This is a genomic window from Klebsiella sp. R445 (assembly GCF_051131755.1).
In the GTDB taxonomy this organism is placed as follows: domain Bacteria; phylum Pseudomonadota; class Gammaproteobacteria; order Enterobacterales; family Enterobacteriaceae; genus Klebsiella; species Klebsiella lignicola.
Window position 1 is genome coordinate 4,640,185 of the sequence record NZ_CP180446.1, and the last position, 114,610, is coordinate 4,754,794.

109 protein-coding genes, 1 tRNA gene and 1 pseudogene (1 of these 111 cut by a window edge) are annotated in these 114,610 nt (G+C 54.5%); 83 read left to right on the forward strand and 28 right to left on the reverse strand.

Annotated features, from left to right (window positions below):
* Positions 1-100 precede the first annotated feature (100 nt).
* A complete protein-coding gene (alaC, locus tag ACMYSN_RS21950; protein WP_462496154.1) occupies positions 101-1,339 on the forward strand; it encodes a pyridoxal phosphate-dependent aminotransferase in 1,239 nt (412 codons plus the stop codon).
* Positions 1,340-1,411: 72 nt separating this feature from the next.
* Here alaC and ypdK read toward each other — a convergent pair whose 3' ends face one another.
* Together ypdK and ACMYSN_RS21960 are read right to left on the reverse strand one after the other, a co-directional pair.
* Entirely contained in the window at positions 1,412-1,483 is a 72-nt protein-coding gene (gene ypdK / locus ACMYSN_RS21955) for a membrane protein YpdK (RefSeq protein ID WP_099130696.1), read from the reverse strand.
* A 380-nt stretch (positions 1,484-1,863) separates the two neighbouring features.
* A complete protein-coding gene (locus tag ACMYSN_RS21960; protein WP_462496155.1) occupies positions 1,864-3,057 on the reverse strand; it encodes a cyanate transporter in 1,194 nt (397 codons plus the stop codon).
* 200 nt (positions 3,058-3,257) lie between these two features.
* Here ACMYSN_RS21960 and cynR point away from each other — a divergent pair, with 200 nt between their 5' ends.
* Entirely contained in the window at positions 3,258-4,169 is a 912-nt protein-coding gene (cynR, locus tag ACMYSN_RS21965) for a transcriptional regulator CynR (protein ID WP_462496156.1), read from the forward strand.
* On the opposite strand, the gene ACMYSN_RS21970 is transcribed toward cynR, so the two are convergent.
* The 3 genes and pseudogenes from ACMYSN_RS21970 to ACMYSN_RS21980 form a co-directional block, all read right to left on the reverse strand.
* On the reverse strand, positions 4,157-4,957 hold the full coding sequence (locus ACMYSN_RS21970; RefSeq protein WP_174507744.1) for a MipA/OmpV family protein: 801 nt from the start codon (positions 4,955-4,957) through the stop codon (positions 4,157-4,159). The two genes, cynR and ACMYSN_RS21970, sit on opposite strands and share 13 nt — an antisense overlap.
* A 295-nt stretch (positions 4,958-5,252) precedes the next feature.
* The gene (locus ACMYSN_RS21975; RefSeq protein WP_462496157.1) at positions 5,253-7,658 is read right to left on the reverse strand and encodes a PQQ-binding-like beta-propeller repeat protein; all 2,406 of its coding nucleotides are present in this window, start codon (positions 7,656-7,658) and stop codon (positions 5,253-5,255) included.
* A gap of 319 nt (positions 7,659-7,977) precedes the next feature.
* Positions 7,978-8,122: pseudogene (locus ACMYSN_RS21980) on the reverse strand (MFS transporter); the annotation flags it as partial.
* A 707-nt stretch (positions 8,123-8,829) separates the two neighbouring features.
* Between ACMYSN_RS21980 and tssB the strand changes: the two are divergent.
* The 27 genes from tssB to ACMYSN_RS22115 all read left to right on the forward strand — a co-directional run bounded on the left by tssB (position 8,830) and on the right by ACMYSN_RS22115 (position 39,408).
* Positions 8,830-9,330: a type VI secretion system contractile sheath small subunit gene (gene tssB / locus ACMYSN_RS21985; protein ID WP_462496158.1), complete on the forward strand. Its 501-nt coding sequence runs from the start codon at positions 8,830-8,832 to the stop codon at positions 9,328-9,330.
* Between the two features lie 39 nt (positions 9,331-9,369).
* On the forward strand, positions 9,370-10,911 hold the full coding sequence (gene tssC, locus ACMYSN_RS21990) for a type VI secretion system contractile sheath large subunit (protein ID WP_462496159.1): 1,542 nt from the start codon (positions 9,370-9,372) through the stop codon (positions 10,909-10,911).
* An 18-nt stretch (positions 10,912-10,929) separates the two neighbouring features.
* Positions 10,930-12,267: a type VI secretion system baseplate subunit TssK gene (gene tssK, locus ACMYSN_RS21995; RefSeq protein WP_462496160.1), complete on the forward strand. Its 1,338-nt coding sequence runs from the start codon at positions 10,930-10,932 to the stop codon at positions 12,265-12,267.
* Positions 12,264-12,917, forward strand: a complete 654-nt coding sequence (gene tssL, locus ACMYSN_RS22000; protein ID WP_462496161.1) for a type VI secretion system protein TssL, short form — start codon at positions 12,264-12,266, stop codon at positions 12,915-12,917. Before tssK ends, tssL begins: the two co-directional genes overlap by 4 nt.
* Positions 12,918-12,920: 3 nt before the next feature.
* Complete coding sequence (locus ACMYSN_RS22005; RefSeq protein ID WP_462496162.1) at positions 12,921-14,645, forward strand: OmpA family protein; 1,725 nt, start codon at positions 12,921-12,923, stop codon at positions 14,643-14,645.
* 4 nt (positions 14,646-14,649) lie between these two features.
* A complete protein-coding gene (gene hcp, locus ACMYSN_RS22010; RefSeq protein ID WP_024558534.1) occupies positions 14,650-15,141 on the forward strand; it encodes a type VI secretion system effector Hcp in 492 nt (163 codons plus the stop codon).
* A gap of 285 nt (positions 15,142-15,426) precedes the next feature.
* Positions 15,427-18,054: an ATP-dependent Clp protease ATP-binding subunit gene (gene tssH / locus ACMYSN_RS22015; RefSeq protein WP_462496163.1), complete on the forward strand. Its 2,628-nt coding sequence runs from the start codon at positions 15,427-15,429 to the stop codon at positions 18,052-18,054.
* Positions 18,047-18,601, forward strand: coding sequence for a type IV secretion protein Rhs (locus tag ACMYSN_RS22020; protein WP_462496164.1), 555 nt, complete (start codon positions 18,047-18,049; stop codon positions 18,599-18,601). Before tssH ends, ACMYSN_RS22020 begins: the two co-directional genes overlap by 8 nt.
* The gene (locus ACMYSN_RS22025; protein ID WP_462496165.1) at positions 18,595-19,062 is read left to right on the forward strand and encodes a putative T6SS immunity periplasmic lipoprotein; all 468 of its coding nucleotides are present in this window, start codon (positions 18,595-18,597) and stop codon (positions 19,060-19,062) included. The genes ACMYSN_RS22020 and ACMYSN_RS22025 overlap by 7 nt, the downstream gene beginning before the upstream one ends.
* An 87-nt stretch (positions 19,063-19,149) precedes the next feature.
* Positions 19,150-19,359, forward strand: a complete 210-nt coding sequence (locus ACMYSN_RS22030; protein WP_462496166.1) for a hypothetical protein — start codon at positions 19,150-19,152, stop codon at positions 19,357-19,359.
* Between the two features lie 77 nt (positions 19,360-19,436).
* Positions 19,437-21,983, forward strand: a complete 2,547-nt coding sequence (locus tag ACMYSN_RS22035) for a type VI secretion system Vgr family protein (RefSeq protein ID WP_462496167.1) — start codon at positions 19,437-19,439, stop codon at positions 21,981-21,983.
* Positions 21,980-23,893, forward strand: a complete 1,914-nt coding sequence (locus tag ACMYSN_RS22040; protein ID WP_462496168.1) for a lipase family protein — start codon at positions 21,980-21,982, stop codon at positions 23,891-23,893. Before ACMYSN_RS22035 ends, ACMYSN_RS22040 begins: the two co-directional genes overlap by 4 nt.
* Positions 23,877-24,620, forward strand: a complete 744-nt coding sequence (locus tag ACMYSN_RS22045) for a hypothetical protein (protein WP_462496169.1) — start codon at positions 23,877-23,879, stop codon at positions 24,618-24,620. The genes ACMYSN_RS22040 and ACMYSN_RS22045 overlap by 17 nt, the downstream gene beginning before the upstream one ends.
* A gap of 157 nt (positions 24,621-24,777) precedes the next feature.
* The gene (locus ACMYSN_RS22050) at positions 24,778-25,047 is read left to right on the forward strand and encodes a hypothetical protein (RefSeq protein WP_462496170.1); all 270 of its coding nucleotides are present in this window, start codon (positions 24,778-24,780) and stop codon (positions 25,045-25,047) included.
* A 49-nt stretch (positions 25,048-25,096) separates the two neighbouring features.
* Positions 25,097-25,513, forward strand: a complete 417-nt coding sequence (locus ACMYSN_RS22055; RefSeq protein WP_462496171.1) for a hypothetical protein — start codon at positions 25,097-25,099, stop codon at positions 25,511-25,513.
* 269 nt (positions 25,514-25,782) lie between these two features.
* A complete protein-coding gene (locus ACMYSN_RS22060; protein ID WP_462496172.1) occupies positions 25,783-26,544 on the forward strand; it encodes a hypothetical protein in 762 nt (253 codons plus the stop codon).
* A 62-nt stretch (positions 26,545-26,606) separates the two neighbouring features.
* Complete coding sequence (locus tag ACMYSN_RS22065; RefSeq protein WP_462496173.1) at positions 26,607-27,035, forward strand: hypothetical protein; 429 nt, start codon at positions 26,607-26,609, stop codon at positions 27,033-27,035.
* A gap of 56 nt (positions 27,036-27,091) precedes the next feature.
* Entirely contained in the window at positions 27,092-27,358 is a 267-nt protein-coding gene (locus tag ACMYSN_RS22070; RefSeq protein ID WP_050141242.1) for a PAAR domain-containing protein, read from the forward strand.
* A gap of 3 nt (positions 27,359-27,361) precedes the next feature.
* A complete protein-coding gene (locus tag ACMYSN_RS22075) occupies positions 27,362-28,516 on the forward strand; it encodes a hypothetical protein (RefSeq protein WP_462496174.1) in 1,155 nt (384 codons plus the stop codon).
* Positions 28,503-31,925, forward strand: a complete 3,423-nt coding sequence (locus ACMYSN_RS22080; protein WP_462496175.1) for a type VI secretion system membrane subunit TssM — start codon at positions 28,503-28,505, stop codon at positions 31,923-31,925. The genes ACMYSN_RS22075 and ACMYSN_RS22080 overlap by 14 nt, the downstream gene beginning before the upstream one ends.
* Positions 31,925-33,520 (forward strand): TssA family type VI secretion system protein, encoded by a 1,596-nt coding sequence (gene tssA, locus ACMYSN_RS22085; RefSeq protein WP_462496176.1) that lies wholly within the window; start codon positions 31,925-31,927, stop codon positions 33,518-33,520. The genes ACMYSN_RS22080 and tssA overlap by 1 nt, the downstream gene beginning before the upstream one ends.
* A 19-nt stretch (positions 33,521-33,539) precedes the next feature.
* Entirely contained in the window at positions 33,540-35,303 is a 1,764-nt protein-coding gene (gene tssF, locus ACMYSN_RS22090; RefSeq protein WP_462496177.1) for a type VI secretion system baseplate subunit TssF, read from the forward strand.
* Positions 35,258-36,361 carry a type VI secretion system baseplate subunit TssG gene (gene tssG, locus ACMYSN_RS22095; RefSeq protein WP_462496178.1) on the forward strand — a complete coding sequence of 368 codons (1,104 nt, stop codon included), beginning with the start codon at positions 35,258-35,260 and terminating at the stop codon, positions 36,359-36,361. The genes tssF and tssG overlap by 46 nt, the downstream gene beginning before the upstream one ends.
* Positions 36,342-36,878: a type VI secretion lipoprotein TssJ gene (tssJ, locus tag ACMYSN_RS22100; protein ID WP_462498313.1), complete on the forward strand. Its 537-nt coding sequence runs from the start codon at positions 36,342-36,344 to the stop codon at positions 36,876-36,878. Before tssG ends, tssJ begins: the two co-directional genes overlap by 20 nt.
* Positions 36,871-37,323, forward strand: coding sequence for a type VI secretion system baseplate subunit TssE (gene tssE, locus ACMYSN_RS22105; protein WP_462496179.1), 453 nt, complete (start codon positions 36,871-36,873; stop codon positions 37,321-37,323). The genes tssJ and tssE overlap by 8 nt, the downstream gene beginning before the upstream one ends.
* 14 nt (positions 37,324-37,337) lie before the next feature.
* Positions 37,338-37,808 (forward strand): hypothetical protein, encoded by a 471-nt coding sequence (locus tag ACMYSN_RS22110; RefSeq protein ID WP_462496180.1) that lies wholly within the window; start codon positions 37,338-37,340, stop codon positions 37,806-37,808.
* A 220-nt stretch (positions 37,809-38,028) separates the two neighbouring features.
* Complete coding sequence (locus ACMYSN_RS22115; protein WP_462496181.1) at positions 38,029-39,408, forward strand: VasL domain-containing protein; 1,380 nt, start codon at positions 38,029-38,031, stop codon at positions 39,406-39,408.
* A gap of 497 nt (positions 39,409-39,905) precedes the next feature.
* Here ACMYSN_RS22115 and ACMYSN_RS22120 read toward each other — a convergent pair whose 3' ends face one another.
* The 7 genes from ACMYSN_RS22120 to ACMYSN_RS22150 form a co-directional block, all read right to left on the reverse strand.
* Positions 39,906-40,634 (reverse strand): HNH endonuclease, encoded by a 729-nt coding sequence (locus ACMYSN_RS22120; RefSeq protein WP_462496182.1) that lies wholly within the window; start codon positions 40,632-40,634, stop codon positions 39,906-39,908.
* A gap of 96 nt (positions 40,635-40,730) precedes the next feature.
* Complete coding sequence (locus ACMYSN_RS22125) at positions 40,731-41,609, reverse strand: hypothetical protein (protein WP_462496183.1); 879 nt, start codon at positions 41,607-41,609, stop codon at positions 40,731-40,733.
* 418 nt (positions 41,610-42,027) lie between these two features.
* Positions 42,028-42,597: a recombinase family protein gene (locus tag ACMYSN_RS22130; protein ID WP_462496184.1), complete on the reverse strand. Its 570-nt coding sequence runs from the start codon at positions 42,595-42,597 to the stop codon at positions 42,028-42,030.
* 247 nt (positions 42,598-42,844) lie between these two features.
* The gene (locus ACMYSN_RS22135; RefSeq protein WP_462496185.1) at positions 42,845-43,237 is read right to left on the reverse strand and encodes a hypothetical protein; all 393 of its coding nucleotides are present in this window, start codon (positions 43,235-43,237) and stop codon (positions 42,845-42,847) included.
* 825 nt (positions 43,238-44,062) lie between these two features.
* The gene (locus ACMYSN_RS22140) at positions 44,063-44,290 is read right to left on the reverse strand and encodes an Arm DNA-binding domain-containing protein (RefSeq protein WP_462496186.1); all 228 of its coding nucleotides are present in this window, start codon (positions 44,288-44,290) and stop codon (positions 44,063-44,065) included.
* A gap of 220 nt (positions 44,291-44,510) precedes the next feature.
* A tRNA-Arg gene (locus ACMYSN_RS22145) sits at positions 44,511-44,585 on the reverse strand.
* Positions 44,586-44,659: 74 nt separating this feature from the next.
* A complete protein-coding gene (locus tag ACMYSN_RS22150; protein WP_462496187.1) occupies positions 44,660-45,565 on the reverse strand; it encodes a formate/nitrite transporter family protein in 906 nt (301 codons plus the stop codon).
* A 265-nt stretch (positions 45,566-45,830) separates the two neighbouring features.
* Between ACMYSN_RS22150 and mlaA the strand changes: the two genes are divergently transcribed.
* Complete coding sequence (mlaA, locus tag ACMYSN_RS22155) at positions 45,831-46,592, forward strand: phospholipid-binding lipoprotein MlaA (RefSeq protein WP_123755290.1); 762 nt, start codon at positions 45,831-45,833, stop codon at positions 46,590-46,592.
* 77 nt (positions 46,593-46,669) lie between these two features.
* Here the strand turns inward: mlaA and fadL are convergent, their stop codons facing one another.
* On the reverse strand, positions 46,670-47,992 hold the full coding sequence (gene fadL / locus ACMYSN_RS22160; protein WP_174507773.1) for a long-chain fatty acid transporter FadL: 1,323 nt from the start codon (positions 47,990-47,992) through the stop codon (positions 46,670-46,672).
* Between the two features lie 372 nt (positions 47,993-48,364).
* Here fadL and ACMYSN_RS22165 point away from each other — a divergent pair, with 372 nt between their 5' ends.
* From ACMYSN_RS22165 to sixA, 4 genes are all read left to right on the forward strand, one after another.
* A complete protein-coding gene (locus ACMYSN_RS22165; protein WP_123755288.1) occupies positions 48,365-48,649 on the forward strand; it encodes a YfcZ/YiiS family protein in 285 nt (94 codons plus the stop codon).
* A 155-nt stretch (positions 48,650-48,804) separates the two neighbouring features.
* Positions 48,805-50,115 carry an acetyl-CoA C-acyltransferase FadI gene (gene fadI / locus ACMYSN_RS22170; RefSeq protein WP_462496188.1) on the forward strand — a complete coding sequence of 437 codons (1,311 nt, stop codon included), beginning with the start codon at positions 48,805-48,807 and terminating at the stop codon, positions 50,113-50,115.
* Entirely contained in the window at positions 50,115-52,259 is a 2,145-nt protein-coding gene (gene fadJ / locus ACMYSN_RS22175; RefSeq protein ID WP_462496189.1) for a fatty acid oxidation complex subunit alpha FadJ, read from the forward strand. Before fadI ends, fadJ begins: the two co-directional genes overlap by 1 nt.
* A 209-nt stretch (positions 52,260-52,468) precedes the next feature.
* Positions 52,469-52,954 (forward strand): phosphohistidine phosphatase SixA, encoded by a 486-nt coding sequence (gene sixA, locus ACMYSN_RS22180; protein WP_462496190.1) that lies wholly within the window; start codon positions 52,469-52,471, stop codon positions 52,952-52,954.
* A 21-nt stretch (positions 52,955-52,975) separates the two neighbouring features.
* Here sixA and smrB read toward each other — a convergent pair whose 3' ends face one another.
* Positions 52,976-53,527: an endonuclease SmrB gene (gene smrB / locus ACMYSN_RS22185; protein ID WP_123755284.1), complete on the reverse strand. Its 552-nt coding sequence runs from the start codon at positions 53,525-53,527 to the stop codon at positions 52,976-52,978.
* Positions 53,528-53,693: 166 nt separating this feature from the next.
* Here smrB and prmB point away from each other — a divergent pair, with 166 nt between their 5' ends.
* Genes prmB through ACMYSN_RS22215 form a run of 6 tightly spaced genes read left to right on the forward strand, consistent with a single transcriptional unit; the run spans position 53,694 to position 58,233 of the window.
* Positions 53,694-54,626, forward strand: a complete 933-nt coding sequence (prmB, locus tag ACMYSN_RS22190; protein ID WP_123755283.1) for a 50S ribosomal protein L3 N(5)-glutamine methyltransferase — start codon at positions 53,694-53,696, stop codon at positions 54,624-54,626.
* A 29-nt stretch (positions 54,627-54,655) separates the two neighbouring features.
* Complete coding sequence (gene aroC, locus ACMYSN_RS22195; RefSeq protein ID WP_123755282.1) at positions 54,656-55,741, forward strand: chorismate synthase; 1,086 nt, start codon at positions 54,656-54,658, stop codon at positions 55,739-55,741.
* A gap of 3 nt (positions 55,742-55,744) precedes the next feature.
* Positions 55,745-56,569, forward strand: a complete 825-nt coding sequence (gene mepA, locus ACMYSN_RS22200) for a penicillin-insensitive murein endopeptidase (protein WP_123755281.1) — start codon at positions 55,745-55,747, stop codon at positions 56,567-56,569.
* Positions 56,569-57,378, forward strand: a complete 810-nt coding sequence (locus ACMYSN_RS22205) for a sulfite exporter TauE/SafE family protein (RefSeq protein ID WP_123755280.1) — start codon at positions 56,569-56,571, stop codon at positions 57,376-57,378. Before mepA ends, ACMYSN_RS22205 begins: the two co-directional genes overlap by 1 nt.
* Positions 57,378-57,926 carry an elongation factor P hydroxylase gene (locus ACMYSN_RS22210; protein ID WP_462496191.1) on the forward strand — a complete coding sequence of 183 codons (549 nt, stop codon included), beginning with the start codon at positions 57,378-57,380 and terminating at the stop codon, positions 57,924-57,926. Before ACMYSN_RS22205 ends, ACMYSN_RS22210 begins: the two co-directional genes overlap by 1 nt.
* A gap of 31 nt (positions 57,927-57,957) precedes the next feature.
* Positions 57,958-58,233, forward strand: coding sequence for a YfcL family protein (locus tag ACMYSN_RS22215; protein ID WP_123755278.1), 276 nt, complete (start codon positions 57,958-57,960; stop codon positions 58,231-58,233).
* Between the two features lie 111 nt (positions 58,234-58,344).
* Here the strand turns inward: ACMYSN_RS22215 and mnmC are convergent, their stop codons facing one another.
* Complete coding sequence (gene mnmC, locus ACMYSN_RS22220) at positions 58,345-60,333, reverse strand: bifunctional tRNA (5-methylaminomethyl-2-thiouridine)(34)-methyltransferase MnmD/FAD-dependent 5-carboxymethylaminomethyl-2-thiouridine(34) oxidoreductase MnmC (protein WP_462496192.1); 1,989 nt, start codon at positions 60,331-60,333, stop codon at positions 58,345-58,347.
* 159 nt (positions 60,334-60,492) lie between these two features.
* Here mnmC and fabB point away from each other — a divergent pair, with 159 nt between their 5' ends.
* Positions 60,493-61,710, forward strand: coding sequence for a beta-ketoacyl-ACP synthase I (gene fabB, locus ACMYSN_RS22225; protein ID WP_123755276.1), 1,218 nt, complete (start codon positions 60,493-60,495; stop codon positions 61,708-61,710).
* A gap of 218 nt (positions 61,711-61,928) precedes the next feature.
* Complete coding sequence (locus ACMYSN_RS22230) at positions 61,929-63,104, forward strand: MFS transporter (RefSeq protein ID WP_187042503.1); 1,176 nt, start codon at positions 61,929-61,931, stop codon at positions 63,102-63,104.
* A gap of 63 nt (positions 63,105-63,167) precedes the next feature.
* Here ACMYSN_RS22230 and flk read toward each other — a convergent pair whose 3' ends face one another.
* On the reverse strand, positions 63,168-64,151 hold the full coding sequence (gene flk, locus ACMYSN_RS22235; RefSeq protein ID WP_462496193.1) for a flagella biosynthesis regulator: 984 nt from the start codon (positions 64,149-64,151) through the stop codon (positions 63,168-63,170).
* A 109-nt stretch (positions 64,152-64,260) separates the two neighbouring features.
* Here flk and pdxB point away from each other — a divergent pair, with 109 nt between their 5' ends.
* From pdxB to hisP, 16 genes are all read left to right on the forward strand, one after another.
* A complete protein-coding gene (pdxB, locus tag ACMYSN_RS22240; protein WP_462496194.1) occupies positions 64,261-65,397 on the forward strand; it encodes a 4-phosphoerythronate dehydrogenase in 1,137 nt (378 codons plus the stop codon).
* 62 nt (positions 65,398-65,459) lie between these two features.
* Positions 65,460-66,473: an aspartate-semialdehyde dehydrogenase family protein gene (locus ACMYSN_RS22245; RefSeq protein ID WP_462496195.1), complete on the forward strand. Its 1,014-nt coding sequence runs from the start codon at positions 65,460-65,462 to the stop codon at positions 66,471-66,473.
* Complete coding sequence (gene truA / locus ACMYSN_RS22250; protein WP_462496196.1) at positions 66,473-67,285, forward strand: tRNA pseudouridine synthase A; 813 nt, start codon at positions 66,473-66,475, stop codon at positions 67,283-67,285. Before ACMYSN_RS22245 ends, truA begins: the two co-directional genes overlap by 1 nt.
* Before the next feature lie 99 nt (positions 67,286-67,384).
* Positions 67,385-68,044, forward strand: coding sequence for a DedA family protein (locus ACMYSN_RS22255; protein WP_462496197.1), 660 nt, complete (start codon positions 67,385-67,387; stop codon positions 68,042-68,044).
* Positions 68,045-68,244: 200 nt separating this feature from the next.
* Positions 68,245-69,159, forward strand: coding sequence for an acetyl-CoA carboxylase carboxyltransferase subunit beta (gene accD / locus ACMYSN_RS22260; protein ID WP_462496198.1), 915 nt, complete (start codon positions 68,245-68,247; stop codon positions 69,157-69,159).
* A gap of 178 nt (positions 69,160-69,337) precedes the next feature.
* Positions 69,338-70,606 (forward strand): bifunctional folylpolyglutamate synthase/dihydrofolate synthase, encoded by a 1,269-nt coding sequence (gene folC / locus ACMYSN_RS22265; protein ID WP_462496199.1) that lies wholly within the window; start codon positions 69,338-69,340, stop codon positions 70,604-70,606.
* A complete protein-coding gene (gene dedD, locus ACMYSN_RS22270) occupies positions 70,596-71,294 on the forward strand; it encodes a cell division protein DedD (RefSeq protein WP_123755267.1) in 699 nt (232 codons plus the stop codon). Before folC ends, dedD begins: the two co-directional genes overlap by 11 nt.
* 198 nt (positions 71,295-71,492) lie before the next feature.
* Positions 71,493-71,981: a colicin V production protein gene (cvpA, locus tag ACMYSN_RS22275; RefSeq protein ID WP_004865201.1), complete on the forward strand. Its 489-nt coding sequence runs from the start codon at positions 71,493-71,495 to the stop codon at positions 71,979-71,981.
* A gap of 33 nt (positions 71,982-72,014) precedes the next feature.
* Positions 72,015-73,532 (forward strand): amidophosphoribosyltransferase, encoded by a 1,518-nt coding sequence (purF, locus tag ACMYSN_RS22280; RefSeq protein ID WP_123755266.1) that lies wholly within the window; start codon positions 72,015-72,017, stop codon positions 73,530-73,532.
* A gap of 9 nt (positions 73,533-73,541) precedes the next feature.
* Positions 73,542-73,742 carry a hypothetical protein gene (locus tag ACMYSN_RS22285; RefSeq protein ID WP_462496200.1) on the forward strand — a complete coding sequence of 67 codons (201 nt, stop codon included), beginning with the start codon at positions 73,542-73,544 and terminating at the stop codon, positions 73,740-73,742.
* A gap of 72 nt (positions 73,743-73,814) precedes the next feature.
* On the forward strand, positions 73,815-74,396 hold the full coding sequence (locus ACMYSN_RS22290) for a UbiX family flavin prenyltransferase (RefSeq protein WP_462496201.1): 582 nt from the start codon (positions 73,815-73,817) through the stop codon (positions 74,394-74,396).
* Between the two features lie 278 nt (positions 74,397-74,674).
* Complete coding sequence (argT, locus tag ACMYSN_RS22295; protein WP_462496202.1) at positions 74,675-75,457, forward strand: ABC transporter substrate-binding protein; 783 nt, start codon at positions 74,675-74,677, stop codon at positions 75,455-75,457.
* A gap of 269 nt (positions 75,458-75,726) precedes the next feature.
* Positions 75,727-76,509, forward strand: coding sequence for a histidine ABC transporter substrate-binding protein HisJ (gene hisJ / locus ACMYSN_RS22300; protein WP_123755259.1), 783 nt, complete (start codon positions 75,727-75,729; stop codon positions 76,507-76,509).
* Between the two features lie 66 nt (positions 76,510-76,575).
* Positions 76,576-77,262 (forward strand): histidine ABC transporter permease HisQ, encoded by a 687-nt coding sequence (locus ACMYSN_RS22305; protein WP_123755258.1) that lies wholly within the window; start codon positions 76,576-76,578, stop codon positions 77,260-77,262.
* Entirely contained in the window at positions 77,259-77,975 is a 717-nt protein-coding gene (locus ACMYSN_RS22310; protein ID WP_123755257.1) for an ABC transporter permease, read from the forward strand. Before ACMYSN_RS22305 ends, ACMYSN_RS22310 begins: the two co-directional genes overlap by 4 nt.
* 7 nt (positions 77,976-77,982) lie before the next feature.
* On the forward strand, positions 77,983-78,756 hold the full coding sequence (gene hisP, locus ACMYSN_RS22315) for a histidine ABC transporter ATP-binding protein HisP (RefSeq protein ID WP_462496203.1): 774 nt from the start codon (positions 77,983-77,985) through the stop codon (positions 78,754-78,756).
* A 42-nt stretch (positions 78,757-78,798) separates the two neighbouring features.
* On the opposite strand, the gene ACMYSN_RS22320 is transcribed toward hisP, so the two are convergent.
* The 7 genes from ACMYSN_RS22320 to ACMYSN_RS22350 form a co-directional block, all read right to left on the reverse strand.
* The gene (locus tag ACMYSN_RS22320) at positions 78,799-79,296 is read right to left on the reverse strand and encodes a GNAT family N-acetyltransferase (protein WP_462496204.1); all 498 of its coding nucleotides are present in this window, start codon (positions 79,294-79,296) and stop codon (positions 78,799-78,801) included.
* An 86-nt stretch (positions 79,297-79,382) separates the two neighbouring features.
* A complete protein-coding gene (locus ACMYSN_RS22325; protein WP_462496205.1) occupies positions 79,383-79,961 on the reverse strand; it encodes a helix-turn-helix transcriptional regulator in 579 nt (192 codons plus the stop codon).
* A 38-nt stretch (positions 79,962-79,999) separates the two neighbouring features.
* On the reverse strand, positions 80,000-80,218 hold the full coding sequence (locus tag ACMYSN_RS22330; protein WP_462498314.1) for a hypothetical protein: 219 nt from the start codon (positions 80,216-80,218) through the stop codon (positions 80,000-80,002).
* A gap of 250 nt (positions 80,219-80,468) precedes the next feature.
* Positions 80,469-81,362 carry an epimerase gene (locus ACMYSN_RS22335; RefSeq protein ID WP_462496206.1) on the reverse strand — a complete coding sequence of 298 codons (894 nt, stop codon included), beginning with the start codon at positions 81,360-81,362 and terminating at the stop codon, positions 80,469-80,471.
* 18 nt (positions 81,363-81,380) lie between these two features.
* Entirely contained in the window at positions 81,381-81,743 is a 363-nt protein-coding gene (gene folX / locus ACMYSN_RS22340) for a dihydroneopterin triphosphate 2'-epimerase (RefSeq protein ID WP_154144196.1), read from the reverse strand.
* 65 nt (positions 81,744-81,808) lie between these two features.
* A complete protein-coding gene (gene yfcG, locus ACMYSN_RS22345; protein ID WP_462496207.1) occupies positions 81,809-82,438 on the reverse strand; it encodes a GSH-dependent disulfide bond oxidoreductase in 630 nt (209 codons plus the stop codon).
* A 72-nt stretch (positions 82,439-82,510) separates the two neighbouring features.
* On the reverse strand, positions 82,511-83,425 hold the full coding sequence (locus tag ACMYSN_RS22350) for a LysR family transcriptional regulator (RefSeq protein WP_462496208.1): 915 nt from the start codon (positions 83,423-83,425) through the stop codon (positions 82,511-82,513).
* 103 nt (positions 83,426-83,528) lie between these two features.
* Here ACMYSN_RS22350 and ACMYSN_RS22355 point away from each other — a divergent pair, with 103 nt between their 5' ends.
* From ACMYSN_RS22355 to yfcD, 4 genes are all read left to right on the forward strand, one after another.
* Complete coding sequence (locus ACMYSN_RS22355) at positions 83,529-84,947, forward strand: aldehyde dehydrogenase family protein (RefSeq protein ID WP_462496209.1); 1,419 nt, start codon at positions 83,529-83,531, stop codon at positions 84,945-84,947.
* Positions 84,948-85,044: 97 nt separating this feature from the next.
* Positions 85,045-85,689 (forward strand): glutathione S-transferase, encoded by a 645-nt coding sequence (gene yfcF, locus ACMYSN_RS22360; protein WP_462496210.1) that lies wholly within the window; start codon positions 85,045-85,047, stop codon positions 85,687-85,689.
* Positions 85,690-85,745: 56 nt separating this feature from the next.
* The gene (gene yfcE / locus ACMYSN_RS22365; RefSeq protein ID WP_123755527.1) at positions 85,746-86,297 is read left to right on the forward strand and encodes a phosphodiesterase; all 552 of its coding nucleotides are present in this window, start codon (positions 85,746-85,748) and stop codon (positions 86,295-86,297) included.
* A gap of 57 nt (positions 86,298-86,354) precedes the next feature.
* Positions 86,355-86,918: an NUDIX hydrolase YfcD gene (gene yfcD, locus ACMYSN_RS22370; RefSeq protein ID WP_123755246.1), complete on the forward strand. Its 564-nt coding sequence runs from the start codon at positions 86,355-86,357 to the stop codon at positions 86,916-86,918.
* 4 nt (positions 86,919-86,922) lie between these two features.
* On the opposite strand, the gene ACMYSN_RS22375 is transcribed toward yfcD, so the two are convergent.
* Complete coding sequence (locus tag ACMYSN_RS22375; protein WP_174507799.1) at positions 86,923-87,942, reverse strand: LacI family DNA-binding transcriptional regulator; 1,020 nt, start codon at positions 87,940-87,942, stop codon at positions 86,923-86,925.
* Positions 87,943-88,178: 236 nt separating this feature from the next.
* On the opposite strand from ACMYSN_RS22375, the gene ACMYSN_RS22380 reads away from it, so the two are divergent.
* The 5 genes from ACMYSN_RS22380 (at position 88,179) to ACMYSN_RS22400 (ending at position 92,207) form a co-directional block, all read left to right on the forward strand.
* Complete coding sequence (locus ACMYSN_RS22380; protein ID WP_462496211.1) at positions 88,179-88,622, forward strand: PTS sugar transporter subunit IIA; 444 nt, start codon at positions 88,179-88,181, stop codon at positions 88,620-88,622.
* Positions 88,623-88,702: 80 nt separating this feature from the next.
* Complete coding sequence (locus ACMYSN_RS22385) at positions 88,703-88,975, forward strand: PTS sugar transporter subunit IIB (protein WP_041146575.1); 273 nt, start codon at positions 88,703-88,705, stop codon at positions 88,973-88,975.
* 67 nt (positions 88,976-89,042) lie between these two features.
* Positions 89,043-90,434, forward strand: coding sequence for a PTS ascorbate transporter subunit IIC (locus ACMYSN_RS22390; protein WP_462496212.1), 1,392 nt, complete (start codon positions 89,043-89,045; stop codon positions 90,432-90,434).
* On the forward strand, positions 90,431-91,261 hold the full coding sequence (locus ACMYSN_RS22395; RefSeq protein ID WP_123755242.1) for a transketolase: 831 nt from the start codon (positions 90,431-90,433) through the stop codon (positions 91,259-91,261). Before ACMYSN_RS22390 ends, ACMYSN_RS22395 begins: the two co-directional genes overlap by 4 nt.
* Positions 91,254-92,207: a transketolase family protein gene (locus ACMYSN_RS22400; protein WP_123755241.1), complete on the forward strand. Its 954-nt coding sequence runs from the start codon at positions 91,254-91,256 to the stop codon at positions 92,205-92,207. The genes ACMYSN_RS22395 and ACMYSN_RS22400 overlap by 8 nt, the downstream gene beginning before the upstream one ends.
* Positions 92,208-92,254: 47 nt before the next feature.
* On the opposite strand, the gene pta is transcribed toward ACMYSN_RS22400, so the two are convergent.
* Complete coding sequence (gene pta / locus ACMYSN_RS22405) at positions 92,255-94,399, reverse strand: phosphate acetyltransferase (RefSeq protein WP_462496213.1); 2,145 nt, start codon at positions 94,397-94,399, stop codon at positions 92,255-92,257.
* A 200-nt stretch (positions 94,400-94,599) separates the two neighbouring features.
* Positions 94,600-95,802 (reverse strand): acetate kinase, encoded by a 1,203-nt coding sequence (gene ackA / locus ACMYSN_RS22410; RefSeq protein WP_123755239.1) that lies wholly within the window; start codon positions 95,800-95,802, stop codon positions 94,600-94,602.
* Between the two features lie 335 nt (positions 95,803-96,137).
* Here ackA and yfbV point away from each other — a divergent pair, with 335 nt between their 5' ends.
* The 4 genes from yfbV (at position 96,138) to ACMYSN_RS22430 (ending at position 99,754) form a co-directional block, all read left to right on the forward strand.
* Positions 96,138-96,593 carry a terminus macrodomain insulation protein YfbV gene (gene yfbV / locus ACMYSN_RS22415; protein WP_123755238.1) on the forward strand — a complete coding sequence of 152 codons (456 nt, stop codon included), beginning with the start codon at positions 96,138-96,140 and terminating at the stop codon, positions 96,591-96,593.
* Positions 96,594-96,679: 86 nt separating this feature from the next.
* Positions 96,680-97,174: a YfbU family protein gene (locus ACMYSN_RS22420; protein WP_123755237.1), complete on the forward strand. Its 495-nt coding sequence runs from the start codon at positions 96,680-96,682 to the stop codon at positions 97,172-97,174.
* An 11-nt stretch (positions 97,175-97,185) separates the two neighbouring features.
* Positions 97,186-97,845 (forward strand): sugar phosphatase, encoded by a 660-nt coding sequence (locus tag ACMYSN_RS22425; protein WP_123755525.1) that lies wholly within the window; start codon positions 97,186-97,188, stop codon positions 97,843-97,845.
* Between the two features lie 76 nt (positions 97,846-97,921).
* Entirely contained in the window at positions 97,922-99,754 is a 1,833-nt protein-coding gene (locus ACMYSN_RS22430; protein WP_462496214.1) for an SLC13 family permease, read from the forward strand.
* A gap of 49 nt (positions 99,755-99,803) precedes the next feature.
* Here ACMYSN_RS22430 and yfbR read toward each other — a convergent pair whose 3' ends face one another.
* Both yfbR and alaA read right to left on the reverse strand, forming a co-directional pair.
* A complete protein-coding gene (gene yfbR / locus ACMYSN_RS22435) occupies positions 99,804-100,403 on the reverse strand; it encodes a 5'-deoxynucleotidase (protein ID WP_123755235.1) in 600 nt (199 codons plus the stop codon).
* 86 nt (positions 100,404-100,489) lie between these two features.
* Positions 100,490-101,707: an alanine transaminase AlaA gene (gene alaA / locus ACMYSN_RS22440; protein ID WP_123755234.1), complete on the reverse strand. Its 1,218-nt coding sequence runs from the start codon at positions 101,705-101,707 to the stop codon at positions 100,490-100,492.
* An 883-nt stretch (positions 101,708-102,590) separates the two neighbouring features.
* On the opposite strand from alaA, the gene ACMYSN_RS22445 reads away from it, so the two are divergent.
* From ACMYSN_RS22445 to nuoL, 12 genes are all read left to right on the forward strand, one after another.
* Positions 102,591-103,517: a LysR family transcriptional regulator gene (locus tag ACMYSN_RS22445; protein WP_462496215.1), complete on the forward strand. Its 927-nt coding sequence runs from the start codon at positions 102,591-102,593 to the stop codon at positions 103,515-103,517.
* Positions 103,518-104,166: 649 nt separating this feature from the next.
* Complete coding sequence (nuoA, locus tag ACMYSN_RS22450; protein ID WP_462496216.1) at positions 104,167-104,613, forward strand: NADH-quinone oxidoreductase subunit A; 447 nt, start codon at positions 104,167-104,169, stop codon at positions 104,611-104,613.
* Between the two features lie 15 nt (positions 104,614-104,628).
* Entirely contained in the window at positions 104,629-105,303 is a 675-nt protein-coding gene (nuoB, locus tag ACMYSN_RS22455) for an NADH-quinone oxidoreductase subunit NuoB (protein WP_002913178.1), read from the forward strand.
* Positions 105,304-105,392: 89 nt separating this feature from the next.
* On the forward strand, positions 105,393-107,201 hold the full coding sequence (nuoC, locus tag ACMYSN_RS22460) for an NADH-quinone oxidoreductase subunit C/D (RefSeq protein WP_123755231.1): 1,809 nt from the start codon (positions 105,393-105,395) through the stop codon (positions 107,199-107,201).
* 2 nt (positions 107,202-107,203) lie between these two features.
* Entirely contained in the window at positions 107,204-107,704 is a 501-nt protein-coding gene (gene nuoE, locus ACMYSN_RS22465) for an NADH-quinone oxidoreductase subunit NuoE (RefSeq protein WP_004865099.1), read from the forward strand.
* The gene (nuoF, locus tag ACMYSN_RS22470; protein ID WP_123755230.1) at positions 107,701-109,038 is read left to right on the forward strand and encodes an NADH-quinone oxidoreductase subunit NuoF; all 1,338 of its coding nucleotides are present in this window, start codon (positions 107,701-107,703) and stop codon (positions 109,036-109,038) included. The genes nuoE and nuoF overlap by 4 nt, the downstream gene beginning before the upstream one ends.
* A gap of 82 nt (positions 109,039-109,120) precedes the next feature.
* The gene (gene nuoG / locus ACMYSN_RS22475) at positions 109,121-111,847 is read left to right on the forward strand and encodes an NADH-quinone oxidoreductase subunit G (protein WP_462496217.1); all 2,727 of its coding nucleotides are present in this window, start codon (positions 109,121-109,123) and stop codon (positions 111,845-111,847) included.
* Complete coding sequence (nuoH, locus tag ACMYSN_RS22480) at positions 111,844-112,821, forward strand: NADH-quinone oxidoreductase subunit NuoH (RefSeq protein WP_004865093.1); 978 nt, start codon at positions 111,844-111,846, stop codon at positions 112,819-112,821. The genes nuoG and nuoH overlap by 4 nt, the downstream gene beginning before the upstream one ends.
* Positions 112,822-112,835: 14 nt before the next feature.
* Positions 112,836-113,378 carry an NADH-quinone oxidoreductase subunit NuoI gene (gene nuoI, locus ACMYSN_RS22485; protein WP_015365590.1) on the forward strand — a complete coding sequence of 181 codons (543 nt, stop codon included), beginning with the start codon at positions 112,836-112,838 and terminating at the stop codon, positions 113,376-113,378.
* A 10-nt stretch (positions 113,379-113,388) separates the two neighbouring features.
* Positions 113,389-113,943 (forward strand): NADH-quinone oxidoreductase subunit J, encoded by a 555-nt coding sequence (gene nuoJ / locus ACMYSN_RS22490; RefSeq protein ID WP_123755228.1) that lies wholly within the window; start codon positions 113,389-113,391, stop codon positions 113,941-113,943.
* Entirely contained in the window at positions 113,940-114,242 is a 303-nt protein-coding gene (nuoK, locus tag ACMYSN_RS22495) for an NADH-quinone oxidoreductase subunit NuoK (protein ID WP_100682775.1), read from the forward strand. The genes nuoJ and nuoK overlap by 4 nt, the downstream gene beginning before the upstream one ends.
* Positions 114,239-114,610, forward strand: the beginning of a protein-coding gene (nuoL, locus tag ACMYSN_RS22500) for an NADH-quinone oxidoreductase subunit L (protein ID WP_123755227.1). Its footprint extends 1,470 nt past the window's final position; only the first 372 of its 1,842 coding nucleotides appear in the window; it begins with the start codon at positions 114,239-114,241; its stop codon lies off the right edge, out of view. Before nuoK ends, nuoL begins: the two co-directional genes overlap by 4 nt.

The following is a 114,610-nucleotide window of genomic DNA, read 5'->3' on the forward strand; positions in this document are numbered from 1 at the left end:
TCTCGACAGCATCATTTTTTTCGGGTTATTTTCTAAGCTTGTCGCACAGGCGACAGCGTCGCTCGGACGGTCCGGGCGCTAACGTTAATCTGAGGAATCTATGGCTGAATCCAGTCCTGAACGCCGTTTTACGCGTATCGATCGTCTGCCCCCGTATGTATTTAACATTACCGCTGAACTGAAAATGGCTGCGCGTCGGCGCGGCGAAGATATTATCGATTTCAGTATGGGCAACCCCGATGGGGCGACCCCGCCGCATATCGTCGAAAAACTCTGCACCGTTGCCCAGCGGCCTGATACGCACGGCTACTCAACATCGCGCGGTATTCCTCGCCTGCGTCGCGCCATTTCGCGCTGGTATCAGGATCGCTATAACGTCGAGATCGATCCGGAATCAGAAGCGATTGTCACCATCGGCTCAAAAGAGGGGCTGGCACACCTGATGCTGGCGACGCTGGATCATGGCGACACGGTGCTGGTGCCAAATCCGAGCTACCCGATTCATATCTATGGCGCGGTGATTGCTGGCGCTCAGGTACGCTCAGTGCCGCTGGTGGAGGGCGTTGATTTCTTCAACGAGCTGGAGCGTGCGATCCGCGAAAGCTACCCGAAACCCAAAATGATGATCCTTGGTTTCCCGTCCAACCCGACCGCGCAGTGCGTCGAGCTGGAGTTCTTTGAAAAAGTGGTCGCGCTGGCGAAGCGTTACGATGTCCTGGTGGTCCACGATCTGGCCTATGCCGATATCGTGTATGACGGCTGGAAAGCGCCGTCGATCATGGAAGTCCCCGGCGCGCGCGATGTCGCGGTGGAGTTCTTTACCCTCTCCAAAAGTTACAATATGGCCGGCTGGCGTATCGGCTTTATGGTGGGGAACAAAACCCTGGTTAATGCGCTGGCCCGTATTAAAAGCTATCACGACTACGGCACCTTCACGCCGTTACAGGTCGCGGCGATTGCCGCGCTGGAAGGCGATCAGCAGTGCGTGCGTGATATTGCAGAGCAGTACAAGCGCCGTCGCGATGTGCTGGTGAAAGGGCTGCATGAAGCGGGCTGGATGGTCGAGTGTCCGAAGGCATCCATGTACGTATGGGCGAAAATTCCGGAGCAGTATGCGGCGCTGGGATCGCTGGAGTTTGCTAAAAAGCTGCTGCAGGATGCGAAAGTGTGCGTCTCTCCGGGCATTGGCTTCGGCGATTACGGCGACACCCATGTGCGCTTCGCGCTGATCGAAAACCGCGACCGTATCCGCCAGGCGATTCGTGGGATCAAAGCGATGTTCCGTGCTGACGGGCTGCTGCCTGCCTCGGGCAAGTCGACCGGCGACAGTCAGGAATAACCAGGCGAATCAACGAATACCGGCAATAAAAAAGGGAGCCTTCTGGCTCCCGTTTTTTTGACGCTGACAGTGCTAGATCATCAGGGCAAAAGTACCGGCCCATACGATGACCATAAACGACACGCCCATAATAAAGTATTTCACGACTCATCACTCCGCGTTCTCGGCGAAACGCCTAAATGAATATAATTTTCATTGTTGATACTGATCTGTCGCGGTAAAACCAGACGATTCTGGCGGCTGCGGCAGATCGAAATTCTGTGCGGTTAGGGCTCCAGATGGCGCTAATGTACGCCTAAAAAATCAGGGAAACAAGCGGCATTTTTTTATTAATTTTTAGTTACTTACGAGTGTCGTGATTCGGCGACACATTAATTTCATTCGGTAATAAATTCTATTCTGGCGACGGCTTTTTACCGCCGTGCTCTTGCGGTGATAGCTGCTTGATTTTGGGATTTTTTCTATTGTTGGCATGGCGCTGGGACGACACGGAAAATCGTCCCGCGCCGTCGCCATAAACTGATTTAATCGCCGATCGGTTCCCGCTGTCGCCACTCCTGCGGATAGCGGGCAGGCACAAAACTGAAGGTCACCACCATCAGGGTGGCGACGCAGACGGCGTGAAACGTCCAGTCCAGCACATAATCGCCGCTCAGACTACGGAGCAGGCCTGCCAGCCACGGGGAGGCTCCGGCCACGATAAACCCGATCCCTTGCATAAAGGCCACCAGCCGACCGGCGATGGCAGGCTGTCGGGCATGGTCGAGCGCCAGTACCAGGCACAGCGGAAAAGCGCCACCTAAACCCACCCCGGCGCTGATGGCCCACAGTTGTGGCATCTGCAGCGGTAGCCAGATAAAACCGCAGAATCCCATGAGCTGGAGGAGTAACGTCAGGATTAATAACCGACGGCGATCGTCGTGCCGGGCCAGCATCGGGATCAGCAGCGCGCCGGCGGTCTGGCCGATGGTTAATATTGCCAGCAGGGTACCGCTGAACTGGGCGCTATAGCCCGCCTGCATATAATAGGGCGGCAGCCAGGCGATTAAACTGGTGTAGCCGCCGTTAATCAGGCCGAAGTAGAGCCCGAGGGTCCAGGCGCGGCGATGGCGGAATACCGACACGGCAGCCCCTGATGCAACAGGTGACGGGGCAGGCAGTGTTCGGCCGATCGCCCACCAGCCAAACAGCGCCGCGACGGCGGGCAGCGCCCACCAGGCAAGGGCGTCATGCCAGACGGCACTGTGCTGAGCCAGCCAGGGCGTCAACGCGGCACCTAAACCGCCACCCCCCATCAGTGCAGCGGACCACAGCCCCATGACCTGCGGCGTCCGTTGGCAAAACTGCCGTTTGATCATCGCTGGAATGGTCGCCTGAATAATACCGATCCCAATCCCGCCCAGCAGGGCGCTACTGAGTAGCAGTCCGCTGTGTGGCGCGAGTTCGCGCAGCAGCGCGCCGGTGGCAATCATCAACAGGCTGAGCGCAACCCCACGGCTTTCGCTGAGATGGCGATCGATCCACGGGCTTGCCAGCGCCAGAAGCCCCATCGCCATCACCGGGAGTGCGGTGAGCAGTGAAATAAGGGCAAACCCCATGCCGCTGGCCTGCTGTAGTTGCGGCAGCAGCGGTCCGATGGAGGTCAGCAGCGGGCGCATATTAATACCGACCAGAACCAACACCAGCAGCATCAGGCTGTTGCGGGGCATCGGGTTCATGGTTGTGTATCCGCCCGGTGCGTGAGTGCAGACTGAAGATAGTGGTGATGAACAGACATAGCGGCTCCTGAAGAGAGAAACAGGCGAGTGGCGAAAGGGAAGTGTTGCGGCTGAGTACACAAACAGGGTACGCAGGTTGTTTCATAAGTTAAAAGACTTATTTATGATTAACTCGATTTGTTTTGCTTATGAGAAATCGCATGTTGCTACGTCATCTCACCTGTTTTCTGGCGGTCGCGGAACACCGCGGTTTTACCCGCGCGGCAACGGCGCTGCATGTTTCGCAGCCGGCGCTGTCGCAACAAATTCGCCAGCTTGAAGCGTCGCTGGGGGCGCAGCTTTTTGATCGCAGCGGGCGCCACACCCGTTTGACGGATGCCGGAGAAGCCTGGCTCATTTACGCTCGTCGGGTCATACAGGATCTGGAAGAGGGCAGACGGGCGATCCATGATGTGGAAGACCTGCAGCGGGGCTCGCTACGGGTAGCGATGACGCCGACCTTCACGACCTATTTTATGGGGCCGCTGGTGGCGGCGTTTTATCAGCGTTACCCCAGTATCACGCTGACGATGCGCGAAATGCCGCAGGACCGAATGGAAGCGCTGTTACTGAATGATGAGCTGGACGCTGGAATTGCCTTTAGCGACATTGGCACTGCGGATATTGTCGCGACGCCTTTGCTCAGCGAAACGCTGGCGCTGGTAGTGGGGCGCCATCATCCGCTGGCGGAGCAGCGGCGGGTAAAGCTGGAGGCACTGAATCAGCAAGCGTTGATTTTATTGAGCGAGGAGTTTGCTACCCGCGAACAAATCGATCGCTACTGTCGGCAGCATCATGTTCAGTCGAAGATTCAGATGGAGGCCAACTCCATCAGCGCGGTACTGACCGTGATTCAGCGGACCCAACTGGCGACGCTGTTACCGGCGGCCATTGTGCGGGATCGTGACGATCTGGTGGCGGTGGAACTCACCCCGCTATTGCTGGAGAGGACCGCCTGTCTGTTACAGCACAAGGCGGCCTGGCAGAGCGCCGCCGCGCGGGCATTTAGCGCCCTGACATTACAGATAGCCGGGGAGCTGAAGACCGGGACCGCCCACGCTTACCAGGTATAGCCGACGGCGAGAATGCCATAGAGCTCGCCGTTGTGCTGCACGATAGGGCTGTCGGCGATGTCTTTGTCATACAGTTCGTAGTTTGCTGCGAACATGCCGACCCAGTGGGGGCTGAAACGGTAGCTGGTGATAATCGCCGCCATTGGCGAGACGGTGGTGCCGGTATCCCACTGCTGGCGCTGCGGAGTTGCTTCGCTGGCCGAGATGCCGCCGAAATAGTAGTTCGCCATATTGCTGCTGCGGATCATCAGCCCCATGCCAGGCATCACCAGCAGATTATCTTTGATGATCGGGAAATCTGCCCACAGCAGCAGCTCTTGCCCATCGCTGCGGCCTGTCACGTCAGAGCTGAGACGGGCGCTCAGCAGCGCGTAGGGGGTGATGAGCGTCGCGCCGATCCCCGCCTCAAACTCGCCTTTGCGTTTTTCCATGCCTTTGAAAGCGGCATCATCACTGGGATCGAGGTTGCCAAAGCGCCAGCGGCCATAACCATAAAAAGCCACTTTATCGTCAATATGGAAGTAGTAACGGGCGCGATCGCCGAGATAGATAAACTGATCGCCGAAGTAGAGGCCGCCGGGTATGAAATAGGTATCGTTATCCTGCTTCTGGTAGCGAGCCGTTCCGCTAATGGCGGCGGCACCCAGAACAAATCCTTTTGGTACCGGGCTGTCAGGGTTATTTCCGGAAAAGATATCGATGGAACCCAGGTCAACCTCGGCGCTGGCGGGCGAAGAGCACAACATCAGGGAGCAGAGGGCAGCGGCAGAATAGCGAAATGGTTTCATCCGGGTTCCAAATATAATCAGGGAATATGGCGCGAAAACATGCAGATGCTTTGTACATGAAGCACTGCCAATGTGAATATATACCAGCGCAGCCCACTCCGTGGGCCGGTTTTTTGTTTTTTCTTAATTTGTGACGGGCGTGTTTCCGGGGCGAAGTCAGTCGAATTATTGATGAAGTGGATCGTCACTATGGGCAGGTTAAATATATTGCTGACCCGATGGCGGTTCGCGCACTGGGTAGAATGAAAAAGCCCGACAGCGTTAAACGCTGCCGGGCTTTTTTGGCTGTCAGAACTTAATCTTCAAGCGCGTAGGCGATAATGTCGTCACCCACATCTGGCGAGTGGCTGGCACCGCCTGCCGAAATAACCACGTACTCTTTCCCGGTCTTGGGTGATTTGTAGATAAGTGGTGCGGCGACAGCACCAACTGGCAGGCGTGCTCTCCACAACTCTTTACCGGTCGCCGAGTCAAGTGCACGCAGGTAGTTATCCTGTGTACCGGCAAAGAACACCAGGCCGGATGCTGTTGAAGTAGGGCCACCCAGCGTCGGCATTCCCAGCGGAATGTGCATATGCGTTTTCATGCCCAGCGGGCCGGTATCTTCGACGGAACCCAGCGGCACCTGCCACACCAGTTGACGCGTATTCAGATCGATGGCGCTCATGGTGCCAAACGGCGGGGTATTACAGGGTACGCCCAGCGCGGATTGCAGAATATCGATACGTACACCGCCATATGGGCCAGCGACCTGAGGACGAACAGTACCCATAAAGCCAGGCACTTCATCGGTCGACACATGGTATTTCGCCATATCTTGTTGGCGTACCAGCGACATCCGCAGTGGCATACGCATATCATTGACGAACAGCGTACCGGTACGCTCATCGATAGTGATGCCACCCCAGTTCATGCCGCCCAGCAGGCTTGGCCATTCGATATACGGTTTCTCGGACGGCGGGGTATACATGCCGAGATAGGTCGATTCTTTAAAGTCGATACGACAAATCAACTGATCGAACGGCGTCACGCCCCACATTGATTTCTCGGTCAGCGGGTCAACGCCCAGTTGCGGCATCCCGGTGGAGAACGGTTGAGTAGTGGAAAGGCGTTCGCCCTCTGCGCCCTGATGCGGAACCGGGATCTCTTCCACTTTGGTTACCGGTTTCCCGGTACGGCGGTCAAGAACGTAGATCTGCCCGGTTTTGGTGGTCTGAATCAGCACCGGGATCTCTTCGCCTTTCTCGTTCTTCATGTGGAACAGAACCGGCTGAGACGGTAAATCGTAGTCCCAGATATCATGGTGAACCGTCTGGAAGACCCATTTGGTCTCACCGGTGCTGGCATCAACGGCTACCACAGATGAACCGTATTTCTCTTTGGCTTGGTTACGGTCGCCGCCCCAGTAGTCTGGCGGGCCGTTACCGGTAGGCAGATACACCAGATTCAGCTCTTTATCGAAACCTGGAACCGTCCAGACGTTGGGCGTTTCCAGCGTATACGCGCGGGCTTTTTCCGGGTCAGTGATATTTTCCGGCTGGCCGACATCCCAGGCCCAGACGATATCGCCGGTGCGGACATCATAAGCGCGAACAACACCTGAAGGTTCACCGTGCACGATATCACGCACCCAGCCACCGATAACGGCGATGTGCCCCATGATCATCGGAATGGACGTTGGGTGATAACGTTTGCTGTTTTCCGTATCGCCCATACCCTGTTTCAGATCGACGCTGCCATTGTCACCAAAGCCATCGCACAGCTCGCCGGTTTTGGCGTTCAGGGCAATCAGGCGGGCATCGACGGTAGAGATGATAATACGCTGCGGGCACTGCTGAAGCGCCGGGCTGGCTTTCTCTTCCGCGTTCAGCGAGTCATCTTTCTGTGCATCGTAATAACCCACACCGCGACAGGTTACATGTTCTGCGGTCTGTGCGTGCGGATCAAAGCGCCAGCGGGCTTTACCGGTATCGGCATCAATAGCCGTTACCACGTTCAGCGGGGTACAGGAGTAGAGAGTGTCGCCAATTTGCAGCGGCGTGTTTTCGTCTACACCGATACCCGGCCCGGTTAAGCGGCGACCGGTGTGGTATGTCCACGCCACTTTCAGGTCTTTCACATTTTCTGGCGTGATATCCGTGTATGGTGCATAACGCGTACCGGAGGCATCGCGGCCAAAGAATTCCCAGTTATCACTTTTGGGCACCAGCGTGGGTTCTTTGCTTGCGTGGGTGTCGACAACACCATTATGAATGCCACCGTGTGGGAAGAATGCTGAAACCAGCGTAGCCAGCAGGGCAACAAAAATCACCGTTGCGCTGCGATTGGCGTTGCGCACCAGCGTGCGTTTAACCGGAAGCGTCGTGGTCAGCCACAGGGCGAGCATTAATAAGAGTGCGGGAACTACCAGACGCGGGATCAGTCCCCAGTAGCTGAACTGCACTTCATAGAGCGCCCAGATAAGGGTTAAAACAAAGGTAATAATGGAAAGGGAGAGGGCAAATTTACGACGCAGCAGATAGCCTACCGCGATAACCAGATACGCCAGTCCGGCGATCAGATACCAGGCGCTGCCGCCCAGTGACAGGAGCTTGCCGCCCCAGATGGTTAAAAACAGCCCAGTGCCAACACTGAGTAATACGAAGAGTAAGCGGTAGAGCGTAAAGAACACGCCTCCACCTCTGTTTTTTTGTTCGTCCATTGTGCATCCCATACAAAGTCAATCGTGTAACGCTTTTTTGCTCAGTGGGCTGGCGTATCATCCTGCTAAGGACGTTAGCCGCCTGAGATCCTGTTGTTATGGTGGGTAATCCGAAGGGGAAGTGCCTGCGCCTACAACGTAAGAAAGTTTATTTATTTGTAAGATAAATGTAAAACTTATGAGCATTAAATGTATAACAAATAGAAGCGGGGGGCAGAAAAGTAGCGCAGGGAGGTATAGGGAATCCTCCCTGCGTGGAATGTAAAATCAGGCGTCAGCAAGCTCCAGTGCTCCGCGATGAGACGGATAGCAGAACAAAATAAATCAGACAACCTACGATGGCGGCAAAAACAGCGACCATCAGCAAAGATTTTTTTCCAGTGGCCAATAAGGCAAATAAAAATCAGCGCCATGCAGATCATCGCCAGTGGTATACGACGCCCTTTGAAGAGCTTGTCGGATAACCGGATCGCATTACAACCTGAGCAATAGAACAAACATTCTCAACGCATTAGTCAATCTGATCACTGTCCATTTCCTGAATGGCCGGTGTCCAGGTCGTGCTTATTTACGATATTGAGGCATGTGTAAATGGCCGTCGTGACATTTCCTTTCTTCTGACGAAAACAAATAAGCACCGTTTAAATGAATAATAAGAAATGATGAAAGACTGAAAATGTCGTCAATTTTTCACTTGCGCAGTCACATCCTGTTTCTCATTTTTGATAAAAGTACGAAATCAGATATTTCACGTGATTGGTGGCATTTCGTACAAAGTTACACTTTAAACTAAGTTGATCATTTATCACACGCCCTTATCCCATGGGAATTGAATGGGTTACACAATGAAATTCTTATAAATCAGAAAGATGATCTGTAATTGTTAAAAAATTATAGTGTAACATATTGTTACATATTTTTGTTTCCGGACAGGCGGTGAACATTCCTACACTCCGGTTATTGGGTTCTATCCGAAATCTTTCATTTCAGAAAAATACTCAAAAATACAGTGTCGGCATGTTGGTGGATGGAATGCACCCGCTTTTTAGTTCCGGGATTTTTATTTACGTCGGATGACGTGACCGGAAAGTTGTTCTGGCAGGGTAATTTTTTATTATATATTTCTCACTGGCATTGACCGTTTCTATTAATCCATAGAACAGGGACAGCCATGTCTAACTCTTCCTTTCAGTCCGAAATTCCTAAAGCGCGCATTAATCTCAAACTCGATTTGCATACGGGGGGCGCAAGTAAGAAAACGGAGCTCCCCCTGAAATTACTGGTGACGGGCGACTTCAGCAATGGTCAGGAGTCTGCACCACTGTCTGAGCGCAAAAAAGTTAATCTGGCCAAAAATAATTTTGATTCTGTGCTTTCCGAATATTCCCCACAAATCAATCTGACCGTTAAAAACACGCTTGCTGATGATGGCAGTGAAGACAACATCAGTCTGACCTTCCAGAGCATGAAGGATTTCACTCCGGAACAGGTCTCCCGTCAAATCCCTCAGTTGAAGGCAATGCTTTCCATGCGCAACCTGCTTCGCGATTTAAAAGCGAATCTGCTGGATAACCAGGCTTTCCGAAAGGAACTGGAAAAAATTCTGCTGGACCCGGCGTTAAGTGCAGAACTCAGAGCCGAACTCTCAGCCCTGGCCCCAAAGCAGCCATAACGGTCACGATGATTTAACGGATTAATAAGGAAGATGCTGATGTCTGTAAAAAATGAGAATGCGGCTGGTGGTGAGAGTATGGTGCTGGAACGTCCTTCTGCAGGCGGGGTTTATGCGTCCCTGTTTGAAAAAATCAACCTGAACCCGGTCTCTGAGCTGAGCGCGCTGGATATCTGGCAGGATGCACAGGCGATGTCGGATGCGACTGCAGATGAACGATTAACGGCCGGGATGCAGGTATTCCTGGAATGCCTGACGAAAGCGGGCTCAAAAGTTGAAAAACTCGACAAAAACCTGATTGACCACCATATCGCAGAACTGGACTACCAGATTAGCCGTCAGCTGGATGCGGTCATGCACAGCGAAGAATTCCAGGCGGTAGAGAGCCTGTGGCGCGGCGTGAAATCGCTGGTCGACAAAACCGATTTCCGTCAGAACGTGAAAGTTGAGTTGCTGGATATGTCAAAAGAAGATCTGCGTCAGGACTTCGAAGACAGCCCGGAAATCATCCAGAGTGGTCTGTATAAACATACCTATATTGATGAGTATGACACGCCGGGTGGAGAGCCTATCGCTGCGCTGATTTCCGCCTATGAATTTGATGCGTCTGCGCAGGATGTTGCTCTGCTGCGCAACATCTCCAAAGTCTCCGCTGCTGCACATATGCCGTTTATCGGCTCTGCCGGCCCGAAATTTTTCCTTAAAGATTCGATGGAGGAAGTAGCCGCCATCAAAGATATTGGTAACTACTTTGACCGCGCTGAATATATCAAGTGGAAATCTTTCCGTGAGACGGATGATGCCCGCTATATCGGTCTGGTGATGCCGCGCGTACTGGGTCGTCTGCCATATGGCCCGGACACCGTACCGGTGCGTAGCTTCAACTACGTGGAAGAAGTGAAGGGCCCGGATCACGATAAATACCTGTGGACCAACGCCTCGTTTGCCTTTGCATCCAACATGGTACGTAGTTTCATCAACAATGGCTGGTGTGTACAAATTCGTGGCCCACAGGCCGGTGGTGCCGTTCAGGATCTGCCTATCCATCTTTACGATCTGGGCACCGGTAATCAGGTCAAGATCCCGTCAGAAGTGATGATCCCTGAAACCCGTGAGTTTGAATTCGCCAACCTCGGTTTCATTCCGCTGTCCTACTACAAAAATCGTGATTACAGCTGCTTCTTCAGCGCTAATTCCACCCAGAAGCCGGCCCTGTACGATACAGCGGATGCCACGGCCAACAGCCGTATCAATGCCCGTCTGCCGTACATCTTCCTGCTGTCGCGAATCGCCCACTACCTGAAGCTGATTCAGCGCGAAAATATCGGTACCACCAAAGACCGTCGTCTGCTGGAGCTTGAGCTGAACACCTGGGTTCGCAGTCTGGTGACCGAAATGACCGACCCGGGCGACGAGCTGCAGGCCTCTCATCCGCTGCGCGATGCGAAAGTGGTGGTGGAAGACATCGAAGACAACCCGGGCTTCTTCCGCGTGAAGCTGTACGCGATCCCGCACTTCCAGGTGGAAGGGATGGACGTCAACCTGTCACTGGTTTCCCAGATGCCGAAGGCGAAATCATAAGGCGAGGGGAAATCAGGGATGAAAATTTACCGCCCACTTTGGGAGGATGGGGCCGCTCTGGCCCCGCAACAGTTCCAGCAGCAGGCCCGCTGGAGTGAACACGTTGCCGACATGATCGCCCGGATGGGTATTTCTCATCCCTGGGGCGTGGTGGCGGCAGAATTTGATGATGCTGCACTGGCGCTCTCGCGTCTGAACGCCACCCGTCTGGTGGTGCGCTTTCAGGACGGTACCCTTGTGGATACCGATCTGGCAGACACGCTTCCACCGGTCTGTGATTTGTCTGTTGCCGCCGGCAGTGAGGTTGTTGACGTGGTTGTCGCGCTGCCGCTGCTGAGCGCCAGCGGTGGCAACCTTGATAACGGCCAGGACAGTGAGCGTCCGCGTCGCTGGAAAGCGGAGCGCGTGGTGGTACAGGAGCTGGCCGGCCATGAAAGCGGTGAACTCGCGATTTTGCGTCATGCGCTGACCCTGCGTCTTTCCAGCCAGGAAAATACCGCTTACCTGACCTGCCCGGTGGCTCGCCTGGTGCGTAATGCACAGGGGCAGTGGAGCCGCGATCCGGCCTTTATTCCGCCGATGCTGTCCATTGCTACCAGTCAGTGGCTTGCCACCGAACTGAGTGACCTGCTCATTCGGCTGCAGGCCCGTCGCCGTCGCCTGATGGCTATGCGCCGTGAAAGCAATGAACGTATGGCCGACTTTGCGGTTGCGGATGTCTCCCTGTTCTGGCTGCTCAATGCCCTGAACAGCGCCGAACCGGTGCTGACGGAACTACTTCAGACGCCTGAGCGTCACCCGGAACTGCTGTACCGCGAACTGACCCGTCTGGCTGGCAGCCTGCTGACTTTCTCACTGGAGCATGACGCCGGCGATATTCCTGCCTACCAGCACTATGCTCCGGAACGGGTCTTCCCGCCGCTGCTGGCACTGCTCGATAAGTTGCTGGAAGCGAGTCTGCCGTCGCGGGTGGTGAGTATCCACCTGGAGCATCAGGATCAGATCTGGAAAGGTGCCCTGCACGATGCGCGCCTGCGTGAAGGGACTGACTTCTACCTCTCCGTACGTTCCTCCATGCCGAACCATGAACTTCAGACGAAATTCCCGCAGTTGTGTAAAGCGGGCAGCTTCGACGATGTGTCAGATGTGGTGAATGTGGCCCTGAGCGGGATGGTTATCAAGCCGCTAACCCATGTTCCGGCCGCTATCCCGTTACGCCTTGAGAACCAGTATTTCTCGCTTGATCTGAGTACTGAGGCGGCACGGGCGATGCTTGAGATGGGCAGTTGCACCTTCTACACCCCACGTTCGCTGGGGGATGTGAATCTTGAACTCTTTGCGGTGCTGCGCACATGAATAAATCCGAACTCAGCCAAATCGAAAAGATTTTCTATCCCGGCTGGCTGATGGCAAGCCAGCTACGCGGCGGTCAGGAAGTCCGGGATGGTGAAAGTCTCTATCGGCGGGCCTGTCGTCTGGTTCAGGATACCCGAAGCGCACTGAGAGATGCCGGTTACAGCGACATCAGCCGTGACCATATGGTGTATGCCCTGTGCGCATTGCTTGATGAGAGCGTGATGAACCGCGGAACCACCGATGATGGTTACCTGACCTGGCGCCGTGATCCGTTACAGGCCCACTTCTTTGGCACCCTCAATGCCGGTGAGGAGTTGTGGGAAAGGATTCGAAACCTGCTGAAAGAAACCGCCCCTGACGCCGCCGTCCTGACCTGTATGTACCGGACCCTGCAGCTGGGGTTCGTCGGTCAGTATCGCGCCCAGGATGATGAGTACCGGGAAGATATCGTTCGTGCGCTCGCGGAACGGGTGCCGGCCTTTACGCTGGCACAGGACGCCCCCATTGTTGCCCGGGCATCACGCCTGCGCAGCGGTCGTCGCTGGTACTGGCTGACCTGGGTTGTGGCCGCTGTCGCCCTGGTGGCGCTCTGGTTTTTCCTCTCGTCTTCGCTTACCGAGCTGGTAAGCCAGACTGTCAGGCCGGGGTAAGCGATGCGGGATGCGTACCGAAGTCTGTTAACGGCCCTGAGTGCCGTTCTGGCGCTGTGGCTCATTCTGGGATTCTGGCCACTGTCCACGGGCAGCCGTGTGGCACTCAGCTTGCTGGTTGTTCTGGTGTCCGGGGTGATGCTCTGGCGTCAGCGTCGGGCCTCCCGGGCGAGGGCGACTGCTGTCCGGGAAATTGTGGATGAAAACCTGCCGCCGGAGGATTTTCAGGGGGCGGTGATCCTCGTCTGCGGCGACAACACCCGGCTGTTTGTGTCCGGTTCTCGTCACCGGGAGACCCGACAAGGCTGGTATCTGTGGGTGAAGGATGCAGAACAGCTGCCACTGCTGGCACAGCACCTGAGCCTGGTGCGCCCGGCCCTGGTGTTGCAAATCTCCGTCATGCTGGCGGTGGTACCTGAACAGCACACCTCCGGTGATGATTTTACCCAGAGTCTTCGGGGCTGGCAGCGGGCTGTCATCCAGTGCCGTGCGGCATTTGGCACTCTCCCGCCGCTGTGGACTGTGACCTGGGTATCTCCCCCTGTGGCCTGCGCGGAGGCAGAGCCTGTCTGGTTTACCACGGTAAGCCAGCGAAGCGGTATTCAGGTGTATCAGCCCGCTCAGGGCAATGTGTCACTGACGGAGTGGACCCGGGAGACCGGCTCAGACGGGCGTCTTTCGCGTCTGAGTCAGGGTTTGTGGCTGGACAGTCTGCTTGCCTGGCAGAACAGCGCGGTGAATGACCTGCTGTCAGTACGCCAGGGCGAACTACCGGTGATGAAGCCTTGCGTGCAGGGCATGTGCATGGTGCCGGTGGGTGGTATCGCGGGCAATCTCTGGCAACAGCACATCACTTCCGTGACGGCGCTGCCACCGGATGCCATTGTCACCACTGAGCCACTGCCGCTGCCTGAACTGCTGCTGCCGGCATTACCACGCCGACGGGGTGTCAGCCGCAGGATGGTGTTCTGGCGTTACGCCGGGTTGCTGAGCGGGATTTTCCTGGCGCTGGCCATGCTGGCGTCCTGGATAAACAACCAGCGTCTAATCCGTAATGTGGGCGATCACCTTGCGTTGTATCACCAGCTGACAGGGAATCCTGTTGCCCCGAAACTGCGGGCGCAGCAACGCCTCAGAGCCGACGGCGCATTGCTGGACGACTGGGCGCGTCGCGGGGAGCCACTGCGTTATCGCCTGGGTCTGTATCAGGGGCTGCGCCTGGTGCCGCCTGTTGAGGCTGCCGTCAGCGACTGGGCTCCACCGCCACCACCGCCACCGGTCATTAAGAAAATCATTCAGGGTCCGAAAACAATCCGCCTCGACAGCATGTCGCTGTTCGATTCCGGCAAATCCATGCTGAAGGCTGGCTCCACCAAAATGCTGGTCAACTCACTGGTCGATATCAAAGCGAAGCCGGGATGGCTGATTGTGGTGTCAGGTCACACCGACAACACTGGCAATCCAAAACTCAATCAGACGCTTTCACTTAAGCGTGCCGAAGCGGTGCGTGACTGGATGCGTGATACCGGTGATGTACCGGAAAGCTGTTTTGCGGTGCAGGGCTATGGCGCAAGCCGTCCTGTCGCAACCAATGACACGCCGGAGGGCCGTGCGCTCAACCGCCGTGTCGAAATCAGTCTGGTACCGCAGGCCAATGCCTGTCAGATACCAGGCCACACCCAGGCGTCATCGCAGGATGATGGCGCATCACAACACAATGGAGAGTAATTCCATGGCAATTCCTGTTTATCTTTGGCTGAAAGACGACGGCGGCGCGGACATTAAAGGGTCTGTGGACGTTCAGGATCGTGAAGGCAGCATCGAAGTTGTTGCTCAGGAACATAACCTGTACATCCCGACCGATAACAACACCGGCAAACTGACCGGTACCCGTATCCACACGCCGTTCCTGTTCACCAAGGAAATCGACTCGTCCAGCCCGTACCTGTACAAGGCGGTGACTACCGGTCAGACCCTCAAGTCTGCGGAATTCAAGTGGTACAAAATCAACGACGCGGGCCAGGAAGTTGAGTACTTCAACACGAAGTTAGAAAACGTGAAAGTGGTGAAAGTGAATCCTGAAATGTATGACATCAAGGATCCTTCTAAAGAGAAGCATAACCACCTTGAGCGCATTGAACTGCGTTACGAAAAAATCACCTGGACCTACAAAGACGGCAACATCATTCATTCCGATAGCTGGAACGAACGCGCCACGGCGTAATTGCTCGTCATATTTCGCGCTGTAGCGGCGTTGGCTACGTTCATCCACCCCGGTCACTTACTTCAGTAAGCTCCCGGGGCCGCACTCGCTTGCCGCCTTGCTACAGCACGAACTATTTAGAGCAACGGCCCTGCGGGCAGGTTTTTCTGCCCGTTTTTTGCTGAACGTCTGCCCATGCGGGCGTTGAGCAAAAAACATCACATCCCGGAAACAGACCTTATGGGCCTCGGTAACGGCCAGGGGCGGTAGCGTGCCTGAACGGTCCTCAACAGTGAGCAAGCAAACATGGAAAACCCGGCAATCCTTCTTCGACGTCTCAACCCTTACTGCGCCCGCGCAATGGAAGGGGCAGCCTCGTTGTGTCAGACCCGCGCGCACGCAGAAATTCTGCCGGAGCACTGGCTGTTGAAACTGCTTGAGCAGGGCGAAGGTGACCTTACCGTGCTGGCCCGCCGCTACGAGTGGGATATGGACGCCATCTGGCAGGACTTGCTCGGCTGGCTGGATAATCAACCGCGTTCGGTACGCAGTCGTCCCCAGTTGTCTGCCGATATTCAGAAATTGATGCAGGAAGCCTGGATGGAGGCCTCACTTGCCGGAGAGGAAAGTATCCGCAGCGTGCACCTGCTGATGGCGCTGACGGAAAACCCACGACTTGCTCACTGCGACGCACTGTGGCCACTGCTGACGCTGGGCCAGAGCCAGCTTGAGCGTCTGCGTCCGTTACTTGATGCGCAGTCGGACGAACGTCCGGAAGTACAGCAGGAAGCAGAGCTGGCACAAAATCACGGCAGTGAGGTGGAGTTTGTCGATGCGGAAGTAAAAGAAGGAGAACTGAGTCCGGCGCTGCAGAACGCGCTGGATAAATTCACCCTCGATGTCACCGCCAAAGCGAAAGAGGGCAAGATCGACCCGGTCTTTGGTCGTGATACTGAAATCCGCCAGATGGTGGATATTCTCTCGCGCCGTCGCAAGAACAACCCAATTCTGGTCGGTGAACCGGGTGTGGGGAAAACCGCGCTGGTGGAAGGTCTTGCACTGCGTATCGCCGAAGGTAACGTACCTGAATCCCTCAAGCCGGTCATCCTGCGCACCCTTGACCTCGGCCTGTTGCAGGCGGGGGCAGGCGTGAAAGGTGAGTTCGAACAGCGCCTGAAAAACGTCATCGATGCGGTGCAGCAGTCACCGGTGCCGATTTTGCTGTTTATCGACGAAGCGCACACCATCATCGGCGCGGGCAATCAGGCGGGTGGCGCGGATGCGGCCAACCTGCTGAAGCCGGCACTGGCGCGCGGCGAACTGCGCACCATCGCTGCCACCACCTGGTCCGAATACAAGCAGTACTTCGAGCGTGATGCCGCCCTGGAGCGCCGCTTCCAGATGGTGAAGGTCGACGAGCCGGATGATGACACCGCCTGCCTGATGCTCAGAGGCCTGAAATCCCGTTATGCCGAACATCACAACGTGCATATCACCGATGATGCGGTCCGTGCCGCTGTCACGCTTTCCCGCCGTTATTTAACAGGACGCCAGCTGCCGGATAAAGCGGTTGATTTGCTCGACACCGCCGCTGCCCGCGTGCGCATGAGCCTCGATACGGTGCCTGAACAAATTGTGCGCCTGAAAGCACAGCTGACCGCACTGGAACTGGAAGAGCAGGCGCTGCTGGAAGACATCGCCTCCGGCAGCAACCGTCACGGTGACCGCCTGGGCGCCATTGAGCAGCAGCGGACTGAGCTGGAAGCGCGTATTGCGGAACAGGAATCTCGTTTCAGCCACGAAAAGGCGCTGGTACAGCAGCTGATGGCCAGCCGACAGGACATCAGTCAGCAGGCAGAAATTTCGGATCTGCAGCTGAAACTGGAGCAGGCGCAACAGGGCGACGTGCTGGTTCAGGTGGATGTGGACACCCGCACGGTTGCCAACGTGATTGCCGACTGGACCGGCGTACCGCTGTCTTCGCTGATGAAAGACGAGCAGACCGAACTGCTGACGCTGGAAAATGAAATCGGCAGCCGCGTGGTCGGGCAGGGCGTGGCGCTGACCGCCATCGCCCAGCGCCTGCGTGCGGCAAAAACAGGACTGACGTCAGAGAACGGTCCGCAGGGCGTGTTCCTGCTGGTCGGCCCGAGTGGCGTCGGTAAAACTGAAACAGCGCTGGCGCTGGCAGACGTGCTGTACGGCGGTGAAAAATCGCTGATTACCATCAACCTGTCCGAGTACCAGGAGCCGCACACCGTTTCCCAGTTAAAAGGTGCTCCTCCGGGTTACGTGGGTTACGGTCAGGGCGGTATTCTCACTGAAGCGGTGCGCAAGCGCCCGTACAGCGTGGTATTGCTCGATGAAGTCGAGAAAGCCCACCGTGACGTGATGAACCTGTTCTACCAGGTCTTCGACCGCGGCTTTATGCGCGACGGCGAAGGGCGTGAAATCGACTTCCGCAATACCGTTATCCTGATGACCTCCAACCTCGGCAGCGATCACCTGATGCAGTTGCTCGACGAACAGCCGGAGGCCACCGAAGGCGATCTCCACGAACTGCTGCGTCCGATACTTCGAGACCACTTCCAGCCGGCGCTGCTCGCCCGCTTCCAGACCGTGATTTACCGTCCGCTGGCTGAAGCGCCTATGCGCATCATCGTTGAGATGAAGCTCTCACAGGTCAGCAAGCGCTTACATCGTCACTATGGCCTGACCACGCATATTGATGAGAGCCTGTATGACGCCCTGACCGCCGCTTGCCTGCTGCCGGATACCGGCGCACGCAACGTCGACAGCCTGCTGAATCAACAAATTCTGCCGGTGCTGAGCCAGCAACTGCTGACCCACATGGCGGCAAAACAGAAACCACACTCCCTGACGCTCGGCTGGAGTGAGGAAGAAGGGATTGAGCTGGAGTTTAAACATGGCTGAAGAAACTCAGGATCAGTTCAGAATTAAAGAAGGTGGTGTCAGACCACTTACGGCCGGTGAGATACAGCTTGCACAATCTGTTTTCTTATCCACTATCGATTACCCAACAGTCTGGATCCACAGAGAGAGTTATCTCCCTTTTAATCTACAAGATAAGAATACGGCTATGACTCCAAACGGGGAGATCTATTTTCGTGATCTATATTTCGATGATTTCTCACAGACAACCGACAGTTTTCAGCATCTGTTCATCCATGAAATGAGTCATGTCTGGCAGCGTGAAAAAGGAATGAATGTGATCTTCAGAGGGCTGGTGAGCTGGATGGTGAGTTACCGTTATACCCTTGATGGTCGTCTCTTAAGCGAATATCCGATGGAGCAGCAGGCGCAGATTATTGCAGATAATTTTGTTTTACAGACATTTGGGTATGAAATCTGGAATCACCTTGAAAATAAAAGATATCCCGATATTACGCTCGATGGGGATACTTCTGAGTCGGTGATACGTGAGGGATATAAAAATGCTTTGAGGGGCTTTCCATGGTGAGACGTAACTATTTTATTAAGCTTAATACTTTATCGTTAGCGTTTTTTTGTCTTTCAATCCTGACGGGATGCCCTGGACCAGGTGACAGATTTCGTTTTGAAGAAACTGCACAGGTGAGTAAAAAGGGTGATAATGTTTGCGTGAATATTGATAATGCACAAGATTATCAGCCAGTAGATATGGGTATCAATCTACGAGGGACGCCTTCAAAGGAAAAAGATTTTAATTTCTCTCCCGACCTTAAGGTTATTGAAGGAGAGTTATGTATTCCTCCGTCTTATTTTCATTTTGGAAATGGTAGCAAGTATATTGTTGAGTTTGTACTTCATCCAACACTTGATAATAAAGAAGCGAGAAGCTTTGTCGTTGGTGTCGGTATTAATAATAATCAAGTGTATAATTTCCCTTTGACAGACCGCGAATTCGCGAGGCCGTATGGTTCAATTCAGGTGCCAGAATAGCAAGTGTAATAAGTGTCCGTATTTAAAGTTTTTCTTGTAAATATATAATTTACTCTTTTATTTCCTGAAGTCGGGGTGGCTAACTGAGTGAAAATTTTCATCTTCTTTCTGTTCACTATCGTTGGTGTTCTATTTCTTCCTGATGCTTTTATTTGCGCGTTTGTTAAGCGTTTTATTTCCGTCAGTGGTGATGGGGAATATGCAATGGATAACTTTGAAATGACCGTATTGCTGGTAAAAGCCCTCATATGTGCTGTCGGGGCTGGAGCCCTAATCACTCTTTTCCGTACTCACTGAGTACCCCTGATAAAACCTGCTATTTGCCTTTAGGCAATAAAGTCATGGACGGCAGGTTATCCCATGGAGTCAATATCATGAGTCTGACAGATACGCTTAAGAATACCCTGTCTGCGCTAACTGAAGGCGGACTGAACCGCTACCGCCTGGATATTCCGTCCTGCACGGCAGATATCGATGTGGAGAATTTCAGCGGTAAGGAGTTCATGAGTGAGCTTTATTACTACCAGGTTGTCTTTACCAGCAGCGAGCAGAATATTAATTCAACTCAATTGTTGACCAAGCCAGCGACGCTGACCATGGGAACCGGGCCTCTGATGGGGCTGACCGGGCAGAAAGTGGTGCATGGTGTGGTGACGCATTTTAAGCGTATCAGTGGCTCACGTGACCAGGCGATGTACCAGATTATTATTGAGCCGTTCCTGTCTTTGCTGCGCAAGCAATTCCGTACCCACCGTTTTTTCGTCAACAAGTCGGTACCAGAAGTCGTCACCGAAGTATTACAGGAACATGGCCTGAAAGGCTGGGAGTATGAGTTCACCCTCAAAGCCGACTATCCGAAGCGTGAACAGATTAACCAGTACAAGGAAAACGACCTCGCCTTCATTGAGCGTCTGTTGGCCGAAGTGGGGATTTTCTACTTCTTTACCCTGCAACCTGACACCCAGACCGAAGTGGTGCATTTCGCAGACAAGCAGAGCGCATGGACGTTCGGTAAGTCTCTGCCGCTCAGCAGCCCATCGGGAATGAGTGACAATGCAGCGGATTCAGTCTGGGGGGTTAACGTCCGACAGAATGTGGTTGAGCGTAATGTCACCGCCAGTGATTACAATCACCGTGAAGCCCAGAATGTCCTGACCTCTGTACCGGCGGACATGACCCGCGGCGACGGTGACGGAGTTACCTACGGCGATGTGTACCATTATCGCCCGCGTCACCTTGAACGTGGCGATAAAATCACACCTTCAGCAGAAACCGGTAACTTCTGGGCGCGCCTGGAGCATGAACGTTTTCTGTCCAGGCAGACGACTATCAGCGGCAGCAGCAATGATGCGACACTTTCTCCGGCACAGGTACTGACCATCACTGAATTGGCTCTTCAGCGGACGCTGCCGTCAGAAATAGAAAACGGAATTATCATTACCCGCACGGGTTACATTGCCAGCCGTAAGAATGCCCTGGTGGTGATGTGGGAAGGGATGCCGTACTACGAGAACCGTTGCTGGCGACCAGCCCCTAAAAAGCGCCCGGTGGTCAGCGGCACGCTGATGGCGCGTGTGACCAGCGCCAAAGATAACGATATTTACGCCTGGCAGGATGCATCCGGCATGTACCGTGTGAAATTCGATGCCGACCGCGACGATAAACGCCAGGGCATGGAAAGTATGCCGGTGCGTTTTGCCAAGCCTTACGGTGGGGACAAATACGGCTTCCACTTCCCGCTGATACAGGGCACTGAAGTCGCCATTGCCTTCCACGAAGGCGATCCGGATCGTCCGTATATTGCCCATGCCCTCCACGACTCCCGCCACGTTGACCACGTCACTGAGGCCAACAGCACGCGCAATGTTATCCGCACAGCTGGCCTGAACAAGCTTCGGATGGAGGACAAGCGCGGCGAAGAGCACGTTAAGCTCAGTACGGAGTATGGCGGCAAGACCCAACTTAATTTAGGACACAACGTCGATGAGGAGCGCGTTGTTAGAGGAGAAGGTGCAGAGTTGCGCACTGATGATTGGGTAGCTGTTCGGGGGGGGAAAGGGATTTTACTAAGTGCTGACTCTCAGCCAAATGCTGACGGTATAATGCTCGATATGCATGAAGCTGTACAGCAGCTGGAACAGGCTCTTTCTCTCGCAAAAAGTCTCAGCAAAGCAGCTGAGACAGCAAAAGCAACTTCGGCAGATTCAGATAGCCAGTCAAGTCTGAATAGCGCGCTGTCCGGACTGCAAAAACCAGGAATATTAGCTCATTCACCGATGGGTATTGGGATGGTCAGTCCAGAAGCAGTTCGGATTGCGTCTGGAAGTCAAAGTGTAGGAATAGTATCTGGTCGCAATACGGATATAAGCGCCGCTCAGTCGGTAACTGTTGCGGCGTCGAAAGCTGTAAGTCTTTTTGCACAAAGTGCAGGGATGCAACTTTTTGCAGGGCAGGGCAAAGTTGATGTACAGGCGCAGGGAGACGCACTGAATGTTCAGGCATTGAAGGATGTCACTGTTACCAGCAATAGCGGTAGCGTGACGGTAAATGCCAGCAAGGAATTAACCCTTGTTTGTAATGGAGCTTATATCAAGATCAGTGGCGGAAATATTGAGCTTGGATGTCCGGGGAATATCCTGCTGAAAGCTGCGAATGTGCAAAAAATGGGGGTGGCAAACTTAAATTTGTCTCCTCAGAAACTGCCTAAAGGATTTAAAGGCGGGTTTGCAATAACTAACCAGGAAACGGGTGAAGTGATGCCTTACACCCATTATAAAGTCACCACCGCTGAAGGTGATATTTATTCAGGGACAACAGATAAGCTCGGCAATACTATGCCAATTTATACTGCGTCTCCATCATCAATGAAAATTGAGTTTCCTCTAAGCAGTACTGACAGCGAACAAGGAGCGTCATTATGAGCGAATCAAGAACATCTGCTGTAGGGACATTCGGTAGAGCCCAGGCTCCGGCGCAAAAAAAATGCTGGATTGAAATTCAACTGGTTGATGAAAATGACAACCCTGTAAAAAGTATGGCTTGTCGCGCTGAAAATGAGGCATCACGCGATAAGGTTATAGAACCATATACTGGAATAACCAATTCTGAAGGGGTGTTTAGGATTGATGACTTGCTTCATCCTGACCTCACCCTTTTTGTTGAAGCTCAATCACTTGCTGATGAAATGGAAAAAAGGACACTAAACATTGAAAGGACTAATTCCTATTCGATGAAAATGTCACCGGTTACCGTAGATAAGAAGACCAACCTTATTTGCTATTATGTGGTTATAGGACAGCTATGTGATAAAGCACCTCAAATACTAGGTTGGGAAGCTAAGGAACTACCTGGATTTCACTTTCCAGATCCAGAGTTTTCAGGGTTAACGATCTCGAATATGTATTTTAATGCGCGAGTAATAGTGAAAATCTGTCCGTTTAGGGCTTGGAATATTCTTCTCCATCATACAAAAGAATATTCGATTGTTAATGCTATGAATTTAGGTTTGTTGGCTAATTGCGCATATAAAGAAAAAGTAGATGTTCTTTCCTTATTTAATAAAAAATTCCAGGATTTATCTGAAGTTCCCTTGTTAGGCTATTGTCCTATAGTTATAGATGTACCTTTTAGTGAACGCTATATAGACCCGGTTTTTTTAGATACTACAGAGGGAAATAATGGAGAAGGGGGGACGCAACTATTTTATCTTCATAATGGCAAGCAGATAATAGTTGCATGGAGAGGTACTGAGCCATCTGCAGGTGCAGATATAGTGACAGATGCTAAATTCTTTCCAGTGCCCTGCCTAGATATTTCCCCCGTAGGGCAGTGTCATCGAGGTTTTTTAGAGGCATTTAGGCTTGCGCAACGACTTTTCCCTGAAGATTTTGAACGATTAAATTCCTTGCTTGCAGGACGAGAGTTATTTATTTGTGGGCATAGCTTAGGTGGCGCGTTGACATTGCTACAAGCATCAAAGCTGATAAATTACAACCCTGTTATTTATACTTACGGCATGCCGCGTACATTTACAAGAAACGCGATATCGTCGTTGGGGAACATTACACACTATAGACATGTAAATGATACTGATACGGTAACCAGTATACCTATGGAAGTTGATGTTGATAATGAAATGTATAAACTTTGGGCCAATATGGCTGTCGTTTTCGGTTTCCCCAAAGCGCTTGCTGACACTGCTATCAGTGTCAAAAATAAATCACAGGATCCATATTGGCATCACGGAGATATTGTTGTTTTTTTAAAAGCTGAGCAAACGGTAGTTAGTTTAAAAAAAAGGCAGTTTGCAGCTACCGGTGTTGATTTTGGTAGCAACTCTCCTATTGTAAGAATAAAAGAAATTGCATTTAAAAAAACAAAGTTATATCTCGTTCCAGAACTTAATGAAAGTGCATTTTGTGAATCAAAGGAAAAACAAGAAAAATTCATCGGGTGTCTTGATCCTAAAAGTATTGAGCGATTCTTTAAGAAGAATACAAACCCTGATCTTGATTCATTAACGAACCCAGCAAATCACTCAATGGAAAATAAATACATTCCATTTTTGAATAATCAACTTTTGGAATTGACAGACTCTTCAAGAAAATTGGAACGAAAGATTAAACGAAAGGAGTTTGAATCTCTGGTGGATAAATCAATGAATTCATCTGATGAGACATCAATGGACGAAGCTGTGCGCAATAAGTTATTTCTAGAATTGCAAAATCTTTTGCCTCAGACATTGAAAGCTACTCAGGGAAGTGTTGTGAACGAGAATGCACTCGTTCGTTTTAACGAGAGGGCGAAAGAACAATATGAAAACATTAACTAAATATCTTCTTTCAGCAATATCCTTGTTTTTATGCTCTTGTAATAAAGATGAGGCATTCTCGCCTTCAGAAAAAGGAGAGAATATTTTGATTTCTATCCAATTGCCAAAATCTCTAGAAATGCTACCTCTGAGGGTTATGTATCGTTCCGATATTTGTCATAAAAAGCAAGTTAATGGTGCTGGACATAGTTATGAGGTACCAGGTTATAAAACTATGAAGCTTTCATTAGATAATGAGGGTAAGGAAAAAGGGTACAAATTACCAATCCCTAGAGATGGTGGCGGTGATTGCAAGTGGAAGCTAAGCAACTTAACACTTAGTTTTCACAGCATTCTTGGGGATGGTACTTCTCATAGTGTTCCAATTAGTGAGGTTGTAATATTCGATGATAATGATCCTCAACGGATTAGTGGATCATACCAGGATGTTAATGGGGATCTTGATCTGACTGGTGATTATTTCCCAATGGTTACTACATATCACATCAATGGTTATAAAAAAGTCGAATCAATTATTAGAAGTACTCCTGATAAGATGTATCGGGTACGTAACGGAGGGCGTATTTATTTTCATCCGCGATTTCATTCTACCAAAACTATTTATGCCGTAGAGCCTAAAGAACAAAAAGTCGGCGAATATATGTCTATTACTTATCCGGATGGAACGACTAAATCCTCTCCTTATTTTCCTGACTATAAAAAGATTCAATCACTAATTAGTGAGTAATATTCATGCATACTAAACTAGTTTATTGATGAAGTGTTAAAAAATGGCTGGCTCCTAACGTTACAACTCATTCATTCCAGAACGTTAGATATTTCCACTACTGATACTACTTATCGCAATAGTCTTGTTCGCTTTAGACACATCGCTAAGGAAGAGTATGAAGATATCAGCTGAAGCTATATTGGTTATACTGTTAACGTTACAAATTACTGAATGCGATGGAAATGACAAATTTACCACCGACTCCAAAATGGGAAGCGTTAAGTTGGTAGTGAAACTTTCGGATGAAATGGAATTATTACCTGTTGGGTTCATGTATCGTTCAAATCTGTGTCATAAAAAACGCTATAACTCTGATGGAAAATCAGATGAGGAACCAAGTTTTAACTATACAAAAATCCAGTTAAAAAAAGAAAAAATGCTCTGATTATAGTTCTTTAGTTCCATCCAATGGAGGAGGGCAATGTGATTGGAAGTTGAGTAATGTGATTATAGATATCCAATATAGAGTTGATGCATTCAAAGGAAAAGTTGATCATGTTGTAGGTTCTGGCATTATTGTTATTTTTGATGATAATTATCCACAGAGAGATGATGGTGTTTATGAAGATGTCACGGGAGATTTATTAATTTCAAAGCGTTACTTCCTATGGGTCAATGAACGTTTTTTAAATGGGTATTCAAGGGACTTATGGACATACAGTAAAAGATTATATTCTACCTATAAAACAAAAAACACTTATAGAATTTTATTCGCTCCTGAGTCTAATTCCGATTTAATAACGTATTCGATTGGTCCAAAAGTGAAAGTGGTGGGGGTTTCACAAGATATATTTATCCAGATGGTGAGGTTGTCAATGATGGAGATGCGTTTCCATATTTTAATAAACTAGAAAGTATTTCAGATAGACATGGCACAAAGTTAGATTGAATATGTTAATGCCGCCTCTCGGAACTAAATAGTTGCGCGGATTAGTGCTACACTTTTTGCCTGCTGGCAATGCATCGAAATCAACAAAAAACACCTCGAAAAATGAAGTGGAAAGGAATAAGATTTTTTTATCTTTGCAAGAAATGATGCCAAAAATATTAGGGATATCAAAGACCGAGAGCAATTGGGTGAATGCATTGGTCAGATTTAAAAATACTGCAAAGGAAGAATATGAAAATATTAATTAAGAATATGGCGTTCATCTTTCCTTTTCTTTTGTTAGGCTGTGATAAAGATGAGTCATTGAATCCTCCGCCTGATAGTGAAATGGTTTCTGTAATTGCAAAGATGCCAACTGACAGTAAAATACTGCCATTGGAAATTATGTATCGTTCAACCACTTGCTTGAAGAGCCGTAAAAATTCAAATGGGGATGTAGTAAAAGAGCCCGGGTATCATTTTATCAAGAAAGAATTCAATCATGTATCAGGTGACAGTATATTTAATCTAGACGTTTCACGCGATGGTGGCGGGCAGTGTAATTGGCGATTAAGCAATATAACCTTAGGTTTTAATTTAAAAGAACCCCCGTCAGATAAAGATGAAAAAAGTGAAAACATTCCAATTAAAGAAATTATTGTATTTGATGACAATTCACCTCAGCGGCTAAGTGGACCATATGAAATTATTAATGGAAATGCCACTCTGAATGAGGATTATTTCCCTTTAATAACAGAGCGCAGGAGAATTGGTAGCCCAGTTGAATATTCCATTGTTAGGTCCTCACCAGATGTGATTTATAAATCAACATCGGCAAAGGAAGTTATTTTTGAGCCTAGGCTTCATTTTTTAAAAACCTTGCGCGCCACAGAGCCATCGGTGCAAAAGGTCGGGGTATATATGTCAGTGTTGTACCCAGATGGAACCGTTGAGAACGGGCCATATTTCCCTAATTACAAAAAGCTTCAGTTGCTTGCAAAAGGTAGTGATTGATTGTTATTTATAATTAGAAAGTGATTTTAAATTTGAATTGTCGCTCAAAATACATGGTGGTTATGAAATATTTTTCACGAATTCTCTACGGAATTTCAGCACTATGCTTTTTAGCTGCTTTATATTTTCCCTCTTTTAGCACAGATACAGGTTCAAGTGATGGTCTTGCTTTACTTATAGCTGGAGGGGGTGGTCTTTTTGTTGATCCTGGTGCTTCATTTTCTTGGTTAGCTAATCCATTTTATATAGCATCACTTATAGGAGTGATTAATAAAAAAGAAAATAATCTATTGTTCATATTGTCTCTGGTGTCATTTGTTTTAGCCATTTCTTTCTTAGGAGTGAAAAGCATTATTGTAGACGCTGGAGGTCGTGACAGATTAATAATCTCTTATGGCTTAGGTTATTGGATGTGGGTATCTGCTCCGTTTATCATGATGGTTGGTCAATATATCGACATTAAACGGTGTGAAAGATTTAAATACAGCTGAATTGATTTTGCTAATGGCTTTATTTTTAGATCGTAAATGGTTGCGGAGATTTCAATATGTCAAACGGTTTTGTATTGCTGGGAGATAAAACAACGCATGGTGGAGAAGTGATCTCTGCTTCTTCAACTATGATAGTTAATAATAAAAAGGTGGCCTTAGTAGGGGATAAAGTAAGTTGTCCTAAAGAAGGCCACGGAATAAATGCCATTATAGAGGGTTCGCCTGAATGGTCTTCTGATGGTAAATCAGTTGTCGTGGATGGTTGCCATTGTGAATGTGGTTGTCAGGTAATCTCCAGCGCGCCGGATTGCGCTATAGGATAATCAATGAGTTGGGAGCGTCAAAAATCACATGTTACTCCGATGCCGGAAGAACCTTCTCTTCTTATCTGGCTTATCGGTGGCCTCGCTGCCTTGATCGCAGGAGGGTTGATCTTCGTTCTCCATGCTAATCAGTTGCTGGGAGCAGGGCAGAGTTACAATATTTGGGTTGTGTCCGGCTCTCCACCACTTATCTGGATTTTTTGCATTTGCTTGAGAGCCTGGATCTATAACAATGGTGTTGATAAGCACGAATTTGAATCGAAAGAAGCTGACTACTCTCAACAGCAATGGACCGAATGGGCCGGGCGTTATCTGGCTGTAATGGGCAGTGAAGTGATCCTGCCTCAGTCACTGACAGTGCCAATGTTCATACCTGGAAGTACCGAATTAGAGGAATACAACGGGTTAGTCAGGCGGCTTGATATTAGCCCAGCCATAACAGCGTCATTAAAACAGCTCGACGGCGTTAAAGTTGAGCTGATGCGATTACCAACAGATATAGCGTTGAAGGCATTTCTGCTAACTGATTCACCTGAGGAAGATGCTGCGCTAAAAGCGATCTTTGATGAATGCTGGCGTGAGTTGATGCCAGCGGAGCGTCCTGCCCCCACATTGTCAGTGCAGCGCTCTCTTTCTTTTGATTCTGTAGAACAAAGAATTAAAACGCCAGATATTTCTGTTGAGCTTGTCATGGTGCAACAGTTGTGTGGTCGTGATCGATATAGCGATGCGCTTGCTACGCTGTTGCTGACAACTGATGATGTTGCGACCAAATATGAACTAGGCCACAACGTACGTCTGCTCCGTCCTATGTCTCTGGAAGGCGATGACATGCTCAGTGAATTTGATCTCTACTTTTCTACTCAGACCCAGTCTATCAATACTCAGCATGTCATCGGTGACCATGTTCGTTGGGGGAAGTCGTTTTCATTGATGCTTAAAGCCAGTGAGTTATATCAGGGGCACTGGAAAACAGAACAGCTGCACTGGCTTGAGACATATGCCGGGCGCTGCGGGCCATTTTCCCCCTGGATAATGACTGCCATAGTCAGTGATGCGGTACAGCTACTGAAGACAGACTGTCTGATGTTATCGGAAGGTGAAGGGCAGCGTTTTATTAATACCGTGACAACAGGGAATGAGAATGAAAGCAGTTGAGGATACTGTATGGCGTGGGAACTGGGGGCGTTTCGGGCTGACAATAATTATTACTGCGGTAGTCGCCTGGCTTATCTGGAATTACGGTGACAAGGTTGGTTTGGATACTAGAGGCTTAAAATGGCTTGGGTTCGCAGGCGCTATGATTTTGGTTTTATTCATTCGCCATGGCGGGATCGTGCGTCAGGCAATCCAGGAGCGCTGGCACCGTTTTCAGGCTAAGCGAAAGAATGTCCTGCCTGCCGATGAAGGCCGTGTCAAGCAGACCGCGCCTCGCAATGTCACCGTCGATACCATCCGTGACGCCATGCGTAACCTCTACGGTCGGCGTTGGGGGCGTAAAACACGCATCCTGCTGATAACCGGCACGGCTTCAGAAGTAGAACAACTGACACCGAAGCTAACTACTCAGCTCTGGCAGGAAGATCGCGGCACGCTGTTACTGTGGGGCGGTGACCTCAATACGCCAGCAGACAGCGCTTGGCTGACCGCGTTGCGTAAACTGCGCCGCCGTCCGGTGGATGGGCTGGTGTGGGTCACCTCGGCCTTTGACCAGCTCTCAACGCCAGGGCTGGAGCAGCCGCAGCCGGTACCGTCTGAAAGCACCATGGATTCCCTGTCTCACGCCATCAGCGCGCGTATGGAAACGCTTGGCTGGCAGCTCCCGCTGTATGTCTGGTCCCTGCACCCGCGGGCCGGTAAGCCGGAAGGGCGCATTACTCAGGCCGCCGGTTGTCTGTTACCTGCCGGTTGTCGTACCGAAGGGCTGGCAGAACAACTCTCCGCCCTGACGCCAGATTTGACTTCACAGGGCCTGCAGCAGACCTGCGGTGAAGTGAAACATAACTTCCTGCTGACGCTTGCCGACCAGCTTATTCGTGAGCCGGAGAGCGTGACTGCGCCGCTGGCGGTGATGCTCAATCCGTACCGCCCGCTGCCGCTGGCCGGCGTGGTGTTCAGTCAGCCCTCTGCCGGTGCCGAACGTGCCGTGACACACCACTGGGGCATGGATAAGCGCTGGGATGTTCTGCCTGAGTCTGTCCGCACGCTTCCTGCCGGGCTGCGCCCGCGCAAACCGGGCATTCCATGGCGCAAAGTGTTTACATCACTTGTGGCACTGGCGATGGTGGGCTGGGCTGCGTGGATGAGCATTGCGTATGTCACCAACCGCAGCCAGATTTATGGCGCGAATGCCCAGGCCGCACTTGCTGCCCGACAAAACCAGCCGCTGGAGCAGCGCCTGCACGCGTTGTCTGAACTGCAGAAAACTCTGGCCCGTCTACAGTACCGCTCTGAGCATGGCGTACCGTGGTACGAGAAGGCCGGGTTGAGCCAGAACAATGCGCTGCTGGCGGCACTCTGGCCACGTTATCAGGACAGCGCACTTCCGCTATTGCGGGATGCGGCTGCTGACCATCTGCAGAAGCAGCTCAGCGCTTTTAACGCGTTGCCGCCGGGTAGCCCGCTGCGTGAGCAGATGGCAAAAGCCACCTATGACCAGCTCAAGCTCTATCTGATGCTGGCCCGCCCGGAACACATGGACGCCGCCTGGTTCAGCTCTGCGCTGCTGCAGGACTGGCCGAAGCGTAACGGTGTGAAAGACGGCATCTGGCAGGGAGGGGCTCCGTCACTGCTGTTGTTCTATGGCGCGCAGCTGGTTGCTCATCCAGAGTGGAAATTGCGGGCTGATGAGAGCATGGTCAGCCAGGCGCGCTCCCTGCTGGTTCGCCTGATGGGCGTACGTAACAGTGAATCGACCCTGTACCAGAAGATGCTCTCCCAGGTGGCGCACCTGTATGTCGATATGCGCCTTGAAGACATGACCGGCGATACTGATGCATCCCGTCTGTTCAGCACCACGGAAATCGTGCCGGGCATGTTCACTCGCCAGGCCTGGGAGCAGGCCGTGCAGCCGGCCATCGAGAAAGTGGTGAAAGCGCGCCGGGACGAGCTCGACTGGGTGCTGACTGACAGCAAGCGTCAGGTGAATAAACAGGACGAGACCTCGCCGGAAGCGCTAAAAAAACGCCTGACGGAACGCTACTTCGCTGATTTTGGCGGAGCCTGGCTGGAGTTTCTCAATAGCCTGCGCTGGAACCGGGCTACCACACTGTCGGATTCCATTGACCAGTTGACCCTGATGGCCGACGTTCGTCAGTCACCTCTGGTGGCACTGATGAATACCCTGAACGTACAAGGGCGCACCGGGCAGACCGGGGAGGCGATTTCGGACTCACTGGTGAAATCAGCCAAAAACCTCCTGGGCGGTAACAACAAGGATGCCATTGACCAGAGCGCCGGTGTTCATGGCCCACTGGATGCAACCTTCGCCCCGGTATTGGCCCTGATGGATAAGAACCGGACCGGTGCACAGGAGCAGAGTCTGCAGTCGTATCTGACCCGTGTGACGCAGGTGCGTCTGCGTCTGCAGCAAGTGACCAATGCTGCTGACCCGCAGGCCATGACCCAGACCATTGCCCAGACCGTATTCCAGGGTAAAGCCGTTGACCTGACCGAAACCCGCGACTACGGCAGCTTGATTGCAGCAGGCCTGGGTCAGGAGTGGAGCGGTTTTGGTCGTACGATGTTTGTGAACCCGATGGAGCAGGCCTGGCAGCAGGTGCTGACCCCGGCGGCCGACAGCCTCAATGCCCAGTGGCGGCAGGCGGTGGTGGCTGAGTGGAACAGTGCCTTTGGCGGCCGTTATCCGTTCAATAACTCCAGTAGTGATGTTTCTCTTCCGCTTCTCGCGAAGTACCTCAACGCGGATTCCGGGCGTATCGCCCAGTTCCTGCAAACCCGTCTTAAGGGGGTTCTGCATAAAGAAGGCAACCACTGGGTACCGGACAGCATCAACTCGCAGGGGCTGGCGTTTAACCCGGCGTTCCTCAATGCCATCAACACCCTGAGTCATATCTCGGATGTGGCCTTCACCGAAGGCAATGCCGGCATGAACTTCGAACTGCGCCCGGGCACTGCTGATGGCGTGATGCAGACCGACATGATTATCGACAGCCAGAAGCTGACCTACGTGAACCAGTTACCCGCATGGAAGCGCTTCTCGTGGCCTGCGGATACGGAAGCACCCGGAGCTAACTTAAGCTGGATTAGCACTCAGGCCGGAACCCGTCAGTATGCAGACATTCCTGGTGCCTGGGGCTGGATACGCCTGCTTGATAAAGCTGCCGTCAGTGCTTATCCGGGTGTCGGTAGCAGCTACAGCCTGAGCTGGAAAGCTCCGGACGGCCGTTCACTCAATTACACCCTGCGTACTGAAGCCGGCGAAGGCCCACTGGCGCTGCTGAAACTGCGTAACTTCCGTTTGCCGGAAAACATTTTTAACACGAGTGGGGTGGCAGCGTCAGGCCAGGTTGCCAGTATGGACAATGATGCAGAGGAGGTCTACTGATGAGCAAGCTCAATGCCTTACTCAGTGCCTGCCAGACAGAGCAGGCTTCCATGCTTGCCACCACCCGTGAGCGAATGGCGCAGTGGGATAACTGGCTGCAGCCGCTGCCCGGTTCATCACCAGTGGGCGAAGACCCGGGCTATGACGATGACTTCCAGCAGATGCGCGAGGAGGTCAACAAACTCTCCGGCGCGGATACCGAACTCATCTGCCAGCTGGCAGAGAAGCTGCTGACCACCACCGCCAAAGATATTCGTGTGGCAACATATTATTGCTGGGCAAAACTTCATCGGGAAGGCGAATCAGGGCTGGCTGACGGGCTTGAACTGCTGGCTAGTCTGCTGGCGCGCTTTGGTTCACAACTCCACCCGCAGCGTGACCGCAGCCGTAAGGCGGCACTGGAATGGCTGGCGGGGGCGCGCATGACGGATTCGCTTTCCCTGTACCCGGAAGTGGTCAGGGAGGAGGCTGTGCGCACCACCGGGGCGCTGCTGCTGATCGCACAACTTACCGAAAACGATCCGGATGAAACCCGGCCGGAACTCAATGCGCTGTACGGTGCGCTGGAAAGCCGTCTGCAGAAAGCGGGGGGGGTGGATGCGGTAGTGCCACAGAACGCCAGTACCAGCGAAACCCCTTTGTCTGCCAGCCACAGCGATGCCCCAGCCATCGGGCGGATCACCTCCGGTCAGGATTTGCTGGCTCAGGCCCGCACCCTCACCGAATACCTGCGCGAGCAGCCGGACGGCTGGCTGTCAGCACACCATCTGATGAAAAGCCTGCGTCACGACACCCTGCGGGCCATCCCGGCCCCGGATGCGCAGGGGCGCACGCGTATTGAACCACCAAGAGCGGATCAGCGCGCGTTGCTCAAGCGCCTTTACCTGCAGCAGAACTGGGCTGAAATGCTGGAGACGGCCGACAGCACGTTTTCCCGCGGTGCAAATCATCTGTGGCTTGATTTGCAGTGGTACATCCACCAGGCGCTGACGAAATCCGGCAAGGAAACGCTGGCCGACATTGTCGCGTCTGATCTGAAAGGGCTGTTGTCGCGCCTGTCCGGGCTGGAGACGCTGGCTTTCAGTGACGGAACGCCGTTTGCGGATGAAGTGACGCTGAACTGGATCCAGCAGAGCGTGCTGGACACCGTCGGCGGTTGGGGCAATGACACGCCATCAGCTCCGGTAACTCCCGGTAACGATGACATTCTGGCGCTGGAGCCGGAAGCCGTGGCGCTGGCCGACAGTGAAGGCCCGGATGCCGCGCTGGGCTGGTTGCAGACCCGGCCGGGCATGACCACCGATCGTCAGAAATGGCTGTTGCGCCTGCTGATGGGCCGCATTGCTGAGCAGTACGGTAAAAATGAACTGGCGGTGCACCTGTTTGCAGAACTGGGTGAGCGAGCAAGAGAAGTGACCCTAAGCAGCTGGGAGCCTGAGCTGCTGTTTGAGGTCCAGGCCCGCCATCTGAAACTCCTGCGTCTGAAAGCCGGTCGCAGTGAGGCTGATAAGACCCGCCTTACACCGGTAATGGACCAGTTACTTGCCGGGCTGATCGCCGTCGATCCCGCCCGTGCCGCCGTGCTTTGCGGTTAAATCCACAGGAACTGAATAAATGGAAGATTTGACCCTGCGTTATTACGACGCGGAAATGCGCTACCTCCGTGAAGCGGCCAAAGAATTTGCCCAGACCCACCCGGACCGGGCCGCGATGCTGGATCTGGATAAGGCCGGCACACCCGATCCCTATGTCGAGCGTCTGTTCGAAGGCTTTGCTTTCTCGATGGGACGGCTGCGGGAGAAGATTGACGACGACCTGCCGGAACTGACTGAAGGGCTGGTCAGCATGCTCTGGCCACACTACCTGCGTACCATCCCGTCGCTGTCGGTGGTGGCGTTCACGCCTGCGCTTCAGGCGGTGAAAATGGCAGAAGTGATGCCCGCGGGACTGGAAGTGTATTCCCGCCCGGTGGGACCTAAAAACACGGTCTGCCGTTACCGTACCACCCGCGATGTGATGCTCAACCCGCTGAACATCTCAGGGGTGACCATGACCACCGAGCCTGACGGACGTTCGCTGCTGCGGATGCGTTTTGCCTGCAGCACTCAGGCGGACTGGTCCCATGCTGACCTCAGTCACCTGAGTCTTTATCTCGGGGCGGATGCGTCCGTCAGCAGCCAGCTGCACCTGATGCTGACCAAACGGCAGGCTGCCCTGTATATGCGCCTGCCCGGGCAGACCGACCGCATTCGCCTTGACGGGTACTTCTCGCCGGGCGGGTTTGCGGAGGAAGACGGGCTGTGGCCGAAAGGGGATACCGCGTTCAGCGGCTACCAACTGCTGCTGGAGTACTTCACCTTCCGCGACAAGTTTATGTTCGTCCACCTCAACGGCCTGGACGGCATTACGCCGCCTGCCGGGGCAGAGTACTTCGATATTGAAGTTGTGTTCAGCACGCCGTGGCCATCAGACCTGCCGGTCACCGATGACGCGGTTCGTCTGCACTGCGTGCCCGTCATTAACCTGTTCACCCTGGAAGCGGACCCGCTCACCATCACCGGCCTTGAAAGTGAGTACCTGCTGCGCCCTAAACGGCTGCAGGACGGACACACCGAGATTTATGCCGTGGATTCAGTTACCGGCTCAAACCGCACCAGTGATGCCGAATACGTGCCGTTCAGCAGCTTCCGCCATAAAGGCGGGATGATGCGCCGTCACGCGCCGCCTCGCTATTACCACACCCGCGTCAAGCGGGGCGTCACCGGGCTGTATGACACCTGGCTGATTCTGGGGGGGCACCAGTGGGAGGATGACCGCCTGTTTGAGCGCGAAGCGGTGTCGCTGCAAATAACCGGCACCAACGGACAGTTACCGCGCCGGGCGCTCACGAGCACGTTGCTCGACCGCTGTGAACAGGTGGTCAGCACATCACTGACGGTGCGCAACCTCTGCAAGCCGACGCTACCGGTTTACCCGCCTGCCGAAGACCGTTTCCACTGGCGGGTGCTGAGCCACCTCGGCTCCGGGTTCCTGAACATGATGAGCACCGCCGAAGTGCTGCGCGGGACGCTGGCGCTGTATAACTGGCAGGAAGATGAACTGAACACCCGCCGTCTGGAGGCGATTCAGCAGGTAGAGCACCATCGTCTGCAACGCTTTGAGCAGGGCTACCTGTTACGGGGGCTGGATATTGAAGTGACCCTCGACAGCAACGGCTTTACCGGCGAGGGGGATATTCACCTCTTTGGCGAAATGCTCAACCGGTTCTTTGCGCTGTATGCCGACATGAACCAGTTCAACCAGCTCACCCTCATCGTACAGCCAGAAGGAAAATGCATCCGGTGGAAAGAGAACCACAGTCCACGCCTGCCCGGCTGATGGAGCAGTTGCGGCAGTACCTGCCGTACATGAACTTTTATCGCTTCTGCCAGATACTCGAGCAGAGCCAGCCGGGTAAACCGGTCATCGGCAGCACCTGGCAGGTGCGTCATGAGCCTGTACGCTTCCGGCCGCATCCGGGCATGGGCTTTCCGGCCTCCGAAATCAAAGGGATTGAGCCGCCTGAGCATTCTCACCTGCCGCCGACGGTGCGCATCACCTTTATGGGGCTCTACGGTGTGGAGTCCCCGCTGCCGACGCACTATATCGATGACATCACCCAGCGTTGTGAGGGCTATGAGGCCACGGCGGATTTCCTCGATATCTTCAACCACCGGCTGATAGCCCAGTACTACCGCATCTGGCGCAAATACTCTTACCCGGCGAGCTTTGAAGCGGGCGGTAAGGACAACATCTCGCAGTATCTGCTGGGCCTGGCAGGGCTTGGCATCGACGGCTGCACGGACAGCATTGCCGCGCCTGCATCACGCTTCCTCGCGCTGCTGCCGGTGATGCTGCTGCCGGGTCGAACGGCCGAAGGTCTGGCCTCGCTGGTACGCCTGCTGGCACCTGACACACAGGCGAACATCTGGCACCACGACAAACGCCGTGTGCCACTGATAAAGCCACTGACCATGAGCGTCAGTCAGCCTGTCATCCTGACCAGCCGCCCGGTGATGGGTAACTATGCCACTGATGTGAACAGCCAGGTACTGATGCGCCTGACCTCCACTAATCCGGAAGAAGTGCAGGGCTGGCTGCCCGGTGGCGAGCTGCACACGGACCTGATGGCGCTGCTGCATGTCTATCTTGGCTCCCGCCTCGATGTGCGGTTACAGCTGTGCGTCGACCGCAGTCTGCTGCCTGACGCGACCATGAGCAGTAAATCCAAAACCGGGGCGGTGCAACTGGGGCGCACTGCCGTGATGCGACCGCTGAATGCGGCGAATACCGCTGCACACCCCAAAACAATCACCATTCATCTGGGCCGCTATGAGCGGGTTCAGGAAAATCTTCACCACAGGGAGACCGATGAGCATGGCGATTACCGCTGGTAAATTTCCTCTGGCCGCGCTGGTCGCCGGTATCACTCTGATACTGGCGGGCTGTGGGCTAACTCAAAAAGTGACAGACGGCACCGTCGCCGTGACCAAATCGATTTTTTACAAGCAGGTAAAAACCCTCCACCTTGATATCCGCGCCCGTGAGGCCGTCAACAGCAATGCTGGTGGTGTGGCACTGTCGACGGTGGTACGCATCTACCAGCTTAAGGACCGCAAAACCTTCGACACCACCGACTACCCGTCGTTGTTCAGGGCTGACAGCCAGGTCATCCAGGCAGACCTGATGGTGGAGAAAGATATTCGCCTGCAGCCGGGTGGGGCGGTGATGGTCGATATGCCGATGGATGAAAATGCGCAGTATGTCGCAGTGGCCGGCATGTTTATGTCGCCGGACCAGGTGAACAATACCTGGCGGGTGGTGCTGAGCCGTGATGACCTCTCCCCGGATAAAGCCCGGGTGATTGAGGCCGGTAACAACCGCCTGACCCTGAAGGTGCTGAAAGATGAGTGACACCCCTCGTCCATCGCTGTATGAAGCGCTCTATAACAATTTCACGGGCGGGCTCGACCTGCATCAGGTTAGCGAACAGAACCAGACCATCCTGTCCGTGCTGGACAATATGCAGCGTATTCTGAACTGCCGGGCCGGGACGCTGGCACATTTGCCCGACTATGGGCTGCCGGATATGACCACCATAATCCACGGGCTGCCGGGTACCGAGCATGACCTGATGGACACGCTCTCCGGCGTGCTGCTGAAGTATGAGCCTCGGCTAAAGCAGATTGCGGTGGTACTCCAGGAGCAGACCACGCCCGGTGAACTGTGCTATGCCATTGATGCCGAGCTGAAGGGCATTGGCCTGGTGCGCTATGGAACGGAATTTATGCCAGAAGGGCGGGTTCTCCTGCGACACCTGAAGCAACAGCAGTATATCGATACCACAACCCTTCTGTAAGGCCAGATAGCATCATGTCAGTAAAATCACAGTTTCTAGAAAAATTGCAGGCCAGACAGCCTGATCCGGCCACATTTGTCAGCAAGACTCAGGCTGATATTGCAGAGTTTCGCCTGCGAATGGGGCAGCTTCAGGGGCAGATGGACGAATGGCTGGTGGGTACCGGACTGAACGTGGAGACGTTTACTGCCTCTGTTACGGATTTGCTGGTTGAGGGCGGGGCTTTTGATATTGCCGCCCTCGTGCTGTGTTATGAAAACCGGTCCGTAAAATTTGTGCCAGCATTCCTGTATGGTCAGGGTGTGACCGGGTGTGTGGAGACGTCCTTCCATGATAGAGGGCATGTGACTTCATCGGGGCGTTTATTTATGCGGTCAGGAACGGTGAACAACTGGACCTTTAGTCTGCCTGGTGCTTTATACCGCCCCAGGCAGAGTTTTGATGAAAGCACTTTCTTTAACCTGATTTTTGCTCTTCTACCATAGTGGGTGCTGAAAAATTAATTACTGTTTTTGGCTTCGAATCATTGCACGTTATTCAGAGTAAATAGTCAGGATTAAAAAAAGAAAGGAAATGGAACTTGAAGATAACGCCTTGCTGACCCGGTGGCGTTACAGCATCTGCAGAGTCTGGAATATGCAGAAAGCAAAGCTGCATAAACAATAACTTTCAATAGCTCCTTATATGTCAAATGGACAACTGGTCATGAATGACATCACCCCGCGTAAAATAAAAACCGGCGGCGACCCACGCACGTTAGCGGATTATGCCGCCCTGCGTGATGAACTGAGTAAGCTGACACATCCGGCTCGCCCGGATGTGAGCTGGAAGTATGTCGAAAAACTTTGTCTCTCATTGTTTGAGCAGAATGGTGTGGAATTGCAAACGGCAGCCTGGTATACGCTTGCGCGTACGCAACTGGCTGGCTTATTCGGGCTCAATGAAGGGCTGACGATACTCGAGGCACTGATAAGCCATCAGTGGGGGGCGCTGTGGCCGCAGCCAGTCCACGCTCGCATGGAAATCCTCAGCAGTCTGAGCCAGCGTCTGCAGCAACGGATGCGCTCGCTCCCGCTGAATTACAGTGACCTCAGCCAGTTGTACCGGGCGGAGCAACTGCTTACCGCTCTGGGGGCGGTGTTGCAACGTCTGGAGCTTAAGCATCTGAGCCAGCTCGATATGTTGCGTACCCTGATGCACAATAGTGCTGTCCGGCTGGAAAACAGCGATGGCATAACCAGCTCCGGGTCGAACATTCAGCCAGGTATTGTGTTGCCTGCCACCGTGATGAATGATGCGACAGCATCCACGAGAGACTTTGCTGGTGGTCCTGCTGATGATACGCCAGAGAGTGCAGTGAAGCGGGTGTACGTTGCGCAACCGGAACCGCAGCCGAATGTGGAAGTGCTGGCAGCGGTGCCCACTCCGGTAAAAAAATGGAAATCCTTCGCAGCCGGTATGTGTACCATGCTGGTGATAAGCATAGTCTCAGTGTGGAGCTGGCATTTTCTTCACCGTCCAGACCCTCTACAGACTCAGCTTGCAGCTTCACTGGCTCCGTTCCCTGCACCTCTCACGTCTGAACAACTGGATATGTTGCGTCAGCAAACTCCGTTATCGCAGAACCTTATCGCCCAGACACAGCGGCAGCTTGCCCGGCTGGATAAGTTGCCGCCTGACTGGAATATTGCATACGGCAGAAAACTTATCGAACAGGTTCAGGCATTGTGGCCGGAACAGGCTAAGCCTCTGACACAGCAGTGGCAGCAACAGGTTAACGTCTCAGCATTGTCAACTGATGCAATGAATGGATGGCATGAGGGGATGCTCAAATTGCAGGAGCTGGCGACACAGCTCAATACCCTGGATAGGCAAAAAGGAAAGTATATTACCGTCAGCGAGCTGAAATCGCAGGTGTTTGCGGCCACTCAGGCATTCAGTAAAACAGTGCCCCTTGAAGAACAGCTGCGGCAGATGAGCATTCGGGAAAACTCAGGGATGCTCACGTCCGCGCAAAAAATCCAGACAGAGCTGCGCCTGAAGCAGCTAATCACTAGCTACTCGACGGTGACGGCAGGCCAGTAGGCTGTTACCCGCATTCTGTTATTGTGAAAAAATACACTGGGTTGATCAGATTACTGTCCCTGCCTGCTGACAGAATTTGCAACAGAGCTATCACCTGAGTAAGGATAAGAACCGATGTCAGAGAAGACGCGGCAAGGCCGAAACCATCTGTCCCCATGGACGGTAAAAGAGATGAGTTATCTTGAAAATAATTATGGAAAATTTTCTGCTCAGGACATTGGTGATACGTTGGGGAGAAGCGCAAATGGGTCTGGCAAAGCGACCTGAAACCGTCAACGTTCCCTGGACTGCGCGGGAACTGGAAATATTGCGGGCCCATTACGGTTCTGGTGCATGTGTATGGTGTCCCCTGCAGGAACCATGTAGCATTTTAATGCATTGTTTTTAATTGAAATATATTAATGGTGGTATCTGAGGGGATACTTTGAGGGATATGCTCTTTGTCAGAGCTGATGACGGAATCAAATCGCCACCAGCTATTTAGGTTTCACGCTACGCTATCCGAAATGCGCTTGTCTATGGCAATTTGGGCAGAGCGCGATAGCATTTTCGACGGTATCTAGCCCACCCTCAGATAATGGCTTTATGTGGTGCACTTCAAGATAAGGCGTGTTATTCGCAGCTCGAATAAAAGGTGCATCGCGTTCGCATTTTTCGCATTTTCCCAGTGCTCTTTGCAAAACTTCGACTACAACACACGCATTTCGGACAAAATACTTAGTCGTGATTTCTTTTACCGCTGGAGTGGTGTTTGCGGATGCTAAAAGCATCTTGCGTTCGGAGGGGGTTAACTGCGCCACTTCTGCAATTTCCGCTTCAAATGCCTTCTGAAATATCTGAGCGGTGCCGGGTTCTTCTACTTTTCGGACGCACCATTTCCCATTTGAATCTTCATACAGCTCCCATACACCATGCTTGGCAGGTTCATAGATTTCGTATGTGTTACCCTGCTTGTAAAGCTTGTCGCATTCATGATGTCGATGCGTAATATCGTCACTTCTTCTGGCCGTTTTGTTAAAACTCCAGTGGCTCCGATTGCAATTAACCGAATGAGCACGAAGATTCGAGTCTGTGTTGTCTTTGTAATTCTGATAATTGGATTTGAGATAATCTTCCACTTGAGATTTTGTCGCAGCACCACCCAGCTTTTTTACTACCTCGGAAGTAATTGTCCTCATTGGCTGATCGCCATACTTAAGAGTTTTTCGGCTTGATTTTGGTGCCATTTTTATTAGCTCCTTCATTTGCGAATTAGCGATTGACTATACCCTTAATACCAGATGCTATCGGTTAATGATGTGATAAACCTTTTATTATCAATGCTACACGCTTACTACGCTCTTTGTGTAGAGTAACCCGCCAGCAAGTGCAGTGATAAAGCAATCCAATTCGTCATCCAGTCCCCACCAGAGAGATTGCTGTGCAATACCGAACTGCGGCGGGTAAATGTCGAGCTGCTGAAGTGGGCTGGCATCGTCAGGGATTTGACTATCGGGGTAAACCTCGGTGTATTCGATTGGGTCGCTGTGCCGCCAAAGTGCTTCGTGTGTCACGCCTGAATCAGAATAGGAAAACACATTCGTTGCTATAGCCGTATCCACCAGCGCAGTTACTTCCTGAATAATTAATCCGGCGATCATCGGTGGAAGTTTGTCTGTGTTGATACCTCGCGTGATGGTTCGCGCATACTCTTTATAACGCTCATCTTCACCTTGATAACGATATTCTGTGATGCGGCCAACAATCAGGCACAGCGTATCTGAAATCTCTCTCCTGTCTTTCTCGGCGCTTCTTCGAAAGGGGATAGCCATCACTTCAGTGAGAATATTGAGGTAATACGGTTTCAAATCACGAAATCGAACTGATAACGTCTCTAGGGCATTTTTAATGTACACCTCGTATTTCTTTTTACCCTCAGTGTTAAGAACTGTATGGGCTGCAATGAGCTGCTCTCTGACGTAGCCCAACCCACGGAGGTATTCGGTGAGCATCTCACTCGACTGCTTGTTTTGAAGTTCCCGAATTGCCTGGACTCTAATACCAAGTGCGCCGGTCGGCAAAAGGGCAGATGCCTCGGCATTAGCGATCGTATGAGGTGGAGCGGGTGGTTGCTCAGGGGTGAGCAAGCGTTTTTTTAGCGCGCTCTCTAGCTTGCCGCATATTTCAAGTCTATCTTCGTGGGTAGTAGGCCATTGTTGCATGTCATCGTATGCCACCGCGCAGGCCCACTCTATTCGGGCGATAATCGTGTTTGAACCCTGAAGCGTCATGTGCCTTAGCGACCGCGCTAGCTCTTTCAGCACCTTGTAGGCATGATCCTTTTTTCTAATCTTGGAGCATGTCCGCAGCACCTAACCGCGCTGTTTTTTTATTCTGATGGGGCGAAGCATTGCGCCAAATTCATCGCGCAGAACTTGGTACGGGTTCAACGCTGATGCAGGATTTGGCTCAGGTTCTGGCGGGGCAGCTTGCGAGCCTGCTCGGCACGTGCGGAGTTGTCGCATTGCTGCGTTAAGGCTTTGGATGGTGCTCGTGTGTTTGGGGGGATTGGTCAGCATTATGTTTCCTTGGCGGTTACGGAAAAGGGCAGTTAAGCGCCCATGCGGCTGGGGCTATTACTCAGTCATTCCAGTAACTCGCCACTGTGCGCAGTGAACACCCCAGATGCTTCGCTGTCTGGTTTTGGCTCATACCTTCTGCTTTGCATTCTTTGACGGCCTGAATACGCTTGGTGGCAGCGGGGCGACCACCTTTTCTGCCTTCAGCCTCGGCACGGGCTAAACCTTCCATAGTGCGCTCTCTGATACGGTTGCGCTCAAACTCAGCGAACGAGGCGAACAGTTGCAGCATGAGTTTTCCTTCTGAACTTGCGAGATTCGGCACTGGCAGATCCAGACAGATAACCGTAATTCCTTTCTCAAGCAGCATGCTGACGGTGGTTTGTACGTCGATGTTGTTACGGCCTAAGCGGTCGAGCTTGAGAACCACCAGTGTGTCACCCGCTTCCATCTTACTGTTCACCAGCTCTGCAAACAGTGGGCGATCCATTGCCAGCGTTGCACCGGATATTGTTTCGGAGACAACACGGCTCTTAATGACGGTGTGACCAGCGGCCTTGATGGCCAGAATCTGATTTTCTGTAGTTTGCTCCGAGGTGCTCACACGGCAATACGCAAACAGACGGCTCATTTCTCAATTCCATTATGCAATAAACGTTATGCAATAATTGTATGTGCAATAAAACCCTATAACAACGTTTTATTGCATAGATATTGCCATCTTTTTTGGTATGCAGAAAAACGGATGTTTTATTGCATATGTATTGGTTCAGTATTGATATACCAAAAATGAACCAGTGAACTGGTTGCGTGTTGAATCTTAAATTCCACCACTTGAACCATTAAAAAGAACATCAGTCCTCAGAGAATTGCCGTTCTCACTCGTAGCTTTTCCCGGTGCGATAAATAATCTCCGCTCCTCGGTGCACTGCTTCCAACTTGTCCACATCTACCGAGTACCAGCCTCGGATGTTTCGGATTCGCTCGATTGCTGCGGTGTCGTCGCTATTACTGACCAGATCTTGCAGTTCAGCCAGTAGGCGAGCTTTCGCTATGTCCGACGCGGTGGCGTCCATTTCAACTTTAGCCATCGCCCTGATTAACTGGTCGCGTTGCAAGATAGTGAGATAAGTAGCTAACCCAACGTGAAGAACTGCCGCGCTGGCTGCGCCCAAAACCGCCGAGCCGCCGAGCGCCTGCACACCCCACCCGCCAAAGCTAACCCACAAGAAAAAACCCACTACGCTAAAAATAATCTTTGCTGCTTTCATTCTCGATTACCCCATAAACAAAATTGAGCGGATTATGAGTGGTTATTGATTCCGGTTAGTTACTATTAGTGCTGCCGTTCGTTCGCTTGCTGAATTGACTGGCGGTTAATATTCCAACGTCTAACAGTTCTGCGTAAACCTCTGCTTTTGCTACCGTAGCCATGGCCATTGGTTGTGGCGCACGCAAATAACTTTGAGTAGCGGATAGAAATAATTTCTTTCGCCAGTATTGACTCCCCCACCCAAGCACAGCAACTGAACTCAACGCCGCCAATCTTCGTTAACTCGGTATGCGGTGACGGAAGAAGGGCGGCAAAACACTGGATCGTTATGTGATGTGTCTGCACAAAATGATTTCCAGATAGATCTTTTAAATCACAGCCAATTCCGCATGCATATATGCAGACAATGCAGACAATGCAGACAATGCAGACAATGCAGACAAGAAAAAACACCTATATACGTGAACGCGACGACATGACACGGTACTAAAAATGCACAGCGTGTGGGGTTCGTGTTTTCTCACACACGGAAAAACACATGTCTGCATAGGTATAAATATGTATGTATATCAATGTTATTAGTGTTTTTTCTTGCAGACATCACGCAGACAAATTCACTTCGATGCAGACAAAATTGCCCTAAAGCGATGCTTGACTGTTTGATGGCAAGATGTTTTGTGCAATTAGTGAGCGAAAAAATAAAAAAATGCAGAATGAAAGGAGATGCGCACGTAACCCGGTGGAAAGATCAGCCCTATTCCGTTAGGGCTTTATTTTGGCTTTTGTAGTTCTTTATAGAGTTGAGGTTACAGGGGGAGGTTGCTCAGTCCTCAATTAATGCCAGTGGAGCAGCTATTTTTATCAACCTTTGGTTACCCTGAGCAAGTTTGGCGCGAGCGTCAGCCGCTTTTACGCGAGCTTGTGCAAGGGATAGCTCTGGGTACGATCCGAGAGAGAGCTTTTGCTTTCTGCCATCACGTGAATATCTGTATCGCCACAGCTTTGAGCCATTAGGTTTGATCAGTACAACCAGCCCCGCACCGTCAGACATTACATACTCTTTGTCTTTAGGCAGAGCGTTCTTAATTTCGATATTAGTTAAGGCTATATGTCCCTCCTGAAGTTCTAACAGCGCGAGGGTACTTTAGAGGGATACTTTAGATCGTGGCTTAAGGTGCTTTTAGGTGTTATTGACTGGAAATGAAAAGTGGCTGAAAGCCTTACGTTACGCGGGTTTTGTGGATTTTATCGGAGGCAGGTAAAGTTGTTACTGGTGTCCCCTGCAGGAATCGAACCTGCAACTAGCCCTTAGGAGGGGCTCGTTATATCCATTTAACTAAGGGGACGAAGCGGCGGGAGTATAGCGTTTTTTTCCTTGTACGTTAAGCATCTATGGGCTGACTGCTTAAAGTGTCGCCACTTAGTGGCGTTTTTCATCCTTGAGCCGCGCTTTTTTCTCGTTGCTCATGTCGTTGCGAATCTGGGCATGGCTCAGCAGGGCAAAAATAAATGTCCCCCCGCAGATGTTGCCCGCCAGCGTCGGCAGCGCGAAGGGCCAGATAAACTCCTGCCACGGCAGCGAGCCGTTGAAAATCAGATAAAAAATCTCGACGCTGCCGACTACTATATGGGTGGTATCGGCCAGCGCGATCAGCCAGGTCATCAGCACGATCACTACGATTTTCGCCGCGCCGGCTGCGGGGAACATCCACACCATGGTGGCGACCAGCCAGCCGGAAATAATCGCATTAGCGAACATCTCCATGGGCGTATTTTCCATCACCTTTAAGCTGATATCCTGAAATGCCTGGCGGGTGGGTTCGTCAAATATCGGCATCAGGTTAAAGGCCCACGCGGCAATGGCCGTGCCGATCAAATTCCCGGCCAGTACCACGCCCCACAGACGCATTAACAGGCCGAAATTACCGAGCGTCGGCTTATGCATGATTGGCAGGACGGCGGTGACGGTGTTTTCGGTAAACAGCTGCTGACGGGCCATGATGACAATAATAAACCCGAAGGTGTAGCCGAGGTTCTCAAGCAAATAACCGCCGGGAACGTCACTCAGATGAACATGGAAGATCCCTTTTGCCACCATCGACGCTCCCATCGACAGACCGGCGGCTACCGCAGACCACAGCAGCGCCAGCGCATCGCGCTCCAGCTCTTTTTCCCCTTCCTGGCGGATCTCTTCATGGGTGGCCATGGCGCGGGAGGGCAGGCGTTTCTCATTGACCTCGATCTCTTTGCCATCCTGTTTTTCCTCGCTCTCAACTTCGATATCTTCGCTATTATGGTGAGAGTGAGATGTCGGTTCTGACGCCATATTGTGTCCTCCAGCGATGTCTCTCTCATAAGCGTAGAGATATTTCCATCGCCTGGTCCAGGAGAACCTCCTATTTTTTGGGTAATGGCAAGTTTAGCAATACGGATATTGCAAAACATGTATAGAATCGGGTCGCAACAATAATGCCAAAAAGGCTATGCTGAATGCAGGCACCAGATTGCAATGTGCTTCGGGCGAGATCTTCAAGGAGGATGCCGTCCCCGGAGAACCCGCAGCAATAGCCAAAATTAACAGGGAGACACCTATGAATTTTCGCCTGTCGGCGCTCGCGCTTGGCGCCACATTGCTGGTGGGATGCGCCAGTTCCAACTCTGGCGATCGGACACAGGGGCGTTCGGACCCGCTTGAAGGGTTTAACCGCACGATGTTTGATTTCAACTTCAACGTGATGGACCCGTACCTGCTGCGTCCGGTTGCCGTTGCCTGGCGTGATTATGTCCCGCAGCCAGCGCGTAACGGGCTGAGTAACTTTACCAGCAACCTGGAAGAGCCGGCGGTGATGGCGAACTACTTCCTGCAGGGCGATCCCTATAAAGGAATGGTGCATTTTACCCGTTTCTTCCTGAACACCCTTCTGGGGATGGGCGGCCTGATAGACGTCGCCGGGATGGCTAACCCGAAACTTCAGCGTGTTGAACCGCACCGTTTTGGTAGCACCCTGGGTCACTATGGCGTGGGCTATGGCCCGTATGTACAACTGCCGTTCTATGGCAGCTTCACGCTGCGTGATGAGGGCGGTGATATGGCGGATGGCCTGTACCCGGTACTCTCCTGGCTGACCTGGCCGATGTCGATCGGGAAGTGGGCGGTTGAAGGGATTGAGACCCGTGCTCAGCTGCTGGATTCTGACGGCCTGCTGCGCCAGTCGTCCGACCCGTATATCCTGATGCGCGAAGCGTACTTCCAGCGTCATGACTTTATCGCCAACGGCGGTAAACTCACGCCGGCCGATAACCCGAACGCTCAGGCGATTCAGGACGATCTGAAAGATATCGATTCGCAGTAAGTCATCGCGAGATATAAATCGCGAGAAAATAAAAAGGGTGAACATGATGTTCACCCTTTTTTTATATCGTCAGACTATCAGAAGCGGTAGTTGAAGTTCGCGCCGTACAGCCACGCGGTACCTTCTGAACGGAAGGTGTAAGGACCTTCTTTAATTTCGACGTGCTGACCGTGCATGTAAGACACACCCACGTCAACGGAAGCATCTTTGTTGAAGGCGTAGGTGGTACCCGCGCTCAGCCACAGACGATCCTGATCCGGGATGGAAATAGAACGGGTGCTTGCCGGAACCGGGCTATCATCGAAGGCGATACCGGTACGGAAGGTCCAGTTATCGTCATAGTAATAGGTGGTCCCCAGCGCGATGCGATAGGCGTCTTTAAAGCTTTCATCTTTATAGAACAGCGTCTCGCCATTGCTGCCGGTGGCTTTCAGCTCCTGGAACTGGCTCCAGCTGGTGTAGGTCAGGCTATAGTGAACGGCCCACTGTGGCGCCACGCGGTTATAACCAGACAGCTCCCACATTTCAGGCAGGTTCAGGGTCAGAGAACCATCGGTTGTTTGACCGTTGGTGCCCGCCGGCAGGCCGAAGTTACCAAGGATCTGGTTGTAGGCTGACGGTAAGCTACTCTTGTAGTTACCATCAAAGTCGATTTTGACTTCTGAACGGTAGGTGAAGCCGTAACGGTTATTCTTGTCAATTTCATACAGAATACCGGCGTTCCAGCCAAAGCCCCAGGCGTTGCCGTTGAGGTGAGCAATTTGTGTATCGGCAGGAATTTGCGATACCGGGCCTGCCAGCTGCGGCGGCAGTGCGCCAGAGCCCGCAACGATTTGCCCTAAATCACCCGCATAGCGTTCGATCTTCGCTTTCGCATAGACCGCATCAAACCCTAAACCAAAACTCCAGTTGCTGTTCAGGCGATAGGCGCCGCTCAGGTTGAAGTTAGCGGTGGTGAGGTCTGTTTTTCCGCCCATGCTACCGGCTGCATAATCGTCAGCATACTCGGTGGCCAGGCCATAGTTAGAGGTAATTGACGCCCCCCAACCGAACTGATCGTTAATCGGGGAAACAAAGTGGAAGTTTGGTACCCACGCGGTTGGCGCAATGTTATCCGCATTCAGGCTTTTCCCCGTCGGGGAGGTGCCGGAAATATTAACATTCGGATCGACAAACACGGCGCCCGCAGACATCGTCGGGCGATCAAACATCATAATCAGCGCTGGGTTACGGCTGGCGTTGCCCGCATCGTCAGCAATTGCACCTTCACCGGAATAGGCACGACCAAGGCCAGATGAAGAGAATTCGTTTAACTGAAAGCCTGCTGACCAGGCTTGTGTTGAAACAAGTGCTACAGCCACTGCGAGGGCAGATTGGGTAAAGCGGGTTTTCTGGCTCATGCCCATAACCTCATTGAGTTATTTTTATTTAAACTATGTTACATGCCGTAACAGAAGCGCGAAGTGTAGGGTCTGCTTTACGACAGAGAAATCAGACCAGTGCGCTGAGTATAGGTCTGACCAGATGAGATGTTGCAAGTTTGTTTATGAGATTTTTCAATTGTGATGCGAAAAAAGCGATCCAGCTGGCAAATTTGCCCCCACAGGTATTAGCCAAAGCGGGTATTTCTTGTTTTGGATCATTTTTAAGTGTGATTTCGGTCACTTAGGACTTTTGTTGTCATTAACGACTGGAGGCCGCTCCCGGCCGGGCGTAAAATAAGCATATTAATTGTCTGGCACCATTGAGTGCATATACAGAGGAAATCTACGATGAGTAAAGTTAGTGCAGATGAAACCCCGGTTTGCTGCTGTATGGATGTTGGCACCATTATGGACAACACCGATTGCACCGCCTCTTACAGCCGCGTGTTTGCCAACCGCGCTGAAGCAGACGAAACGCTTGCTGCGTTGACTGAAAGAGCCCGTGGCGTGGAGTCTGAGCCGTGCAAAATCACCCCGACATTTACTGATGTCGAAGGCGGCGTACAGATGGACATCGATTTTGTCTTCAGCTGCGAAGCTGAAACCCTGATTTTCCAGCTCGGCCTGCGTTAATTCCCCCAACGCCCCCATCTGCGGGGCGTTGTCTTTTCCATTCAATGTGTTTTGGCTCCCACTTTTTCTCTTCACCGATTGGCTTAATGTAAAAAATTAGTTAAAACTGTTATCAGGTCAGACCACTTGGTTTTATCGGTTAACAGGGGAAAGTCATGAGTCAGGCATTACCGCTTGTCACCCGTCAGGGCGATCGCATTGCCATTGTCAGCGGTTTACGTACCCCGTTTGCCCGTCAGGCAACGGTATTTCACGGTGTTCCCGCCGTCGATTTGGGAAAAATGGTCATCAGTGAAATGCTGGCTCGCAGCGACATCCCCCCGGAAATGATCGAACAACTGGTGTTTGGCCAGGTGGTTCAGATGCCGGAAGCTCCTAATATTGCTCGCGAAATTGTGCTTGGTACCGGCATGAGCGTGCACACCGATGCCTACAGCGTAAGCCGCGCCTGCGCCACCAGTTTTCAGGCCGTTGCCAACGTGGCGGAAAGCCTGATGGCCGGGACTATCAACGCCGGTATTGCCGGCGGCGCTGACTCTTCCTCCGTATTACCTATCGGCGTCAGTAAAAAACTGGCCCGCACGCTGGTGGACGCCAATAAAGCACGAACCCTCGGACAGCGCCTGAAGCTGTTCTCCCGACTACGTCTGCGCGATCTTTTGCCGGTACCGCCTGCGGTGGCGGAATATTCGACTGGATTACGCATGGGTGATACCGCGGAGCAGATGGCGAAAAGCTGGGGCATTACCCGCGAACAGCAGGATGCGCTGGCGCATCGTTCGCACCAGCTGGCCGCCAAAGCCTGGGAAGAGGGCAAGCTGGCGGCAGAAGTGATGACCGCCTATGCACCGCCGTTCCGCGAGCCGCTGGAAAATGACAACAACATTCGTAAAAATTCAACTCTGGCTGATTACCAAAAGTTACGGCCGGCATTCGATCGTAAACATGGGACGGTCACCGCTGCCAACAGTACGCCGTTAACCGACGGCGCGGCGGCAGTCATCATGATGACCGAATCCCGTGCCAGATCGCTGGGAATAACCCCGCTGGGCTACCTGCGCAGCTACGCCTTTACCGCCATTGATGTGCGCCAGGACATGCTCCTGGGGCCGGCCTGGTCAACGCCGCTGGCGCTGGAGCGGGCGGGGTTAACGCTGGCTGATTTAACGCTGATCGACATGCATGAAGCTTTTGCTGCGCAAACGCTGGCGAATCTGCAATGTCTTGCCAGCGAGCGTTTCGCCCGCGAAGTCCTGGGCCGTTCGCAGGCCACCGGGGAAGTGGATGAGAGCAAATTTAACGTGCTGGGCGGTTCCATCGCTTACGGGCACCCCTTCGCCGCCACCGGCGCGCGGATGATCACTCAGACGCTGCATGAACTGCGGCGCAGAGGCGGTGGATTTGGTCTGGTAACCGCCTGTGCGGCGGGCGGGCTTGGCGCGGCGATGATTCTGGAGGCCGAATAATGGAAATGGCATCGGCATTTACGCTTGATATTCGCCCGGACAACGTGGCGGTGATCACCATCGACACGCCGGGTGAGAAGATGAACACCCTGAAGGCGGAGTTTGGCCAGCAGGTACGGGAGATCGTTCGCCAGATCCGCGACAATAAATCCCTGCACGGCGTGGTGCTGATATCCGCCAAACCGGACAACTTTATTGCCGGCGCGGATATCAACATGATTGCCCGCTGTACTACCGCACAAGAAGCTGAAGCCCTGGCTCGCCAGGGGCAGCAGATTATGGCCGAGATCCACAGCCTGACGATTCCGGTGATTGCCGCTATTCATGGCGCCTGCCTCGGCGGCGGTCTCGAACTGGCGCTGGCCTGTCATGGCCGGGTATGCAGCGACGATGACAAAACGCGCTTAGGCCTGCCGGAGGTGCAGCTGGGCCTGTTGCCGGGCTCCGGCGGTACTCAACGACTCCCACGTCTGATTGGCGTCAGCAGCGCGCTGGAGATGATCCTGACCGGTAAACAGCTTCGCCCACGACAGGCGCTCAAGGTCGGCCTGGTCGATGATGTGGTCCCGCAGGCAATCCTACTGCAGACGGCAGTTGAGCTAGCGCTGAAAGAGCGTCCGGCCAGCCGCAATGTACCGGTACGCGAGCGGGTGCTGGCCGGGCCACTGGGGCGCAGCCTGCTGTTCCATTTGGTGGGGAAAAAGACGCAGCAGAAAACGCAGGGCAACTATCCTGCTGCCGAACGTATTCTGCAGGTCATCGAAAACGGGTTAGCCCACGGCTGTAGCAGCGGCTATGCCGAGGAGGCGCGCGCCTTTGGCGAGCTGGCAATGACGCCGCAGTCGCAAGCGTTACGCTCGATATTTTTCGCCAGTACGGATCTGAAGAAAGATCGCGGCGCCGACGCGCAGGCCGCTCCGTTACGCAGTATCGGGATCCTCGGCGGCGGTCTGATGGGTGGGGGAATTGCCTATGTGACCGCCAGCAAAGGCGGGCTGCCGGTGCGTATCAAAGATATTCAGACCCGTGGCATCAATCATGCGTTGAAATACAGCTGGGAGCTGCTCGACAAGCAGGTTCGTCGTCGCTATTTGCGGGCCAGCGAGCGGGATCGCCAGCTGGCGCTGATGTCAGGTTCCACTGATTATCAAGGATTTGCCCATCGTGATGTGGTGATTGAAGCCGTATTTGAAGATTTAGCCCTGAAACAGCAGATGGTGGCAGAAGTCGAAGCGCACTGCGGTCCGGAAACTATCTTCGCCTCAAACACTTCGTCATTGCCTATCGGCGACATCGCGGCGCAGGCCGCGCGGCCTCAGCAGGTCATTGGCCTGCATTACTTTAGCCCGGTCGAAAAAATGCCGCTGGTCGAAGTGATCCCTCACCAAAATACCGACCAGCAAACGATAGCGACGGTGGTGAAACTGGCCAAGCTGCAAGGCAAAACCCCGATTGTAGTGGCCGATAAAGCGGGCTTCTACGTGAACCGTATTCTGGCTCCTTACGTCAACGAGGCGATGCGCTTGCTGACAGAAGGTGAGCCCATTGAACATATCGATAAGTCGCTGGTGAAGTTCGGTTTTCCGGTGGGGCCGATTCAGTTGCTGGACGAGGTCGGGATCGATACCGGCACCAAAATTATCCCGGTTCTGGAGTCTGCCTGGGGAGAACGTTTTAGTCCGCCTGCAAATATCATTGATGCGATCTTGAATGACGATCGCAAAGGTAGAAAAAATAGCCGTGGTTTCTATCTTTATGAGACAAAAGGGCGTACAAGCAAAAAACGACCTGATGCCGCCGTTTATTCGCTGCTGGGTGTTTCTGCCCCGCAGGCGCGTTTATCCGCTCAGCAGATTGCCGAGCGTTGCGTGATGATGATGCTTAACGAAGCCGCGCGCTGCTTCGATGAGCAGGTTATTCGCAGCGCACGCGATGGCGACATCGGTGCGGTGTTTGGTATTGGCTTCCCGCCGTTCCTTGGCGGCCCGTTCCGTTATATGGATACGCTCGGCGCGGGTGAAGTAGTTGCCATCTTGCAACGTCTGGCCGCTCAGTACGGTCCACGTTATATACCATGTGAAAGTTTATTGCGCATGGCCGAGCAGGGGGCAACCTTTTGGCCCACTGGCGAACGGACGACCTAAGTTTTGGTCAAAGAAGATAATTCCGGCGATGAACGACGCTGTTGGTTGGCTGTTTTGTAAACGATCATTGACTATACTTACGCCATTGAGGTAAAAAACAGCGTTTCATTCGTTGGATGAATCAGGCACAATGCCCGGCCACCGGGTCGACTGCGTGCTTTCTATGCAGGTAAGACTGCGGTGCTTCTGGTTAACAAAAGCGGTGCAATATGCAAGTTTTTATCATGCGTCACGGCGACGCTGCCCTCGATGCAGCCAGTGACTCGGTTCGTCCACTAACCGTATGTGGTTGTGATGAATCCCGTCAGATGGCAACCTGGCTGAAAGGTCAGAAAGTGGATATTGAACGGGTTCTGGTCAGTCCTTACCTGCGTGCACAACAGACGCTGGATGTGGTAAGAGAGTGCGTGAACCTGCCTGAAAATGTCGACGTGATGCCGGAGCTCACGCCGTGTGGCGATGTGGGTATGGTCAACGCCTGGCTTCAGACGCTGGCAAATGAAGGTGTCTCAACGGTGCTGGTCGTTTCGCACCTGCCGCTGGTGGGGTACCTCGTCTCAGAGCTGTGTCCGGGAGAAACTCCCCCGATGTTTACCACGTCGGCCATTGCCTGTGTCACGCTGGATGCGGACGGCAAAGGTGAGTTTACCTGGCAGATGAGCCCCTGCAATCTGAAGATGGCAAAAGCTATCTAATCTCCCTCCGGAGCATCCGTATTACGGAAGCTCCGGCGGTTGCCACTCTTCCACCTCAATCAGTACCAGCAGTGCGGCGTCTCCGCCGTACTCTTTTGGTGCCTGATGAAACGCCATAATATGCGGATGTTGTGCCAGCCACAGCGGCGTTTGCTGCTTGAGAATGTGCTTGCCATGACCGTGCATCACGCAGGCGCAAAAAACATGCTCCCGACGACAGGCGGCGATCAGCGCCCCGAGCTCCTGCTTGGCCTGCTGCTGGGTTAAGCCATGCAGATCGAGGAACAGCTCAGGCGAATAATCCCCGCGGCGCAGTTTTTTCAGCTCAAAATGGCTTACATCAGCGCGGACGTATTTTGCCGACCCTTCGCTATTCAGCAGCGGCTGAAACTCATCCGAAAAATAGTGGCTGTTATCCACCTGCTCCTGCAGTAAACGCTTGGGCGGTACGTCGGTGATTTTCTTGCGCAGCGGGCGGTGAACGATCGTGTCCTGCTTAATCTGACGGGTACCGGTCATTAGCTGTCGGAACAGCGCCTGATCCTCGTCGCTTAGCGATGTTTTCTTTTTCATTGCCCACTCTCATCATTTCTTTTCGCTAGTTTACCCGACTCGGCCTCTGTTCAGGCAAGCAAAACGTATTTTTCCCCGCCGGCCTGACGTAAGAATGCTGATTTATCGCCGTCTTCGTGGCAAACTAGCCGCCGAAATTACCGTATAGCGTGTCCTGGAGGATGGCGTGGATAAAATTTTTGTTGATGAAGCAGTCAATGAGCTGCATACCATTCAGGACATGTTGCGTTGGGCTGTCAGCCGCTTTAGCGCGGCGAATATCTGGTATGGCCATGGAACCGATAACCCGTGGGATGAGGCGGTACAGCTGGTGCTGCCTTCGCTGTACCTGCCGCTGGATATCCCGGAGGACATGCATACCGCCCGTCTGACATCCAGTGAAAAACACCGCATTGTTGAACGCGTGATCCGTCGTATCAACGAACGTATTCCGGTGGCTTACCTGACCAATAAAGCTTGGTTCTGCGGCCACGAGTTCTTCGTTGATGAGCGGGTGCTGGTGCCGCGCTCCCCGATCGGCGAACTGATCAATAACCACTTCTCCGGCCTGATCGACCATCAGCCGCAGCATATTCTCGACATGTGCACCGGTAGCGGCTGCATTGCGATTGCCTGCGCCTACTCCTTCCCGGAAGCGGAAGTGGACGCGGTGGATATTTCCATCGACGCGCTGGCCGTTGCTGAACAAAACGTCGAAGCGCACGGCCTGATCCACCAGGTGACGCCGATTCGTTCCGATCTGTTCCGCGACCTGCCGAAAGTGCAGTACGACCTGATCGTCACCAACCCGCCGTACGTTGATGAAGAAGATATGTCCGATCTGCCGGGTGAATATCGCCACGAGCCGGTGCTGGGTCTGGCCTCCGGCAGCGATGGCCTGAAGCTGACGCGCCGCATCCTCGGCAACGCACCGGATTATCTCAGCGACGACGGGATTCTGATTTGTGAAGTCGGTAACAGCATGGTACATCTGATTGAGCAGTATCCGGACGTGCCGTTTACCTGGCTCGAGTTTGATAATGGCGGGGATGGCGTCTTCATGCTGACCAAATCACAGCTGATCGCTGCCCGCGCGCATTTCGGCATTTATAAAGACTAAAAACAACACGCAAACATGACGGAGCCGTGATGGCAGGAAACACAATTGGACAACTCTTTCGCGTCACCACCTTTGGCGAATCGCATGGGCTGGCGCTGGGCTGTATCGTTGACGGAGTGCCGCCAGGCATTCCGCTGACCGAAGCCGATCTGCAGCACGATCTGGACCGTCGCCGTCCGGGAACGTCGCGCTACACCACCCAGCGCCGTGAACCGGATCAGGTGAAGATTCTGTCCGGGGTATTCGAAGGTGTCACCACCGGCACCAGCATTGGTTTGCTGATTGAAAATACCGATCAGCGCTCGCAGGATTACGGTGCGATCAAAGATGTGTTCCGCCCGGGACACGCCGACTACACCTATGAGCAGAAATATGGCCTGCGCGACTACCGCGGGGGCGGTCGCTCTTCGGCGCGTGAAACCGCGATGCGCGTCGCCGCTGGCGCCATTGCCAAGAAATACCTCGCGCAAAAATTCGGGATTGTTATCCGTGGCTGTCTGACCCAGATGGGCGATATTCCGCTGGCGATAAAAGACTGGGATCAGGTTGAACAGAATCCCTTCTTCTGTCCGGACCCGGAGAAGATCGACGCGCTGGATGAACTGATGCGTGGCCTGAAAAAAGAGGGCGACTCCATCGGGGCGAAAGTCACCGTGATTGCCGACGGCGTACCTGCCGGGCTCGGCGAGCCGGTATTTGACCGTCTGGATGCCGACATTGCCCACGCGATGATGAGTATCAATGCTGTCAAAGGCGTGGAAATTGGCGATGGTTTCGAGGTGGTCAAACTGCGCGGCAGTCAAAATCGCGATGAAATCACCAAAGCCGGCTTCCAGAGCAACCATGCGGGCGGCATTCTGGGTGGTATCAGCAGCGGTCAGCAGATCGTCGCCAATATCGCGCTGAAACCGACCTCCAGCATTACCGTACCGGGACATACGATTAACCGTTTCGGTGACGAAGTCGAGATGATCACCAAAGGGCGCCACGATCCTTGTGTAGGCATTCGTGCGGTGCCGATCGCTGAAGCGATGCTGGCGATCGTCTTAATGGATCACTTTATGCGTCAGCGCGCACAAAATGGCGACGTGACGACATCTATTCCACGCTGGTAATCGATGAAAAAAACCGTTATCGCTTTGCTGGCGCTTGTCGCCAGCTCTGCCAGCCTCGCGGCAACGCCGTGGCAAAAAATCTCCCAGCCAATCGCCGGCAGCGCGCAGTCTATCGGTGCCTTTGCTAACGGCTGTATCGTGGGGGCGCAGGGGCTGCCGCTAAACTCGGCCAGTTACCAGGTTATGCGTACCGACCAGCGTCGCTATTTCGGTCATCCGGATCTGGTGCAGTTTATCCAGCGTCTGGGCAACCAGGTGCATAGCCGTGGCATGGGCACGCTGCTGATTGGCGACATGGGGATGCCGGCGGGCGGGCGCTTTAACGGCGGTCATGCCAGCCATCAAAGCGGGCTAGATGTCGATATCTTCCTCCAGCTCCCGCAGACCCGCTGGAGCTCGGCTCAGTTGCTGAAACCGCAGGCGCTGGATCTGGTTGCCCGCGACGGTAAGCACGTGGTGCCGTCTCTGTGGAGCCCGCAAATCAGCAACCTGATTAAACTGGCGGCAGAAGATAACGACGTCACGCGCATTTTTGTGAACCCGGCTATCAAGCAGCAGCTGTGCCTCGACGCCGGTCAGGATCGTGACTGGCTACGCAAAGTGCGGCCGTGGTTCCAGCATCGTGCGCACATGCACGTGCGTCTGCGTTGCCCGGCGGGCAGCCTGGAGTGCGAAGAGCAGGCCCCACCACCGGCAGGTGATGGCTGCGGCGCCGAGTTGCAAAGCTGGTTTGAACCACCAAAACCTGGAACCACCTCTCCTGTGAAGAAGACGCCGCCGCCGTTGCCGCCTTCCTGCCAGGCACTACTGGATGAGCACGTGCTGTAATGGAAAGCTTTGTTGACCTGTTTATGGTGTCACCGATGGTACTGGTGGTGCTTTTTTTCGTGGCTATTCTGGCTGGGTTTATTGATTCGCTGGCGGGTGGCGGTGGACTGCTGACCGTCCCGGCGCTGATGGCCGCCGGGCTACCTCCGGCGCAGGCGCTGGCGACCAACAAGCTGCAGGCCTGCGGCGGGTCGCTTTCGGCGTCGCTCTATTTTATCCGCCGCAAGGTGGTGAACCTGGCTGACCAGAAGCTAAATATCCTGATGACCTTTATCGGCTCGACTGCAGGCGCGCTGCTGGTGCAGCACGTCCAGTCCGATATTCTGCGTCAGATCCTGCCGGTGCTGGTGATCGGCATCGGCCTGTATTTCCTGCTGATGCCGAGATTAGGTGAAGCAGACCGCCAGCGTCGCCTGTATGGCCTGCCGTTTGCCTTGATTGCAGGCGGCTGTGTGGGCTTTTATGACGGTTTCTTTGGGCCGGGTGCCGGTTCCTTCTATGCGCTGGCCTTCGTCACGCTGGCCGGGTTTAACCTCGCCAAATCAACCGCCCATGCCAAAGTACTGAACGCCACCTCCAACGTCGGCGGGCTGCTGTTGTTTATCATTGGCGGCAAAGTAATTTGGGCCACCGGGTTCGTGATGATGGCGGGGCAGTTTATTGGCGCCCGTGCCGGTTCACGGCTGGTACTGAGTAAAGGACAATCGTTGATTCGTCCGATGATTGTGGTTGTCTCCGCCGTGATGAGCGCGAAACTTCTTTATGACAGCCACGGGGCTGAAATTCTTCAGTGGTTGGGAATTCATTAATGCAACAGCAACACCATTATCAGCAGCTGATCGCGATTTTTGACGGCTGCTTTGCCGACGATTTTAATACCCGTCTGATTAAAGGCGATGACGAACCGATCTATCTTCCGGCAGACAACGACGTGCCCTATAACCGTATCGTCTTTGCCCATGGCTTTTATGCCAGCGGACTGCATGAAATTTCCCACTGGTGTATCGCGGGCAAGGCGCGTCGCGAACAGGTTGATTTCGGTTACTGGTACTGCCCGGATGGTCGTGACGCGATGACCCAGTGCAAGTTCGAAGAGGTGGAAGTCAAGCCCCAGGCTTTTGACTGGCTATTTTGCGTCGCGGCAGGTTTTCCGTTTAACGTCAGCTGCGACAACCTGGAAGGGGACTTTGAGCCCGATCGCATTGCCTTCCAGCGCCGCGTTCATGCACAGGTGATGACCCTGCTTGAGCAAGGGATCCCTGAGCGCCCGGCGCGCTTGATCCGGGCCTTACAAGATTATTATCAGACGCCGCCACTGACGGCAGAACAATTCCCGTGGCCGGAAGACCTGCACTAACGCCACGTTTGACACTAGAAGAGGAAAGACAATGCTCGCGGAGTTTGAATCACGCATTCTGGCACTGATCGATGAAATGGTAGACCACGCCAGTGATGATGAACTGTTTGCCAGCGGCTATCTGCGCGGCCACCTGACACTGGCGGTTGCCGAGCTGGAAGGAGGGGACGACCACTCTGCGAAAGCGATCAACGATCAGGTCGTTCGCAGCCTGGAGAAAGCGATCGGCGCCGGTGAACTCTCGCCGCCGGACCAGATCCTGGTTCAGGGGATGTGGGACAGTTTATATCAGCGCGCAACCCACTAACTGCCGCTGAACGCCCGGCCTGAGGATCTGGCCGGGTGGTGCGACGCCGGGTATCGCGCCGGCGCCGCGCTGTACAAATTGATTCACTGTCTGCCAGACGCGTCCTGCGGCTTACTTCACCGCCTTTCCCTTCAGCAGTTTTCTTACCCATAAACGATTCGGATTCAGCCCCGCCAGGGTAGTCGCATCCAGCGGCAGCGGTTCACCGCTCATCTGTGCCGCCAGAAGTTCCGCCGCTAACGGCGCGGAGCACAATCCACGTGAGCCCAGCGCGCCCAGCACGAACAGATTGCGATGTACCGGTGCCGTCGGCGCCTGCTCTTTCTCTTCGGCCAGCGTCGCGTACTGCGTCAAGGTGGCGTCATAATCCGGGACATTGCCCACCATCGGTAAATGGTCGCGGGTCGCGCAGCGCACACCGCAGCGGGCCTCATTGCCGCTGACATCCACTTCTTTTGCCCACGCCGCCTGCGGGAAGCAGTCAATCAACCGTTGCCGGTTGCGCTGCTGGTCTTCGGCGCTGAAAGCCGGGTCGCTCTGTCCGCGGTGATAGCTGGCGCCGATGCAGTGCTGCTGATTATGGGGATTCTGCGGCGTCAGGTAGCCGTCATAGCACAGGACCTGACGCAGCGCCGCCAGCCCTGACGTGGTGGGGATATGGCTGACCTGGCCCGCCACCGGATAGGCTGGCAGATGTTCGGTCTGGGAGAAACCGGTGAGCTGATGGCCGTTGGCCAGCACCACCACCCCATGTTGATGCTGGTTGTTAAGCTGCCAGCCGTCATGGTCGACGCTCAGGGTCGAGACGTTAACGCCATAGTGCGTACGCAATCCGCGGATGGCGGCCAGCGCAAACAGTTCGGCCGTGAGCTGCTGCGGATAGAGCCAACCGCCGGCGGGATAGGTGATTCCGCCGCAGCCGGTGTCCACTCCCGTGTCCTGCGCGACGGTCTGGGCATTAACCGCCATCGCGATACCTTCCGGTAGCCCGATCGACAGCATCTGGCTGATCTTCTGTTCGCTCTTTTCATCCCAGGCAAGCTGGGTGACGCCGCACCACTGGTGGTCAAACATCACCGGGAGCGCGTCATACAGGCGGCGGGCAAAGGTAAATGCGGCCGGGAAGAAGCGCGCCAGTGCCGGGTCGTGCTGGGTCAGCAGCGGGTAGAGCGCCCCCTGACGGTTGCCCGAGGCGCCTTCGGCCGGGGCCTGATCGGCGCAGTATAAGCTGACCTTCCAGCCACGGCGCAGCAAGGCGAGCGCGAGCAGGGCGCTGGCGATGCCACCACCGACAATCGCCACATCGCGCTGCTGGCTGCCGGTACGGGCAAACCAGGGCGTACGTACCGGGACATTCAGCGTCTGCGCCATCTCGCCGACGAGCATTTCGCGTTTGCGGCCAAAACCTTTGCATTTGCGCATGGTAAATCCGGCGTCCTGCAGACCGCGACGCACAAAACCGGCGGACGTAAACGTAGCCAGGGTGCCGCCCGGCCTTGCCAGACGGGCCATCGCAGAAAACAGCGTCGGGGTCCACATGTCCGGATTTTTCGCCGGGGCGAAGCCATCGAGAAACCAGGCGTCGACCTGCTGATTCAGCGAGTCGTCAAGCTCGTGGGTCAGTTCATTAATATCCCCGAACCACAAATCCAGCGTCACGCGCCCGTCGTCGAGCAGCAAGCGGTGGCAGCCCGCGAGCGGCAGCGGCCACTGTTCCTGCAACTGTTCGGCCCACGGCGCCAGTTCGGGCCAGTGGGCATGCGCGCGCTGCAGATCGGCGGCGGTCAGCGGAAATTTTTCAAAACTGATGAAATGTAATCTTTGCAGGGTAGCGTCGGGGTTGTCGCGGCGAAAAACGTCAAACGCCTGCCACAGGGTCAGGAAATTGAGACCCGTGCCAAACCCGCTTTCGGCGACGATGAACAGCGGGTGCGGGTGCACCGGAAAGCGCTCGCTGAGGCGGTTGCCGCCGAGAAAAACGAAGCGTGTCTCTTCCAGACCATTGTCATTGGAAAAGTACACATCATCGAAGTCTCGGGAAACAGGTGTACCCTCAGCATTGAATTCCAGGTTGGCAGGTTGTATGGCGTTTTGTTTCACGTAAGTTACTCGAATCTCAAGGCGTGCAACGATCTTAACGATGTGTGCCGGACGGCGCAAATTTATGCTTAATTTGTCTGATCGGACTTGTTCAGCGTACAAGTGTACGCTATTGTGCGACTCGAAACTTAAAATAGCATGACTTTATAGAGGTATTGAATGAAACGTGCAGTGATTACTGGCCTGGGCATCGTTTCCAGCATCGGTAACAACCAGCAGGAAGTCCTGGAATCTCTGCGTGAAGGACGCTCGGGGATCACTTTCTCTCAAGAATTCAAAGATTCTGGTATGCGTAGCCACGTATGGGGTAACGTCAAACTGGACACCACGGGTCTTATCGACCGCAAAGTGGTCCGTTTCATGAACGATGCCTCTATCTATGCTTATCTCTCAATGCAGCAGGCTGTCGAAGATGCAGGACTGAAAGAAGAGGTGTATCAAAACAACCCTCGCGTCGGTCTGATTGCTGGTTCCGGCGGTTCTTCTAAGTCTCAGGTGTTTGGCGCAGATGCCATGCGTAGCCCGCGTGGCCTGAAAGCAGTTGGTCCTTATGTGGTGACCAAAGCGATGGCTTCTGCCGTTTCTGCCTGCCTGGCGACCCCGTTCAAAATTCACGGCGTGAACTACTCCATCAGCTCTGCATGTGCAACTTCTGCACACTGTATCGGCAGCGCGGTTGAGCAGATTCAACTGGGCAAACAGGATATCGTGTTTGCTGGCGGCGGCGAAGAGCTGTGCTGGGAAATGGCCTGTGAATTTGACGCGATGGGCGCTCTGTCCACCAAATATAACGAAACGCCGGACAAAGCTTCCCGTACTTATGATGCACACCGTGACGGTTTCGTTATCGCCGGCGGCGGCGGTATGGTCGTGGTTGAAGAGCTGGAACACGCTCTGGCCCGCGGCGCGCACATCTATGCTGAAGTGGTTGGCTACGGCGCAACCTCTGACGGTGCTGACATGGTTGCCCCGTCCGGTGAAGGCGCAGTGCGCTGCATGAAGCAGGCGATGGCCGGTGTGGACACCCCAATCGACTACCTGAACTCCCACGGCACCTCTACCCCGGTAGGCGACGTGAAAGAACTGGGCGCTATCCGTGAAGTATTCGGTGACCACAGCCCGGCTATCTCCGCTACCAAAGCGATGACCGGCCACTCTCTGGGTGCCGCTGGCGTGCAGGAAGCCATCTACTCTCTGCTGATGCTGGAACACGGCTTTATTGCGCCAAGCATCAACATCGACGAGATGGATGAGCAGGCTGCAGGTCTGAACATCGTCACCAAACCAACCGAGTCTGCGCTGACGACTGTCATGTCCAACAGCTTTGGTTTTGGCGGCACCAACGCCACGCTGGTGATGCGTAAACACAACGCGTAATCCAGCGGCGTAATGCCAACTGATGCATAAAAGGGAGCCAACCGGCTCCCTTTTTGTCTTCTTGACAGCACCAGGGCTCGGCAGGCAAACTGCTGCGGAACATTAATCTCCCCGATTATGCGTAAGCGTTTAACGTCATCCAACGCACCTAAACCCTGATCATCAGGTGGAGGGGGCGTGGCTATCACCTCGCCTTACTCTGCGAACTGGAGTAAAGCATGTCCGCAGCGACTGTCACAGCAACAACTCAATCAGCGAATGTTTCGCTATTTCGTATTACCTTTTCCGTTTTTCTGACCTATATGACCGTGGGATTACCGCTGCCGGTGATACCGCTTTTTGTGCACCATGATTTGGGCTTCGGCAACACTATGGTGGGGATTGCCGTGGGGATCCAGTTTCTGGCGACGGTGCTGACCCGCGGTTACGCCGGGCGTCTGGCTGACCAGCACGGTGCCAAACGTTCGGTGCTTCAGGGGATGCTGGCCTGTGCTCTGGCTGGCGCGGCATGGCTGCTGGCCGCGCTGCTGCCGGTGTCGGTGTGGGCAAAGTTTGCCTTATTGATACTGGGGCGCCTGATCCTCGGCTTTGGCGAAAGCCAGCTGCTGACCGGCAACCTGAGCTGGGGAATGGGGCTGGTGGGCCCGGCGCGTTCAGGAAAAGTGATGTCGTGGAACGGCATGGCAATGTACGGCGCACTGGCCGTTGGCGCGCCGCTGGGCTTACTGATCTACTCGCATTTTGGCGTTGCCGTGCTGGCCTGCGTCACCATGGCGTTACCGCTGCTGGCGCTGGCGATCAATGGCACAGTACGTAAGGTGCCGGCGCATGGCGGTGAACGTCCGTCGTTATGGAGCGTGGTCGGGATGATCTGGCGTCCGGGCATCGGGCTGGGGCTTCAGGGCGTCGGGTTTGCGGTGATCGGCACCTTTGTCTCGCTCTATTTTGCCAGCCGCGGCTGGGCGATGGCAGGCTTCACGCTGACCGCGTTTGGCGGTGCTTTTGTCCTGATGCGTATTCTGTTTGGCTGGATGCCGGACCGCTTTGGCGGGGTGAAGGTGGCGATGGTATCACTGCTCATCGAAGCCATCGGCCTGATTCTGCTGTGGCAGGCGCCGGTTGCCTGGGTGGCGCTGGCGGGCGCGGCGCTGACAGGGTGCGGCTGTTCGCTGATCTTCCCGTCATTAGGCGTTGAAGTGGTGAAGCGCGTCCCGGCGCAGGTACGTGGTACCGCATTAGGCGGCTATGCCGCATTCCAGGATATCTCATACGGCATCACCGGCCCGCTCGCTGGCTTGCTCGCCACCTCGCTGGGCTATTCCTCGGTGTTTATGGCCGGGGCGGCCTGTGCGCTGTTGGGCATTCTGGTGACGCTGCTCTCTTTACGTAAATAGCCGCGTAGATAACGCTATGACCCGGTCTGAAGCAGGGACCGGGTCTCTCGCCATACAGCTACTTCACATTAGCAGCCAGATCAGCCCAAGAACCACTAGCGCTGCCAGCAGAATCATCCACGGCTTTTTCAGGCGCTCAATAAGCGAAGCCGGTTCCGGCGGCAGCGGGGGAATGGCCAGCGTCTCCTGCGCTCTGGCGACACGTAAGACGAATATTTTGTTCAGCAGCGCCAGTACCTGGGTCGAACTCAAGGTCGTTTGCGGCGTGACGTGCCAGCTGTGCTGGGCAAAATCGACGATCGTCTGCCACTCGTGAACTTCCAGCGGCTGTTTCAGCGCCGCCTGCAGCAAGGTGAGCGTCGGTGCCGCCTGGCTGCTGAGCGTTTGTCGGGCATGCAGCCAGTAGGAGAGGGGCGTGAAGTGGGTCGCCGGGATCAGTTCTCCGGTTTTCACTCCGCTCAGTTCGAGCATTGACTGCCAGATCAGCTTGCCCGGTTCGCCGGTGGCGGCAGCAAGCCGACTGACCTGCTGGTTAAGGGTATTGTGCTCGGCGGGCAGAAGGGGGCGCAGGGTTGGCGGGCGTTGCTGCGGCTGCGGGATCGACAGCTGGCCGCTTTTCAGCAGCTGCAATACTTCTTGCAGATGCTCATCGGTGAGCGCATGCAGCGTGGTTTGCCCGTAATGTTGGCGAATATAATCGCTGACCGCCTGGCGGTTGTTTCCCCGGTTTAGCAGCTCGCTCAATTGCGCGAGGGTCTGGCGATGATGAAGGTTTTGCTGCGCCACACTTAGACGCTGATTCAGGTTATTTTCAGCGGCACTGAAATGGCACGACAGCAGGGATGCATCGCCTTTGAGTCCCAAATCGTGCCTGACTCCTGCCCACACTTCCGCATTCTGCTGCGACGTTAACGCCACCAGACGCGTAATCAGCCGCTCAAGGACGGTGCGTTGCTGTGTGGTCAGTGCTGGCTCACCGGTGACGGAAGCACCGGATGGACCACTCCCCGGAGGGCGGTCGGAGATACCTGAAACGGGATGTGTCATGATTAATCCTTTCCGTATTGCTGTACAGAGGCCCGGTGATGATGTTCCTGGCGGCGAGATTATGGCACACTTCCCCGGTTTACTCTTGTTCTCAGACAGGTACAAAACCGTGAAAATCCTCGTTGATGAAAATATGCCCTATGCCCGCGAGCTTTTTAGCCGATTAGGCGAGGTCGAGGCGGTCCCTGGCCGTCCTGTGCCGGTTGAGGCCCTCAGCGGCGCCGATGCGCTGATGGTTCGCTCCGTCACTAAGGTGAATGAAGCGCTGCTTTCCGGCAAAGGAATTACGTTCGTTGGCACCGCGACGGCCGGCACCGATCATGTCGATCAGGCGTGGCTGCAGCAGGCCGGGATCGGGTTTTCGGCCGCCCCTGGCTGTAACGCCATTGCAGTGGTTGAATATGTCTTCTCATCCCTGCTGATGCTGGCCGAGCGCGATGGTTTTGCGCTGACCGATCGTACCGTCGGGATTGTCGGGGTTGGCAACGTCGGCGGGCGTCTGCAAAAACGGCTGGAAGCGCTGGGGATTAAAACGCTGCTGTGCGATCCGCCGCGCGCCGATCGCGGTGATGAAGGTGACTTCCGCACGCTGGATGAGCTGGTTCAGGAAGCGGATGTTCTGACCTTCCACACGCCGCTGTTTAAAGACGGACCGTACAAATCCCTGCACCTCGCGGACGAGGCGTTAATTCGCCGTTTGAAGCCGGGCAGCGTGCTGATCAACGCCTGTCGCGGTCCGGTGGTGGATAACCACGCGCTGCTGGCCTGTCTGCAGTCCGGTCAGTCGCTAAGCGTGGTGCTGGACGTCTGGGAACCCGAGCCGGATCTGAACCTTGAACTGCTGAGCCGCGTTGATATCGGGACGCCGCACATTGCTGGCTACACCCTGGAAGGGAAAGCGCGCGGGACGACGCAGGTCTTTGAAGCCTACAGCGCCTTCATCGGTCACCCACGGCAGGTAGCGTTAGATACCTTGCTCCCGGCGCCAGAATTTGGCCGCATTACCCTGCATGGCCCACTCGATCAGCCAACGCTAAAAAGGCTGGTTCATTTGGTGTATGATGTGCGCCGCGATGATGCGCCGTTGCGAAAAGTCGCCGGCGTACCGGGTGAATTTGACAAGCTACGCAAGAATTATCAGGAACGCCGTGAATGGTCATCCCTGTACGTACAGTGCAGTGATGTGCAGGCGGCAACGCTGCTGCGTCAGCTCGGTTTTAATGCCGTACATCACCCCATTCGTTAATATCTTCTTAATGACTCTGCTGGATACTCCGGCAGAGTCGCTTTTCTCTGGAGTAAACCACCATGTCTGAAGGCTGGAATATTGCCGTACTGGGCGCAACGGGCGCCGTCGGCGAAGCCCTGCTTGAAACCCTTGCTGAACGTCAGTTCCCGGTGGGTGATATTTATGCGCTGGCGCGCAATGAGAGCGCAGGCGAGCATCTGCGTTTTAGCGGTAAGTCGGTTGTGGTACAGGATGCCGCCGCATTTGACTGGACTCAGGCCCAGCTGGCCTTTTTTGCCGCCGGTGTCGAAGCCAGTGCGACCTATGTTGAAGAGGCCACCAACGCCGGTTGCCTGGTTATCGATCTCAGCGGCCTGTTTGCGCTGGAGCCGGACGTTCCGCTGGTCGTCCCGGAAGTAAACCCGTTTGTACTGGCTGACTATCGCAATCGTAATGTGATTGCCGTCCCTAACAGCCTGACCAGCCAGCTGCTGGCGGCGCTGAAGCCGCTGATCGACGAAGGTGGTCTGTCGCGTATCGGGGTAACCAGCCTGATCTCTGCCTCCGCGCACGGTAAAAAAGCCGTGGATGCGCTGGCAGGGCAGAGTGCCAAACTGCTGAATGGTATCCCGATCGATGAGGATGATTTCTTTGGTCGTCAACTGGCGTTTAACATGCTGCCGCTGCTGCCGGATCGTGAAGGCAGCGTGCGCGAAGAGCGCCGTATCGTCGATGAAGTCCGCAAAATCCTGCAGGATGAAGGATTGATGATTTCGGCAAACGTCGTGCAGTCACCGGTCTTTTACGGTCATGCGCAGATGGTCAGCTTCGAAGCGCTGCGTCCGCTGGCGGCAGAAGAAGCGCGCGATGCCTTTGCCCGTGGTGAAGATATCGAGCTTTCAGAAGAACGTGAATTCCCGACTCAGGTCGGTGATGCATCCGGTACTGCACACCTGTCAGTCGCCTGCGTCCGCAACGATTACGGTATGCCAGAGCAGATTCAGTTCTGGTCTGTTGCCGATAACGTGCGTTTTGGCGGCGCGCTGATGGCGGTGAAAATTGCCGAGAAACTGGTGCAGGAGTATCTGTACTGATGTCTGAGCTGGAGCAGCTGCCGGTCTATAAAATCGCACTGGGTATTGAGTACGACGGCAGTAAGTATTACGGCTGGCAGCGGCAAAATGAAGTTCGCAGCGTGCAGGAGAAGCTGGAAAAGGCGCTCTCGCAGGTCGCCAATGAACCGATTAGCGTGTTCTGTGCCGGGCGTACCGATGCCGGCGTTCATGGTACCGGTCAGGTGGTCCATTTCGAGACCCGTGCGCTGCGTAAAGATGCCGCATGGACGCTCGGCGTAAATGCGAATTTACCTGGTGACATTGCCGTACGTTGGGTCAAACATGTTCCGGACGATTTTCATGCCCGGTTCAGCGCCACCGCCAGGCGCTATCGTTACGTCATCTATAATCACCGTCTGCGTCCGGCGGTGTTAAGTCAGGGTGTCACACATTATCACCAGACGCTGGACGCTGAGCGGATGCAACGTGCAGCACAGTGTCTGCTGGGTGAAAATGATTTCACGTCATTCCGCGCGGTGCAGTGCCAGTCGCGCACGCCGTGGCGGAATATTATCCATATCAGCGTCACTCGTTATGGCGCGTATGTGGTCGTGGATATCAAAGCGAATGCCTTTGTACATCATATGGTAAGGAACATTGTCGGCAGCTTGATGGAAGTGGGCGCCGGTAACCAGCCAGAGAGCTGGATTGCAGAACTTCTGGCGGCCAAAGACAGGAAGCTTGCCGCCGCAACGGCAAAAGCCGAAGGGTTGTATCTGGTGTCGGTAGATTATCCGGCCCGTTTCGACCTGCCGGTGATGCCGATGGGCCCGCTGTTTCTGGCGGACTAACGTATACGCTTTATCCTTCAGACTGCCTGGCAACGCACGGCGTGTTATCGGGCAGTATCCTGAGCGATGAAATGTCGTGCAATTAAGGATTTATACGATATGGACCTGATTCGTTTTTTAATTGATTTCATCCTGCATATTGATGTTCATCTGGCTGAGCTGGTTGCCGACTACGGTGTCTGGGTTTACGCCATTCTGTTTTTGATTCTGTTTTGCGAAACGGGTCTGGTGGTGACGCCATTCCTGCCGGGAGATTCGCTACTGTTTGTTGCGGGGGCGCTGTCAGCGTTGCCGACCAACGATCTGAATGTGCATCTGATGGTGGTCTTGATGGTGATCGCGGCGATTGTCGGCGATGCGCTGAACTACACCATTGGCCGGTTGTTTGGTGAAAAGCTCTTTAGTAATCCCAACTCGAAAATTTTCCGTCGTAGCTACCTGGATAAAACCCATTCGTTCTACGAACGTCATGGCGGTAAAACGATTATCCTCGCGCGCTTTGTGCCGATCGTCAGAACTTTCGCGCCGTTTGTGGCGGGAATGGGCCATATGTCCTATCGTCATTTTGCCATGTATAACGTGGCCGGCGCGCTGCTGTGGGTTCTGCTGTTTACCTATGCGGGCTATCTGTTTGGTGATTTGCCGATCGTACAGGAAAACCTGAAGCTGCTGATCGTCGCGATTATTGTGCTGTCGGTGCTGCCTGGGGTGATTGAAATCATTCGCCACAAGCGCGCTGCGGCGAAGCAGGCAAAATAGTCCAGACCTCGTGTTCCTCTTCGGGCGCAGCATCACGGCCCGAAGAGGGAAGTATTAGCGGTACGACCACTTTTTTATCCCATGTGACGGGATGTTATGATTTAATGTGCAACATTCATGGTCTGTAAGGGGCAAAAATGGCATTATGCGCCCCTTAAGACAAAACTGGCATCGACCAGGTTCAGGCAGAAAGGTTATCAATGAGCTGGATTGAACGAATTAAAAGCAACATCACTCCCACCCGTAAGGCGAGTATTCCTGAAGGTGTATGGACCAAGTGCGACAGCTGCGGACAGGTATTGTACCGTGCAGAGCTGGAGCGCAACCTGGAGGTTTGCCCTAAGTGCGATCACCACATGCGTATGTCGGCGCGTAATCGCCTGCATAGCCTGTTGGACGAAGGTTCCCTGGTGGAGCTGGGAAGCGAGCTCGAGCCGAAAGATGTGCTGAAGTTCCGCGATTCGAAGAAGTACAAAGACCGTCTGGCGTCCGCGCAAAAAGAGACTGGCGAAAAAGATGCGCTGGTGGTCATGAAGGGTACCCTGCATGAGATGCCGATTGTCGCCGCGGCCTTCGAGTTCTCCTTTATGGGTGGCTCAATGGGTTCCGTCGTCGGCGCGCGCTTCGTCCGTGCTGTTGAACAGGCGCTGGAAGATAATTGCCCGCTGATTTGCTTCTCTGCTTCCGGCGGTGCGCGTATGCAGGAAGCGCTGATGTCGCTGATGCAGATGGCGAAAACGTCTGCTGCGCTGGCAAAAATGCAGGAGCGTGGCTTACCGTATATCTCGGTGCTGACCGACCCGACCATGGGCGGCGTATCGGCGAGCTTTGCGATGCTTGGCGATCTCAACATTGCCGAACCGAAAGCGCTGATTGGCTTTGCCGGTCCTCGCGTCATCGAGCAGACCGTACGTGAAAAACTGCCGCCGGGATTCCAGCGCAGTGAGTTCCTGATTGAGAAAGGGGCGATCGATATGATCGTTCGTCGCCCGGAGATGCGCCTGAAGCTGGCCAGTATCCTGGCGAAGCTGATGAATCTTCCGGCACCCAGCCCGGATGTCTCTCATGAAGGCGAGGTGGTGCAGCCAGCACCGGATCAGGAACCAGAGGCCTGATAATTCAGAGGGCAGGCCTGACGGTGCTGCCCTTTTTTAATTATATGCGCCATCATTCAAGCCAGGTCGCGGCGAATAAGCAGAACCCAGGTCAGCAGACCGCGTAAGTTACGAGCGCAGCAGACCGGGCACCCGCTTGAAGGATGCAGTGCATTTACCGTTAACGTTAGCGGACATCATGGAAAAACAACCTACTCCTCAGGCCACGTCGCCCCTGGCTACGTGGCTTTCCTATCTGGAACACCTGCACAGTAAAACCATCGATCTGGGGCTGACGCGCGTGCGTGACGTCGCCGGGCGGATGGCGGTATTAAAACCGGCGCCGTTTGTCTTTACGGTGGCAGGCACCAACGGCAAGGGAACCACCTGCCGCACGCTGGAGTCCGTGCTGATGGCGGCGGGCTACAAGGTCGGCGTGTACAGTTCACCGCATCTGGTGCGTTATACCGAACGTGTTCGTATCCAGGGTGCAGAGCTACCGGAAGCCGCACATACCGCCTCTTTTGCCGAGATCGACGCGGCCCGCGGCGATATTTCGCTGAGCTATTTTGAGTTCGGTACGCTGTCCGCGCTGTGGTTGTTCCAGCAGGCCCAGCTCGACGTGGTGATCCTCGAGGTTGGCCTGGGTGGCCGACTCGATGCCACCAATATCGTTGACGCCGACGTTTCCGTGGTGACCAGTATCGCGCTGGATCATATCGACTGGCTGGGGCCGGATCGTGAAAGTATTGGTCGCGAGAAGGCCGGTATTTTCCGTGCTGGTAAACCGGCGGTGGTCGGTGAACCGGATATGCCCCACACGATTGCTGAGGTAGCCGCTGAGAAAGGCGCCACGCTGCTGCAACGTGATGTTGACTGGCGCTACACCGTTGATGCCGAATCGTGGTCCTTCTCCGACGCTCAGGGAGCGTTAACAGGGCTACCGCTGCCGCTGGTGCCGATGCCGAATGCCGCTACGGCGCTGGCAGCGCTGCGCGCCAGCCAGCTGGTCATCAGCGAGCAGGCGCTTCGCGAAGGCATCGCACGGGCGATGTTGCCCGGTCGTTTTCAGATAATCAGCGAAACGCCGCGTGTTATTCTCGACGTGGCCCATAATCCTCATGCGGCGGCCTATCTCGCCGGGCGTCTCAAAAGCCTGTCGAAAACGGGGCGCGTACTGGCGGTTATTGGTATGCTGCATGATAAAGATATCGCCGGTACGCTGGCAAACCTGAAGGCAGAGGTCGACTGCTGGTACTGCGCACCGCTGGAAGGGCCGCGCGGCGCCACGGCGCAACAGCTGCTGGAACACTTACCTGAAGGGAATGCTTACGCTGATGTCGCTCAGGCATGGCATGCGGCCATGGCTGATGCCAGGTCTGAAGATACCGTACTGGTGTGCGGGTCATTCCACACGGTGGCGCATGTAATGGAAGAAATAGACGCGGGGAGAATCGGTGGCGAGTAAGTTTCAGAACCGTTTAGTCGGGACAATTGTACTGGTGGCGCTGGGGGTGATTATTCTCCCAGGGCTGCTCGACGGCCAGAAAAAGCATTATCAGGATGAATTTGCGGCGATTCCCCTGGTGCCGAAACCAGGCGATCGCGATGAGCCGGACATGCTGCCGGCCGCCACGCAGGCCCTGCCGGCGCAGCCGCCTGAAGGGGCGGCGGAAGAGGTCCGTGCGGGTGATGCCGCGGCTCCATCGTTAGATCCGTCGCGGATCCCGGTCAACAGCAACAGCTTCGATGATGTGCAGGAGCCGGTCGTGGCGCCGCAGCCTAAACCGCAGCCACAGCCTAAGCCGCAACCGGTGCAGCCGAAGCCGGTTGAGAAACCACAGCCGCAACAGCAGCAGCAGGTGGCCGTGCAAACGCCGCCGGCGAAACCGGCAGAGATCCCGGCACCGACCGGCAAAGCCTACGTGGTGCAGCTTGGGGCGTTGAAGAACGCCGATAAGGTCAACGAGATCGTCGGTAAACTGCGCTCCTCCGGGTTCAAAGTCTACACGTCGCCTTCAACCCCGGTTCAGGGTAAAATTACCCGAATCCTGGTGGGTCCAGATGCCTCGAAAGATAAGCTGAAAGGCCAACTTGGCGACCTGAAACAGCTCTCCGGACTGAGCGGTGTGGTGATGGGATACAGCCCTAACTAATCTTGCCTCTCCCCATAGCGGGGAGCGGTAACGCGCCTGTCTGATGTGCTTTCAGAAGGCTAAAGACAGCATGGCGTTGAATGTTTTTTCAGCGCCATTTTTATTTCTGTAGGGCACGGAAATCCCTACGCAAACGTTTTCTTTTTCTGTTAGAATGCGCCCCGAACTGGACGACAGGGCGTAAATCGTGGGATGTTTATGGTCTGGATTGATTACGTCATTATTGCGGTGATTGGTTTTTCCTGTCTGGTAAGCCTGATCCGCGGCTTTGTTCGTGAAGCGTTATCGTTGGTGACATGGGGATGTGCTTTCTTTGTTGCCAGCCATTACTACACTTACCTGGCTGTCTGGTTCACGGGTTTTGAAGACGAAATGGTCCGCAATGGGATTGCTATCGCGATACTGTTTATCGCAACGCTGATCGTCGGCGCCATTGTTAACTATGTGATTGGCGCACTGGTAGAGAAGACCGGCCTGTCGGGTACCGACAGGGTGTTAGGGATCTGTTTTGGCGCCCTGCGTGGCGTGCTGATAGTCTCTGCGATACTGTTCTTTCTCGATAGTTTTACCGGTATGGCGAAAAGCGAAGACTGGCAAAAGTCAGAGCTTATCCCGCAGTTCAGTTTCGTTATCAGATGGTTTTTTGACTATCTGCAAAGCTCGTCAAGTTTCTTGCCCAAAGCATAAGCGTTGGGATGTGGCTGAACGAGGAAAAGACGTATGTGCGGTATTGTCGGTATCGCCGGTGTTATGCCGGTAAACCAGTCGATTTATGACGCGTTAACGGTGCTTCAGCATCGTGGCCAGGATGCCGCAGGCATCATCACGATTGATGCAAATAACTGTTTCCGTTTGCGTAAAGCAAACGGCATGGTGAGCGATATTTTTGAAGCTCGCCATATGCAGCGTATGCAGGGCAATATGGGTATTGGCCATGTTCGCTATCCGACGGCTGGCAGCTCAAGTGCTTCCGAGGCGCAGCCTTTCTACGTCAACTCACCGTATGGCATCACGTTGGCGCACAACGGCAACCTGACCAACGCGCACGAGCTGCGTAAAAAGCTGTTTGAAGAAAAACGCCGCCACATCAACACCACCTCCGATTCTGAAATCCTGCTCAACATCTTTGCCAGCGAGCTGGATAATTTCCGCCATTACCCGCTGGAAGCGGATAACATTTTTGCCGCGATCGCCGCGACGAACCGGCAGATTCGTGGCGCTTATGCCTGCGTGGCGATGATTATCGGTCATGGTATGGTCGCGTTCCGCGATCCGAACGGCATCCGTCCTCTGGTGCTGGGTAAACGTGATGTGGGTGACGGTCGTACCGAGTATATGGTGGCGTCCGAAAGCGTGGCACTGGATACCCTGGGCTTTGAGTTCCTGCGTGACGTTGCGCCGGGTGAAGCGGTTTATATCACCGAAAAAGGCCAGCTGTTTACCCGTCAGTGTGCGGAAAATCCGGTCAGCAACCCGTGCCTGTTCGAATACGTTTACTTTGCGCGTCCAGACTCCTTTATCGATAAAATTTCCGTCTACAGCGCCCGCGTTAACATGGGTACCAAGCTGGGCGAGAAAATCGCGCGTGAATGGGAAGATCTGGATATCGATGTGGTCATTCCGATTCCGGAAACCTCGTGCGATATCGCGCTGGAAATCGCCCGTATCCTCGACAAACCATATCGTCAGGGTTTCGTGAAAAACCGTTACGTTGGCCGGACCTTCATCATGCCGGGACAGCAGCTGCGTCGCAAATCAGTGCGCCGTAAGCTCAACGCCAACCGTGCTGAGTTCCGTGATAAAAACGTGCTGCTGGTGGATGACTCCATCGTTCGTGGTACCACTTCTGAGCAGATTATCGAGATGGCTCGCGAAGCCGGTGCGAAGAAGGTCTATCTGGCCTCCGCCGCGCCTGAGATTCGCTTCCCGAACGTCTACGGTATTGATATGCCAACGGCCACCGAGCTTATTGCCCACGGTCGCGAAGTGGACGAAATCCGCCAGATCATCGGTGCCGATGGCCTGATTTTCCAGGATCTGAACGATCTGATTGACGCTGTACGTGCGGAAAATCCGGATATTCAGCAGTTTGAATGCTCGGTGTTCAACGGCGTGTACGTCACCAAAGACGTCGACCAGCGCTATCTGGATTATCTCGATTCTCTGCGTAATGACGACGCCAAAGCGGTACAGCGTCAGAATGAAGTCGAGAACTTAGAGATGCATAACGAAGGGTAATCTTTCCCTTTGTTACGAAAAACCCGCCGTCTGCTGACCGCGGGTTTTTTTGTTGTCGCGTTACGTCTCATCTACCCAAATACGCATTTTGCCTTCCTCGGCCATTCGCAAGGCCATTACAGTATTCGCCAGCGCGTGGAAGGCTACCAGCAGGCGCTGGTTGAGGGGAGGGAGAAACCTGCTGATGCCGGTGCATCTGGTGGTACGTGAAAGCTTCGTGTGCTTGCGTCCTGCGCCATAATCCGGCAAAGTCTGCAACATTATGTGGAAGGGGCAAACATCGTGAAACGACTTATTATTGGGATTTCTGGCGCCAGCGGCGCGATTTACGGTGTGCGCTTGCTGCAAATTCTCCGCGATGTTCCCGATGTCGAAACCCATCTGATCATGAGTCAGGCCGCGCGACAGACCCTGGCGCTGGAGACCGATTATTCGCTGCGTGATGTGCAGGCGCTGGCCGACGTGGTCCATGATGCCCGGGATATCGCCGCCAGCATCTCTTCAGGTTCGTTTAAGACCGCCGGCATGGCGATCCTGCCTTGCTCGGTGAAAACGCTGTCGGGCATTGTTCACAGCTATACCGACGGTCTGCTGACCCGCGCGGCAGACGTGGTGCTCAAAGAGCGTCGTCCGCTGGTGCTGTGCGTGCGGGAGACGCCGTTTCACCTCGGGCATCTGCGCCTGATGGTGCAGGCGGCGGAGATGGGGGCCGTTATTATGCCGCCGGTGCCGGCGTTTTATCATCGTCCGCAAACCCTCGACGACGTCATTAACCAGACGGTTAATCGCGTCATCGATCAGTTCGATATTACCCTCCCGCAGGACCTGTTTACCCGTTGGCAGGGGCCGGCTAGCGCACCTTAATAGTGCTGTTTATTAACCTTTGCGCGGTTGCAGTGCAATTTTGCTGCCTTGATCAAATCCTCGACATTTAATTTGTTTTTTTGCGTCTGGCCGCTGCGGTTTATCCGCTAATGCTGTTATCTTCCCTTTCTAGACAATCCTGCAACCTTCTATTAACAAATTTAACGCTGTTTCCAGCACGCACTGAGAAGATGGCACAAAACCTGCAGGATTCGTTGGCAGCACACATAACTACATAACGCACGACATAACAACATCACGACACTTAAGGGTATTGTATGAAGAAGACGATCCTGGCCCTCTCTTTAATGATGGGACTCAGCAGTGCCTCCAGCGCGTTTGCCGCGCTTCCGCAAAGCATTCGTATCGGTACCGATGCCACCTATGCGCCTTTCTCGTCCAAGGATGTGAAAGGGGATTTCGTCGGCTTTGATATCGACCTGGGCAACGAGCTGTGTTCGCGTATCAAGGTGAAATGTACCTGGGTGGGCAGTGACTTCGACTCGTTAATTCCGTCGCTGAAGGCGAAGAAAATTGACGCCATTATCTCCTCGTTATCAATCACTGAAAAACGTCAGCAGGAGATTGCCTTCTCTGACAAGCTGTATGCAGCCGACTCCCGCCTGATTGCGCCGAAAGGCTCGCCGATCCAGCCGACCCTGGAATCGCTGAAAGGCAAGCATGTCGGTGTCCTGCAGGGTTCCACTCAGGAAGCCTATGGTAATGAGCGCTGGCGTAGCCAGGGTGTTGATGTGGTGGCCTACCAGAACCAGGATCTGATCTACTCTGACCTGGCCGCGGGTCGCCTTGATGCTGCGCTGCAGGATGAAGTCGCGGCCAGCGAAGGCTTCCTCAAACAACCCGCCGGTAAAGATTTTGATTTTGCCGGTCCTTCTGTCAAAGATAAAAAATTCTTCGGTGACGGTACCGGCATTGGCCTGCGTAAAACCGATAGCGAGCTGAAAACCGCGTTCGATAAAGCGTTAGGTGATATGCGTAAAGACGGTACCTACGACAAGCTGGCGAAGAAGTACTTCAACTTCAACGTGTACGGTGACTAAACGTCGCACCAGACCCGGGCAGCCGGGTCTGGTGGATGTGGCACATCCAGCAATGCCTTATTTTGGTGCGGCGCTCGCTTTTGCTGCATCAATATGGTGCAGGAAAGGCGGGTCTGGCGGGTAAGTAGTGCATAGTTAAGCGTTTATGATGAGAAAAAATTTGCTCCATGGCGCAGAATGTTTTGCCTTACCGGGGCGAATAATGGCACGATAACTGCCGTTAGCACTTCTTATAAACCCGTTAGAATGACAGTCTGTTGAGGATAGTTATGAAAAAACTGGCGTTGTCTCTTTCTTTGGCGCTGGCCCTTTCCAGCGTTTCCACGGTATTTGCAGCCATTCCGCAAAAAGTACGTATCGGCACCGATCCCACTTATGCCCCGTTCGAATCGAAAAATGCGCAGGGTGAATTGATTGGTTTTGACATCGATCTGGCGAAAGAGCTGTGTAAGCGTATCAATACGCAATGTACCTTCGTTGAAAACCCGCTGGATGCGCTGATCCCATCTTTAAAAGCCAAGAAAATCGATGCGATTATGTCGTCGTTGTCGATTACTGAAAAACGTCAGCAGGAAATCGCCTTCACCGACAAACTCTACGCGGCGGATTCTCGCCTGGTAGTGAAAAAGGGCAGCGATATCGTACCTGACCTCGCCAAACTGAAAGGCAAGCGTATCGGCGTGCTGCAGGGGACGACTCAGGAAACCTACGGCAACGAGCACTGGGCGCCAAAAGGTATCGAAATTGTCTCCTATCAGGGCCAGGACAATATCTATTCTGACCTGACCGCTGGCCGTATCGATGCAGCATTCCAGGACGAAGTCGCCGCGAGCGAAGGATTCCTCAAACAACCGATTGGTAAAGATTACCAGTTTGGCGGGCCATCCATTAAGGACGAGAAGTTGTTCGGCGTCGGCACCGGTATGGGCCTGCGTAAAGAAGACAACGAGCTGCGTGAAGCGCTGAATAAAGCCTTCGCGGAGATGCGCAAAGATGGAACCTACGACAAGCTGGCGAAAAAATACTTCGATTTTAACGTGTACGGTGACTAACCATCAGGCGTACCCCATCGCGCGTGTTTAAGCGCGCGATGGACGATGACAGACAGGGCAGACAGCATGCTGTACGGGTTTTCACAGGTTATTTTTCAGGGCGCTATTGTTACGCTTGAACTGGCGCTCAGTTCAGTTGTGCTGGCGGTCCTTATCGGTCTGGCCGGTGCCGGAGCAAAATTATCGAGCAATCGACCACTGGCACTGGTATTTGAAGGCTACACCACGTTGATCCGTGGGGTGCCCGATCTGGTCCTGATGCTGCTGATTTTCTATGGGCTGCAAATTGCTCTGAACACCCTGACCGATGCGCTGGGCTTGTCTCAGTTTGATATCGACCCGATGATTGCGGGGATCATCACCCTCGGCTTTATCTACGGTGCCTATTTTACTGAAACTTTCAGGGGCGCATTCCTGGCCGTGCCAAAAGGGCATATTGAAGCGGCAACCGCCTTTGGCTTTAGCGGCGGGCAGACCTTCCGGCGGATCCTTTTCCCGGCGATGATGCGCTACGCGTTGCCGGGTATTGGCAACAACTGGCAGGTTATCCTGAAGGCGACGGCGCTGGTGTCTCTGCTGGGGCTGGAAGATGTGGTCAAAGCCACGCAGCTGGCGGGGAAAAGCACCTGGCAGCCGTTCTACTTTGCGATCGTTTGCGGCCTGGTGTATCTCGTATTTACAACGATTTCCAATGGTGTACTGCTGCTGCTTGAACGCCGTTACTCCGTGGGCGTGAAGAGGGCTGACCTGTGATTGAGATTATTCAGGAGTACTGGAAATCCCTGCTGTGGACTGACGGTTACCGCTTTACCGGCGTCGCGATTACCCTGTGGCTGCTTATTTCCTCGGTGGTGATGGGCGGCATTCTGGCGGTTTTCCTCGCCATCGGTCGTGTCTCAAGCAACAAATACATTCAATTTCCGATCTGGCTCTTTACCTACGTGTTCCGCGGTACGCCGCTGTACGTCCAGCTGCTGGTGTTTTACTCCGGGATGTACACCCTGGAAATCGTCAAAGGCACCGAGCTGCTGAACGCGTTTTTCCGCAGCGGTCTGAACTGTACGGTGCTGGCGTTGACCCTGAACACCTGCGCCTACACCACGGAGATTTTCGCCGGGGCGATTCGCTCTGTGCCTGCCGGGGAAATTGAAGCGGCGCGGGCGTACGGTTTCTCTTCGGTCAAACTGTATCGCTGCATTATTTTGCCCTCTGCGCTGCGTATCGCGCTGCCCGCATACAGCAATGAAGTGATTCTGATGCTGCATTCCACCGCGCTGGCGTTTACCGCCACCGTGCCGGATCTGCTGAAAATCGCCAGGGATATTAACTCGGCGACCTACCAGCCGTTTACCGCCTTCGGGATCGCCGCGGTGCTCTATTTAATTATTTCGTATGTCCTGATTAGCCTGTTCCGCAAAGCGGAAAAGCGCTGGTTGCAGCATATCAAACCTTCTTCGACGCATTGAGACCGCCATGTCCGACAATAAATTAAATGTTATCGATCTGCATAAACGTTACGGCGAGCATGAAGTTCTGAAGGGCGTCTCATTAAAGGCGAAAGCCGGGGACGTTATCAGCATTATCGGTTCATCTGGTTCCGGTAAAAGTACCTTTTTGCGCTGCATTAACTTTCTTGAAAAGCCCAGTGAAGGCACGATTGTGGTTAACGGGCAGAATATTGGTCTGGTCCGCGACAAAGATGGTCAGCTCAAGGTTTCGGATAAAAACCAGCTGCGTTTGCTGCGCACCCGCCTGACGATGGTGTTCCAGCATTTCAACCTGTGGAGCCACATGACGGTGCTGGAAAACGTCATGGAAGCGCCGATTCAGGTGCTCGGCTTAAGCAAGCAGGAAGCGCGTGAGCGGGCGGGGAAATATCTGGCGAAAGTCGGGATTGATGAACGTCAACAGGCCAAATACCCGGTGCATCTCTCCGGCGGTCAGCAGCAACGCGTGTCGATTGCCCGCGCGCTGGCGATGGAGCCGGATGTGTTGCTGTTTGACGAACCAACGTCAGCCCTCGATCCTGAGCTGGTTGGGGAAGTGCTGCGGATCATGCAGCAACTGGCGGAAGAGGGCAAAACCATGGTAGTGGTGACCCATGAAATGGGCTTTGCACGCCATGTCTCATCGCACGTCATTTTCCTGCATCAGGGCAAAATCGAAGAAGAAGGCAACCCGGACGAGCTGTTCGGCAACCCGAAAAGCCCGCGCTTACAGCAGTTCCTGAAAGGTTCGCTGAAATAAGTTTTACGTTATCTCCCGGTGAGGTCGCTCGCCGGGAGAGTCTTACCGTTCCCGCCGGTACACCCAGTCATCGTAATCTACCCCGTTCAGGTGGTAGGCGTTTTCCAGCACCTGAATCCGCGTAAAGCCATGTTTTTCCAGCAGCCGCGCTGAGCCGATATTGTCCCCGAGAACCCACGCATTGATGGCGTTGACGCCGAGCTGCTGAAATCCGTATTCGCATATCGCCTGTAGCGCTTCGCTGGCATACCCCTGGCCCTGCGCGTCCGGTAGCAGGGCATAGCCGACATCCGCTTCGTGCGGGTTTTTGCTGCTGATGCGCAAACCGATATCGCCAATAGCCTGATGATGGCGATCGCGCAGGACAAACACTCCGGGGTCGGTGCAGCGGGCCGTAAACAGATTACGCAGCGCGGCTTCATCAAGGAGCTCACCCATAAACTGCATCACTTCAGGGTCGCGACGCAGGCGCAGGAAAAAGGGCCAGTCCGCTTCGGTAAACGGGGAAAGCAGCAGACGAGGAGTGGTTAATGTCATCATAAGCGGGCCATTTCGCTGGAACGTCCGCTCACCTTACCATCAGAAAGTCATGGATAACATGATCTTATACCGGAGCTTACGGCGGATTACCCCGCAGCCGGTGAGGTCGAGGGTGAGGCCGTTAGCGGTTTGTTTATCTGGTGAAAATAGTGCAACACGGTGTCGCTTTGACGAGAGGAGCGCAGCTGCAGCGCCAGATTCAGGCTGTCGAGGACCCCGGCCTGTTCGACAAGTGGCGAATCTGCGTCTACTCTGGCTTCGGCAACCAGCCAGTTCACAATGGTTTGCCAGCGCCACAGCGGCGAGTTGCCGGTGATGCGCTGTACCGGGCCGGGAAATTTGCCGGAGCCTCGCGCGCCGTCTTTCAGCAGGGCGACGGCCTGGCGCGAAAGACCGGTGAGTTCGGCGATGTCGCTCAGGCCCACCAGCGTAGCGTCAACGGATTCAACCCGGACGTTCAGCGCTGATGCGGATTCGATGTTATCGATCGCTGACAGAATCGCCTGTTCAAGGGAATCGCTTTCGCGATCGAATTCCAGATACACCGCGGTGCCATAAAAGCAGACCAACGCATCAGTACAGCCTGCGCGATGCAGTGCGTCCTCAAGGCCTGGCGTATGGCTGTTAACGCCTGACAGGGTTAGCGTAAAGTTATAGAGGGCCATTATTTGCGATCCTTATCGTTAAACCGGGGCACCGACGCTCAGCGGCAGCGGTCGACCATCCTGATGATTTGCCTGGCATGAAGCTCGGGAACGGCAGGGGTAGACCAGATGCTCATCATGTGTTCGCGATGACCAGCCGTACCGCACCTGAGTCGTCCAAAGCAGTGCGCGCTCTTGCCGTCAGCAATAAAAATCCATCCCAGTGAGCATGCATAGTCAATTGCTGCTCTGATGTGTTTATCCGGATGTTCCTTCATCATCGAGTCCTGAGAGAGTGAATGAGCTGTTGACGGGTGTCAACATTGTTTTGGTGAAAAAACAGACACCGGGACGTTATGACAGAGACCGGCAAAAGAAGCTGGAATGCGCTTCACAGGGGAAAAGGGCACAGCAGCAGGAGATGAGAGCGTTGCGAGACGGCTTCCACAGGCGGGTTTGCCGGGATGATAAGGCGAGTGGGAAGTGCCAGGAGATAGGGGTATCTCCTGGCGTTAACCGGTGGGGCGTTTAGCCAAGGATGTTTTTGAGTGCCTCTTCCAGATCGTACCAGCGGAAGCCAAATCCAGCGGCTTCCAGCCGTTTCGGCAGCGCCCGCTGGCCGCCCAGCACCAGCACCGATGACTCTCCCATCAGCAGGCGAATCGCCGTTGCCGGCACGCGGAAGATTGCCGGGCGATTCAGCGCCTCGCCGAGCGCATGGGCGAAGCGCTCATTGCGCACCGGATACGGAGAAACCAGATTAAATGGGCCGCTGAGGTCGTTATCCAGCAGCCACAGAATACCGTTTACCATATCGTCGATATGGATCCACGCCATATACTGCCTGCCATTGCCGATAGGGCCGCCGAGGCCAAGCCGGAAGGCCGGCAACATTTTGGCAAGGATCCCGCCCTTAGGTGCCAGCACGACGCCGGTGCGCAGCAGGCAGACGCGGGTGCGGTCGCTCTGCGCTTCGCAGGCCAGCTGCTCCCAGCGGGCGCAGAGTTTGTGCGTGAATTCGTGGTGTGGCGGTTCCTCTTCGGTGACGACAACTTCCCCGAGATCGCCGTAATAACCGACGGCAGAACCGCTGATCAGTACGGACGGTGGGGTATCGCTGGCGTTGAACAGGTTGACCAGTTTTTGGGTGATATCCCAGCGGCTGTGGCACAGGCGCTGTTTTTGTTCCGCCGACCAGCGTTTGTCGGCGATAGGTTCGCCCGCCAGGTTGATAACGGCATCGATATCATTGAGGTGATGATGGCCCTCGAAGCCGCGCCACAGGGTGACGCGGGCATCCAGTCGGCCTTGCGCTTTTTCCGGGCTGCGTGTTGATACCGTTACGTGATGCCCAAGCTCCAGCAGCCGGGGGATCAGATGCCGGCCAATCAGGCCGGTACCGCCAGTAAGCAGAATCCTCATAGCGCCTCCCTAAGAAGCTTAGCGCCGCCAGCTCATGGTCATGGACACGGAGTCGGCATAGCGCAGTGCGTAAAGTTTATCGATCTCTACTTCAGCATAAGTGACCCAGTGGTGTTCGCATGCGATATCGAGCACATCCTGCGTTAATTTTTCCAGCAGGGAGAAGCGGTTATTCTCAATATGGCTGATGATGCGCTTGGTGATGGTGCGATAATTGAGCGCATCGTTGATATCTTCACTGCATCGCGACTGCTCTGCCGGGTAGTGAATCGCGACGTTAATAACCACGTCCTGACGGTTAGCGATTTCTTCCTCTTTAATACCGATAAAAGTACGTAAGCGCAGGTTCTTTATCCGAATAATAGCGTCTGGCTGCGACATTGCAGGCTTCCTCCGTGTTGTAATTTCCGCAATCATACATGAAAGAATGCCACGCGAGCAGGGGGTTAACCGTGTTGAATTTTCATCATCGTTTGTGTGGTAGCAGGACGCTGACGGATGCGCTCAAACCAGTTATGTACCGCCGGGAAATGGGCGAGATCGATCCGCTGGCGCTGGTGGGCGTTAATCCACGGCCAGCAGGCGATATCGGCAATACTGTAATGCTCACCGCCGAGCCACGGACTGGCCTCCAGGCGGCGGTTCAGCACGGTGTACAGGCGCTGGGTTTCCACCTGATAACGCTCAATAGCATAGGGCACCGTCTGCGGCGCACTGTGGTTGAAATGGTGATTTTGTCCCAGCATCGGGCCTAATCCGCTGACCTGCCAGAATAACCACTGCAGCGTGGTATAACGCTCCCGGAGTTCACCGCTCAGCAGCTTCCCGGACTTCTCCGCCAGGTAAAGCAAAATCGCCCCGGATTCAAATACCGCGAGCGGGGCGCCGCCGTCGACGGGAACATGGTCGACAATGGCGGGGATTTTATTGTTCGGTGACAGGGTAAGAAACTGCGGGCGAAACTGTTCGCCGCGGGTGATATCTACCCGAATCAGGCGGTAGGCCAGCTGCGCCTCTTCGAGAAACAGCATAATTTTTTGGCCGTTGGGGGTGGGCGCGTAGTAGAGATCGATCATGGTGTCTCCCGCCGTCGTGGTCGCACGCTTTTCGAGTATAGGCGACCAGCCAACATCCGGGAGCGGCTAAGGTTAAATAGTGTGCGTAGTGCCGGGGCGTTCCCGCATCTCGCGCACCAGGGCGATAAACGCCTTCAACCCCGGCGGGACGTGGCGTCGTCCGGGGTAATAGAGGCGCAGCCCGCCAAACGACGGACACCACTCTCCCATGGCGCTGACGAGCCTTCCGCTGGCCAGATCTTCCTGAATAAACCAGTCAGAGATAAATGCCAGACCAATTCCCGCGCGGGCCGCGCAGTGGATGGCGCGCATTTCACTGAGAATAATTCGCGGCGGCACGTTGACCGTCACTTTTTGCTGATGCCGTTCCAGCTCCCAGTGGTACAACCCGCCGTGAGACATCCGCATGCCGATGCTCTGATGCTGCTGCAGATCTTCCGGGCTTTGTGGGGTGCCATGACGGGCAAAATAGTCCGGCGTCCCGACGATCAGCATGCGCACCTCCGGGGTGAGAGGGACGGCAATCATATCCTGCGGCAGGGACTCCGCGAGGCGGATCCCGGCGTCATAGCCTTCGGCGACAATATCAATCAGCCGCGACTCGGTGGTAATGTCCAGGCGCATTTGTGGATAGCGTTTAAGGAACGCATCGAAGATATCAAACAGCAGCACGCTGCTTTCGCGCGGCGCGTTGATGCGCAATGTTCCGCTGGGCATTTCAGCCTGGGTGGCTATCTCCTCCGAGGCCCGCTGGATCTCCGCCAGCGCCGGGGCGACACGTTCAACATAGCGTTGCCCGGCATCGGTCAGGGCAACGCTGCGGGTGGTGCGGTTAAACAGACGGACGTTGAGCCGCGCCTCCAGACCGGCGATGGCGTTGCTGATGGCGGTGGCCGACATGCCCAGTTCCCGGGCGGCAGCGCGAAAGCTGCGCCGGTGGGCGACGGCAAGGAGGATTTCCAGTTCAGTCAGGCCGCTACGATGCATGATTATCCCGATTTTCGTGACAGGTTGTGTTGATTATACCCTCTTATCGGGCTAATGCCCCGGCCCTATACTGCCTCACATACACTCCCTGAGGACGACCATCATGTTGCACATTGACAATATTTATATCGACGGTGAATTTGTTACCCCGCACGGTAGCGAAACCTTTGCGCTGTTCAACCCCGCAACGGAGGCGGTGATTGGTCAGGTGCGTCTGGCGGATGAAGAGGACGCACGTCGGGCTATCGCTGCGGCAAAAGCGGCGTTCCCCGCGTGGTCGAAGACCACAAAACAGCAACGTCTGGCAGTGCTGGAGCGGATGTATCAGGCGGTTCGCGCGAGAGAAGCGGATTTACTGGACGCCATTGTCACGGAATACGGCGCGCCTGCGTCGCGGGCACAATGGATGGCGGAGTGGCCGGCGCAAACCATCAAACTGGCGATGGAGACCCTGGCGAGCTTTGAATTTGTTGAGCAGGTGGGACGGGCGCAGGTTGTGATGACCCCGGTAGGCGTGGCGGGGTTGATTACCCCGTGGAACAGCGATGCGGGGTTTATCTGTAACAAGCTGGCGACCGCGATGGCCGCCGGTTGTACCGCGGTGATTAAGCCCAGTGAGATGAGCGCGTGGCAAACGCAGATCGTTACCGAAGCGCTGCACGCGGCCCAGATCCCTGCAGGCGTAGTGAATATCGTCACCGGCCGTGGCGAGGTGGTCGGCGATATCATCAACCTTCACCCCGATATTGCGAAGATCTCCTTCACCGGCTCCACCGCCGTCGGCAAACATATTATCGCCAGCGGTGCGCAAACCCTGAAACGCGTCACGCTGGAGCTCGGCGGTAAATCGCCGACCCTGATTCTGGATGATGCCGATGTGCAACAGGCGGTGCCCCTGGCGCTGGCGGCCGGGTTTATGAACAGCGGCCAGGCGTGCATTGCCGGAACGCGTATTCTGGTCCCGGAACAGCGTCTGGCGGAGTTTGAACAGGCTATCGTGGAGGGGATGAAGACGTATATCTCCGGTGACCCGCGCGATCTGCAAACCACGATTGGCCCGATGGTCAGCCAAAAGCAGTGGCAACGGGTGCAGGAGTATATCCGTCTGGGGCAGCAGGAAGGGGCGCGAGTGTTGGTCGGTGGCGAAGGCCGATCGCAGGGAATGGACAAAGGCTGGTGCGTTAAGCCAACCGTATTCAGCGATGTGCACAACCAGATGCGGATTGCCCGGGAAGAAATTTTTGGCCCGGTGCTGGTGCTGATCCCGTATCAGGATCAGGCCGAGGCCATTGCGCTGGCCAACGATACCACCTATGGCCTCAGTGCCCTGGTGTTAAGCGGCGATCGCCAGCGTGGTCAGGAGGTGGCGTTGGCTATCGAATCCGGGCGCGTGCTGGTGAACACTCTCGATCATGAACCTCTGGCACCCTTCGGCGGCTTTAAGCAATCCGGCCTCGGGCGCGAGATGGGGAAATGGGGAATGCAGGCCTACCTGGAGCCGAAAACCGTGCTGGTTGGCTAACGGTTCAGGGGATGCAAAATCCTCATGGTGCGGTAAGTGACATCCTTCAAAAGACAGGATATGTTGGCTTATCGCCCCATAATTTGTAGAGGATGTCATGAGCCAGCCCGTCATTACCCTGTGGTCCGATTCCCAGTTTTTCTCGCCGTATGTGATGTCCGTTTACGTTGCTCTGCAGGAAAAAAGCCTGCCGTTTACCCTCAAAACCGTTGATCTGGAAAAAGGGGAGAACCATCAGCCGGGCTGGCAAGGCTACAGTGCGACCCGCCGCGTGCCGTTGCTTGAGGTCGACAATTTCTTTCTCAGTGAATCTTCCGCCATTACCGAATATCTCGACGAACGCTTTGCCCCGCCGGAGTGGGAGCGCCTGTACCCCCACGACCTGCAAAAGCGCGCCCGGGCGCGTCAGGTCCAGGCCTGGCTGCGCAGCGACCTGATGCCGATCCGCGAAGAGCGCTCAACGGCGGTCGTCTTTGGCGGCGAAAAGCGGCCGCCGCTGAGCGAGGCCGGGCAGAAATGCGCCTCCCGGCTGTTTGACGCCGCCGGTGCGCTGCTGGCCCACGGCGGCAATAACCTGTTCGGTGAATGGTCGCTTGCCGATACGGACCTTGCGTTGATGCTCAACCGCCTGGTGCTCAACGGTGATGAGGTCCCGGAACCGCTGGTGGACTACGCCACATTTCAGTGGCAACGAGCGTCAGTTCAACGTTATGTCGCACTGTCAGCTAAACGTGCCGGCTGATTAGCAGCGGCGCTTCCGTTATCATAGGCGCATCAAAATGCGTGGAGATGGAAGAAATGAAGCTGATGTTTGCATCGGATATTCATGGTTCCCTGCCCGCTACCGAACGCGTTCTGGAACTGTTCGCGCAAAGTGGGGCGCAGTGGCTGATTATTCTTGGCGATGTGCTCAATCATGGGCCGCGTAATGCGCTCCCCGCAGGCTATGCGCCTGCGGAGGTCGCCACAAAGCTCAATAGCGTGGCTTCGCGGGTGATTGCCGTGCGTGGTAACTGCGACAGCGAAGTCGATCAGATGCTGCTGGAGTTCCCGATAACCGCGCCGTGGCAGCAGGTGTTGGGCGAACGCAACCGGCTATTTCTGACCCACGGACATCTGTATAGCCCCGAAAAAATGCCCCCTCTCGCCGCTGGCGATGTCCTGGTTTATGGTCATACTCATATTCCGGTAGCCGAGAAGCGCGGCGATGTTTTTCTCTTCAATCCCGGCTCGGTCAGCATCCCCAAAGGGGGATTCTCCGCCAGCTACGGTCTCCTCGATGGGGATAAACTGCAGGTTTTAGCACTCGATGATCATCAGGTTATTGCAGAGGTTGCAATTAACCCGTAATTTACCCCCAACCGTAAAGACGCGCCGCGAGAGCGCTTTCATAAGTAAGGTTTCCTGATGGCGGAACAGAACGATTTGGCAAGCACAGAATGGGTAGATATTGTTAATGAAAACAATGAGGTGATAGCGCAATCCAGCCGCGAGCAAATGCGCGCGCAGTGCCTGCGTCATCGTGCGACCTATATTGTGGTTCATGACGGAATGGGCAAAATTCTGGTGCAGCGCCGCACCGAGACCAAAGATTTCCAGCCGGGGATGCTGGATGCCACCGCCGGTGGTGTGGTTCAGGCCGATGAGCAGTTGCTGGAGTCAGCCCGCCGCGAAGCGGAAGAGGAGCTGGGCATCGCCGGTGTACCTTTTGCCGATCACGGTCAGTTCTATTACGAAGATAAGCACTGCCGCGTCTGGGGAAGTCTTTTCAGCTGCGTGTCGCACGGCCCGTTTGCCCTGCAGGAAGAGGAAGTCAGCGAAGTGTGCTGGTTGACGCCTGAAGAGATCACCGCCCGCTGCGACGAGTTCACCCCGGATTCGTTGAAAGCGCTGGCGCTGTGGATGACCCGCAACGCCAGCAATGAATCAGCAAAATCAGAGAAATCAGAAAAACCGGAAGAGGCCGAGTAGCGGCCTAACAGCTATCCCGCAGGCATAAACTGGAGACGATAGGCTTTCTACCGCTCCAGTTGCCTTCATTGAGGCGCTCCAGCAGCGCGCGTCCTGCTTCAATGCCTATCTTGTGATGCGGTACGGCCATCGTGGTGAGCGGCGGCTGGCACACCCGGCTGACATCGCTGTCGCCAAAACCGACAACCGCTAAATCGTCAGGGACTTTGATACGTCGCCGCTGGCATTCGTACAGCGCGCCGCACGCCAGTTCATCCGAAACGCAGACCAGCGCATCCAGTTCCGGCCACGCCAGCAAAAATTCCGGTAGCTGAGAGGCCCCGGTGGAAAAGCTCGGGGGAAGCGCCGCGTTAATCACCCGGTTTGGCGACATATGGTGGCGCAGCATTGCTTTGTACCAGCCCTGCAGGTGTTGCTGAAAAATCCACTGTTCCTGATTGGCGCACAGCAGGCCGATATTCTGATAGCCGCGCAGGATCAGCATCTCTGTTAACTCGAACATCGCGGCCGCGTTATCGATGCCGATATTCATATCGATCGGATCGGCGCGCATCGCCCCCATCTCCATGACCGGTATCGAGGCGTTGTTCAGCCACTGGCGTACGGTATCGCTATGTTCAACGCTCAGGAGAATGGCAGCCGCAATGTTAGAGGCCAGCAAGGTTTCCAGCAGCTTCTCTTCCTGCTCAACGCGATGCTGCGATTCCGCAAGCATGATTTGATAACCCGCGGGCTGCAGCATCTGCTGGAGCCCGGCAAACATCGCGGAACATCCCGCTTCGGCAAGATTCGGTACCACCATGGCGATGGTTTTCGATGAAGCGGAAGCCAGGGCGCTGGCGGCCAGATTGGGCATATATCCCAGTTCCTGTACTGCGGCTTCGATTTTTTCACGAAGCTTATCAGAAACCTGCTCCGGCGTGCGTAGCGCTCGCGAGACGGTCATCGTGCCCACGCCAGCAAGTTGAGCAACATCGGCGATCGTCACTTTACCGGTACTACGCCGTTTTCGGGTTAGAGACATACACATTCCTGCTGAACAGTCGCTTTTTATTGATATCTATCGTTTTAGGTCTCAGGAAGTATACGCCTTAAATCCATACTTTTGCTGCGTTTTCATCTGATGATAACGAATTGATAGCGCTATCACAAATTTGAATGTTATCTGTTGGTAGCGCTATCTTTGTGATCTTTGTCGCAGCTAACCGTTGAGCGCTTGAATAAAGTTTGCCCATCTTTTGCGAAAAGACGGGAGATAAAATGCTCAGCACTTGGCTCTTTGATTCCACCATTACGCTCCAGCCACGCGTAGATGAGTGGCAGCAGGCGCTTGACGTTTGCGCCAGACCGCTACTCAACGCGGGCGTGATCGTACCCGAGTACGTCACCGCGATTATGGAACAGCACGACAAGCTGGGGCCGTATTACGTGCTGGCGCCCGGACTGGCGATGCCGCATGCGCGACCGGAGGAGGGAGCAAGAGGATTAGGTTTATCGCTGTTGAAGCTGGAACAGGGGGTGTCGTTTGGTTCAGACGAATTCGATCCGGTCGATATTATTATTATGCTGGCGGCCCCCGATAAGCATAGCCATATCGAGATGATCTCAGCGTTGGCTGAATTATTTTCCAGCGACCACGATATGCAACAATTACATCAAGCGAAGACTCTGGAGGAGATTAAAACCATCATCGCGCGCTTCTGACTTCATTTTATAATCCGACTAATAACACATTACGCACCGGCGTGATGCGGACGTACTCTACCCAAAAAAAGGTGCTAACAATGAAAATTATGGCAATTTGCGGTTCTGGCCTGGGCAGTAGTTTTATGGTTGAGATGAATATTAAAAAAGTGCTTAAAAAACTCGAAATAGAGGCCGAGGTGGAGCACTCCGATCTCTCATCGGCAACGCCGGGTGCGGCAGATCTATTTGTGATGGCCAAAGACATCGCCGCCAGCGCCAGCGTACCGGAAAGCCAGCTGGTGGTGATAACCAACATCATCGACATCAATGAACTCGAAGCGCAGCTGCGCGCGTGGTTCGCCAAACAATAACTATTTTTACCCTCGTTCATTTGAGTTGCTGCAATTTGCCGAATGACGGGTATATAGCGAGGCGGATATGTTTATTCTTGAAACGCTGAATTTCGTGGTTGATATTTTGAAAGTGCCCTCGGTGCTGGTGGGGTTAATTGCCCTGATTGGCCTGGTGGCACAAAAGAAATCATTCTCTGATGTCGTAAAAGGAACCATTAAAACAATACTAGGGTTTATTGTTTTGGGCGGCGGGGCGACGGTATTAGTCGGTTCGCTCAATCCACTGGGCGGCATGTTTGAGCATGCTTTTAATATCCAGGGGATTATTCCAAATAATGAAGCGATAGTTTCTATCGCGCTTGAAAAATACGGCGCCTCGACCGCGCTGATCATGGCTTTTGGCATGGTCGCCAATATTGTCGTCGCCCGCTTTACGCGCCTGAAGTATATCTTCCTGACCGGGCATCATACCTTCTATATGGCCTGTATGATCGGGGTGATCCTTACCGTGGCGGGCTTCGAAGGTGTCGGTCTGGTGTTTACCGGCTCGTTGATCCTCGGGCTGGTGATGGCGTTTTTCCCGGCGCTGGCGCAGCGCTATATGAAGCGTATTACCGGCACTGACGACATTGCCTTCGGCCACTTCGGCACCCTGGGCTATGTGCTGTCCGGCTGGATCGGTAGCGTCTGCGGCAAAGGCTCCCGCTCAACCGAAGAGATGAACCTGCCGAAGAATTTAAGCTTCCTGCGCGACAGCTCAATCTCTATCTCTCTGACCATGATGATTATCTACCTGATCATGGCCGTGAGTGCAGGGCGCGAGTATGTCGAAAGCACCTTCAGCGGCGGCCAGAACTACCTGGTTTACGCCATCATCATGGCGATTACCTTCGCCGCCGGGGTGTTTATCATCCTGCAAGGGGTGCGCCTGATCCTCGCGGAAATCGTGCCGGCGTTTACCGGCTTCTCGGAAAAACTGGTGCCGAACGCCCGTCCTGCGCTGGACTGCCCAGTAGTTTACCCGTATGCGCCCAATGCGGTGCTGATCGGCTTTCTGTTTAGCTTCCTCGGTGGCCTGGTAGGGCTGTTCCTCTGCGGACAGTTCAAGTGGGTGCTGATTCTGCCTGGCGTCGTACCGCACTTCTTTACCGGCGCTACCGCCGGCGTGTTTGGTAACGCCACCGGCGGACGGCGCGGAGCGATGATCGGCGCGTTCGCGAACGGCCTGCTGATCACCTTCCTGCCGGTACTGCTGCTGCCGGTACTGGGGGCTATCGGTTTTGCCAATACCACCTTCTCTGATGCCGATTTCGGCGCGGTCGGCATCGTGCTGGGCAACCTGGCGCGCTATCTGTCGCCGTTTGCCATTACCGGTCTGGTTGTGGCGTTGTTCGCCCTGCTGGTGGTGTACAACGTTTTTGCCAAAAAGAAATCTGTGGGCGGCGGCGCGCAGGAAAACAGTGGAGCTAAATCATGAATGTGAAAGAAGTGACCAGACTGGCGCGCGAAATCCGTGTCGCCACCCTTAAATCGCTGACCGATCTTGGATTTGGCCACTATGGTGGCAGCATGTCGGTGGTGGAAACGCTGGCGGTGCTGTATGGCGCGGTGATGAAAATCGACCCCGCCGATCCGGACTGGCCGGAGCGAGACTATTTTGTGCTGTCGAAAGGCCATGCCGGCCCGGCACTGTACAGTACATTAGCAATCAAAGGTTATTTCCCGACGGAAGAGCTCAGCACACTTAACCAGAACGGCACGCGACTGCCCAGCCATCCGGACCGTCTGAAAACGCGCGGCGTGGATGCCACCACAGGTTCGCTGGGGCAGGGGATCTCTATCGCCGGCGGCATGGCGTTGTCCCATAAGCTGGCGGGGCGGCCGAATCGCGTATTTTGCATCGTCGGCGACGGGGAGCTGAACGAGGGACAGTGCTGGGAAGCGTTCCAGTTTATTGCCCATCACCGTCTGAATAACCTGACCGTGTTCGTTGACTGGAACAAGCTACAGCTGGACGGCAAGCTTGACGACATTATTTGCGCTTTCAATCTGGAAGATAAATTCCGCGCCTTTGGTTTTGATGTTGTGACCGTCAAAGGCGATGACATCCCCGGACTGCTGGCGGCGGTACAGCCGGTTCCTCCGGCCGATGCGCCGCCTCGGGTGGTGATCCTCGACAGCGTCAAGGGCCAGGGGGTGCCGTATCTCGAGCAACTGGGTAATAACCATCATTTGCGCCTGACGGCTGAGATGACTGAGACGCTAAACGAGACCATTCGCCAGCTGGAGGCCGAACATGATTAAGGTAGCACCTGCAGGACAAAAAGATGCCGTAGAGATGCGCAAAGTCTACGCCGGATTCGTCGCGCAGCAGATTGACGCCGGTAGCCCGATTATCGCCCTGGAAGCGGATCTGATGAGTTCCATGGCGATGGACGGCGTCGCGCGGGAACACCCGCAGCACGTCATCAACTGCGGCATTATGGAGGCCAACGTGATCGGCACCGCCGCCGGGCTGTCGTTGACCGGACGCAAACCGTTTGTTCATACCTTCACCGCCTTTGCCAGCCGTCGCTGCTTTGACCAGCTGTTTATGTCGCTGGATTATCAGCGGAATAACGTCAAGGTGATCGCCTCCGACGCTGGCGTCACGGCCTGCCACAACGGCGGCACCCATATGTCGTTTGAAGATATGGGGATCGTTCGCGGCCTGGCGCACTCGGTGGTGCTGGAGGTGACCGATGCGGTGATGTTCGACGATGTGCTGCATCAGCTGATGAAGCTTGAAGGGTTTTACTGGGTACGCACCATCCGCAAGCAGGCGCCGAGCGTGTATGCGCCAGGCTCAACGTTTACGATCGGCAAGGGTAATGTGCTGCGCGAAGGTGAAGATATTACCCTGATTGCCAACGGCATTATGGTAGCCGAAGCGCTGGAGGCGGCCAGGCAGCTTGAGCAGGAAGGGGTCAGCGCGGCGGTGATTGATATGTTTACCCTGAAGCCTATCGACCGCATGCTGGTGAAAAATTATGCCGAGAAAACCGGGCGCATTGTCACCTGTGAAAATCACAGTATTCACAACGGGCTGGGTTCCGCGGTGGCCGAGGTGCTGGTGGAAACCTGTCCGGTGCCGATGCGTCGCGTGGGGGTGAAGGAGCGGTACGGTCAGGTGGGGACGCAGGATTTCCTGCAAAAGGAGTATGGCCTGACGGCACATGACATTGTGTCGGCGGCGCGCGAGCTGCTGTAAATAAAAAGGCGACCCTGAGGTCGCCTTTTTTCATGCCGGAGGCATGATTACGCTTGCTGCTGAGACGACTGAATCGCGGTCAGTGCGATGGTGTAGACGATATCGTCAACCAGCGCGCCACGGGACAGGTCGTTCACCGGCTTACGCATACCCTGCAGCATTGGCCCGATGGAGATCAGGTCAGCAGAACGCTGTACGGCTTTGTAAGTGGTGTTACCGGTGTTCAGATCCGGGAAGATGAACACGGTCGCACGACCTGCAACCGGAGAGTTCGGTGCTTTGGATTTCGCGACGTCAGCCATGACAGCCGCATCATACTGCAGCGGGCCGTCGATCATCAGGTCAGGACGTTTTTCCTGCGCCAGACGCGTTGCTTCACGTACTTTCTCTACATCGCTACCGGCACCAGAATTACCGGTGGAGTAGGAGAGCATCGCTACGCGCGGCTCAATGCCGAATGCAATCGCAGAATCTGCGGACTGGATAGCGATCTCAGCCAGCTGCTCAGCGGTAGGATCCGGGTTGATGGCGCAGTCGCCATATACGTAAACCTGCTCAGGCAGCAGCATGAAGAACACGGAAGAAACCAGCGAGCTGCCTGGTGCCGTTTTGATCAGCTGCAGCGGCGGTCGGATGGTGTTGGCAGTGGTGTGTACCGCGCCAGAAACCAGGCCATCGACTTCGTCTTGTTCCAGCATCAGGGTGCCGAGAACCACGTTGTCTTCCAGTTGCTCACGAGCAACCGCTTCGGTCATGCCTTTGCTCTTACGCAGTTCGACCAGGCGAGCGACGTAGCTTTCGCGAACCACTTCCGGATCGACGATTTCGATACCCGCGCCCAGCTCAACACCCTGCGCAACCGCAACGCGGTTGATCTCGTCCGGGTTACCCAGCAGGACACAGGTTGCGATGCCGCGCTCTGCACAGATGGCAGCAGCTTTAACAGTACGCGGTTCATCACCTTCCGGCAGAACAACGCGTTTGCCGGCTTTACGCGCCAGCTCGGTCAGCTGGTAACGGAAGGCTGGCGGAGACAGACGACGGCTGCGCTCAGAGGTGGCGGTCAGGGATTCGATCCAGTCAGCGTTGATGTAGCTTGCAACGTATTCCTGAACTTTCTCAATGCGCTCATGATCGTCAACCGGTACTTCGAGGTTGAAGCTCTGCAGGCTCAGGGAGGTCTGCCAGGTGTTGGTGTTCACCATGAATACCGGCAGGCCGGTGGCGAAAGCACGTTCACACAGTTTGCTCACGCGAGCGTCCATTTCGTAAGCGCCGGTCAGCAGCAGTGCGCCGATTTCAACGCCGTTCATCGCTGCCAGGCAAGCGGCAACCAGTACGTCAGGACGGTCAGCAGAAGTCACCAGCAGGGAGCCGGCACGGAAGTGCTCCAGCATGTGCGGGATGCTGCGTGCGCAGAACGTCACGGATTTCACGCGACGGGTGTTGATGTCACCTTCGTTAACTATGGTGGCATTCAGGTGGCGAGCCATATCGATCGCACGGGTGGCGATCAGATCGAAGCTCCACGGCACCGCGCCGAGGATCGGCAGCGCGCTGCCAGTCTGCAGCTGTGCCGGATCGATCTTCACAACTTTCGCTTTGGAAGAGTCATCGAAGATTTCTGACAGGTCAGGACGTGTACGGCCCTGTTCGTCAACCGGCGCATTCAGCTTGTTGACGATAACACCGGTAATGTTGGTGTTTTTCGCGCCGCCAAAGCTGTTACGCGTCAGTTCGATACGCTCGTTCAGCTGTTCCTGAGTGTCCGTACCCTGAGACATCACGAAGACGATTTCCGCGTTCAGCGTTTTCGCGATTTCGAAGTTCAGAGACTGGGCAAACTGGTGTTTACGGGTCGGGACCAGGCCTTCAACCAGCACCACTTCAGCATCCTGAGTGGCAGCGTGGTAGTTAGCGATAATCTCTTCCATCAGCACGTCTTTCTGGTTGCTGGAAAGCAGAGACTCGACGTGGCTCATCTTCAGCGGCTCAGCAGCCGGAAGGCTGGAGTTGGCGCGAACGATGGCAGTGGTCTGGTCTGGTGCATCGCCGCCAGAGCGTGGCTGGGCGATAGGTTTGAAGACGCTCAGGCGAACGCCTTTACGTTCCATTGCACGGATAACACCGAGGCTGACGCTGGTCAGGCCAACGCTGGTTCCGGTAGGGATCAGCATGATGATACGGGACACGATATATCCTCTTTCGTTACCGCCAGAATCAGGCGGGATAGAAAACTACACCACCAGCTCCCCGTCATACTTCAAGCTGCATATGTGTTGGCTTTGCTCGTTCACCCCAGTCACGTACTACTCGTACGCTCCTGGGGATTCTTTGCGCCGCCGCCTTACTGCAACTCGAATTGCTTAGGGTTATAGCTGGCGGTGTGGAATCAGGCGGTCAGACGGTTGGCGTCTTGCGCGATGACCAGCTCTTCGTTGGTCGGAATGACGACAGCAGGGCGGGTGCCTTCTTTGTTGATGAAGCCAGACTTGCCGAAACGAGCGGCCAGGTTGCGTTCATGATCAACTTCGAAGCCCAGTACGCCCAGTTTGCCCAGAGACAGTTCGCGAACCATCGCGGCGTTTTCACCGATACCACCGGTGAAGACAACAGCGTCCAGACGACCGTCCATCAGTGCAGTGTAGGAACCGATGTATTTGGCCAGACGATGGCAGTAAACGTCCATGGCACGTTTAGCGTCGGCTTTTTCCTGGTAGTTATCTTCAACATAACGGCAGTCGCTGGTGACTTCGGTCAGGCCCAGCAGGCCAGACTCTTTGGTCAGCATTTTGTTGATCGCGTCTACGCTCATGCCCAGGGTGTCGTGCAGATGGAAAATGATAGCCGGGTCGATATCGCCAGAGCGGGTACCCATCACCAGACCTTCCAGCGGGGTCAGACCCATAGAAGTATCTACGCATTTACCGTTACGGATGGCAGAAACAGAACCACCGTTGCCCAGATGGCAGGTGATGATGTTCAGTTCTTCAACCGGCTTGTTCAGGACTTTTGCTGCTTCCTGAGTCACGTAGAAGTGGCTGGTGCCGTGTGCGCCGTAACGACGTACGCCGTGCTCTTTATACAGGCTGTACGGCAGGGCATAGAGGTAAGATTCTTCCGGCATGGTCTGATGGAACGCGGTGTCGAACACGGCAACGTTCTTGTCTTTCAGATTCGGGAAGGATTTCAGTGCTTCTGCAATACCGATCAGGTGCGCCGGGTTGTGCAGAGGTGCGAAAGAGGCAGCGTCTTTGATGCCCTGAATAACGGTTTCATCGATAACGACGGAGCTGGTGTATTTTTCACCGCCGTGGACGATACGGTGACCGATCGCAGTCAGCTGAGCAGACAGTTCTGGTTTTTGTGCCAGAATAGTGTTAACGATGAAGTTCAGCGCTTCACTGTGAGCGGCGCCAGCGCCTAATTCAGCTTCTTGTTTGCTGCCATCCATTTTCCATTTGATACGGGCTTCTGGAAGGTGGAAACATTCAGCTAAACCGGAAAGATATTCGTCACCGTTTAAGGCATCAATGATAGCGAATTTCAGTGAGGAGCTACCGCAGTTCAGAACCAGTACTAACTTACTCGACATGGAAGTACCTTTTATGATACGTGGCTAAAAAAACGTCAGTGTGTCACAAAGCGTAGCGCAGGATGACAACGACATTTATGATTAACATCATGCCTTATTCTGTTTTCGGCAAGATGGGAGCAGTACATTTGATTTTATGTCATTTTGCATAATTTTCAGCCAATGGCAGAATATGCGATAATTTGACTAACCTGGTAAAAGGGTCTAACCGCCCCTCAGGTGCGCACAGGATACCTGATTGCCGCATCCTTTGCCAAAATCTTTTGAACGTTGTCATGCACAGTTGGTGTTTTACGTAATTTTTTTAAGTTTTATATGTAAAGTTGAGGTAAGCCATGTCCAGTCCCGAGAATCGCCCTGTGAGTTTTTTTGGCTTGTTCCGCCATGGGCAGCACTATGCAAAGACCTGGCCCCTGGATAAACGCCTTGCCCCGGTGTTTATTGAAAACCGTATTATTCGCGCCACCCGCTACGCGATTCGCATTATGCCGCCGGTCGCGGTCTTCACGCTGTGCTGGCAAATTGCGCTCGGTGGTCAACTGGGTCCGGCCGTGGCCACCGCGCTGTTTGCCCTGAGCCTGCCGATGCAGGGATTATGGTGGCTGGGAAAACGCTCGGTTACGCCGCTTCCGCCGACGGTGCTGAACTGGTTTTATGAAGTACGCGGTAAATTGCAGGAGGCGGGGCAGGCGCTGGCGCCGGTCGACGGCAAGCCCGATTATCAGGCTTTAGCTGACACGCTTAAGCGCGCATTCAAACAATTAGATAAAACTTTCCTTGATGATTTGTAATTCCATCATGAAAACGCATATAAAAGAAGGCGCATGATTAATGCGCCTTCTTTTTTCACGCCGTAAAGTGCCACAGGAGTCAAAACATGGAAATGACCAATGCGCAGCGTCTGATTTTATCTAATCAGTACAAGATGATGACGATGCTCGACCCGGATAACGCCGAACGTTACCGCCGTCTACAGACTATCATTGAGCGTGGATACGGATTACAAATGCGCGAACTGGACCGCGAGTTTGGCCAACTGACGGAAGAAACCTGCCGGACCATCATTGATATCATGGAGATGTATCATGCGCTGCATGTCTCCTGGACGAACCTGAAGGACGCCAGTGAAATTGATGAACGCCGGGTCACTTTCCTGGGGTTTGATGTGGCAACCGAAGCGCGTTTCCTCGGCTATGTCCGCTTTATCGTTAACGTTGAAGGGCGCTACAGCCACTTCGACGCCGGAACCCACGGGTTCAACTCGCAAACGCCGATGTGGGATAAGTACCAGCGGATGCTCAACACCTGGCACGCCTGCCCGCGTCAGTATCATTTAAGCAGCAACGAGATTAATCAAATTATTAATGCCTGATGGAGGTTTCCGTGCAGTGTAAAGGTTTCCTGTTTGATCTTGACGGGACGTTAGTGAATTCGTTACCGGTGGTCGAACGCTCGTGGTGTAAATGGGCGGATCGTTTTGACATCCCGCACGATGAGGTCCTGAACTTCATTCATGGCAAGCAGGCGATAACCTCTTTACGCCATTTCTTACCCGGACGTAGCGATGAGGAGTTACAGGCGGAGTTCCTGTGGCTTGAAGCACTGGAAGCGTCGGATATCGATGGCATCACGGCACTGCCGGGGGCGGTTGCGCTGTTGACGACGCTCGATGAGGCCGGGATCCCGTGGGCGATTGTGACCTCAGGATCGGTGCCGGTTGCCCATGCTCGCCATCGCGCGGGCGGTCTGCCGGAGGCCAAAATCTTCGTCACCGCGGAACGGGTAAAACACGGTAAACCCGCTCCCGATGCCTATTTACTCGGGGCTGAACTGTTAGGCCTGGCGCCGCAGGATTGCGTGGTGGTGGAAGACGCCCCCGCCGGCCTGCTTTCCGGGCTGGCTGCCGGTTGCCGGACTGTCGCGGTGAATGTGCCTGCCGGTTCGCCGCGTCTGGACGAAGCCGATTTTGTCCTGACCTCCCTTGAAAGTCTGGTGGTTGAGCGTCAGCAGGACGGTCAGGTGAATCTCAGTCTTAAACGCTAATCTCATGATGTAGCCCCGCACCGGTGGGGCTTTTTTATGCCAGACTTTCCCCTCTATCATCTGACAAGGATAAGTTGTGAACGGTGAATTGATTTGGGTGTTATCGCTTCTTGCCGTAGCAATCGTGCTCTTTGCCAGCGGAAAAGTGCGCATGGATGCTATCGCGTTGTTAGTGATTATCGCGTTTGTCCTCAGCGATACGCTCACGCTCAGCGAGGCTTTTTCGGGTTTCAGCGATCCTAACGTTATCCTCATCGCGGCGTTATTTATTATCGGCGATGGCCTGGTGCGTACCGGGGTAGCGACCAAAATGGGGTCATGGCTGGTGAAGGTTGCCGGCAACAGTGAAACCAAAATGCTGGTCTTCTTAATGCTGACAGTGGCCGGCCTGGGGGCGTTTATGAGCTCCACCGGCGTGGTCGCTATCTTTATTCCGGTGGTGCTGAGCGTTTCCATGCGCATGAATACGTCGCCATCACGTCTGATGATGCCGCTCAGTTTCGCCGGCCTTATCAGCGGAATGATGACCCTGGTCGCCACACCGCCGAACCTGGTGGTAAACAGCGAGTTGTTACGTGAAGGGCTGCAGGGATTCAGCTTTTTCAGCGTCACGCCGATTGGTCTGGTGGTGCTGGTGTTGGGCGTCATTTACATGCTGGCGGTTCGGTTTATGCTGCGGGGCGAAGAAGGGGAAACGACCCGCGACGGGCGCCCGAGGAGTACTTTTCGCGACTTAATTAAAGAGTACCGTTTGACCGGCAGGGCCCGGCGTCTGGCTATTCGTCCGGGTTCACCGATGATCGGCCAGCGCCTGGATGACCTTAAGCTGCGCGAACGGTACTGCGCCAACGTCATTGGCGTGGAGCGCTGGCGGCGCTTTCGCCGGGTGATCGTCAATGTTAACGGGGTTTCTGAGTTTCGCGCCCGCGACGTGTTGCTGATCGACATGTCAGCGTCGGACGTCGATTTGCGCCAGTTCTGCGGCGAGCAGATGCTTGAGCCGATGGTGCTGCGCGGGGAGTATTTCTCCGACCAGGCGCTGGATGTTGGTATGGCCGAAGTTTCGCTGATCCCCGACTCGGAGCTGATTGGCAAAACGGTGCGTGAAATCAGCTTTCGCACCCGTTTTGGCCTCAATATCGTCGGGCTGAAGCGCGATGGCAAAGCCCTCGATGGGGCGGTGGTTGATGAGCCTTTGCAGCTGGGCGACATTATGCTGGTGGTGGGAAACTGGCGCCAGATTGGCCTGCTGGCGAAACGCGGTCGCGACTTTGTGGTATTGAATATGCCGGTTGAAGTGAACGACGCGTCACCGGCGCATAGCCAGGCTCCGCACGCGATTTTCTGCCTGGTATTGATGGTCGCGCTGATGCTGACCGACGAAATTCCCAACCCGATTGCGGCGATCATTGCCTGTTTATTGATGGGCAAATTCCGCTGCATTAACGCCGAGAGCGCGTACAAAGCGATTCACTGGCCCAGCATTATTCTGATTGTCGGGATGATGCCGTTTGCGCTGGCGTTGCAGAAAACCGGCGGCGTGGATCTGGTGGTGAAAGGTCTGATGGATGTTGCCGGTAGCAAAGGGCCTTATCTGATGCTCGGCTGCCTGTTTGTGATGTGCGCGACGATTGGCCTGTTTATCTCTAACACCGCCACGGCGGTACTGATGGCGCCCATTGCGCTGGCAGCGGCCAGGTCGATGGAGGTATCACCGTATCCGTTTGCCATGGTGGTGGCGATGGCGGCGTCAGCGGCGTTTATGACGCCGGTGTCGTCACCGGTGAACACGCTGGTGCTTGGGCCGGGTAAGTACTCATTCAGCGATTTCGTGAAAATCGGCGTGCCGTTCACGGTGCTGGTGATGGCAGTGTGCGTGTTGCTGATACCGGTGCTGTTCCCGTTCTGATCCCTTGGTGAGCGTTCCCCGGTCCGGCATTGGCCGACCGGGGAGACCGTCACAGCGGTGAATCCTGGCTGATTTCATCCAGCGACAGCTGGAAGCTCGGGACAAACACCTGCATAAAGTAGTCCATCTCCTGGCTTCGGCGTGACTCAAGCGTTTTTTCAAGCCGGCCCTTCGCCAGTAAAAATTCATTGTTACCGGCTGAAAGCTCCTCCAGACATTTCAGGTAAGCACAGAGGGCGTCGGCCTGTTTGACGATGGATTTCTCATCTTCGCTGTAGTGATGTTCATCAATCAACGGCTCAAAAATATCGCGCAGTTCGTCAGGGACCATATCGATCAGCTTTTGCTGGGCGATCTTCTCGATGGCTTTATATTCCTGGGCAATCTGCGAGTTGAAATATTTCACCGGGGTCGGGAGATCGCCGGTTAACACTTCCGATGCATCATGGTACATCGCGAGCAGCGCGATTCGCTCGGCGTTGACCTGACCGCCAAACTTGCGGTTTTTTATTGCCGCCAGCGCGTGTGCCACCATCGCCACCTGCAGACTGTGCTCGGAGACGTTTTCGGTGCGTACATTACGCATCAGTGGCCAGCGGTTGATTAGCTTCAGGCGGGAGAGGTGGGCAAAGAAATGACTCTGACTCATAGGAACCCTTAATCAGTGACAACATCGGGTGCTATTGTGCGCAGGGATTGCCGCCGGATGCAAATACCGGCGGCGGGGACAGAGTATTAGAGCTGATGATAGCCGGAGAGGAAGCGGCCAAAGCGTGAGATCGCCATTTCCAGATCGTCTTCGCGCGGGAGAGTAACGATACGCACGTGATCCGGCCACGGCCAGTTGAAGGCGGTGCCCTGAACCAGCAGAACTTTCTCCTGCAGCAGGAAGTCGAGCACCATTTTCTGGTCATCGTGGATATTAAAGCGTTTGGCGTCTATTTTCGGGAACATGTACAGCGCGCCTTTCGGTTTGACGCAGGAGACGCCAGGGATCTCGTTGATCAACTCCCAGGCGCGGTTGCGCTGCTCAAACAGACGGCCGCCAGGCACGATAAATTCGCTGATGCTCTGGTAGCCGCCGAGGGCGGTTTGAATGGCATGCTGTGCCGGCACGTTGGCACACAGACGCATGGATGCCAGCATCTCCAGCCCTTCAATATAGCCTTTGGCGTGTTTCTTCGGCCCGTTCAGAACCATCCAGCCCTGGCGGAAACCGGCCACGCGATAGGTTTTAGACAGGCCATTAAAGGTCACGGTCAGCAGGTCAGGGGCGAGCGCGGCGATCGAATGGTGCTGCGCTTCGTCATACAGAATTTTGTCGTAGATTTCATCCGCGAAAATGATCAGGTTGTGTTCGCGGGCGAGCTCGACGATCTCCATCAGCAGCTCTTTTGAGTAGACTGCGCCGGTCGGGTTATTCGGGTTGATAATCACGATGCCGCGCGTGCGCGGGGTGATTTTGGCACGAATATCGTCAAGATCCGGGAACCAGTCGGCGGATTCATCGCACAGATAGTGTACCGCTTTACCGCTGGAGAGCGAAACCGCAGCGGTCCACAGCGGATAATCCGGGGCCGGAACCAGCATTTCGTCGCCGCTGTTCAGCAGCGCCTGCATGGCCTGGACAATCAGCTCCGAGACGCCGTTGCCAATGTAAATATCTTCGACCGTCACATCGCGCATACCGCGGGCTTGATAGTGCTGCATGATGGCTTTGCGCGCAGAGTACAGGCCTTTTGAATCACAGTAGCCCTGGGCGGTCGGGAGGTTGCGAATAACGTCAACAAGGATCTCGTCAGGGGCGTCAAAGCCGAACGGAGCCGGGTTGCCGATGTTCAGTTTCAGGACTTTATTGCCTTCTTCTTCAAGGCGTTTTGCCTCTTTCAGAACCGGGCCGCGGATGTCGTAACAGACGTTATCTAACTTGCTGGATTTTTCGATAGGGGACATGAACCTTTGACCTTTTAGCTGTTATCGCCACTCCCTGCCGTGGAAGTCAGCACGGAACAATGTACTCTTCATCCCCGATGTTTTGAAGGGTTAGCAGGAGAAGATTTTGCCGTTATGATTTTTTTGGAGTAATCAATTTACCTGCCTGGTGGCGATGTTTTTTATAGAATATGCCTTTGGATGGTAAAATTGTGGTCAAATATTGCGTGGGTGTGCCGTTGTCTTGAACGTTTGTATGGTTTGATTGGGCGACAAAGCGTCGTATTGGTCATTTTTTTCCCAGCAGGCAACGGGGCAGGCGAAATGGTGTATAACTGTTTAAGTATGCTGACTGTAGCGCTAATGTTAAAATTATTTAATGAGAATATTTAACAAACTAAAAAACTTTTATTTTTTACGCAAGTCAGGCTTCTGTTTTTGTTAATTTAATTAAAGAGCTGAAAAAAATTTAAAATTGGCTTTAATAATAATGATTAGATCTTATCAATAATTCAGTTTTCGGTTAGGATACGTTCGTTAATATCGAACAAGGACCTGATATTTTCTCAGGTTGTTATTAATGTATTGTTATTGCAGGTTTTTGTTTGTCTTTACGCTCGCTGCCAGAGGCGGTGATTTGTGCTCTGAGCCAATTACTGCGCTTGATGATGTTTTTTTTGAATAACGTCACAGATATCTGTTCAGGCCAATAAAGCGTAGAGGTACGAATAATTTATTACTCAGAGATTTCGCGCACTTGTCGCGAACGAGTACTTTCAAATGCAATAACGTTCTTCCAGTTGCCATTCATTTTTTGGCTGGCACAAGGCTCAAGGAATAGCCGGAAACCTGGAGCACAGCATCAACGAGGCAGGTTAGCATTCGCAACCTGTGAGTGAAAAATATGATAAATGCAAATCGTCCGATACTGAATCTTGATCTTGATCTGTTGAGAACATTCGTTGCCGTTGCCGATCTCAGTACCTTTGCCGCTGCGGCGGCCGCAGTATGCCGTACCCAGTCTGCCGTCAGCCAACAGATGCAGCGTCTGGAGCAGCTGGTTGGCAAAGAGCTCTTTGCCCGTCACGGGCGCAATAAATTGCTGACCGAGCAGGGTATTCAGCTGCTGGGCTACGCACGAAAAATTCTGCGCTTCAATGATGAAGCCTGTATATCGCTGATGTTCAGCGGTCTGCAGGGAGTCTTAACCATCGGGGCTTCTGATGAAACGGCAGATACGATTTTGCCGTTCTTATTAAGCCGGATCGGTGGGTTTTACCCCAAGCTGACGCTGGAAATCAAAGTTCTGAATCACCCGGATGTGGTCGGGATGCTGGCGAGCGGCGAGATTGATCTGGCGTTGACGACCCACCAGAGTGACAACGTCGATACGCTGATGCTGCGCACGTCGCCTACGCTATGGTACTGCGCGGCGGATTATGTGCTGCCTCACGAGGCTTCAGTTCCGCTGGTTCTGCTCGAAGAGCCGGGTCCGTTCCGTACCGATATCATTGCCGCGCTGAATGCTGCCGGCACGCCATGGCATCTGGCGCACTCGGCGACGACGCTGACCGGCGTGAGAGCGGCGGTTAAAGCCGGACTGGGCGTTACGGCACGGCCTGTTGAAATGATGAGCCCGGAATTACGTGTGGTCGGTAAAAACGAAGGACTCCCGGGATTACCAGACACGCAGTATGTGCTGAGCTGTCATCCGCAGCAGGCGAGCGAATCGGCGCAGGCCATCTTCCAGTCGCTGAGCCAGGATTATAATCCCTGGTCATCTGAGGCTGTGTTTACCCCTGAAGGGGGAGACAGTACCTTCGTTTCCTGAACGGAATAAGTCGCTCAGATCACAAAAAGCTGGTAACAAATTGTAAGTGTGAAAAAAGCGCCACTAAGGTTTAAATTCACCGCGGTGGCTCTTTTTTTCCTTATTTTACAATCATTTTCAGCGCTTTTTTACTTTATTGTTTTATTTATCAGTCAGTTACGTTTAATGGTGTACTAACTTCGCTACTTTTCCCTGCACTTTCAATACTTCATGCTAATGTTAAAAAACCGACAGGTTTGTTGCTGTTTTATGGATTTAATTAACAAAACCGTGTCGCAGATCAAGAAAATACCCCTCCTTAGGGGGAGGAATCGAGGCTGAATCCTGTCAAAATAGATGGGTATTTTGATTTACAACAGAAACGGACACGATTCAACAACACTAAATCCGGTTTGTATGCAAGGTTATTTCGCATAAAAGGGCATTTAATGTTAATGAAAAAAAGCTAATGTAAATTAATGTTGTTAAAACTTTTGTTGAAGTTGACAAAAGGTTAAAGAAAGGGGTAAAAAGCCACCGCATACAGCCTTCTACGCTAAGTAGGGACGCTTTTTTGCAAGGTTATTTTTTTATTCCTCCCGTGAAACGCTGTGGCGTTCATCTGCCAGTAAGAGCAGAGGGTTAAGCGCTACACTTTTTTGGTTAAGCAATGCGTATGTCAACATCCACTGAAGTCATCGCTCATCATTGGGCATTCGCTATATTTCTCATCATTGCCATCGGCCTGTGCTGCCTGATGCTGATCGGGGGCTGGTACCTCGGCGGTCGCGCGCGCGCGCGGAGCAAGAACACGCCGTTTGAATCGGGGATCGACTCCGTTGGTTCGGCTCGCTTACGTCTTTCTGCGAAGTTTTATCTGGTTGCCATGTTCTTCGTTATCTTCGACGTGGAAGCCCTGTATCTCTACGCATGGTCGACATCTATTCGCGAGAGCGGGTGGGTCGGCTTTGTGGAAGCCGCAATTTTCATTTTAGTGCTACTGGCAGGTCTGGTTTACCTCGTTCGTATCGGCGCACTGGACTGGACGCCTACGCGTTCCCGTCGCACGCTGGTTAACTCAGAAACAGACAGTCCCACTAACCGTCATATGCAGTAAAAGCGAGGCAATAAGATGGATTATACGCTCACCCGCATAGATCCTAACGGTGAGAACGACCGTTACCCCCTGCAGAAACAGGAGATCGTCACCGACCCCCTGGAGCAAGAAGTCAACAAAAGCGTGTATATGGGCAAGCTCGAACACGCGCTACACGACATGGTGAACTGGGGCCGTAAGAACTCAATCTGGCCTTACAACTTTGGCCTGTCATGTTGCTACGTTGAAATGGTGACGTCATTCACTGCGGTGCATGACGTTGCGCGTTTTGGCGCCGAGGTACTGCGTGCTTCCCCGCGTCAGGCTGACCTGATGGTCGTTGCCGGTACCTGCTTCACCAAAATGGCGCCGGTTATTCAGCGTCTTTACGATCAGATGCTGGAGCCGAAGTGGGTTATCTCCATGGGCGCATGTGCTAACTCTGGCGGGATGTACGATATTTATTCTGTCGTCCAGGGCGTGGACAAGTTTATCCCGGTTGATGTTTACATCCCGGGCTGTCCGCCGCGTCCGGAAGCTTATATGCAGGCGCTGATGCTGCTGCAGGAGTCCATTGGTAAAGAACGTCGTCCGCTCTCGTGGGTGGTTGGCGATCAGGGCGTGTATCGCGCCAACATGCAGTCGGAACGCGAGCGTAAACGTGGTGAACGCATTGCAGTGACCAATCTGCGGACGCCGGACGAGATTTAACTTGCGCCTGCGGGCGGTGGAACAATACTTCGCAAATCAATCTACAACAGCGCGAAGTCCCGCCCGGCAGTCACCACGGACCTTTTGCAATGGTGAACAATATGACCGATTTACATGCGCATGATGCCGCACCCGCCTGGCAAACCCGCGATCACCTCGATGACCCGGTGATCGGCGAACTGCGCAATCGTTTTGGGCCGGATGCCTTTACCGTTCAGCCAACCCGCACCGGCGTTCCGGTGGTCTGGGTTAAGCGCGAACAGCTGCTGGAGGTGGGCGATTTCCTGAAGAAACTGCCGAAGCCTTACGTCATGCTGTTTGACTTACATGGCATGGACGAGCGTCTGCGCACCCACCGTGACGGCTTACCCGCCGCGGACTTTTCTGTTTTTTATCACCTGATCTCCATTGAACGTAATCGCGACATCATGCTCAAGGTAGCATTGTCCGAAAACGATCTGCGAGTTCCGACCTTTACCAAACTGTTCCCGAACGCCAACTGGTATGAGCGTGAGACCTGGGAAATGTTTGGCATTGATATCGAAGGCCACCCACACCTGACGCGCATCATGATGCCGCCGACCTGGGAAGGGCATCCGCTGCGTAAAGACTACCCGGCGCGCGCCACCGAATTCGACCCGTTTGAGCTGACCAAGGCCAAGCAGGATCTGGAAATGGAAGCGCTGACCTTCAAACCGGAAGAGTGGGGCATGAAGCGCGGGACCGAAAACGAGGACTTTATGTTCCTTAACCTCGGCCCGAACCACCCGTCCGCGCACGGTGCGTTCCGTATCGTTCTGCAGCTTGATGGTGAAGAGATCGTCGACTGTGTGCCGGACATCGGCTACCACCACCGTGGTGCTGAAAAGATGGGCGAACGCCAGTCCTGGCACAGCTACATTCCGTATACCGACCGTATCGAATACCTCGGCGGCTGCGTCAATGAGATGCCTTACGTACTGGCGGTAGAGAAGCTGGCCGGGATCACCGTGCCGGATCGCGTGAACGTCATTCGCGTCATGCTCTCCGAACTGTTCCGTATCAACAGTCACCTGCTGTACATCTCGACCTTTATTCAGGACGTCGGTGCGATGACCCCGGTGTTCTTCGCCTTTACCGACCGTCAGAAGATCTACGATCTGGTGGAAGCGATTACCGGCTTCCGTATGCACCCGGCGTGGTTCCGTATCGGTGGTGTGGCGCACGATCTGCCGCGTGGCTGGGATCGCCTGCTGCGTGAATTCCTTGAGTGGATGCCAAAACGTCTGGACTCTTACGAGAAAGCCGCGCTGCGCAACAGCATTCTGATCGGCCGTTCGAAAGGGGTTGCCGCCTATAACGCCAAAGAAGCGCTGGAGTGGGGTACCACCGGTGCGGGCCTGCGTGCGACCGGGATTGCCTTCGACGTGCGTAAATGGCGTCCATATTCTGGCTATGAAAACTTTGACTTTGAAGTCCCGACCGGTGGCGGTATTTCCGACTGCTATACCCGCGTGATGCTGAAAGTTGAAGAGCTGCGCCAGAGCCTGCGTATTCTTCAGCAGTGTCTCGACAACATGCCGGAAGGCCCGTTCAAAGCGGATCATCCGCTGACGACGCCGCCGCCGAAAGAGCGCACGCTGCAGCATATCGAAACCCTGATCACGCACTTCCTGCAGGTTTCCTGGGGCCCGGTAATGCCGGCCAACGAATCCTTCCAGATGATTGAAGCGACGAAGGGTATTAACAGTTACTACCTGACCAGCGACGGCAGCACCATGAGCTATCGTACCCGTATCCGTACGCCGAGCTATGCGCACCTGCAGCAGATCCCGGCGGCTATTCGCGGCAGCCTGGTATCCGACCTGATCGTCTATCTGGGTAGTATCGATTTTGTTATGTCAGACGTGGACCGCTAATTATGCACGAGAATCAACAACCACAAACCGAGGCTTTTGAGCTGAGTGCGGCAGAGCGTGAGGCCATTGAGCACGAGAAGCACCACTACGAAGACCCGCGTGCGGCGTCCATTGAAGCGCTGAAGATCGTTCAGAAGCAGCGTGGCTGGGTGCCGGATGGCGCGATCTATGCGATCGCTGACGTACTGGGCATCCCGGCTAGTGACGTCGAAGGCGTCGCCACCTTCTACAGCCAGATCTTCCGCCAACCGGTTGGTCGCCACGTGATCCGCTATTGCGACAGCGTGGTGTGCCATATCACCGGCTTCCAGGGGATCCAGTCCGCTATCGAGAAAAAGCTCGACATCAAACCGGGTCAAACCACCTTTGATGGCCGCTTTACTCTGCTGCCGACCTGCTGCCTGGGCAACTGCGACAAGGGGCCGACGATGATGATTGATGAGGATACTCACAGTTATCTGACACCGGAGGCGATTCCTGACCTGTTGGAGCAGTATAAATGAAGACAGTGATCCGTACTGCTGAAACGCATCCGCTGACCTGGCGCCTGCGCGATGATAAACAGCCGGTGTGGCTGGATGAATATCAGAGCAAAAATGGCTATGCCGGTGCCCGTAAAGCGCTGCTGGGCCTGGCACCGGATGAGATCGTCAATCAGGTAAAAGACGCCGGTCTGAAAGGACGCGGCGGCGCAGGCTTTTCCACCGGTCTGAAGTGGAGCCTGATGCCGAAAGACGAATCCATGAACATCCGTTACCTGCTGTGTAACGCCGATGAAATGGAACCGGGCACCTATAAAGACCGCCTGCTGATGGAGCAGCTGCCGCACCTGCTGGTGGAAGGCATGCTGATTTCCGCGTTTGCGCTGAAAGCGTACCGCGGCTACATCTTCCTGCGCGGCGAATACATTGAAGCCGCTCAACACCTGCGCCGGGCAATTGCCGAAGCGACCGAAGCCGGTTTGCTTGGCAAAAACATTCTCGGTACCGGTTTTGATTTCGAGCTGTTTGTCCACACCGGGGCAGGGCGTTACATCTGCGGTGAAGAGACCGCGCTGATTAACTCCCTCGAAGGTCGTCGCGCCAACCCGCGCTCCAAGCCGCCGTTCCCGGCGAGCTCCGGCGTGTGGGGGAAACCGACCTGCGTCAACAACGTCGAAACCCTGTGCAACGTCCCGGCGATTCTGGCCAACGGCGTTGAGTGGTACCAGAACATTTCAACCAGCAAAGATGCCGGAACCAAACTGATGGGCTTCTCTGGCCGGGTGAAAAATCCGGGCGTATGGGAGCTGCCGTTTGGTACCACCGCGCGTGAAATCCTCGAAGATTACGCTGGCGGCATGCGTGATGGCCTGAAGTTTAAGGCCTGGCAGCCGGGTGGGGCGGGGACCGACTTCCTGACCGAAGCGCATCTTGATCTGCCGATGGAATTCGAAAGTATTGGTAAAGCGGGGAGCCGTTTGGGTACCGCACTGGCGATGGCCGTCGACCACGAGATTGGCATGGTTCCGCTGGTACGTAACCTGGAAGAGTTTTTCGCCCGCGAGTCCTGCGGCTGGTGTACGCCATGCCGTGACGGTCTGCCGTGGAGCGTGAAAATTCTGCGTGCGCTGGAACGCGGAGAAGGCCAGCCGGGGGATATCGAGACTCTTGAGCAACTGTGTCGATTCCTGGGGCCGGGGAAAACCTTCTGTGCGCATGCGCCAGGTGCGGTCGAACCGCTGCAGAGCGCCATTAAATATTTCCGCGACGAATTCGAAGCAGGCATTAAGCAGCAGTTCAGCAATACCCATGCTATCAACGGGATTCAGCCGAACCTGCTTAAGACGCGCTGGTGATTCCCACACACTCATTCAGCCTGCGGCAAGACGGCAACTGAATGAGGCAGTGGTAACGATTTTTTAATTTGGAAGCATGCTAATGGCTACGATTCATGTAGATGGCAAAGAATACGAGGTCAACGGAGCGGACAACCTGCTAGAGGCTTGTCTCTCTCTTGGGCTTGATATTCCCTACTTTTGCTGGCATCCGGCGCTCGGTAGCGTCGGTGCTTGCCGCCAGTGTGCGGTGAAGCAATATCAAAACGCGGAAGACACGCGTGGTCGCCTGGTGATGTCCTGTATGACGCCGGCATCCGACGGGACCTTTATTTCTATTGACGACGGTGAAGCGAAGCAGTTCCGCGAGAGCGTGGTCGAGTGGTTGATGACCAACCACCCGCACGACTGCCCGGTCTGCGAAGAGGGCGGCAACTGCCACCTGCAGGATATGACCGTGATGACCGGTCACAGCTTCCGCCGCTACCGTTTCACCAAGCGTACCCACCGCAACCAGGACCTGGGGCCGTTCATCTCTCACGAAATGAACCGCTGCATCGCCTGCTATCGCTGCGTGCGTTACTACAAAGATTATGCCGACGGCACCGATCTGGGCGTGTATGGCGCGCATGACAACGTCTACTTTGGTCGCCCGGAAGATGGCGTGCTGGAAAGCGAATTCTCCGGCAACCTGGTTGAAGTCTGTCCGACCGGCGTATTCACCGATAAAACGCACTCCGAGCGCTATAACCGTAAATGGGATATGCAGTTTGCCCCGAGCATCTGCCAGCAGTGTTCCATCGGCTGCAACATCAGCCCGGGTGAGCGTTATGGCGAACTGCGTCGTATCGAAAACCGTTACAACGGTACCGTAAACCGCTACTTCCTCTGCGACCGTGGTCGTTTCGGCTATGGCTATGTGAACCTGAAAGACCGTCCGCGTCAGCCAGTTCAGCGCCGTGGCGACGATCTGATTGCCCTCAACGCCGAACAGGCGATGCAGGGCGCTGCGGATATTCTGCGTCAGTCGAAAAAAGTGATCGGTATCGGCTCTCCGCGTGCCAGCATCGAAAGCAACTTCGCGCTGCGTGAGCTGGTGGGTGAAGACAACTTCTATACCGGCATCGCCAAAGCAGAGCAGGAACGTCTGCAGATGATGCTGAAAGTGCTGCGTGACGGTGGGATTCATACCCCGGCGCTGCGCGAAATCGAATCCTACGATGCGGTTCTGGTGCTGGGCGAAGATATTACCCAGACAGGCGCCCGCATCGCGCTGGCCGTGCGTCAGGCGGTGAAAGGCAAAGCACGTGAAATGGCGGCGGCCCAGAAAGTGGCTGACTGGCAGATCGCGGCGATCCTTAACATCGGTCAACGTGCGAAACACCCGCTGTTTGTCACCAATATTGATGACACCCGTCTCGACGATGTCGCCGCGTGGACCTACCGCGCGCCGGTTGAAGACCAGGCTCGCCTGGGCTTTGCCATCGCCCATGCGCTGGATGATTCCGCGCCGGCAGTGGACGGACTGAGCAGCGACCTGAAAGGCAAAATCGACGTTATCGTCCAGGCGCTGGCCGGGGCGAAGAAGCCGCTGATTGTCTCCGGGACCAACGCCGGTAGCATCGAAATCATTCAGGCCGCCGCTAACGTGGCGAAAGCGCTGAAAGGTCGCGGCATTGACGTCGGTGTCACCATGGTGGCCCGCGCGGTTAACAGCGTCGGTTTGGGCATGATTGGTGGCGGTTCTCTGGAAGCCGCGCTGAGCGAGCTGGAAACCGGTGCGGCCGATGCCGTGGTGGTGCTGGAAAACGATCTGCACCGTCATGCTTCCGCTGCGCGCGTAGATGCTGCCCTGGCGAAAGCGCCGCTGGTGATGGTTATCGACCATCAGCGTACCGCGATTATGGACAAAGCCCACCTGGTGCTGTCCGCCGCGAGCTTTGCCGAAAGCGACGGCACGGTGGTGAACAACGAAGGCCGCGCCCAGCGTTTCTTCCAGGTTTACGACCCGGCTTACTACGACGCCAATACCGTGATGCTGGAAAGCTGGCGCTGGCTGCACTCTCTGCACAGCACCGTCGACAACCGTCAGGTTGACTGGACCCAACTGGACCATGTCATTGATGCTGCCGTGGCGAAACTGCCGCAGCTGGCGGGGATTAAAGATGCTGCGCCGGATGCGACCTTCCGCATTCGTGGGCAGAAGCTGGCCCGTGAACCGCATCGTTACAGTGGCCGTACGGCAATGCGCGCCAATATCAGCGTGCACGAACCGCGTCAGCCGCAAGATAAAGACACCATGTTTGCCTTCTCAATGGAAGGGAACAACCAGCCGTCCGCGCCGCGTTCGCAAATTCCGTTTGCCTGGGCGCCGGGCTGGAACTCCCCGCAGGCGTGGAACAAGTTCCAGGATGAAGTGGGCGGGAAACTGCGTCACGGCGATCCGGGCGTGCGTCTGATCGAAGCGTCTGCCAGCGGTCTTGAGTACTTCACCGCGGTGCCGGCCAGCTTCCAGGTGGAAGAAGGGAAATGGCGTATTGCGCCTTACTACCATCTGTTTGGCAGCGATGAGCTGTCGCAGCGTTCTCCGGTCTTCCAGAGCCGCATGCCGCAGCCGTACATTAAGCTCAACCCGACAGATGCTGCGAAGCTTGGCGTTAACGATGGCGCGATGCTCTCCTTTAGCGTTGAAGGCCAGGCGCTGAGCCTGCCGCTGATCGTCTCGGCTGGTCTGACCGCAGGGCAGGTTGGCTTGCCGATGGGCATGCCGGGCATTGCACCGGTACTGACCGGGGTTCGTATTGACACACTGCAGGAGGCGAAAGCATGAGTTGGTTAACACCGGATCTCATCGACATTCTGTTAAGCATCCTGAAAGCCGTTGTCATTCTGCTGGTGGTGGTGACCTGCGGCGCGTTCATGAGCTTTGGCGAACGTCGTCTGCTGGGCCTGTTCCAGAACCGCTACGGACCGAACCGTGTCGGCTGGGGCGGCTCGCTGCAGTTGGTCGCCGACATGATCAAGATGTTCTTTAAAGAGGACTGGGTTCCGCGCTTTACGGACCGCGTCATCTTTACCCTGGCACCGGTTATTGCCTTCACGTCATTACTGCTGGCCTTTGCTATCGTGCCGGTCAGCCCGACGTGGGTGGTTGCCGACCTGAACATCGGCATCCTGTTCTTCCTGATGATGGCAGGCCTTGCGGTTTACGCGGTGCTGTTCGCCGGCTGGTCGAGTAACAACAAATACTCGCTGCTGGGGGCGATGCGTGCTTCTGCGCAGACCCTGAGCTACGAAGTATTCCTCGGTCTGTCGCTGATGGGCGTGGTGGCGCAGGCGGGCTCGTTCAACATGAGCGATATCGTCAACAACCAGGCGCATCTGTGGAACGTCATTCCGCAGTTCTTTGGTTTTGTCACCTTTGCCATCGCGGGCGTTGCGGTCTGTCACCGTCACCCGTTTGACCAACCGGAAGCCGAGCAGGAACTGGCCGATGGTTACCACATTGAATATTCCGGTATGAAGTTCGGTCTGTTCTTCGTGGGTGAATACATCGGGATTGTCACCGTGTCAGCGCTGATCGTGACGCTGTTCTTCGGCGGCTGGAATGGCCCATGGTTACCTCCGTTCATCTGGTTCGCGCTGAAAACCGCGTTCTTCATGATGATGTTCATTTTGATCCGCGCATCATTACCGCGTCCGCGTTATGACCAGGTAATGTCCTTTGGCTGGAAGGTATGCCTGCCGTTAACGCTGATCAACTTGTTGGTAACGGCGGCTGTCATTCTCTGGCAGGCGCAATAAGGGGTGAATTGACCATGACCTTAAAAGAATTATTGGTGGGGTTCGGCACCCAGGTCCGCAGTATCTGCATGATCGGGATGCACGCCTTCGCCAAACGTGAAACACAGATGTATCCGGAAGAGCCGGTATATCTGCCGCCGCGCTACCGTGGCCGTATCGTGCTGACGCGCGACCCGGACGGTGAAGAGCGCTGCGTTGCCTGTAACCTGTGTGCGGTAGCCTGTCCGGTAGGTTGTATCTCTTTGCAGAAAGCAGAGACCAAAGACGGCCGCTGGTACCCGGAATTTTTCCGCATCAACTTCTCACGCTGCATTTTCTGCGGCCTGTGTGAAGAGGCGTGCCCGACCACGGCGATTCAGTTGACCCCGGACTTCGAACTGGGCGAATACAAGCGTCAGGATCTGGTGTACGAAAAAGAGGATCTGCTGATTTCCGGTCCGGGCAAATACCCGGAATATAACTTCTACCGGATGGCGGGTATGGCAATCGACGGCAAAGATAAGGGCGAAGCAGAGAACGAAGCTAAGCCTATCGACGTCAAGAGCCTGTTACCGTAAGGAGAGGGCAATGGAATTCGCTTTTTATATCTGTGGCCTTATCGCCATCCTCGCAACCCTGCGAGTGATCACCCACACCAATCCGGTACACGCCTTGCTGTACCTGATTATTTCGCTGTTGGCGATTGCCGGGGTGTTCTTCTCGCTGGGCGCGTATTTCGCCGGTGCGCTGGAAATCATCGTTTACGCCGGGGCCATCATGGTGCTGTTCGTCTTCGTGGTGATGATGCTGAACCTGGGCGGCAGCGAAATCGAGCAGGAACGTAAATGGCTGCAGCCGGGGATCTGGATCGGTCCGGCAATTTTGTCTGCGGTGCTGCTGGCGGTTATCGTCTATGCCATCCTGGGCCTGAACGATCAGGGTATTGATGGCACGGCGATCAGCGCGAAAGAAGTGGGTATTGCGCTGTTTGGGCCGTACGTCCTGGCGGTGGAGCTGGCCTCCATGCTGCTGCTGGCCGGTCTGGTTGTTGCCTTCCACATCGGTCGCGAAGAGCGCGTCGGTGAAGTGCTGAGCAACCGTCAGAACGATAGCGACAAAAGAAAAACGGAGGAACACGCATGATTCCCTTAACACATGGGCTGATCCTCGCCGCTGTCCTGTTTGTGCTCGGCCTGACGGGTCTGGTCATCCGCCGCAATCTGCTGTTTATGCTGATTAGCCTGGAGATCATGATCAACGCTGCGGCGCTGGCTTTCGTGGTGGCAGGCAGTTACTGGGGCCAGACTGACGGTCAGATAATGTATATCCTCGCCATCAGCCTCGCGGCTGCGGAAGCGAGTATCGGCCTGGCGCTGTTGCTGCAGCTCCATCGTCGCCGCCAGAACCTGAACATCGATTCAGTAAGTGAGTTGCGTGGATGAACATGCTTGCCTTAACCATACTTCTGCCATTGATTGGCTTTGTTCTGCTCTCCTTCTCCCGTGGGCGCTGGTCGGAAAACCTCTCCGCCACCGTGGGAATGGGGTCAGTAGGGCTGGCGGCGCTGGTCACTGCGTTTGTCGGCGTTGACTTCTTTGCCAACGGCAAACAGGCGATCAGCGTACCGCTGTGGACCTGGATGTCGGTGGGTGATTTCAACATCGGCTTCAACCTGGTGCTGGATGGCCTGTCGCTGACCATGCTTTCCGTGGTCACCGGCGTGGGCTTCCTGATCCACATGTTCGCCTCCTGGTATATGCGCGGTGAAGAGGGGTACTCCCGCTTCTTCGCCTACACCAACCTGTTTATT

What these genes read in the sequence shown, in the direction of transcription:
- alaC (WP_462496154.1), top strand. Translation starts at nt 101, where the DNA reads ATGGCTGAATCCAGTCCTGAACGCCGTTTTACGCGTATCGATCGTCTG.
- ACMYSN_RS21960 (WP_462496155.1), bottom strand. Translation starts at nt 3,057, where the DNA reads ATGAACCCGATGCCCCGCAACAGCCTGATGCTGCTGGTGTTGGTTCTG.
- cynR (WP_462496156.1), top strand. Translation starts at nt 3,258, where the DNA reads ATGTTGCTACGTCATCTCACCTGTTTTCTGGCGGTCGCGGAACACCGC.
- ACMYSN_RS21970 (WP_174507744.1), bottom strand. Translation starts at nt 4,957, where the DNA reads ATGAAACCATTTCGCTATTCTGCCGCTGCCCTCTGCTCCCTGATGTTG.
- ACMYSN_RS21975 (WP_462496157.1), bottom strand. Translation starts at nt 7,658, where the DNA reads ATGGACGAACAAAAAAACAGAGGTGGAGGCGTGTTCTTTACGCTCTAC.
- tssB (WP_462496158.1), top strand. Translation starts at nt 8,830, where the DNA reads ATGTCTAACTCTTCCTTTCAGTCCGAAATTCCTAAAGCGCGCATTAAT.
- tssC (WP_462496159.1), top strand. Translation starts at nt 9,370, where the DNA reads ATGTCTGTAAAAAATGAGAATGCGGCTGGTGGTGAGAGTATGGTGCTG.
- tssK (WP_462496160.1), top strand. Translation starts at nt 10,930, where the DNA reads ATGAAAATTTACCGCCCACTTTGGGAGGATGGGGCCGCTCTGGCCCCG.
- tssL (WP_462496161.1), top strand. Translation starts at nt 12,264, where the DNA reads ATGAATAAATCCGAACTCAGCCAAATCGAAAAGATTTTCTATCCCGGC.
- ACMYSN_RS22005 (WP_462496162.1), top strand. Translation starts at nt 12,921, where the DNA reads ATGCGGGATGCGTACCGAAGTCTGTTAACGGCCCTGAGTGCCGTTCTG.
- hcp (WP_024558534.1), top strand. Translation starts at nt 14,650, where the DNA reads ATGGCAATTCCTGTTTATCTTTGGCTGAAAGACGACGGCGGCGCGGAC.
- tssH (WP_462496163.1), top strand. Translation starts at nt 15,427, where the DNA reads ATGGAAAACCCGGCAATCCTTCTTCGACGTCTCAACCCTTACTGCGCC.
- ACMYSN_RS22020 (WP_462496164.1), top strand. Translation starts at nt 18,047, where the DNA reads ATGGCTGAAGAAACTCAGGATCAGTTCAGAATTAAAGAAGGTGGTGTC.
- ACMYSN_RS22025 (WP_462496165.1), top strand. Translation starts at nt 18,595, where the DNA reads ATGGTGAGACGTAACTATTTTATTAAGCTTAATACTTTATCGTTAGCG.
- ACMYSN_RS22035 (WP_462496167.1), top strand. Translation starts at nt 19,437, where the DNA reads ATGAGTCTGACAGATACGCTTAAGAATACCCTGTCTGCGCTAACTGAA.
- ACMYSN_RS22040 (WP_462496168.1), top strand. Translation starts at nt 21,980, where the DNA reads ATGAGCGAATCAAGAACATCTGCTGTAGGGACATTCGGTAGAGCCCAG.
- ACMYSN_RS22045 (WP_462496169.1), top strand. Translation starts at nt 23,877, where the DNA reads ATGAAAACATTAACTAAATATCTTCTTTCAGCAATATCCTTGTTTTTA.
- ACMYSN_RS22050 (WP_462496170.1), top strand. Translation starts at nt 24,778, where the DNA reads ATGAAGATATCAGCTGAAGCTATATTGGTTATACTGTTAACGTTACAA.
- ACMYSN_RS22060 (WP_462496172.1), top strand. Translation starts at nt 25,783, where the DNA reads ATGAAAATATTAATTAAGAATATGGCGTTCATCTTTCCTTTTCTTTTG.
- ACMYSN_RS22065 (WP_462496173.1), top strand. Translation starts at nt 26,607, where the DNA reads ATGAAATATTTTTCACGAATTCTCTACGGAATTTCAGCACTATGCTTT.
- ACMYSN_RS22070 (WP_050141242.1), top strand. Translation starts at nt 27,092, where the DNA reads ATGTCAAACGGTTTTGTATTGCTGGGAGATAAAACAACGCATGGTGGA.
- ACMYSN_RS22075 (WP_462496174.1), top strand. Translation starts at nt 27,362, where the DNA reads ATGAGTTGGGAGCGTCAAAAATCACATGTTACTCCGATGCCGGAAGAA.
- ACMYSN_RS22080 (WP_462496175.1), top strand. Translation starts at nt 28,503, where the DNA reads ATGAAAGCAGTTGAGGATACTGTATGGCGTGGGAACTGGGGGCGTTTC.
- tssA (WP_462496176.1), top strand. Translation starts at nt 31,925, where the DNA reads ATGAGCAAGCTCAATGCCTTACTCAGTGCCTGCCAGACAGAGCAGGCT.
- tssF (WP_462496177.1), top strand. Translation starts at nt 33,540, where the DNA reads ATGGAAGATTTGACCCTGCGTTATTACGACGCGGAAATGCGCTACCTC.
- tssG (WP_462496178.1), top strand. Translation starts at nt 35,258, where the DNA reads ATGCATCCGGTGGAAAGAGAACCACAGTCCACGCCTGCCCGGCTGATG.
- tssJ (WP_462498313.1), top strand. Translation starts at nt 36,342, where the DNA reads ATGGCGATTACCGCTGGTAAATTTCCTCTGGCCGCGCTGGTCGCCGGT.
- tssE (WP_462496179.1), top strand. Translation starts at nt 36,871, where the DNA reads ATGAGTGACACCCCTCGTCCATCGCTGTATGAAGCGCTCTATAACAAT.
- ACMYSN_RS22110 (WP_462496180.1), top strand. Translation starts at nt 37,338, where the DNA reads ATGTCAGTAAAATCACAGTTTCTAGAAAAATTGCAGGCCAGACAGCCT.
- ACMYSN_RS22115 (WP_462496181.1), top strand. Translation starts at nt 38,029, where the DNA reads ATGAATGACATCACCCCGCGTAAAATAAAAACCGGCGGCGACCCACGC.
- ACMYSN_RS22120 (WP_462496182.1), bottom strand. Translation starts at nt 40,634, where the DNA reads ATGGCACCAAAATCAAGCCGAAAAACTCTTAAGTATGGCGATCAGCCA.
- ACMYSN_RS22125 (WP_462496183.1), bottom strand. Translation starts at nt 41,609, where the DNA reads ATGCAACAATGGCCTACTACCCACGAAGATAGACTTGAAATATGCGGC.
- ACMYSN_RS22130 (WP_462496184.1), bottom strand. Translation starts at nt 42,597, where the DNA reads ATGAGCCGTCTGTTTGCGTATTGCCGTGTGAGCACCTCGGAGCAAACT.
- ACMYSN_RS22135 (WP_462496185.1), bottom strand. Translation starts at nt 43,237, where the DNA reads ATGAAAGCAGCAAAGATTATTTTTAGCGTAGTGGGTTTTTTCTTGTGG.
- ACMYSN_RS22140 (WP_462496186.1), bottom strand. Translation starts at nt 44,290, where the DNA reads ATGTCTGACGGTGCGGGGCTGGTTGTACTGATCAAACCTAATGGCTCA.
- ACMYSN_RS22150 (WP_462496187.1), bottom strand. Translation starts at nt 45,565, where the DNA reads ATGGCGTCAGAACCGACATCTCACTCTCACCATAATAGCGAAGATATC.
- mlaA (WP_123755290.1), top strand. Translation starts at nt 45,831, where the DNA reads ATGAATTTTCGCCTGTCGGCGCTCGCGCTTGGCGCCACATTGCTGGTG.
- fadL (WP_174507773.1), bottom strand. Translation starts at nt 47,992, where the DNA reads ATGAGCCAGAAAACCCGCTTTACCCAATCTGCCCTCGCAGTGGCTGTA.
- ACMYSN_RS22165 (WP_123755288.1), top strand. Translation starts at nt 48,365, where the DNA reads ATGAGTAAAGTTAGTGCAGATGAAACCCCGGTTTGCTGCTGTATGGAT.
- fadI (WP_462496188.1), top strand. Translation starts at nt 48,805, where the DNA reads ATGAGTCAGGCATTACCGCTTGTCACCCGTCAGGGCGATCGCATTGCC.
- fadJ (WP_462496189.1), top strand. Translation starts at nt 50,115, where the DNA reads ATGGAAATGGCATCGGCATTTACGCTTGATATTCGCCCGGACAACGTG.
- sixA (WP_462496190.1), top strand. Translation starts at nt 52,469, where the DNA reads ATGCAAGTTTTTATCATGCGTCACGGCGACGCTGCCCTCGATGCAGCC.
- smrB (WP_123755284.1), bottom strand. Translation starts at nt 53,527, where the DNA reads ATGAAAAAGAAAACATCGCTAAGCGACGAGGATCAGGCGCTGTTCCGA.
- aroC (WP_123755282.1), top strand. Translation starts at nt 54,656, where the DNA reads ATGGCAGGAAACACAATTGGACAACTCTTTCGCGTCACCACCTTTGGC.
- mepA (WP_123755281.1), top strand. Translation starts at nt 55,745, where the DNA reads ATGAAAAAAACCGTTATCGCTTTGCTGGCGCTTGTCGCCAGCTCTGCC.
- ACMYSN_RS22205 (WP_123755280.1), top strand. Translation starts at nt 56,569, where the DNA reads ATGGAAAGCTTTGTTGACCTGTTTATGGTGTCACCGATGGTACTGGTG.
- ACMYSN_RS22210 (WP_462496191.1), top strand. Translation starts at nt 57,378, where the DNA reads ATGCAACAGCAACACCATTATCAGCAGCTGATCGCGATTTTTGACGGC.
- ACMYSN_RS22215 (WP_123755278.1), top strand. Translation starts at nt 57,958, where the DNA reads ATGCTCGCGGAGTTTGAATCACGCATTCTGGCACTGATCGATGAAATG.
- fabB (WP_123755276.1), top strand. Translation starts at nt 60,493, where the DNA reads ATGAAACGTGCAGTGATTACTGGCCTGGGCATCGTTTCCAGCATCGGT.
- ACMYSN_RS22230 (WP_187042503.1), top strand. Translation starts at nt 61,929, where the DNA reads ATGTCCGCAGCGACTGTCACAGCAACAACTCAATCAGCGAATGTTTCG.
- flk (WP_462496193.1), bottom strand. Translation starts at nt 64,151, where the DNA reads ATGACACATCCCGTTTCAGGTATCTCCGACCGCCCTCCGGGGAGTGGT.
- ACMYSN_RS22245 (WP_462496195.1), top strand. Translation starts at nt 65,460, where the DNA reads ATGTCTGAAGGCTGGAATATTGCCGTACTGGGCGCAACGGGCGCCGTC.
- truA (WP_462496196.1), top strand. Translation starts at nt 66,473, where the DNA reads ATGTCTGAGCTGGAGCAGCTGCCGGTCTATAAAATCGCACTGGGTATT.
- ACMYSN_RS22255 (WP_462496197.1), top strand. Translation starts at nt 67,385, where the DNA reads ATGGACCTGATTCGTTTTTTAATTGATTTCATCCTGCATATTGATGTT.
- accD (WP_462496198.1), top strand. Translation starts at nt 68,245, where the DNA reads ATGAGCTGGATTGAACGAATTAAAAGCAACATCACTCCCACCCGTAAG.
- folC (WP_462496199.1), top strand. Translation starts at nt 69,338, where the DNA reads ATGGAAAAACAACCTACTCCTCAGGCCACGTCGCCCCTGGCTACGTGG.
- cvpA (WP_004865201.1), top strand. Translation starts at nt 71,493, where the DNA reads ATGGTCTGGATTGATTACGTCATTATTGCGGTGATTGGTTTTTCCTGT.
- purF (WP_123755266.1), top strand. Translation starts at nt 72,015, where the DNA reads ATGTGCGGTATTGTCGGTATCGCCGGTGTTATGCCGGTAAACCAGTCG.
- argT (WP_462496202.1), top strand. Translation starts at nt 74,675, where the DNA reads ATGAAGAAGACGATCCTGGCCCTCTCTTTAATGATGGGACTCAGCAGT.
- hisJ (WP_123755259.1), top strand. Translation starts at nt 75,727, where the DNA reads ATGAAAAAACTGGCGTTGTCTCTTTCTTTGGCGCTGGCCCTTTCCAGC.
- ACMYSN_RS22305 (WP_123755258.1), top strand. Translation starts at nt 76,576, where the DNA reads ATGCTGTACGGGTTTTCACAGGTTATTTTTCAGGGCGCTATTGTTACG.
- hisP (WP_462496203.1), top strand. Translation starts at nt 77,983, where the DNA reads ATGTCCGACAATAAATTAAATGTTATCGATCTGCATAAACGTTACGGC.
- ACMYSN_RS22320 (WP_462496204.1), bottom strand. Translation starts at nt 79,296, where the DNA reads ATGATGACATTAACCACTCCTCGTCTGCTGCTTTCCCCGTTTACCGAA.
- ACMYSN_RS22325 (WP_462496205.1), bottom strand. Translation starts at nt 79,961, where the DNA reads ATGGCCCTCTATAACTTTACGCTAACCCTGTCAGGCGTTAACAGCCAT.
- ACMYSN_RS22330 (WP_462498314.1), bottom strand. Translation starts at nt 80,218, where the DNA reads ATGAAGGAACATCCGGATAAACACATCAGAGCAGCAATTGACTATGCA.
- ACMYSN_RS22335 (WP_462496206.1), bottom strand. Translation starts at nt 81,362, where the DNA reads ATGAGGATTCTGCTTACTGGCGGTACCGGCCTGATTGGCCGGCATCTG.
- folX (WP_154144196.1), bottom strand. Translation starts at nt 81,743, where the DNA reads ATGTCGCAGCCAGACGCTATTATTCGGATAAAGAACCTGCGCTTACGT.
- yfcG (WP_462496207.1), bottom strand. Translation starts at nt 82,438, where the DNA reads ATGATCGATCTCTACTACGCGCCCACCCCCAACGGCCAAAAAATTATG.
- ACMYSN_RS22350 (WP_462496208.1), bottom strand. Translation starts at nt 83,425, where the DNA reads ATGCATCGTAGCGGCCTGACTGAACTGGAAATCCTCCTTGCCGTCGCC.
- ACMYSN_RS22355 (WP_462496209.1), top strand. Translation starts at nt 83,529, where the DNA reads ATGTTGCACATTGACAATATTTATATCGACGGTGAATTTGTTACCCCG.
- yfcF (WP_462496210.1), top strand. Translation starts at nt 85,045, where the DNA reads ATGAGCCAGCCCGTCATTACCCTGTGGTCCGATTCCCAGTTTTTCTCG.
- yfcE (WP_123755527.1), top strand. Translation starts at nt 85,746, where the DNA reads ATGAAGCTGATGTTTGCATCGGATATTCATGGTTCCCTGCCCGCTACC.
- yfcD (WP_123755246.1), top strand. Translation starts at nt 86,355, where the DNA reads ATGGCGGAACAGAACGATTTGGCAAGCACAGAATGGGTAGATATTGTT.
- ACMYSN_RS22375 (WP_174507799.1), bottom strand. Translation starts at nt 87,942, where the DNA reads ATGTCTCTAACCCGAAAACGGCGTAGTACCGGTAAAGTGACGATCGCC.
- ACMYSN_RS22380 (WP_462496211.1), top strand. Translation starts at nt 88,179, where the DNA reads ATGCTCAGCACTTGGCTCTTTGATTCCACCATTACGCTCCAGCCACGC.
- ACMYSN_RS22385 (WP_041146575.1), top strand. Translation starts at nt 88,703, where the DNA reads ATGAAAATTATGGCAATTTGCGGTTCTGGCCTGGGCAGTAGTTTTATG.
- ACMYSN_RS22390 (WP_462496212.1), top strand. Translation starts at nt 89,043, where the DNA reads ATGTTTATTCTTGAAACGCTGAATTTCGTGGTTGATATTTTGAAAGTG.
- ACMYSN_RS22395 (WP_123755242.1), top strand. Translation starts at nt 90,431, where the DNA reads ATGAATGTGAAAGAAGTGACCAGACTGGCGCGCGAAATCCGTGTCGCC.
- ACMYSN_RS22400 (WP_123755241.1), top strand. Translation starts at nt 91,254, where the DNA reads ATGATTAAGGTAGCACCTGCAGGACAAAAAGATGCCGTAGAGATGCGC.
- ackA (WP_123755239.1), bottom strand. Translation starts at nt 95,802, where the DNA reads ATGTCGAGTAAGTTAGTACTGGTTCTGAACTGCGGTAGCTCCTCACTG.
- yfbV (WP_123755238.1), top strand. Translation starts at nt 96,138, where the DNA reads ATGTCCAGTCCCGAGAATCGCCCTGTGAGTTTTTTTGGCTTGTTCCGC.
- ACMYSN_RS22420 (WP_123755237.1), top strand. Translation starts at nt 96,680, where the DNA reads ATGGAAATGACCAATGCGCAGCGTCTGATTTTATCTAATCAGTACAAG.
- yfbR (WP_123755235.1), bottom strand. Translation starts at nt 100,403, where the DNA reads ATGAGTCAGAGTCATTTCTTTGCCCACCTCTCCCGCCTGAAGCTAATC.
- alaA (WP_123755234.1), bottom strand. Translation starts at nt 101,707, where the DNA reads ATGTCCCCTATCGAAAAATCCAGCAAGTTAGATAACGTCTGTTACGAC.
- ACMYSN_RS22445 (WP_462496215.1), top strand. Translation starts at nt 102,591, where the DNA reads ATGATAAATGCAAATCGTCCGATACTGAATCTTGATCTTGATCTGTTG.
- nuoA (WP_462496216.1), top strand. Translation starts at nt 104,167, where the DNA reads ATGCGTATGTCAACATCCACTGAAGTCATCGCTCATCATTGGGCATTC.
- nuoB (WP_002913178.1), top strand. Translation starts at nt 104,629, where the DNA reads ATGGATTATACGCTCACCCGCATAGATCCTAACGGTGAGAACGACCGT.
- nuoC (WP_123755231.1), top strand. Translation starts at nt 105,393, where the DNA reads ATGGTGAACAATATGACCGATTTACATGCGCATGATGCCGCACCCGCC.
- nuoE (WP_004865099.1), top strand. Translation starts at nt 107,204, where the DNA reads ATGCACGAGAATCAACAACCACAAACCGAGGCTTTTGAGCTGAGTGCG.
- nuoF (WP_123755230.1), top strand. Translation starts at nt 107,701, where the DNA reads ATGAAGACAGTGATCCGTACTGCTGAAACGCATCCGCTGACCTGGCGC.
- nuoG (WP_462496217.1), top strand. Translation starts at nt 109,121, where the DNA reads ATGGCTACGATTCATGTAGATGGCAAAGAATACGAGGTCAACGGAGCG.
- nuoH (WP_004865093.1), top strand. Translation starts at nt 111,844, where the DNA reads ATGAGTTGGTTAACACCGGATCTCATCGACATTCTGTTAAGCATCCTG.
- nuoI (WP_015365590.1), top strand. Translation starts at nt 112,836, where the DNA reads ATGACCTTAAAAGAATTATTGGTGGGGTTCGGCACCCAGGTCCGCAGT.
- nuoJ (WP_123755228.1), top strand. Translation starts at nt 113,389, where the DNA reads ATGGAATTCGCTTTTTATATCTGTGGCCTTATCGCCATCCTCGCAACC.
- nuoK (WP_100682775.1), top strand. Translation starts at nt 113,940, where the DNA reads ATGATTCCCTTAACACATGGGCTGATCCTCGCCGCTGTCCTGTTTGTG.